The sequence below is a fragment of the Devosia sp. genome (genome assembly GCF_024707125.1).
Taxonomy (GTDB): domain Bacteria; phylum Pseudomonadota; class Alphaproteobacteria; order Rhizobiales; family Devosiaceae; genus Devosia.
Map to the genome: position 1 here is coordinate 53,811 of NZ_JANQAH010000005.1, position 115,343 is coordinate 169,153.

General features: G+C 62.4%; 101 protein-coding genes and 4 pseudogenes (2 of these 105 cut by a window edge). 53 read left to right on the top strand and 52 right to left on the bottom strand.

Annotation, left to right across the window (positions count from 1 at the left end; translation table 11 throughout):
* From NVV77_RS03840 to NVV77_RS03890, 11 genes are all read left to right on the top strand, one after another.
* Nucleotides 1-116, top strand: the 3' portion of a protein-coding gene (locus tag NVV77_RS03840; protein WP_295410913.1) for a rcc01693 family protein. It extends 76 nt beyond the left edge of the window; only the last 116 of its 192 coding nucleotides appear in the window; its start codon lies off the left edge, out of view; the stop codon is at nt 114-116.
* Nucleotides 106-645, top strand: a complete 540-nt coding sequence (locus NVV77_RS03845; protein ID WP_295410915.1) for a phage tail tape measure protein — start codon at nt 106-108, stop codon at nt 643-645. Before NVV77_RS03840 ends, NVV77_RS03845 begins: the two co-directional genes overlap by 11 nt.
* Nucleotide 646: 1 nt before the next feature.
* Nucleotides 647-1,267: a DUF2460 domain-containing protein gene (locus NVV77_RS03850; RefSeq protein WP_295410917.1), complete on the top strand. Its 621-nt coding sequence runs from the start codon at nt 647-649 to the stop codon at nt 1,265-1,267.
* Complete coding sequence (locus NVV77_RS03855) at nt 1,264-2,154, top strand: DUF2163 domain-containing protein (protein ID WP_295410919.1); 891 nt, start codon at nt 1,264-1,266, stop codon at nt 2,152-2,154. Before NVV77_RS03850 ends, NVV77_RS03855 begins: the two co-directional genes overlap by 4 nt.
* Nucleotides 2,151-2,573, top strand: coding sequence for an NlpC/P60 family protein (locus NVV77_RS03860; protein WP_295410921.1), 423 nt, complete (start codon nt 2,151-2,153; stop codon nt 2,571-2,573). Before NVV77_RS03855 ends, NVV77_RS03860 begins: the two co-directional genes overlap by 4 nt.
* A gap of 25 nt (nt 2,574-2,598) precedes the next feature.
* The gene (locus tag NVV77_RS03865; RefSeq protein WP_295410923.1) at nt 2,599-6,348 is read left to right on the top strand and encodes a glycoside hydrolase/phage tail family protein; all 3,750 of its coding nucleotides are present in this window, start codon (nt 2,599-2,601) and stop codon (nt 6,346-6,348) included.
* Entirely contained in the window at nt 6,338-7,075 is a 738-nt protein-coding gene (locus tag NVV77_RS03870; RefSeq protein WP_295410926.1) for a glycoside hydrolase family 108 protein, read from the top strand. The genes NVV77_RS03865 and NVV77_RS03870 overlap by 11 nt, the downstream gene beginning before the upstream one ends.
* A gap of 98 nt (nt 7,076-7,173) precedes the next feature.
* Nucleotides 7,174-7,473 (top strand): hypothetical protein, encoded by a 300-nt coding sequence (locus tag NVV77_RS03875; RefSeq protein ID WP_295410928.1) that lies wholly within the window; start codon nt 7,174-7,176, stop codon nt 7,471-7,473.
* A 22-nt stretch (nt 7,474-7,495) separates the two neighbouring features.
* A complete protein-coding gene (locus NVV77_RS03880) occupies nt 7,496-8,152 on the top strand; it encodes a response regulator transcription factor (protein ID WP_035086590.1) in 657 nt (218 codons plus the stop codon).
* 8 nt (nt 8,153-8,160) lie between these two features.
* A complete protein-coding gene (locus NVV77_RS03885; protein ID WP_295410931.1) occupies nt 8,161-9,591 on the top strand; it encodes a HAMP domain-containing sensor histidine kinase in 1,431 nt (476 codons plus the stop codon).
* 59 nt (nt 9,592-9,650) lie between these two features.
* Nucleotides 9,651-10,124 carry a hypothetical protein gene (locus NVV77_RS03890; protein ID WP_295410934.1) on the top strand — a complete coding sequence of 158 codons (474 nt, stop codon included), beginning with the start codon at nt 9,651-9,653 and terminating at the stop codon, nt 10,122-10,124.
* A 159-nt stretch (nt 10,125-10,283) separates the two neighbouring features.
* Here NVV77_RS03890 and NVV77_RS03895 read toward each other — a convergent pair whose 3' ends face one another.
* A complete protein-coding gene (locus NVV77_RS03895) occupies nt 10,284-10,784 on the bottom strand; it encodes a hypothetical protein (RefSeq protein WP_295410936.1) in 501 nt (166 codons plus the stop codon).
* Here NVV77_RS03895 and NVV77_RS03900 point away from each other — a divergent pair.
* Complete coding sequence (locus NVV77_RS03900) at nt 10,762-11,421, top strand: hypothetical protein (RefSeq protein WP_295410938.1); 660 nt, start codon at nt 10,762-10,764, stop codon at nt 11,419-11,421. The two genes, NVV77_RS03895 and NVV77_RS03900, sit on opposite strands and share 23 nt — an antisense overlap.
* On the opposite strand, the gene NVV77_RS03905 is transcribed toward NVV77_RS03900, so the two are convergent.
* Nucleotides 11,418-13,364, bottom strand: coding sequence for an FAD-dependent oxidoreductase (locus tag NVV77_RS03905; protein WP_295410941.1), 1,947 nt, complete (start codon nt 13,362-13,364; stop codon nt 11,418-11,420). The genes NVV77_RS03900 and NVV77_RS03905 overlap by 4 nt on opposite strands.
* Nucleotides 13,361-14,437 (bottom strand): hypothetical protein, encoded by a 1,077-nt coding sequence (locus NVV77_RS03910; protein WP_295410942.1) that lies wholly within the window; start codon nt 14,435-14,437, stop codon nt 13,361-13,363. Before NVV77_RS03910 ends, NVV77_RS03905 begins: the two co-directional genes overlap by 4 nt.
* Before the next feature lie 137 nt (nt 14,438-14,574).
* Between NVV77_RS03910 and ccmI the strand changes: the two genes are divergently transcribed.
* The 6 genes and pseudogenes from ccmI to NVV77_RS03940 all read left to right on the top strand — a co-directional run bounded on the left by ccmI (nt 14,575) and on the right by NVV77_RS03940 (nt 21,497).
* The gene (gene ccmI / locus NVV77_RS03915; RefSeq protein WP_295411371.1) at nt 14,575-15,654 is read left to right on the top strand and encodes a c-type cytochrome biogenesis protein CcmI; all 1,080 of its coding nucleotides are present in this window, start codon (nt 14,575-14,577) and stop codon (nt 15,652-15,654) included.
* Nucleotides 15,651-16,127: a cytochrome c maturation protein CcmE gene (ccmE, locus tag NVV77_RS03920; RefSeq protein WP_295410944.1), complete on the top strand. Its 477-nt coding sequence runs from the start codon at nt 15,651-15,653 to the stop codon at nt 16,125-16,127. Before ccmI ends, ccmE begins: the two co-directional genes overlap by 4 nt.
* A complete protein-coding gene (locus NVV77_RS03925) occupies nt 16,124-18,097 on the top strand; it encodes a heme lyase CcmF/NrfE family subunit (RefSeq protein ID WP_295410945.1) in 1,974 nt (657 codons plus the stop codon). The genes ccmE and NVV77_RS03925 overlap by 4 nt, the downstream gene beginning before the upstream one ends.
* Nucleotides 18,094-18,498 (top strand): cytochrome c-type biogenesis protein, encoded by a 405-nt coding sequence (locus NVV77_RS03930; RefSeq protein ID WP_367178586.1) that lies wholly within the window; start codon nt 18,094-18,096, stop codon nt 18,496-18,498. Before NVV77_RS03925 ends, NVV77_RS03930 begins: the two co-directional genes overlap by 4 nt.
* Nucleotides 18,499-18,616: 118 nt before the next feature.
* Nucleotides 18,617-20,482, top strand: a pseudogene (locus NVV77_RS03935) (bifunctional [glutamine synthetase] adenylyltransferase/[glutamine synthetase]-adenylyl-L-tyrosine phosphorylase); the annotation flags it as partial.
* A 55-nt stretch (nt 20,483-20,537) separates the two neighbouring features.
* Nucleotides 20,538-21,497: a DUF294 nucleotidyltransferase-like domain-containing protein gene (locus NVV77_RS03940; protein ID WP_295410947.1), complete on the top strand. Its 960-nt coding sequence runs from the start codon at nt 20,538-20,540 to the stop codon at nt 21,495-21,497.
* On the opposite strand, the gene NVV77_RS03945 is transcribed toward NVV77_RS03940, so the two are convergent.
* Together NVV77_RS03945 and NVV77_RS03950 are read right to left on the bottom strand one after the other, a co-directional pair.
* Complete coding sequence (locus NVV77_RS03945) at nt 21,494-21,667, bottom strand: hypothetical protein (RefSeq protein WP_295410949.1); 174 nt, start codon at nt 21,665-21,667, stop codon at nt 21,494-21,496. The genes NVV77_RS03940 and NVV77_RS03945 overlap by 4 nt on opposite strands.
* Nucleotides 21,668-21,670: 3 nt before the next feature.
* A complete protein-coding gene (locus tag NVV77_RS03950; protein WP_367178590.1) occupies nt 21,671-22,405 on the bottom strand; it encodes a sensor histidine kinase in 735 nt (244 codons plus the stop codon).
* Between NVV77_RS03950 and NVV77_RS03955 the strand changes: the two genes are divergently transcribed.
* Nucleotides 22,377-23,222 (top strand): hypothetical protein, encoded by an 846-nt coding sequence (locus tag NVV77_RS03955; RefSeq protein ID WP_295410951.1) that lies wholly within the window; start codon nt 22,377-22,379, stop codon nt 23,220-23,222. The two genes, NVV77_RS03950 and NVV77_RS03955, sit on opposite strands and share 29 nt — an antisense overlap.
* Before the next feature lie 375 nt (nt 23,223-23,597).
* Here the strand turns inward: NVV77_RS03955 and pepN are convergent, their stop codons facing one another.
* The gene (pepN, locus tag NVV77_RS03960; RefSeq protein ID WP_295410954.1) at nt 23,598-26,234 is read right to left on the bottom strand and encodes an aminopeptidase N; all 2,637 of its coding nucleotides are present in this window, start codon (nt 26,232-26,234) and stop codon (nt 23,598-23,600) included.
* A 302-nt stretch (nt 26,235-26,536) separates the two neighbouring features.
* Here pepN and NVV77_RS03965 point away from each other — a divergent pair, with 302 nt between their 5' ends.
* Complete coding sequence (locus NVV77_RS03965) at nt 26,537-28,399, top strand: ABC transporter ATP-binding protein (RefSeq protein ID WP_295410956.1); 1,863 nt, start codon at nt 26,537-26,539, stop codon at nt 28,397-28,399.
* Nucleotides 28,400-28,605: 206 nt separating this feature from the next.
* Nucleotides 28,606-30,462 carry an ABC transporter ATP-binding protein gene (locus tag NVV77_RS03970; protein ID WP_295410959.1) on the top strand — a complete coding sequence of 619 codons (1,857 nt, stop codon included), beginning with the start codon at nt 28,606-28,608 and terminating at the stop codon, nt 30,460-30,462.
* A 136-nt stretch (nt 30,463-30,598) separates the two neighbouring features.
* Here NVV77_RS03970 and NVV77_RS03975 read toward each other — a convergent pair whose 3' ends face one another.
* Nucleotides 30,599-30,970: a DoxX family protein gene (locus NVV77_RS03975; RefSeq protein ID WP_295410961.1), complete on the bottom strand. Its 372-nt coding sequence runs from the start codon at nt 30,968-30,970 to the stop codon at nt 30,599-30,601.
* Nucleotides 30,971-31,063: 93 nt separating this feature from the next.
* The gene (locus NVV77_RS03980) at nt 31,064-33,046 is read right to left on the bottom strand and encodes an EAL domain-containing protein (protein ID WP_295410963.1); all 1,983 of its coding nucleotides are present in this window, start codon (nt 33,044-33,046) and stop codon (nt 31,064-31,066) included.
* A gap of 237 nt (nt 33,047-33,283) precedes the next feature.
* Here NVV77_RS03980 and NVV77_RS03985 point away from each other — a divergent pair, with 237 nt between their 5' ends.
* Entirely contained in the window at nt 33,284-35,758 is a 2,475-nt protein-coding gene (locus NVV77_RS03985) for a glycoside hydrolase family 2 protein (RefSeq protein WP_295410965.1), read from the top strand.
* Nucleotides 35,759-35,907: 149 nt separating this feature from the next.
* A complete protein-coding gene (locus NVV77_RS03990; protein WP_295410967.1) occupies nt 35,908-36,825 on the top strand; it encodes a DMT family transporter in 918 nt (305 codons plus the stop codon).
* Here NVV77_RS03990 and NVV77_RS03995 read toward each other — a convergent pair.
* The 3 genes from NVV77_RS03995 to NVV77_RS04005 form a co-directional block, all read right to left on the bottom strand.
* A complete protein-coding gene (locus NVV77_RS03995) occupies nt 36,822-38,111 on the bottom strand; it encodes an NAD(P)/FAD-dependent oxidoreductase (RefSeq protein WP_295410969.1) in 1,290 nt (429 codons plus the stop codon). The two genes, NVV77_RS03990 and NVV77_RS03995, sit on opposite strands and share 4 nt — an antisense overlap.
* A 71-nt stretch (nt 38,112-38,182) precedes the next feature.
* On the bottom strand, nt 38,183-39,556 hold the full coding sequence (locus NVV77_RS04000) for an FGGY-family carbohydrate kinase (protein WP_295410971.1): 1,374 nt from the start codon (nt 39,554-39,556) through the stop codon (nt 38,183-38,185).
* A gap of 130 nt (nt 39,557-39,686) precedes the next feature.
* Nucleotides 39,687-40,136, bottom strand: coding sequence for a universal stress protein (locus NVV77_RS04005; protein WP_295410973.1), 450 nt, complete (start codon nt 40,134-40,136; stop codon nt 39,687-39,689).
* 165 nt (nt 40,137-40,301) lie between these two features.
* Here NVV77_RS04005 and dusA point away from each other — a divergent pair, with 165 nt between their 5' ends.
* Complete coding sequence (gene dusA, locus NVV77_RS04010) at nt 40,302-41,324, top strand: tRNA dihydrouridine(20/20a) synthase DusA (protein ID WP_295410975.1); 1,023 nt, start codon at nt 40,302-40,304, stop codon at nt 41,322-41,324.
* 3 nt (nt 41,325-41,327) lie between these two features.
* Here the strand turns inward: dusA and NVV77_RS04015 are convergent, their stop codons facing one another.
* The 3 genes from NVV77_RS04015 to NVV77_RS04025 all read right to left on the bottom strand — a co-directional run bounded on the left by NVV77_RS04015 (nt 41,328) and on the right by NVV77_RS04025 (nt 42,710).
* Entirely contained in the window at nt 41,328-41,624 is a 297-nt protein-coding gene (locus tag NVV77_RS04015) for a HigA family addiction module antitoxin (protein WP_295410977.1), read from the bottom strand.
* Nucleotides 41,625-41,655: 31 nt separating this feature from the next.
* The gene (locus tag NVV77_RS04020; protein WP_295410979.1) at nt 41,656-41,937 is read right to left on the bottom strand and encodes a type II toxin-antitoxin system RelE/ParE family toxin; all 282 of its coding nucleotides are present in this window, start codon (nt 41,935-41,937) and stop codon (nt 41,656-41,658) included.
* A gap of 86 nt (nt 41,938-42,023) precedes the next feature.
* Complete coding sequence (locus tag NVV77_RS04025) at nt 42,024-42,710, bottom strand: TIGR02281 family clan AA aspartic protease (RefSeq protein WP_295410981.1); 687 nt, start codon at nt 42,708-42,710, stop codon at nt 42,024-42,026.
* Nucleotides 42,711-42,894: 184 nt separating this feature from the next.
* On the opposite strand from NVV77_RS04025, the gene cobT reads away from it, so the two are divergent.
* Nucleotides 42,895-43,917 (top strand): nicotinate-nucleotide--dimethylbenzimidazole phosphoribosyltransferase, encoded by a 1,023-nt coding sequence (cobT, locus tag NVV77_RS04030; protein ID WP_295410984.1) that lies wholly within the window; start codon nt 42,895-42,897, stop codon nt 43,915-43,917.
* On the opposite strand, the gene NVV77_RS04035 is transcribed toward cobT, so the two are convergent.
* Together NVV77_RS04035 and NVV77_RS04040 are read right to left on the bottom strand one after the other, a co-directional pair.
* Nucleotides 43,898-44,536, bottom strand: coding sequence for a DUF6683 family protein (locus tag NVV77_RS04035; RefSeq protein WP_295410987.1), 639 nt, complete (start codon nt 44,534-44,536; stop codon nt 43,898-43,900). The genes cobT and NVV77_RS04035 overlap by 20 nt on opposite strands.
* Nucleotides 44,537-44,606: 70 nt before the next feature.
* On the bottom strand, nt 44,607-46,133 hold the full coding sequence (locus NVV77_RS04040; protein WP_295410989.1) for a HAMP domain-containing sensor histidine kinase: 1,527 nt from the start codon (nt 46,131-46,133) through the stop codon (nt 44,607-44,609).
* 285 nt (nt 46,134-46,418) lie between these two features.
* On the opposite strand from NVV77_RS04040, the gene NVV77_RS04045 reads away from it, so the two are divergent.
* A complete protein-coding gene (locus tag NVV77_RS04045) occupies nt 46,419-46,898 on the top strand; it encodes an Lrp/AsnC family transcriptional regulator (RefSeq protein WP_035086672.1) in 480 nt (159 codons plus the stop codon).
* A gap of 4 nt (nt 46,899-46,902) precedes the next feature.
* Nucleotides 46,903-47,313 carry a VOC family protein gene (locus tag NVV77_RS04050; protein WP_295410992.1) on the top strand — a complete coding sequence of 137 codons (411 nt, stop codon included), beginning with the start codon at nt 46,903-46,905 and terminating at the stop codon, nt 47,311-47,313.
* On the opposite strand, the gene NVV77_RS04055 is transcribed toward NVV77_RS04050, so the two are convergent.
* From NVV77_RS04055 to NVV77_RS04065, 3 genes and pseudogenes are all read right to left on the bottom strand, one after another.
* Nucleotides 47,310-48,161 carry a phosphotransferase family protein gene (locus tag NVV77_RS04055; RefSeq protein WP_295410994.1) on the bottom strand — a complete coding sequence of 284 codons (852 nt, stop codon included), beginning with the start codon at nt 48,159-48,161 and terminating at the stop codon, nt 47,310-47,312. The genes NVV77_RS04050 and NVV77_RS04055 overlap by 4 nt on opposite strands.
* Nucleotides 48,162-48,208: 47 nt before the next feature.
* Nucleotides 48,209-49,235 (bottom strand): annotated as a pseudogene (gene moaA, locus NVV77_RS04060) (GTP 3',8-cyclase MoaA).
* A gap of 112 nt (nt 49,236-49,347) precedes the next feature.
* Nucleotides 49,348-49,932: a L,D-transpeptidase gene (locus NVV77_RS04065; protein WP_295411375.1), complete on the bottom strand. Its 585-nt coding sequence runs from the start codon at nt 49,930-49,932 to the stop codon at nt 49,348-49,350.
* 259 nt (nt 49,933-50,191) lie between these two features.
* On the opposite strand from NVV77_RS04065, the gene rpiA reads away from it, so the two are divergent.
* From rpiA to NVV77_RS04090, 5 genes are all read left to right on the top strand, one after another.
* A complete protein-coding gene (gene rpiA / locus NVV77_RS04070; protein ID WP_295410996.1) occupies nt 50,192-50,890 on the top strand; it encodes a ribose-5-phosphate isomerase RpiA in 699 nt (232 codons plus the stop codon).
* Nucleotides 50,891-50,922: 32 nt separating this feature from the next.
* Entirely contained in the window at nt 50,923-51,438 is a 516-nt protein-coding gene (locus NVV77_RS04075; protein WP_295410999.1) for a DUF2059 domain-containing protein, read from the top strand.
* Nucleotides 51,439-51,520: 82 nt separating this feature from the next.
* Nucleotides 51,521-52,927 (top strand): glutathione-disulfide reductase, encoded by a 1,407-nt coding sequence (gene gor, locus NVV77_RS04080; RefSeq protein ID WP_295411001.1) that lies wholly within the window; start codon nt 51,521-51,523, stop codon nt 52,925-52,927.
* A 398-nt stretch (nt 52,928-53,325) separates the two neighbouring features.
* A complete protein-coding gene (locus NVV77_RS04085; RefSeq protein ID WP_295411004.1) occupies nt 53,326-54,702 on the top strand; it encodes a class II 3-deoxy-7-phosphoheptulonate synthase in 1,377 nt (458 codons plus the stop codon).
* A gap of 183 nt (nt 54,703-54,885) precedes the next feature.
* The gene (locus NVV77_RS04090; protein ID WP_295411006.1) at nt 54,886-56,739 is read left to right on the top strand and encodes a PAS domain-containing protein; all 1,854 of its coding nucleotides are present in this window, start codon (nt 54,886-54,888) and stop codon (nt 56,737-56,739) included.
* Nucleotides 56,740-56,743: 4 nt separating this feature from the next.
* On the opposite strand, the gene NVV77_RS04095 is transcribed toward NVV77_RS04090, so the two are convergent.
* The gene (locus tag NVV77_RS04095) at nt 56,744-57,169 is read right to left on the bottom strand and encodes a response regulator (protein ID WP_295411008.1); all 426 of its coding nucleotides are present in this window, start codon (nt 57,167-57,169) and stop codon (nt 56,744-56,746) included.
* Between the two features lie 222 nt (nt 57,170-57,391).
* Between NVV77_RS04095 and NVV77_RS04100 the strand changes: the two genes are divergently transcribed.
* From NVV77_RS04100 to gltX, 3 genes are all read left to right on the top strand, one after another.
* Nucleotides 57,392-58,309 carry a hypothetical protein gene (locus tag NVV77_RS04100; RefSeq protein ID WP_295411010.1) on the top strand — a complete coding sequence of 306 codons (918 nt, stop codon included), beginning with the start codon at nt 57,392-57,394 and terminating at the stop codon, nt 58,307-58,309.
* 204 nt (nt 58,310-58,513) lie between these two features.
* The gene (locus tag NVV77_RS04105; protein WP_295411013.1) at nt 58,514-60,181 is read left to right on the top strand and encodes an NAD+ synthase; all 1,668 of its coding nucleotides are present in this window, start codon (nt 58,514-58,516) and stop codon (nt 60,179-60,181) included.
* Nucleotides 60,178-61,503, top strand: a complete 1,326-nt coding sequence (gene gltX / locus NVV77_RS04110) for a glutamate--tRNA ligase (RefSeq protein WP_295411015.1) — start codon at nt 60,178-60,180, stop codon at nt 61,501-61,503. Before NVV77_RS04105 ends, gltX begins: the two co-directional genes overlap by 4 nt.
* Here gltX and NVV77_RS04115 read toward each other — a convergent pair.
* Nucleotides 61,448-62,605, bottom strand: a complete 1,158-nt coding sequence (locus NVV77_RS04115) for a DUF2865 domain-containing protein (RefSeq protein WP_295411017.1) — start codon at nt 62,603-62,605, stop codon at nt 61,448-61,450. The genes gltX and NVV77_RS04115 overlap by 56 nt on opposite strands.
* 138 nt (nt 62,606-62,743) lie before the next feature.
* Here NVV77_RS04115 and NVV77_RS04120 point away from each other — a divergent pair, with 138 nt between their 5' ends.
* The 11 genes and pseudogenes from NVV77_RS04120 (at nt 62,744) to NVV77_RS04170 (ending at nt 74,007) form a co-directional block, all read left to right on the top strand.
* Complete coding sequence (locus tag NVV77_RS04120; protein WP_295411019.1) at nt 62,744-63,751, top strand: fumarylacetoacetate hydrolase family protein; 1,008 nt, start codon at nt 62,744-62,746, stop codon at nt 63,749-63,751.
* 143 nt (nt 63,752-63,894) lie between these two features.
* Entirely contained in the window at nt 63,895-64,344 is a 450-nt protein-coding gene (locus NVV77_RS04125; protein WP_295411021.1) for a cytochrome c, read from the top strand.
* 328 nt (nt 64,345-64,672) lie between these two features.
* Nucleotides 64,673-66,092, top strand: a pseudogene (cysS, locus tag NVV77_RS04130) (cysteine--tRNA ligase).
* Nucleotides 66,093-66,262: 170 nt separating this feature from the next.
* Nucleotides 66,263-66,595, top strand: a complete 333-nt coding sequence (locus NVV77_RS04135) for an endonuclease domain-containing protein (protein WP_295411377.1) — start codon at nt 66,263-66,265, stop codon at nt 66,593-66,595.
* Nucleotides 66,596-66,667: 72 nt separating this feature from the next.
* Nucleotides 66,668-67,051 (top strand): VOC family protein, encoded by a 384-nt coding sequence (locus tag NVV77_RS04140; protein ID WP_295411023.1) that lies wholly within the window; start codon nt 66,668-66,670, stop codon nt 67,049-67,051.
* Entirely contained in the window at nt 67,038-67,511 is a 474-nt protein-coding gene (locus tag NVV77_RS04145) for a GFA family protein (RefSeq protein ID WP_295411025.1), read from the top strand. Before NVV77_RS04140 ends, NVV77_RS04145 begins: the two co-directional genes overlap by 14 nt.
* Nucleotides 67,511-68,002 (top strand): GFA family protein, encoded by a 492-nt coding sequence (locus NVV77_RS04150; protein ID WP_295411027.1) that lies wholly within the window; start codon nt 67,511-67,513, stop codon nt 68,000-68,002. The genes NVV77_RS04145 and NVV77_RS04150 overlap by 1 nt, the downstream gene beginning before the upstream one ends.
* 25 nt (nt 68,003-68,027) lie before the next feature.
* Nucleotides 68,028-69,671 carry a citramalate synthase gene (cimA, locus tag NVV77_RS04155; RefSeq protein WP_295411029.1) on the top strand — a complete coding sequence of 548 codons (1,644 nt, stop codon included), beginning with the start codon at nt 68,028-68,030 and terminating at the stop codon, nt 69,669-69,671.
* 146 nt (nt 69,672-69,817) lie between these two features.
* Nucleotides 69,818-71,572 (top strand): LysM peptidoglycan-binding domain-containing protein, encoded by a 1,755-nt coding sequence (locus tag NVV77_RS04160; RefSeq protein ID WP_295411031.1) that lies wholly within the window; start codon nt 69,818-69,820, stop codon nt 71,570-71,572.
* A 219-nt stretch (nt 71,573-71,791) separates the two neighbouring features.
* Entirely contained in the window at nt 71,792-72,112 is a 321-nt protein-coding gene (locus NVV77_RS04165; RefSeq protein ID WP_295411033.1) for a helix-turn-helix transcriptional regulator, read from the top strand.
* On the top strand, nt 72,112-74,007 hold the full coding sequence (locus NVV77_RS04170) for an ABC transporter ATP-binding protein/permease (protein ID WP_295411035.1): 1,896 nt from the start codon (nt 72,112-72,114) through the stop codon (nt 74,005-74,007). The genes NVV77_RS04165 and NVV77_RS04170 overlap by 1 nt, the downstream gene beginning before the upstream one ends.
* Here the strand turns inward: NVV77_RS04170 and NVV77_RS04175 are convergent, their stop codons facing one another.
* Together NVV77_RS04175 and NVV77_RS04180 are read right to left on the bottom strand one after the other, a co-directional pair.
* Nucleotides 74,008-74,523, bottom strand: a complete 516-nt coding sequence (locus tag NVV77_RS04175) for a Clp protease N-terminal domain-containing protein (protein ID WP_295411037.1) — start codon at nt 74,521-74,523, stop codon at nt 74,008-74,010.
* A gap of 8 nt (nt 74,524-74,531) precedes the next feature.
* Complete coding sequence (locus tag NVV77_RS04180) at nt 74,532-74,747, bottom strand: hypothetical protein (protein ID WP_295411040.1); 216 nt, start codon at nt 74,745-74,747, stop codon at nt 74,532-74,534.
* A gap of 86 nt (nt 74,748-74,833) precedes the next feature.
* Between NVV77_RS04180 and NVV77_RS04185 the strand changes: the two genes are divergently transcribed.
* Complete coding sequence (locus NVV77_RS04185) at nt 74,834-75,328, top strand: GNAT family N-acetyltransferase (protein WP_295411042.1); 495 nt, start codon at nt 74,834-74,836, stop codon at nt 75,326-75,328.
* A 15-nt stretch (nt 75,329-75,343) separates the two neighbouring features.
* Here NVV77_RS04185 and NVV77_RS04190 read toward each other — a convergent pair whose 3' ends face one another.
* The 15 genes and pseudogenes from NVV77_RS04190 to NVV77_RS04260 all read right to left on the bottom strand — a co-directional run bounded on the left by NVV77_RS04190 (nt 75,344) and on the right by NVV77_RS04260 (nt 92,800).
* Complete coding sequence (locus NVV77_RS04190) at nt 75,344-75,727, bottom strand: type II toxin-antitoxin system death-on-curing family toxin (RefSeq protein ID WP_295411044.1); 384 nt, start codon at nt 75,725-75,727, stop codon at nt 75,344-75,346.
* 3 nt (nt 75,728-75,730) lie between these two features.
* On the bottom strand, nt 75,731-75,970 hold the full coding sequence (locus NVV77_RS04195) for a type II toxin-antitoxin system Phd/YefM family antitoxin (protein ID WP_295411046.1): 240 nt from the start codon (nt 75,968-75,970) through the stop codon (nt 75,731-75,733).
* A gap of 125 nt (nt 75,971-76,095) precedes the next feature.
* Entirely contained in the window at nt 76,096-79,413 is a 3,318-nt protein-coding gene (locus NVV77_RS04200) for an efflux RND transporter permease subunit (protein WP_295411048.1), read from the bottom strand.
* A gap of 11 nt (nt 79,414-79,424) precedes the next feature.
* On the bottom strand, nt 79,425-80,690 hold the full coding sequence (locus NVV77_RS04205; protein WP_295411050.1) for an efflux RND transporter periplasmic adaptor subunit: 1,266 nt from the start codon (nt 80,688-80,690) through the stop codon (nt 79,425-79,427).
* A 16-nt stretch (nt 80,691-80,706) separates the two neighbouring features.
* The gene (locus NVV77_RS04210; protein ID WP_295411051.1) at nt 80,707-81,255 is read right to left on the bottom strand and encodes a PadR family transcriptional regulator; all 549 of its coding nucleotides are present in this window, start codon (nt 81,253-81,255) and stop codon (nt 80,707-80,709) included.
* 129 nt (nt 81,256-81,384) lie between these two features.
* A complete protein-coding gene (gene cysQ / locus NVV77_RS04215; protein ID WP_295411053.1) occupies nt 81,385-82,215 on the bottom strand; it encodes a 3'(2'),5'-bisphosphate nucleotidase CysQ in 831 nt (276 codons plus the stop codon).
* A gap of 149 nt (nt 82,216-82,364) precedes the next feature.
* Nucleotides 82,365-83,150, bottom strand: coding sequence for an SDR family NAD(P)-dependent oxidoreductase (locus NVV77_RS04220; RefSeq protein WP_295411055.1), 786 nt, complete (start codon nt 83,148-83,150; stop codon nt 82,365-82,367).
* 83 nt (nt 83,151-83,233) lie between these two features.
* Nucleotides 83,234-84,499 carry an AGE family epimerase/isomerase gene (locus tag NVV77_RS04225; RefSeq protein ID WP_295411056.1) on the bottom strand — a complete coding sequence of 422 codons (1,266 nt, stop codon included), beginning with the start codon at nt 84,497-84,499 and terminating at the stop codon, nt 83,234-83,236.
* A gap of 267 nt (nt 84,500-84,766) precedes the next feature.
* Nucleotides 84,767-85,324: a hypothetical protein gene (locus NVV77_RS04230; protein WP_295411058.1), complete on the bottom strand. Its 558-nt coding sequence runs from the start codon at nt 85,322-85,324 to the stop codon at nt 84,767-84,769.
* 74 nt (nt 85,325-85,398) lie between these two features.
* Nucleotides 85,399-85,713 (bottom strand): annotated as a pseudogene (locus NVV77_RS21875) (hypothetical protein); the annotation flags it as partial.
* A gap of 158 nt (nt 85,714-85,871) precedes the next feature.
* Nucleotides 85,872-87,797 (bottom strand): NAD-glutamate dehydrogenase domain-containing protein, encoded by a 1,926-nt coding sequence (locus NVV77_RS04240; protein WP_295411062.1) that lies wholly within the window; start codon nt 87,795-87,797, stop codon nt 85,872-85,874.
* A complete protein-coding gene (locus NVV77_RS04245; RefSeq protein WP_295411064.1) occupies nt 87,778-90,552 on the bottom strand; it encodes an NAD-glutamate dehydrogenase domain-containing protein in 2,775 nt (924 codons plus the stop codon). The genes NVV77_RS04240 and NVV77_RS04245 overlap by 20 nt, the downstream gene beginning before the upstream one ends.
* A gap of 418 nt (nt 90,553-90,970) precedes the next feature.
* The gene (locus NVV77_RS04250; RefSeq protein WP_291418592.1) at nt 90,971-91,249 is read right to left on the bottom strand and encodes a hypothetical protein; all 279 of its coding nucleotides are present in this window, start codon (nt 91,247-91,249) and stop codon (nt 90,971-90,973) included.
* Nucleotides 91,250-91,403: 154 nt separating this feature from the next.
* Nucleotides 91,404-91,943, bottom strand: a complete 540-nt coding sequence (locus NVV77_RS04255; protein WP_295411067.1) for a flavin reductase family protein — start codon at nt 91,941-91,943, stop codon at nt 91,404-91,406.
* Between the two features lie 254 nt (nt 91,944-92,197).
* On the bottom strand, nt 92,198-92,800 hold the full coding sequence (locus NVV77_RS04260) for a superoxide dismutase (RefSeq protein ID WP_295411069.1): 603 nt from the start codon (nt 92,798-92,800) through the stop codon (nt 92,198-92,200).
* 111 nt (nt 92,801-92,911) lie between these two features.
* Here NVV77_RS04260 and NVV77_RS04265 point away from each other — a divergent pair, with 111 nt between their 5' ends.
* The 3 genes from NVV77_RS04265 to NVV77_RS04275 all read left to right on the top strand — a co-directional run bounded on the left by NVV77_RS04265 (nt 92,912) and on the right by NVV77_RS04275 (nt 94,497).
* Nucleotides 92,912-93,580, top strand: coding sequence for a metalloregulator ArsR/SmtB family transcription factor (locus NVV77_RS04265; protein ID WP_295411071.1), 669 nt, complete (start codon nt 92,912-92,914; stop codon nt 93,578-93,580).
* Nucleotides 93,504-94,067 (top strand): group III truncated hemoglobin, encoded by a 564-nt coding sequence (locus tag NVV77_RS04270; RefSeq protein WP_295411073.1) that lies wholly within the window; start codon nt 93,504-93,506, stop codon nt 94,065-94,067. The genes NVV77_RS04265 and NVV77_RS04270 overlap by 77 nt, the downstream gene beginning before the upstream one ends.
* Nucleotides 94,068-94,275: 208 nt before the next feature.
* Complete coding sequence (locus NVV77_RS04275; protein ID WP_295411075.1) at nt 94,276-94,497, top strand: hypothetical protein; 222 nt, start codon at nt 94,276-94,278, stop codon at nt 94,495-94,497.
* Nucleotides 94,498-94,687: 190 nt separating this feature from the next.
* Here the strand turns inward: NVV77_RS04275 and NVV77_RS04280 are convergent, their stop codons facing one another.
* From NVV77_RS04280 to NVV77_RS04345, 14 genes are all read right to left on the bottom strand, one after another.
* Nucleotides 94,688-95,494: an alpha/beta hydrolase gene (locus NVV77_RS04280; protein ID WP_295411077.1), complete on the bottom strand. Its 807-nt coding sequence runs from the start codon at nt 95,492-95,494 to the stop codon at nt 94,688-94,690.
* A gap of 68 nt (nt 95,495-95,562) precedes the next feature.
* Nucleotides 95,563-96,504, bottom strand: a complete 942-nt coding sequence (locus NVV77_RS04285; RefSeq protein ID WP_295411079.1) for a family 43 glycosylhydrolase — start codon at nt 96,502-96,504, stop codon at nt 95,563-95,565.
* 64 nt (nt 96,505-96,568) lie between these two features.
* On the bottom strand, nt 96,569-97,483 hold the full coding sequence (locus NVV77_RS04290) for an ABC transporter ATP-binding protein (RefSeq protein ID WP_295411081.1): 915 nt from the start codon (nt 97,481-97,483) through the stop codon (nt 96,569-96,571).
* On the bottom strand, nt 97,480-98,508 hold the full coding sequence (locus NVV77_RS04295) for an ABC transporter ATP-binding protein (RefSeq protein WP_295411083.1): 1,029 nt from the start codon (nt 98,506-98,508) through the stop codon (nt 97,480-97,482). The genes NVV77_RS04290 and NVV77_RS04295 overlap by 4 nt, the downstream gene beginning before the upstream one ends.
* 4 nt (nt 98,509-98,512) lie before the next feature.
* Nucleotides 98,513-99,370 (bottom strand): ABC transporter permease, encoded by an 858-nt coding sequence (locus NVV77_RS04300; protein ID WP_295411085.1) that lies wholly within the window; start codon nt 99,368-99,370, stop codon nt 98,513-98,515.
* A gap of 4 nt (nt 99,371-99,374) precedes the next feature.
* Nucleotides 99,375-100,379: an ABC transporter permease gene (locus tag NVV77_RS04305; protein ID WP_295411087.1), complete on the bottom strand. Its 1,005-nt coding sequence runs from the start codon at nt 100,377-100,379 to the stop codon at nt 99,375-99,377.
* Nucleotides 100,380-100,717: 338 nt separating this feature from the next.
* Nucleotides 100,718-102,646, bottom strand: a complete 1,929-nt coding sequence (locus NVV77_RS04310) for an ABC transporter substrate-binding protein (RefSeq protein WP_295411089.1) — start codon at nt 102,644-102,646, stop codon at nt 100,718-100,720.
* A gap of 391 nt (nt 102,647-103,037) precedes the next feature.
* Nucleotides 103,038-104,549 carry an alpha-N-arabinofuranosidase gene (locus NVV77_RS04315; RefSeq protein ID WP_295411091.1) on the bottom strand — a complete coding sequence of 504 codons (1,512 nt, stop codon included), beginning with the start codon at nt 104,547-104,549 and terminating at the stop codon, nt 103,038-103,040.
* 255 nt (nt 104,550-104,804) lie between these two features.
* The gene (locus tag NVV77_RS04320) at nt 104,805-105,734 is read right to left on the bottom strand and encodes a helix-turn-helix domain-containing protein (RefSeq protein ID WP_295411093.1); all 930 of its coding nucleotides are present in this window, start codon (nt 105,732-105,734) and stop codon (nt 104,805-104,807) included.
* Nucleotides 105,735-105,980: 246 nt separating this feature from the next.
* The gene (locus NVV77_RS04325; protein WP_295411095.1) at nt 105,981-107,036 is read right to left on the bottom strand and encodes an ABC transporter ATP-binding protein; all 1,056 of its coding nucleotides are present in this window, start codon (nt 107,034-107,036) and stop codon (nt 105,981-105,983) included.
* Nucleotides 107,037-107,046: 10 nt separating this feature from the next.
* A complete protein-coding gene (locus NVV77_RS04330; RefSeq protein ID WP_295411380.1) occupies nt 107,047-107,925 on the bottom strand; it encodes a carbohydrate ABC transporter permease in 879 nt (292 codons plus the stop codon).
* A 30-nt stretch (nt 107,926-107,955) separates the two neighbouring features.
* Entirely contained in the window at nt 107,956-108,849 is an 894-nt protein-coding gene (locus NVV77_RS04335) for a carbohydrate ABC transporter permease (protein ID WP_295411097.1), read from the bottom strand.
* A 68-nt stretch (nt 108,850-108,917) separates the two neighbouring features.
* Entirely contained in the window at nt 108,918-110,219 is a 1,302-nt protein-coding gene (locus NVV77_RS04340) for an extracellular solute-binding protein (RefSeq protein WP_295411100.1), read from the bottom strand.
* Between the two features lie 99 nt (nt 110,220-110,318).
* Nucleotides 110,319-111,989 carry a hypothetical protein gene (locus tag NVV77_RS04345; RefSeq protein ID WP_295411103.1) on the bottom strand — a complete coding sequence of 557 codons (1,671 nt, stop codon included), beginning with the start codon at nt 111,987-111,989 and terminating at the stop codon, nt 110,319-110,321.
* Nucleotides 111,990-112,528: 539 nt separating this feature from the next.
* Between NVV77_RS04345 and NVV77_RS04350 the strand changes: the two genes are divergently transcribed.
* The 3 genes from NVV77_RS04350 to NVV77_RS04360 all read left to right on the top strand — a co-directional run.
* On the top strand, nt 112,529-113,521 hold the full coding sequence (locus tag NVV77_RS04350; RefSeq protein ID WP_295411105.1) for an oxidoreductase: 993 nt from the start codon (nt 112,529-112,531) through the stop codon (nt 113,519-113,521).
* 200 nt (nt 113,522-113,721) lie between these two features.
* Nucleotides 113,722-114,705 (top strand): LacI family DNA-binding transcriptional regulator, encoded by a 984-nt coding sequence (locus NVV77_RS04355; RefSeq protein WP_295411106.1) that lies wholly within the window; start codon nt 113,722-113,724, stop codon nt 114,703-114,705.
* A gap of 98 nt (nt 114,706-114,803) precedes the next feature.
* Nucleotides 114,804-115,343 carry the start of an ABC transporter substrate-binding protein gene (locus NVV77_RS04360; protein WP_295411108.1) on the top strand. It continues 735 nt past the right edge of the window, so the window shows 540 of its 1,275 coding nt (coding positions 1-540); the start codon lies at nt 114,804-114,806; its stop codon lies beyond the right edge, outside the window.

Below are 115,343 nucleotides of genomic sequence, written 5' to 3' on the forward strand. Positions count from 1 at the left end.
GGATGAGCCCGCGTGAACTGGCGGCGGCCTGGGGTGCGGTGGTGGGCGACAAGGCCGGGCCGCTGGATCGGCAGGGGCTCGAGGCTTTGATGGCGAGGTTTCCAGATGGCCGGTGATCTCTTTGACGACGATTTCAGGAGCGAGCTGAGCGATGTGTCGGTCGAGATCAAGCGTATCCATTCGCTGGCGGATGGGGTAGCGCGGTCGATTTCGTCGGGCTTTCGCAGCGCGCTGACGGACGGCAAATCGCTGGAGTCGGTGATCGTTGGCGTGGGGCGGGCTTTTGCCGATATGGCGCTGAAGGCGGCGTTCAAGCCGCTGGAGACGCTGGCCGGCAACGCGCTGGAAGGCCTTTTTGCTGGACTCAATCCCTCGATCATTCCGCATGCCAAGGGCGGTGTGATTGCGACGCCGACCTATTTTCCGCTGGGCAACAATGTGGGGCTGGCGGGCGAGGCGGGGCCGGAGGCGATCATGCCGCTGGCGCGCGGGTCCGATGGTCGGCTCGGTGTCGCCGGTGGTGGGGGCGGAGTCCATGTAACGTTCAATGTGACGGCGACGGATGCGCGCAGCTTTGCGGCGAGCGAGGCGGAAATGAGCGCGATGTTGTTGCGGGCGGTGCGCAGGGGAACGCGGGGGAGCTGAGATGGCCTTTCATCATGTGCGGTTTCCGCTCGATATCGCGCTTGGCGCGCGGGGTGGGCCGGAGCGCAAGACCGATGTTGTCACACTTGCCGGCGGGGGCGAGCAGCGCAATGGACGTTGGGCGCATTCGCGACGGCACTACAATGCCGGCTATGGGGTGAAATCGCGGGCGGACATGCAGGCGGTATTGGCGTTTTTCGAGGAAAGACGCGGGCGGCTGCATGGGTTTTTGTGGCGTGATGGGATCGACCATTCTTCGGATGGCGCGGTGCCGTTGCCGGGGGACCAGGCGATTGGGACCGGTGATGGGGTTAAGACCGGCTTTCAGCTGCTGAAGCGCTATGGGGCGGCGTTCGATCCCTATTTTCGGCTGATCAGGAAGCCTGTTGCGGGCTCGGTGCGCGTGGCTGTGGCCGGGGGCGAGCGGACGAGCGGTTGGACGGTGGATGTTACCACTGGCGTCGTCAGTTTTGCCGTGGCGCCGGCTGCCGGGGCGGCGGTGAGCGCGGGATTTCTGTTCGATGTGCCGGTGCGGTTCGATACGGATCGGCTCGATATCGAGTGGTCGAGTTTTGATGGTGCCGAGGCGCCAAGTATTCCGCTGGTGGAGATCTTGCCATGAAGACGATTGGGGCGGGATTGGCGGCGCATCTGGCGGGGAGCGAGACGACGCTGGCGCATTGCTGGCGGGTGCTGCGCGGCGATGGCGTGGTGCTTGGGTTTACCGATCACGATGTCGAGCTGGTGGTTTCGGGGACGGCTTGCAGGCCCATGCATGGGCTAGAGGGCGGCGAGGTGCCGGCGCGGCTGGGGGCGCAGGTCGAGACCGGTGAAGTGCTCGGTATTTTGCACCATGATGCCATTGACGACGAGGATATTGCGCTCGGGCGTTATGATGGCGCGCGCGTAGAAACCTGGCTGGTGAACTGGGCGGAGCCGAGCCAGAACCTGTTGCTGCGCGTGGATACGATCGGCGAGATCGTGCGCGAGGATGGCACGTTTCGGGCGGAGTTGCGCTCGGCGCAGGAAGCGCTGAACTCGGTGCGCGGGCGGCTCTATCAGGGACTTTGCGATGCCGTGGTGGGGGATGCGCGCTGTGGCGTGAACCTTGCGGCGCCAGGGCGGTCGGGGATCGCGACGGTTGTGTCGGTGGTCGATCCGTTTCGGGTGCTGGTTAGCGGGCTTTCGGGTTTTGCCGAGGACTGGTTTGCCTTTGGTGTTGCGCAGTGGTCGGGCGGCAAGCGGGTGGGATTGAAGGATGCGGTGCTGACGCATCGCAAGGGGGCGGGCGGCGATCTCCTGGGCTTTGGGCAGCGGGTAGGCGATTGGGTCGTTGCGGGCGACGTGTTTGCCGTGACGGCGGGGTGTGATCGGCGGTTTTCGACCTGCAAGGCCAAGTTCGGGAATGGGGTCAATTTTCGCGGTTTTCCGCATGTGCCGGGCAGCGACTATGTGCTGCGCTATCCGCGCGAGGGCGATGCGCTGGATGGTCGGGCGGTGGTTCCATGAACGCCGAACTGGTGGTCGCGGCGGCGCGGGAATGGCTGGGCACGCCCTATCGGCACCGGGCTTCGACGCTGGGGGCGGGGTGCGATTGTCTGGGGCTGCTGCGCGGGGTGTGGCGGGCGCTTTATGGGGATGAACCCATGGCGCCGCCGCCCTATCGGGCGAGTATTCGCGATCCCGAAAATGCCGGGGCGCTACGCGCGGCGTCGGAGCGGTTTTTGCTGCCGGCGGAGGGGGCTCTTGGAGCGGGGCAGGTGGTGCTGTTTCGGCTGGCGGGGCTCGAAGAGCCGAAGCATTGCGGGATCATGGTGTCCGAAGACCGCTTCATTCATGCGCAGGAAAAGCTTGGCGTGGTTGAGGCTTATCTGACCGATGGCTGGGCGAAGCGGGTGAGCGGGCGGTTCTGGTTTCCGGATCGCTGAACTTCCCTTGTGAAGGACCAAAAACATGGCGACTTTGGCTTTATCCCTGGCGGGGCAGTTCGCTGGGGGGCTGGTTGGTGGGCCGATTGGCGCGACGGTGGGGCGGGCGCTGGGGGCGCTGGCGGGGAATGCCATCGATAGCTGGCTCTTTGGCGAGACGCCCAAGCAGCGCGAACAGGCGACCTTTGATGTCAGGATCGGCGGGTCGGTCGAGGGGGCGGCCATTCCGCGGCTTTACGGCTGGGGGCGGCTTTCGGGAAACATCATCTGGGCGCGCGAGCTGGAAGTGCTGGGTGGCGAAACGGCGGGCGCCAAGGGCTGGGGGCAGCAACCCCAGCAGCAGGAAAAGGAAGACGAGATCGGCGCGAGCTTTGCCATCGGTTTTTGCGAAGGTCGGGTGACGCGGCTGGGCCGGGTCTGGGCGGATGGGCAACTGCTTGATCTCAGAGGGATCAACTATCGCTTTTATGCCGGCAGCAATGGGCAGATGCCGGATGGGCTGATCGAGGCAACGCAAGGGGCGGGCAATGCGCCGGCCTATCGCGGGCTTTGCTACATCGTGTTCGAGAACCTGCCGATTTCGCGGTTCGGCAATCGCATTCCGCAGATTTCGGCGGAGCTTTGCCGGCCGGTGGGGGACCTTGAGACGTCCATTCGCGCGGTGACGGTGATCCCTGGGGCGACTGAGTTTGGGTACGATCCGGTGCCGCGGCTGCGTGTGCTGGGCATGGGGACCGGCGCGGCGGAAAATGCGCATGTGCAGCCCGGTGTCAGCGATTGGACAGTGTCCATCAATGAGCTGCAGGAGCTTTGCCCGAACCTGGAACATGTGTCGCTGGTGGTGAGCTGGTTCGGCAATGACCTGCGCTGCGGGTCTTGCCAGATCGGGCCGCGGGTCGAGGCGGCGAGCCGGGATGTGCAGGGCGTTTCCTGGAGTGTGGCCGGATATTCGCGCGGGGCGGTGCCGGTGGTGTCGAGCCATGGCGGCGGGCCGGCCTATGGCGGGACGCCTTCGGATGGGGCGGTGCGGGCGGCGATTGCTGATCTGCGGGCGCGCGGGCTTTCGGTGACGCTCTATCCGCTGATCATGATGGATGTGCCGGTTAGCAATGGCCTGGCCGATCCCTATGGGGGCAGCCAGCAGGCGAGCTATCCATGGCGCGGGCGGATTACCTGTCATCCGGCGGCGGGTGTTTCGGGCTCGCCGGATGGGACGGCGACGGCTGCAAGTCAGGTGGCGGCGTTTGTGCCGGGATACCGGGCGATGATTCTCCACTATGCGCAGATGGCGGTGGAGACCGGTGTCGACACGCTGCTCATCGGCTCGGAAATGCGCGGGATGACGACGGTGCGGGGTGCGGGGAATTCGTTTCCTTTCGTTTCGGCCTTGGTGACGCTGGCCGCGGATGTTCGGGCGATCGTCGGGTCCGGTACAAAACTCAGCTATGCGGCGGATTGGAGCGAATATTCGGGCTATCAGCCGGGAGGCGGCCAAAAGTTCTTTCATCTCGATCCGCTCTGGGCCTCGTCTGACATCGATGCCGTGGGGATCGACTGCTATATGCCGGCGGCGGATTGGCGGGATGGTCAGGGGCATCTCGATGCCGCGGCGGGGAGTACGCATGACCTCGACTATCTCGGCGGCAACATTGCCGGGGGCGAGGGGTTTGATTGGTACTATGCCAGCGACGCGGATCGGGCGGCGCAGGTGCGCTCGCCGATTACCGACGGGGCGCATGGCGAGCATTGGATCTGGCGCTACAAGGATATATCGGCCTTCTGGAGCCAGTATCACTATGACCGGCCAGGTGGTGTTCGGGCGGTATCGCCCACCGCTTGGGTGCCGGGCTCGAAGCCAATTTGGCTGACAGAGCTTGGGTGCGCCGCAGTCGACAAGGGGGCGAACCAGCCCAATATCTTTGGAGACGCCAAGAGTTCTGAGGGCGGACGGCCCTACTTTTCCAATGGGCAGTCGGACCCGCTGATCCAGCGACAGTTTTTGCGGGCACATTACCGGCATTGGGGGAGTCCGGCGAAAAATCCGGCAGGAATGGTCGATCCCGAGCGGATCTATTGCTGGACCTGGGATGCGCGACCGTTTCCGGCCTTTCCGGCGCGGACCGATGTCTGGTCCGATGGCGTCAATCACGCCACGGGGCACTGGCTGACGGGCCGCCTCGGGGCCATGAGCAATGACGAAATGGCGTCTGCCATGGCGGCCGAGCACGGGGCGGTGGTCCATGCGGGGGCGTCCGATCCGATGGTTGAGGGCGTCATCCTTTCGGGGCCGAGCACGGCACGTGATGCGCTGGAACCGCTGCTCGAGATTACCGGGCAACGTCTGGTGGCGCGTGGGGGCGTGCTCACGGCGATTTCGGCGCGGGGCGGCTCGGTCACTGCGTTCGATCGCGAAGAACTGGCGCAGGGCGAGGGCGCGGTGCTGTCGCAGCGTCGCGCGGCGGCCGTGGAGCGGCCGGGGCGGCTAGCGCTTGGTCACTTCGACAAGGGGCGGGATTATCTCGCGGCTTCCGCGACGGCGGTGCGGCCGGGAGCGGGGCAGTTGGTTAGTGAAAGCGTCAGCATGGTGCTCGACGGGGCTTCGGCGCGTCTGGCGGCAGAACGGCTGCTCGATGATCGGGCGGTTTCGGCGGATACGGTGGAGTTTTCGCTGCCGGCCAATGTCGTTGCACTTGAGCCGGGCGACCGGGTCGCGGTGGACGGGGAGGGGCCGTACGAGATCACCGAAATCCGCGATGGCGCGGTGCGAAAGGTGACGGCGCGGACGGTATCGGCCGGCACCGCTACGGCATCGGGCAGCGACCGTGCGCCGGCGACGGCACCGGTGGTCGGGCTGGCGGTAGCGCCGGTGGTCTTTTCGGCGCACCTGCCGCCGCTGTCGGGCGATCCCAGTCGGAGCCGCTTGGTCTTTGGCGCCTATGCAAAGCCTTGGCCGGGAACGGTGCGGCTGGTCGACGAGGCGACCGGCGCGGCGCTGCTTGATCTGACGCGAGCTGCGGCGCTGGGCGAAGTTGTTGAAGGCATCGGGGCGGGGCCCGTGGCGGTCTGGGATCGGGGTTCCGACCTCAGCGTCCGGCTTTATGGCGGGCATATTGCCGACGGGGCGGAAGCGGCTGTTCTGGCCGGCAGCAATCGGCTGGCGGTGGAGACCGATGCTGGGTCCTGGGAAGTGATCGGGTTTGCGCAGGCGGAACTCGTCGAGCCGGGGCTTTACCGGCTGACGCGCTTGCTGCGCGGACTTGAGGGGAGCGATTGGGCGATTGGGGCGGTGTCGCCGGGGCGGCGGGTGATCGTGCTCGATGGCAAGGTAGGCGTGGTGCCGGTCGAGGCTGGGCGGCTGGGGGAAGCGCGGGACATTCGCGCCTATGCCGGCACGGCGGACCTCGATGGACAAGCGCTGATCGCTTCGACGACGACAGAACCGGGACTGCCGCTGGCACCGGCACATCTGCGGGCGGCAAGGGACGCGACGGATGCCATCGCCTTTTCCTGGATGCGGCGCAGCCGGGCCGAGGATGATGCCTGGGGCGCGGCTGAGCCGGCTTTGGAGGTCGCGCCGGAGCTTTATCGGGTTTCGATTTTCGATGGATCGACGCTCAAGCGGAGCATTGAGGTTTCGATGCCTTCGGCCAGGTATGGCGCAGCCGAACAGGCGGCGGATTTCGGCGGCCTTGCCACAAGTTTCGAGTTTTCGGTGGCGCAGGTGAGTGCGGCGCTGGGCGCAGGTCATGCGGCGGAGGGGAGCTATGGCGAATGACGAGAGGTTTCAGCGTTGTTTGACCGAGGTGTTGCGGCACGAAGGCGGCTATGTCGATCATCCCAGTGATCCCGGCGGGGCGACGAATATGGGGATCACACGCAAGACGCTGGCGCGGTGGCGAAAGATCTCGCCATGGACCGACTTGCCGAAATCCTCGGTTGCTTCGTTGAAGCGCGACGAGGCGGCGCTGATCTATCGCGCCAACTATTGGAACCCCAGCAGGGCGGGCGACATGCCGGCCGGTGTCGATCTGGCGCTCTTCGATTTTGCGGTCAATTCGGGGCCGGACCGTGCGGTGCGCACGCTGCAGGCGGCGCTTGGCGTGGCAGCGGATGGTGAGGTGGGGCCAGTGACGCTGGCGGCCCTGCGCGCGGCTGACCTCGCCCGGCTGCTCAATGATTTTTGCGATCGGCGATTGGCCTTCCTGAAGGGGCTTTCGACTTTTGTTGTTTTTGGCCGGGGCTGGACTCGTCGCGTTGCCGACATCCGGGCCGCCGCCCTCGCGGATCTCAAGACTTCTTCATCCACACAACGGAGAGTGATCATGACCATGTTGTCGGGTTATCGCACCTATATCGTCGCGGCTTTTATGATTGTGGCGGGGCTGGCGCAGGTGCTGGGGGTGGAGCTGCCGACGCTTGATGGTGGTTCGGCGGGCAGCTTGATCCTGGAGGCGCTGGCCATCATTTTCCTCCGCAAGGGGCTAAAGGGCGACGCTGCCTAATGTGCTCGCGGGGCCCTTGCGCATAATGGGAACTGTGGACGCAAACATGAATTGCCTTATTCATGTCCCATTCAGTAAGGCCCCGCTAGTTTAGCTTCATGAAAACCACAGCCCCAAAACCTTCCGCCGCTGCTGCCATTGCGCTGGCTCTCGCCCTTGCCCTTGCGGGCACCGGCACGACCCAGGCGCAGTCCTGCCTTGGCCGTCAGGAAATTCAGGAGGCGGTGACCTCCGGCCAGATCATGTCGCTCGACGCGGTTCTGGCTTCGGCCGGGGTCGATCCCAGTGCTGAAATCCTGAATGTTCAGGTTTGCGACCAGGGCGGACAACTTGTTTATATCATTGGTGTCTTGACGGCCGACGGTCAGGCGCAGAATTTGGTTCTGAACGCGCAATAGCAGCTGAGCGGCGGGGGCAGTCATGCGTATTCTGGTTGTCGAAGACGATACCAATCTCAACAGGCAGCTCAAGGAAGCTCTGACCGAAGCAGGCTATGTCGTGGACGTAGCCTTCGACGGGGAAGAAGGGCACTTCCTGGGCGATACCGAACCCTATGATGCGGTGGTGCTCGATATCGGCCTGCCGCAAATGGATGGCCTTTCCGTGCTCGAAGAATGGCGGCGGGCGGGCAAGACTTTGCCGGTGCTGCTGCTGACGGCGCGCGATCGCTGGAGCGACAAGGTGCAGGGCATCGATGCCGGCGCCGATGACTACGTGGCAAAACCATTCCACATGGAAGAAGTGCTGGCGCGCCTCCGCGCGCTGGTGCGCCGTGCCGCGGGCCATGCCAGCAATGAAATCACCGCCGGGCCGGTGCGGCTCGATGCGCGTTCGGGCCGTGTCACTGTGGACGGGCAGGCGATCAAGCTGACGAGCCACGAATTGCGGCTTCTGAGCTATCTCATGCACCACAAGGGCAAGGTGGTGTCGCGCACCGAACTGACCGAGCACCTTTACGATCAGGATTTTGATCGCGACAGCAATACGATCGAAGTGTTCGTGGGCCGCCTGCGCAAGAAGCTGCCGGAAGACTGCATCCAGACCGTGCGTGGCCTCGGCTACCAGATCATCGAATAGGAGCGGCCTTGTCCAGCGAGGCCGAGAAACCGGCGCCGCAACCCAATGCGGCCAAGAACTGGCTGCGCAAGGGTTCTATTGCCGCCTCGCTTTTTTGGCTGACGGTGGGTTGGCTGGTCGTGGCGCTGCTGGCGACCGGCTTCCTGCTGACCGATCTTTATTCGCGGGCGCTCGATACGACGCTGGGGCAGACGCTCGATTTTCATGTCGAAAGCCTTGCCGGTGTTTTGCTGGAAGTGGGTGATCCGCGTGATCCCGACATCGCGCTGGCCGATCCGCGTTTCGATCGGCCGCGATCGGGCTGGTACTGGATTATCCGCGACGGCGACGGGGTGCTGGTCAATCTTTCGACGTCCGTGGTGGGTATAGACCTGCCGCAGCTTTCGGGTTCGCTCGATGAGCAGGGCCGGCGGACGGGCGTGGTGGCGGATGCCTTTGGCACCCAGCTGCGGGTCGTCGAGCGCAGCGTGACCCTTGATGGGGAAACCTATCGTATCGAGGTGGCGGGCAATCTCACCGAAATCCTTGGGTTAGTGGAAGATTTTCGCGGGCAGACTTTTGTCGTGCTCGGGGCGGTGGGCGCCATGCTGGCGATCATGAGCGTGATCGTGGCGCGCTTTGCGTTGCGGCCGATCGACAGGCTCAGTGCGGCCATCGAAAGCGTTCGCGAGGGCGAAAGCACGGAGATTACCGGGCAATATCCCACTGAAATCGCGCCGCTGGCCGAAGAGGTCAACGAGCTGCTGCGGTCCAATGCGCAGATCATCGAGCGGGCGCGCAATCAGGTGGGCAATCTTGCCCATGGGCTAAAGACGCCGATTGCCGTTCTGCGCAACGAGGCCGCCGCCAAAAAGGGTGCGCTGGCCGATGTGGTGCAGGCCGAGACCGAGAAGATGAGCAATATGGTCTCGACCTATCTCGAACGGGCGCGGCTGGCTGCACGCACGTCCATTGTCGGCAAGAAGGCCGACTCGACCATGATCATGCTGCGCCTGACGCGCGTGATGCGGAAAATCCATCCCGATGTGACGATTGCCTTCCAGCGGCCGGATGCATCGCTGCCCTGGTTCAGGGGCGACGAGGCCGACCTCGAGGAAATGGCGGGGAACCTCCTCGACAATGCCTGCAAGTGGTCCAAGGGGCAGGTTGGTGTGCGGCTTTCGAGCGAGCGCAATGCCAAGGGCACGCAATTGCTGATTCGCATCGACGACAACGGGCCCGGACTTTCCGAGGATGACGCGCGCAAAGTGTTGCGCCGCGGTGTCAGGCTGGACGAGAAAACGCCGGGATCAGGACTTGGGCTGGATATCGTCAAGGAACTGGTTGATGTCTACGGCGGAAGCTTGGAGCTCAAGCGTTCCGCGCTTGGCGGGCTTCTGGTTGAACTCCGCCTGCCCACGGCGCGGCTTGGCGGTTTGGTTCGATCCCCTGCGGCCTGACGCACTTTCGCCGCATTGGCTCAACAAGTACCGACCATATGCTGAAAAGGTCCATATCGATGAATCGCTTCGCCCTGTTTGCCATGCCAGTTCTTGCTCTGGTTCTTGCCGGTTGCTCCAGCACCGGGACGAACCAGGTGGCCCAGGCGCCGGTTGTCACCGCTCCCGTCATCGCCCAGCCGCTGGTGGCGAGCTCTGCCCAGAACGTGCAGCAGGCGCGCCTGACGACCAATATCTCGAACGGTTTCGTTGATCCGGCAGCTCTCGCGGTGATGACCGCCAAGGATCTGAACGAGGCCAACAGCGCCCAGTTCTATGCCCTGCAGTTCGGCCGCCCCGGCGCCCCGCGCCAGTGGGCCGGTGACAAGGGCACGACCGGTTCGGTTTCCGTGGGCCCCTATGTCCGCGTCAACAATCTCGATTGTCGCGACTTCACCCACACGGTCAAGGTCAATGGCCAGGACTATGTGAAGAAGGGTACCGCCTGCCGCGAGCAGACCGGTAACTGGAACGTCGTCCAGGGCGCCGCTTAACGACAAGTCCGTGCTCGGCAGTTAAGGATTGTTTACCTGCGGGCGGTAGGCTCGCGGTAAACACCCCTCTGACCGATAGTATTGATGACACAGCTTGCCAACCGCGCGGACGTGAGTGCGTCGGCCCCGACAAACTCGGGGGCCGCCGCCACCAGAGCTTCAGGGCCGTTCTGCGGCCTCATCGATGCCGTTCTCGTGCAGGAACCGGTTATCGAGAATTTCCCCGGATCGGTGAATGCCGAGGAGGCCCAGGCCATATGGGTCTGGGTGACGCGCGATCTCTGCAGCGATATCTTTGCGCCGGAAAAGCTGAGCAACGGCACGCTGACGGCCGCCGATGTGGAAGCGGCCATGCCCGAAATCCTCGGCCGCATGAAGGCCGGGCTGGCTCAGGGGCAGGCGGATGCCGAGGGCGCGCGGCGCCTTTCCGCGCAGCTCGGTCGCGAAGATGCGCGGCACCATCTGCCAACCGTGATGCTGGCTTTGCGAAATCGGGCGCTCTTGGGCAAAGCCCAGGCTTTTGGCAAGGCGACCAATACGATTTCCGACGAGACGGCGCTCGGCACGGCCATGCAGGCCATGCCGCTGCAGGATCCCGCTCTCGCCGCGCTGGTCTTCCAGGCGGCCCTGGGGCAAGGTGGCGCAGCCGACCAAACTCATTCTCGCCGCGATCAAGGTTTCAGGCGCCGCGACCGAAGTATCGGTGCGTCGTGCGGGTCTTGGCCCGCTGATCGATGCCTGCGTGTCGCATGCGCAAAACCAGTTGCGGTTCTTCCAGGCCATCGGCCCCTTTGCCGATATCGACCTGATCTGCCGGGCGCTCGAGCGCTTCCACAAACTGGTGCGCGCCCTGACCGGCTATCTCGAATTCTCCCGCGGAAGCCAGGCGACGGCGGTGCTCTCTGCCATCACCAAGCATGTCTCGGATCGCATCGAACCGCGGCTCAAGGAGGTCGTGACCGATCTCAACCAGGCCATGCGCCGGCGCGAAAACTCCGATCGGCTCGATACCGACAAGCTGCTGGCGGCGGTGGGCGGCATCTATCTGCTGGCCACGGTCCGCGATTGCCGCGATTCCCTGGCGCTCAATACGGTCTACGAACAGGCCTGGCACCAGTCGGGGCAGGCGCTCGAAATTCACATCCAGCGCAATATGGAACTCTTCAAGGAAAACCCGGACGACGCCAATACCATTGCGCGCCTCGATGCGGTGATCCAGATGGCGCAGGTGCGCTTCTCGCCCGAATATGCCGAAACGCTGAAGCGCGCGCGGCAGGCGGCCGAACGCCGGAACTAGGTTTCCACCTCGGCCGGGATTGCTTGGCCAAGATCTCGTACCACCACATTGCGGACCGAAGCGACAACGAGCGCTTCGGTTTTTCCGTCTCTGGTGCGCAGCACGACGCCGACGGCGCGGCGCGGATCGGTGACATCTTCCCCCTCGAAAATCAGGGCGCCGCTGCCCAGCTGGCGTGACGGGTCGTGGCGCAGCGTCTTTACGGCGGCGTCGTGACCAAAGCGGTCGGCGAGATAGGTTGGGACCGTCGCCATATTTTCTGAGGCGGGTGGGCGCGGCGGTTCGGCGCGTGTCAAAGGCACGAGGGCCACGCGCTCCTGGGCGACCACGCCGGCTGACTCTGGCGGGATGAGGCCAATGCCCACGCCGGCGCAGATGGCGCCGATGGAGAGCGGTTGCGGGGCTTCGGAGAGAACGCGGACAGGCCCGCTACGGGGGCCGCGGAAAATACTCGTCCAGCGGCGGCGCGGTGGCGGGGCTGGGCGCAGCATCAATGTGTTGTCGGCATCGAGATAGGTGGGGGCGGGCGCGTTTTCGCTGTCGCCCACATGCATCTGCCGGTCGGGCGTTTCATAAAAAGCATCGATGACGGGATCGTCGACACCAAGGCCTGGGCGGCCAAGCAGGCGATCGACGGCATGGATCCCGCTGGTGACGCAGCCACGACGGGTAAAATGCCCAGCGGCGGAGCCGGCAAGCACCAGGCCCGGTACTTCCCCGATGGGTTCGAGGCGCTCCCTCCGAACATTCCAACGGCTCTGGCCACCGGCGAGGTGCCAAAGCGTCAGGTCTGGCTGCCAGCCGCCGCAGAGCACCAGCCGGTCGACGGAGGTGGGTTCGCCATGCGGGAGTTCCACCGAGAGGCGGCCTGCCGGGCCGGGTGTGACGGCGAGCGGAACAGTGCCCGGAAACTGTCTGAAGCCGTAGGCCTTGCAAAACTCGATATAGCGCGAGCTGGCATGGTCGCGACCATCAAGGATGCGATCGAGGGTCGTGCCGCTTTCAGCGAGCAGGGTGGCGAGGCGATAGGCGGGATTGCCCGAAGTGGCGAGGAGCCAGGACTGGCCCGGCCAGATGCCATAGCGATAGGCGAGCTCGAATGCGTCCTGCGCCCCCACTATCCCGGGCAGCCTATTGCCCGGCAGCACGGGCAGGCGCTCGAAGGCGCCGGTGGCGAGGATAATGTAACGCGCGGGCAAGTCGACGACCTGGCCTTCGACGCGCTCGCCGCTGATATCGAGCTGGTGTACGCGCACGATGCCCTCGCCTATGGCAAATACCTCGGCATGGGTGAGAACCCTGATCGTGTGATTGGCGGCGACTTCGGCTGCGAGCGCGGCGACATTTTCCTCTGGCGTGCTTTCGCCGTCCTGCGTGCCGAATAGGCCCGAATGTCCGCCCAGATGCGGGCTCGCTTCGATAAGCGTGACCTTGAGGCCCGCATGGGCGCCGGCAAGCGCTGCGGCCATGCCGGCAACGCCGCCACCGACAATTATGAGATCGGTCGGCTCAGCCTCCCGGCCGCGAATGGATCGCCACGGGCGTACGAGACTGTTGGGCGTGTCGAGCGAAAGCCCCAGCGTTCGTCCGGGTTGAAAGAGGCGCGCGAAAAGGCCGGGCCCAGGACCTTCGGCGATGATGCGATATTCGGCGCCGTCCCGCGCTGGCGTGCGCTCCATGGGGAGAGCATGTGCGGGCGCGTTGGCCTTGGCAGCATAGGCAATGGCGGGGGCGGCGCTGGCGCGGAGGCCGAGCGGCTGGCCCGCATGGATCCCGATCGTGTCGACGCCCGCGGCCAGCAAAGCGCTGAGGACAGTGTCACCCTGAAAGCCGGGCGTGACACGCCCATTGATGGTGAACCTGATCGGGCGGCTCCGGTCGATATGCGCGCCGGAAAGGCCCTTGCCGGTGGTGGCGGGCAGGCGATTGGTCTGTGGCCTCATGCCGCCTGCTCTTCGATCCGGAAATTGAATTCAGCAACGGAGCTGCCGAGGCCGCGCTTGTCGGCGCGGCGCGCTTCGCACCATTCGGTTTCGTCACTGCTGGCTTCTCCCGCAAGCCAACGCGCCAGAATGGGCGCCATAAAGGCTCCGATCGGACCAAGGCCCGTGAGAATGAGCGGTCCGTCGGCAGTGACGGGGCCGAGGAGTGGCGCACCATCGCTTGGAGACAGGATTTCGTATCCGACCTGGCCGACCTGCTGCAATTGGCCGGCTTCGGCCAGCAGCGTGGCGAGCTGACCGGAGAATGAGCCGAGATTGCCCGGACCCATGGCGGCCATGCCGCCTTCCTCGTGCTGGACGAGAATGGTGCCGCTATCGAGCTGGACCATGATCGGACCGGCGAGGTGGCGGCTTGATGCAGTCAGCACGGTGGCGTGGGGGCGGCGCAGCAATTGAGCAGGCCATTGCCAGCCTGGCAGGGCATGGAGAATGGATGAGTCATCGACCAGAATGGCGCGGCGGGCGACCAGCACCTCGTCGTCTGCCTTGATCGCGGTAGCGCCGCCGGGCGCCATCGTAGCCGCTTCGGGGCCAAAGCGACGAACGCCAAGTTCACCGAGCCAGGTTTCAAGAGCAGGCCCGAAGCCGGGACGATGAATGGTCACAGCATCGTTGATGCGCAGGGCGGCACGATCGGCGCCGATCTTTGCCGGCGGCACGGTTTCGAGGATCATGCCGTGGGCGCGGGCCATATGGGAGAAATGGCCGAGGGCTTCGCGGGCAGCCAGACCATCGGCAAAGAAGATCGGATCGACGCGGCGTAGCGCCTGTCGCCCGCCGATCCTGGTGATGAGCTTGGAAATATCGGGCAAGGCGGCTGTCAGCAGCGCCCAGGTTTCGGGCCGGGTGACCGGTGCGACCGAAATATCGAGCGTGCGCGGCAGGCGATAGCGCGCCTGCGCATCACCCACCATCACAACCCTACGCTTGTGGCGGCTCGCGAGCAGACCGGCAACCAGCCCGGCCAAGGGGCTCGATCCGAAAACGGCAAAGTCCACCTGCGTGTCGGTCATGCCCTCAAACCCCTGCGACGAGCCGCCGCTGTGGCAATGCGTCCACAGCGAACACGCGGGTTTTGATGGTTTTTCGCCGCAATGGGCTTATAGAGAACCCAACCTTGCTCGTTGAGGAAAGCAAGCGTTTGGGGCCCATGATTTTCTGGTTGATCGCCATTGCAGTCACCGCCATTGCCTGCGCCGCGTTGTTGTACGCGGGGCGCGGTCGCGTGGTCAACGTGAGCGCCGCCGAAAGCGCTGATGCCAACAGCCATTTCCGCCTTGTGCTGGCTGGGATCGACGCCGATCTCGCCGCCGGCAAGATCGGGGCCGAGGAAGCCGTGGGCGCCAGGGGCGAACTGGCCCGCGAAATGCTGCGCGCCAAGGCCGAGGCTGGGCCACAGGCCACGCACGAAATCGGTCGGGGTACGCTGCTTTCGGGCCTCGGTCTCGTCGCCGCATTGGCGCTTGGTCTCTATGCCTTTCTTGGCAATCCGAACCTGCCCGGCCAACCGTTTGCCGGGCGCGCCGACGTGGCCGCCCAGAACATGGACCTGGGCGCTGCTATCGCGCGCATTGAGGAACGGCTGACGGCCGATCCCGATGATCTGCGCGGCTGGACCGTGCTGGCGCCCGCATTGCTGGAAGTTGGCCGCTTCGCCGAGGCTGCGAATGCCTATGGCCGCATCATTGATCTCTCGGAACCAACCGCTCAATTGCTGACCGATCGGGCGGAGGCGCTGTTGCTGGCCGCCGATGGCGCAGGGTCGGAAGAGGCCATGGGGCTCTTGCGTACCGCCGCCGAGATGGACGCGAGCCATGTGCAGTCGCGCCTTTACCTTGGCGCCGAACTGACGCGCACCGGCCAATATGACGACGCCGTTCGCTTCTGGCAGGCGGCCATCGATCTGGCGCAGGGCGATGAACCCTGGTTGCAGGCTGCCCAGCAGGGGCTCGCCGTGGCAGAGAACGACGGTGTCGATACGACTGCGCTGGATCAAGCAGAGATGATCCGAGGCATGGTAGAGAGCTTGTCCACGCGCCTCTATGCTGATGGCGGAACTGTCGAAGAGTGGTCGCAACTGGTGCGCTCCTACATCGTGCTTGGCGATCTGCCCAATGCGCAGATTGCCTATGACGGGGCGGTAGCTGCCTATCCCGCGGCCTTTGATCGAGGCGAGCTCGACAGCATGGCGCTGGCCGCTGGCCTGAAACTCAATGGAGCTGAGCAATGACCATGCCGTCTGCTGTTCGCCGCAAAGGATGGTCGCGCAAGCAAAAGCGCCTGGCTGTCATTGCCGGGCTGGGCGTGGTTCTGGTGATTGCCGCCGCGCTGGTGCTGACGGCGCTGCGCGACCAGATCGTGTTCTTTTATTCTCCGACCGATGTTCAGACGCGTGGCGTCGAACCCGGTCATCCCATTCGGCTCGGCGGTCTCGTCAAGGACGGCAGCTGGGTGCGCGAGGGGCAGTCGAACACTTTCGTCGTGACCGATGGCGCGACTGAGATAGCGGCGCATTATGTCGGCATCCTGCCCGACCTGTTCCGCGAAGGGCAGGGCGTCGTCGCCGAGGGCGCGATTGGCCCCGATGGCAGCTTTGTCGCCACCAATGTGCTGGCCAAGCACGATGAAAACTACCTGCCGCGTGAAGTCGTCGATGCGCTGAAGGCGCAGGGCGAATGGCGGCCGGAGACTGCGACGCCGTGAGCATCGAAGTTGGCCATTTTGCCCTGATCCTGGCTTGTGCCATCGCCACCGTTTCGGCGCTGGCCGGTCTGTTGTTGTGGCGCAGCGGCCAGCGTCTGGCGCAGGTGCTGGCGCAGGCTTCCATACTGCAATTCGTGCTGGTGGCCGTGGCCTTCCTGGCTGTGGTCCAGGCCTTTGTGGTTTCGGATTTTTCGCTGAAGCTGGCGGTCGACAATTCGCATTCGCTGAAACCACTGATCTTCAAGATCTCCGGCGTCTGGGGCAATCACGAAGGTTCACTCCTGCTCTGGATTCTGATTCTTGTGCTGTTCGGCGCGCTGGTGGCGGCCTTTGGCCGGCGCTTGCCGGCTGACCTGCTCAATCTGGTGCTGGGCGCGCAGAGCCTGCTCGTCGCCGCTTTCGGCGGTTTCACGCTCTTTACCTCAAATCCCTTCGCCCGGATGTCGCCGCCGCCACTGGAAGGTTCGGACCTCAATCCCATCCTTCAGGATATCGGCCTCGCCATTCATCCTCCGCTCCTCTATGCGGGCTATGTCGGCTTTTCGATCTGCTTCTCCTTCGCGATGGCCGCGTTGATTTCGGGCCGCATCGATCAGGCCTGGGCGCGCTGGGTGCGACCGTGGACCATGCTGAGCTGGGTCTTCCTCACCCTCGGCATCGCCATGGGCTCTTACTGGGCCTATTACGAACTCGGCTGGGGCGGCTGGTGGTTCTGGGACCCGGTCGAAAATGCCAGCTTCATGCCCTGGCTCGCCGGCACGGCGCTGCTGCATTCGGCGCTGGTGATGGAGAAGCGCAATGCGCTGAAAATCTGGACGATCTTTCTGTCCATCATCACCTTTTCGCTGTCGCTGCTCGGCACCTTCCTCGTGCGCTCGGGCATTCTGACCTCGGTCCATACTTTTGCCAGCGACCCCACGCGCGGCCTCGTCATCCTGACCATTCTGGCCGTGCTCATCGGTGGCGCCTTCCTGCTTTTTGCCCTGCGGGCAAGCAGCCTGCGGCAAGGCGGGCTTTTTGCGCCCATCAGTCGCGAGGGCGCGCTCATTCTCAACAACCTGTTCCTCGCCACGGCTGTGGGTGCGGTACTTGTCGGCACGCTCTATCCGTTGCTGCTCGATGCTTTGGCGGGTACGACGATTTCGGTCGGTGCGCCCTTCTTCAATCTCACCTTCGGCGCGCTGATGGCGCCGCTCCTGCTCGTACTGCCCTTTGGGCCATTGTTGCCCTGGAAGCGGGCTGATCTCGTTGCTGCCGGACAGCGATTGGTGGGCGCGGCGGGCCTCGCCATTTTCCTCACCATTCTGGTTTCGGCTCTTGGCGGCATTTCGATTTCGCTGGCTCCGCTCGGGCTGTTGCTCGGCTTCTGGGTGACGTTTGGCGCCTTCGCCGAATTGATCGAGCGCGGGCGCATAGGTCGCATTCCGGTCGGCGAAAGCGTTCGTCGCCTTGTTGGCCTGCCGCGCACCATCTGGTCGACGGCGCTCGGCCATATGGGGCTGGGCCTGACGGTTCTCGGCATCGTCTCGGTCACCGCCTGGGAAACCGAACTAGTGACGACGCTCAATCCGGGCGAGACGGCAGAACTCAGCGGCTATTCCCTTGCCTTCGATAGTTTCGAGCAAATCCCAGGGCCGAACTACATGGCCGACACCGGACATTTCACCGTCACCGCTCCGGGCGGCGGCACCAAAACGCTGGAGGCTGAGCGTCGCACCTATGTGGCGAGCGGCATGCCGACAACTGAAGCGGCCATCGAAACCTACGGCCTGTCGCAGTTTTATCTGCAACTGGGCGAGCCGCTCGACAACACCCATGTCGTCCGCATCTGGTACAAGCCCTATATCCTGCTGATCTGGATCGGCGCCCTGGTCATGGCCGGCGCCGGCGTGCTTTCGCTGACCGACCGGCGCCTCCGCGTAGGCGCGCCGCAGCGGGCGGCGAAGCAAGTCATGGAGCCGGCGGAATGAAGCGCCTGCTAACTCTGCTCGCGCTGGTTCTTTGCCTCGTCATGCCCGTTCTCGCCGTGTCGCCCGACGAGATGCTGGATGATCCGGCGCTGGAGCAACGCGCCCGAGATATTTCGGCCGGCCTGCGTTGTCTCGTCTGCCAGAACCAGTCCATCGACGACAGCGACGCCGATCTCGCGCGCGACCTTCGTGTTCTGGTGCGTGAGCGGCTGGTAGCAGGCGACAGCAATGCCGAAGTGGAACAGTATCTCGTCGATCGCTACGGCGAATATGTGCTGCTCAATCCCCGGCTCAACAACCACACGCTGATCCTCTGGATCGCTGCACCTGCCTTGTTGGCGCTTGGACTGTTCGGCCTCTTTTTGGGCCATGCGGCGAGCGTCATCCACGTCCAAAGCTGAACCTCTTTCCGACGACGAAAAGCGCGTTCTCGCCGAACTTTCCGACGCTGAGGAAAGTGACACGACAAAGGGTTGAGGGCGGCTTGCTGGCGCCTTGGCGGCGGGATATGCCTCTTTCATGAGCATCCATCTCTCGCCCTTGCCCGCCATTCCGCATCCCGCTTTTGACGCTCTGCTGGCTGAATTACCGGCCACGGCCGTTTCCGCCTTCAAGGCGGCGACACCCACCCTCAGCACCTTGCTGCAATCGGCGCCCTATCTGCTCGAACTGGCTCGGACCCATCCGGACTGGCTGGCGGATGCGCTCGAGCGCGGGCCGGATACAGTCTTTTCCGAGCTTTTGGTGTCGGTGGCCGAAGCGGGTATCACCGCGGATGAGGCCGGCCTTGGCCGGGCGCTACGCATCGCCAAGGGGCGCACGGCGCTTCTGGCGGCTGTGGCCGAAACCGGTGGCGTCTGGACGACGGCGCGAGCGACCGAAGCACTGTCCGACCTTGCCGATGCTGCCCTTGAGGCCGCGCTCGATTTCCTGATGGTTCAGGCCTTCGACAAGGGTCAATTGCTGCTTCTGCGCGAAGAAGCGCGCGCCAAAAACTCCGGCCTCGCGCTCTTCGCTCTCGGAAAGCATGGCGGGCGCGAACTCAATTATTCGTCGGACATCGACATCGTCGCCTTTTTCGATCCGCAAAAGCCGGTGCTGGTCGACCCGAGCGAAGGCACGAAGATCTATTCGCGCATGGTGCAGAAGCTGGTGGGGCTGATGGAGGACCATCAGGCTTATGGCTATGTCTTCCGTACCGACCTGCGACTGCGCCCTGATCCCGGTTCAACACCCGTAGCGCTCTCGGTCGATGCGGCGCTGGCCTATTACGAAGTGCGCGGCCAGAACTGGGAGCGCGCCGCCTGGATCAAGGCGCGGCCCTGTGCCGGCGACAAGCAGGTGGGCGAGGCGTTCGTGAAGGAACTCGCGCCCTATGTCTGGCGCAAGCATCTCGATTTCGCGACCATCGCCGATATCCAGGCGATGAAGCGCCAGATCAATGTGTCCAAGAATGTCGGCGATATCCGCGTCGAGGGCCACAATGTCAAACTCGGCCGCGGTGGCATCCGCGAGATCGAGTTTTTTGCCCAGACCCAACAGCTAATCGCGGGTGGCCGCGACAAGGCCCTGCGCGTGCGCCCGACCTCGCAGGCACTGGCGGCCCTGGCAGCGGCCAACTGGATCAGTCCGACCACGGCGAGCGAGTTGACCGAAACCTATTGGTACCTCCGTGCCGTCGAAAACCGCCTGCAGATGCTCCGCGACGAGCAGACCCACATCATGCCCGGAACGCCCGAGGCCGTGGCGGTCATCGGCCGGCTGATGAACCAGCCCGACCTGCAAACGTTCGAGACCGACTATCGTGCCGCCCTCGAGCGCGTCGCGCGCTACTACGCCGAGCTTTTCACCGAAGGAGAGTCCCTGGGCACGGTGGAAGGCAATCTCGTCTTCACCGGCAGCGATGACGATCCAAATACGCTCGAAACCCTGACCAATATGGGTTTTGCCGATGCCCACAAGGCCATCGAGACAGTGCGAAAATGGCACTATGGCAGCTATGCCGCCACGCGCAGCGCCGCCGCACGAGCGCATCTGACGGAACTGCTGCCCTCCCTGCTGACAACCCTCGCCAATGCCGGCAGCGCCGACCTTGGCCTCGCGCGCATGGACGATTTCCTTTCCCGCCTTCCGGGCGGCGTGCAGCTCTTTGCGCTGCTGCGCAACCATGCTCAATTGCTCTCGCTGCTCGTGCAATTCATGGCCTCGGCGCCGCGCATGGCCGAGGCGGTCATTCATCGCGCTCATGTCGTAGATGGCCTGATTGATCCTGCTTTTGCCAATGACGTCACCCATCGCGACGTGCTGGTCGCCAAGGTGGATTCCTTCCTTGCCGACGCACGCACCTATGAGGAGCTGATCGACCGCGCCCGCATCATCGGGCAGGAGCAAAAAATTCCTCGTCGCGGCCGGCCTGCTTTCGGGCACCGTCAGCGCCGCAGTGGCCGGGGAACAGTTCACGGCTCTCGCCGAAACCCTGCTCAATCGCCTCTTTGCCAGCGTGCAGGAAGAATTTGCCCGCCGCCATGGCCTGATCGAGGGCGCTTCCACGGCGCTTCTCGCCTTCGGCAAGATGGCGAGCCGGGAGATGACCTTCACCTCCGACCTCGATTTCATCCTGCTCTATGACGCGCCGGACGCGGAATCCGATGGCGAACGGCCACTGGCCCCATCGCATTACTTTGCGCGCCTGACCCAGCGCCTCGTTGCTGCGCTCGCGGCGCCGACCAGCGAGGGCGTGCTCTACGAAACAGACATGCGGCTGCGGCCCTCCGGCAATGCCGGGCCGCTGGCGACGAGCCTTGCCTCGTTCCGCTCCTACCAGCGTGGGGAGGCATGGACCTGGGAGCACCTGGCGCTTAGCCGCGCCCGCGTCGTCGCCGGCACGGGTGATCTTCCCACCGTGGTCGAGCGTGAAATGGCCGAGGTCATGGCGCTACCCCGCGACAAGGACAAGATCATCGACGACGTCGTGAGCATGCGCGCGCTGATGGCCAAGGAGCGCAAGCCGCGTCACGCCTTTGACCTGAAACTCGCCGACGGCGGCCTCGTCGATCTCGAATTTATCGCCCAATCGGCTCAGCTCGTTGCCGGTGCGCAGATCGACCTGCCACAGGCGCCACCGGCCGAGGTTCTGACGCGTCTCGGCGAAATTGGACTCGTGCCCAAGGGCCAGCGCCTTGCAGAAATCCACACGGTCTATGCGACTGTGTTACAGATCATGAGTTCGGCCCTGGTCAGTCCGTTCAAGGACGAAGCCTGGTCACCGGCATTCCAGGACCTGCTGGCCCAGCTTTGCCACTATCCCGATTTCGGGCGTTTGGCGCTTGATGTGTCGGAGATGCAGGGCGAAGTGGCTGCCGCCGCCGCAGCCTGGTACGAGGCGGCGCGAAGGCTCTAGTGCCGCCGTTCCGGCTGTGGAATGCCGCGCTTGGCGAGCTCGGCCTTGATGCTTTCGGGCATGTCCCGGCAGCCGCAAAGCTCGGCGTGCTCGATGTGCCACGCAACGCGTTCGTCCAGCTTGGCTTTCGGGCCCAGACGATGCGCTTCGTGCCACTCGCGGTTGATCATGATCTAGGCCGCCACGGTCACTTTGCTGTGCCGCACATCAAGCGGCAGCGAAATGGCGACCGTCGTGCCTATGGATGGCGCGGAGTCGATAACCATCCGGCCCCCGCTTAGCTCCGCAATGGCGCGCGAAATGGAAATGCCGAGGCCCGGACCGACACCTTCGCGGGTGAAAGTGGCGTCACCCAAGGCAAAGGGTTGGCTGAGGCTCGAAAGCCGTTCCTCGCTCATGCCAATGCCGGTATCGGTGACCTCGATAACGACGCCATCGTCTGCGGCAAAGGTCGCGAGGGTCAGTTTGCCACCTGCCGGAGTAAAGCGAATGGCATTCTCGACGATATTGCCGACCATGCGCACAAAGGCCAGCCGATCGCCGCAGAGCATCGCGCCCGTTTCGGAATTGACCGAAAGAGCAAGACCAGCCCGCGCGATCTGACCGCGGAAGCGGCGGCAGGTCGCAGTGATGACTTCGTCGAGCGGGACGGCGTCGGCGCGCAGCACCTTTTGTCCATTTTCGAGTTCGGCGAGATCGAGAATGGCGGCGAAGGAATTGAGCAGGTGCTCGCCCGAAGTTTTGATCGACTGCACATATTCTGCGTAACGCGGGTCGCCCATCTTGCCATAGGTCTCGCATTCCATCAGCTCGGCAAAGCCGATGATATGGTTGAGCGGGGTGCGAATGTCGTGGCTGAGATGGGCGAGGAAATTGGTCTTGGCGCGGCTGGCAGCCTCGGCCTTGATCTTTTTCTTCGTGGTAGCGGCGCGCCAAGAGGCGCTGCTCTTCGCGAATGGTCGAGAGCAAAACGTCGGTGCGTCGGCGTTCGGTCTCGTCCGAAAGGATGGTCATGAAGCCGCCATCGGGCAGGGGGCGTTCGTCGATCAGGAGACAGGAGCCGTCTTGTTGGTGCAGCTCCAGCAGGCGGTTGCCGCTCTCTTCGCGCAGCAGTTTCATATAGCCGCCGGACAGCAGGCGCCCCAATGCTTCGGGATAGGTGATGGCATCGCTATCAAGCTGCAGGCGCTCGCGATAATCGCCATTGCAGACGATCATGCGACCGTCGGTGGTCCAGCAGGCGATGCCCATGGGGATCGCCGAGGTGAGGGAGCGGTAGGTATGGCGCTCCATCGGGTCGGGCATGGCCTCGTCGCGACGACGGCGCACCGTCAAGGCGGTTACAAGGCCGGCAAGTGCCAGGGCCGCTGCGCCGCGGCCGGCAAGGACGCCAACTGCGCCCGATTGCTCCGCCTGCACGCTGAGCAGGCCATGCGACCCGGCCGGCACGGCGTGAGAGAAGAAATCGCCGAAATCGGCTTCTGCCTCGACAAAGCGCGCGCGGGTAATGCCCGGAAAATCGCTCGGTGTGCTCGCAAGGGTCGTTTCGGCGACGGTCGTGGGCTCATTGGCAACGCGGGCGGCGACGGCAACCCCGATGAGCGAGAGTTCGCGCTTGACCTCGCCCAGCGTTGTGACGACGTCGTAGACGATGAAAAAGGGTTGCGGCGGCAAAGGCGGTGGCGGCGACGGCCAGCGTCATCGGCGTCAGGACACGGTGTCTGAACCCGCGGGGTGCAGCCGTGCCCTGGCGGCGGAGGCGCCGAAAATTATGCCCATTGCCCATGCCGAATCCATCAGCATCGGCGCCGGATACCTCCGACGACCGCATGAAATTCTCCATAAATTTAAAGGGTTAGCCCCGAAGCGATTTGCTCGTTAACAAGTAATGAATCACCCGTAGGGGGCTTGTCCATAGGGGTGTTTGCGTCCCGGCGGGCGCGGCGCCAAAACGTGAGTCTCTTGAATCACTTAGGCGAAAAGAAAAATCCTTCCACAGCCCTTTGAGAATAACGCTGCGGTGAGGTCGGATACCAGAAACAGCGATGCCTCCCCCTTTTGAGGTGGGGAGGCATCGCATTTTTGCTCGATATCAGGCGTTTAGCCCGCGAGGATTCGGTCGACAATGTCGCCGGTATTGCGGCTCAGCGTGTGATGGTTCTTAAGCGCTTCGAGAGCGGCGCGGCCGGCCTCTCGACGGCCACTTTCCAGCAGCGGCAGGATGCGGAAGCCCGTGAGGATGCGCGCGGCCACCTGCGGGTTGACCTTGTCGATCTCTGCCGCAGCTTCCGTGATGAAGCGGAAACCCAGGCCATCGGCCCGCGCGAACTGCGCCGGATTGCTCATCACGAAGCTGCCGAGCAGGGCGCGCAGGCGGTTCGGATTGGTGCGCGGGAAATCCGGAGCCGCCAGAATGGCCCGCAGGCGCTCGATCGCCGCATCGTCCGGAGCCTGCGAGGAGGCAACCAGCCACTTGTCGAACACCAGCGGATCGCCGGAGAAACGCGTACGGAAATCGCCGAGAAGGGCGGGAGCAGCGCTGGTCCAGTTGTGGGCCGAAATGGCGAGGGCCGCATAGCGGTCGGTCATGTTGCTGGCCGCATGGTACTGCGCTTCAGCGAGGGCCGCGCCGCGGTCCGACCCGGCCGTCAGCAGCGACAGGAGACCATTGCGCAGCGAGCGGCGGCCTGCCTGGGCAGCATCGGGGCTATAGGGCTCAATGACCTGCAATTCGGCATGAAGCGCTTCGAGACGCTCGGCCACTGGCCCGACGATAGCGCGGATCAACGCCCGGCGCGCTTCTGCAACCGCGCTCGGATCGACATCCCTGCCGATCTGGCGGGCAATGACCGTTTCGTCGGGCATGGCGATAACCTGCGCCTTGAACGCATGGTCGAGAGAGGGATCGCTGAGCGCGTCGACAATGGCCTGGCGCAGCGCGTCGACATCGCTCGACGCCGGCGCCTTGCCGGTAGCGGCGGCGGCCAGCAATTGCGTCGCGACTGTCTGCAGTGCATCCCAGCGATTGAATGGATCGCTATCGTGCCGCGCGAGGAACAGCAGGTCCTGCTGGGTCAGATTGGTCGAGAGTTTTACGGGAGCCGAGAAGCCGCGCAGCAGCGACGGCACCGGGCGATTGGCAACCCCGGTAAAGGTCAGCGTGACGCTATCGCCATCAAGAACGATGAGGTCGTTCTTGACCGTGCCGCCGGCAATGCCGGTCCAGCCCATCGGGCTGCCATTGGGGCCGATCAGGCCGAACTTCACCGGAATGACGAAAGGCGGCTTGTCCGGCTGGTTCGGCGTCGGCGCCGTCTTTTGCGACAGGGTCAGCGTATAGGTCTGGCTTGCCGCATCATAGCTGTCGCTGGCCGTTACGGCCGGCGTGCCGGCATTGAGATACCAGCGGGAGAACTGGTTGAGATCAGTGCCGGTAGCGTCTTCGAAGACCTTCAGGAAAGCCTCGATGGTCGTCGCCTCGCCATCATGGCGCTCGAAATAAAGGTCCATCCCCTTGCGAAAGCCGGCTTCGCCCAGGAGCGTTGCCAGCATGCGGACGACTTCCGAGCCCTTCTGGTAGACCGTCGTCGTGTAAAAATTGTTGATCTCGCGATAGCGATCCGGCCGCGGCGGATGGGCGAGCGGGCCGCCATCCTCGGGGAACTGTGTGATGCGCAGGTTTTCCACGTCATGGATGCGCTGCACCGGGCGGCTGCGCTCGTCCGAGGAAAATTCCTGGTCTCGATAGACGGTCAGGCCTTCCTTGAGGCAGAGCTGGAACCAGTCGCGACAGGTGATGCGATTGCCGGTCCAATTGTGAAAGTATTCGTGCGCGATGACGCGTTCGATATTGGCATAATTGGCATCGCTCGCCGTCTCGGGCAGCGCGAAGACCAGCTTGTCGTTAAAGATGTTGAGGCCCTTGTTCTCCATCGCGCCGAAGTTGAAATCGCTAACGGCAACGATGTTGAACACATCGAGATCATATTCGAGGCCGAAGCGTTTTTCGTCCCAGGCCATGGAGCGCTTGAGGCTGTCCATGGCGTAGAAGCATTCGGCCTCCTTGCCATGGGTGCAATAGATGGCGAGGTCGACCTTGCGGCCACTGCCCGTTGTAAAGGTGTCGGTGATCGAGCCGAGGTCACCGGCCACGAGCGCAAAGAGGTAGGCGGGCTTCGGGAATGGATCTTCCCAAAGCGCAAAATGCGTGCCGTCACCCGCGTCGCCCTTGTCGATCAGATTGCCGTTGGAGAGCAGGACCGGCGCGATGTCGCGCGGCGCCGTGATCCGCACCTTGAAGGGCGCCAGAATATCCGGGCGGTCGAGATAATAGGTGATGCGTCTGAATCCCTCGGGCTCGCACTGCGTGCACCAGGTGCCGCTCGAGCGATAAAGCCCCATCAGCTTGGTATTGGTCTCGGGCGTGAGATTGACTTCGGTTTCGAGCACGAAGCGACGGAAGGGCGGTTCCACGACGGTTAGCCCATTGTCATCGGTCGCATAGCCCGACAGCATCAGCGGCAGACCATCGATGGCGATTGATTGCAACGTCAAACCGTCGCCGTCGAGCACGAGCGATGTGCCGGGCGCCGTTTCCGGCCGCGGCTCGATCGTCATCTGCGTCCGGACCCGCGTTCCCGCCTCGGTGATCTTGAAATCCATGTCCACGGCAACGATCCGATACGGCGTCGGTGCGTAGTCCTTGAGGAAGATCGTGTGCTCGGTTTCGGTGCGCATGAAATGGTCCAGTGCAACGTTATTTTCTGACGCTCGAATGTGGCCAAGTGGCAACAGCCGACTCTAGCCTTTTGTGTATGCTACGCCGCTCTTGGCTGCATAGCCCAATTCTTTGATGCTTCCGGGCATTAGGGAGGAGGCCTGGGCTAAACGCCACGCGGCTCCTCTGCGTTCAACGGAACGTATCGAGCGCGGTCTTTGAAATTTCCCTGGATGGATCGCCCATCGCCAGAACCTGCTGACGGCCAATGTCATAGCCGTCACTTAGCGTTCGGCCATGGTGTCCCTTCCGGACGATATACATGGTGACGCAAGTGCTGAAATGGTTCGAAAAACAGCTGGACGCTTATCCCCTGGGAGAGCCGACCGAGCCACCGAAGGGTCTTCTGGCTTTCTGCCTGCACTATAGCCACGGCGCCAAGAAGTGGCTGGCCGTCATGGCTTTTGCTGCGGCCGCGGTCGCCATGGGCGAAATCCTCGTCTTCAGCTTCATCGGCGATGTGGTGAATTGGTTGGCGGCGGCCGATCCCAAGACCTTCCTGCAGACGGACGGCTGGAAGCTGGCGCTGATGGGCGCGATGATCGTCTTCATCGTTCCCGGCTTCGCGCTGCTCTCGACCCTGACCATGCATCAGACGCTGCTTGGGAATTTCCCGCAGCGTATCCGCTGGATGGCGCATCGCTACCTGATCCGCCAGTCGATGAGCTACTTCCAGGACGAGTTTGCCGGCCGCATCGGCGCCAAGCTGATGCAGACCTCGCTCGCCGTGCGCGAAGTGGTCATGAAGCTGCTCGACATGCTGGTCTATGTCGTCGTCTATTTCACCGGCGCAGTCATCCTGGCGGCATCGGCAGACTGGCGCCTGGCCATTCCGTTCCTCGTCTGGCTCGCCGCCTATATCGCGCTGATGGTCTATTTCATCCCGCGCATGGGCAAGATTTCGCAGGCCCAGGCCGATGCGCGATCGATGATGACCGGCCGTATCGTCGACAGCTACACCAATATCGCGACCGTAAAACTCTTTAGCCATTCCAACCGCGAAGAGTCCTATGCCCGCGAGGCCATGGATGAGTTTCTGGGCACCGTCTATCGGCAGATGCGGCTCTTCACCTGGCTCAATATGCTGGTCCTGTGGTCCAATGCGCTGCTGCTCTTTGCGGTGGGCGCCACGGGCATCTGGCTCTGGATGCAGGGCGTCATGAGCCCCGGCGCGCTCGCCGTTTCGCTTGGCCTTGTCATGCGCTTCCAGGGCATGAGCCAGTGGGTGATGTGGGAAATGTCGTCCCTGTTCGAAAACATCGGCACGGTCAAGGATGGCATCAATTCCATCTCGCTGCCGCGCGTCGTGTCGGACCAGCCCAATGCCAAGCCAATCGGCCGGGTCGAGGGCGACATCAAGTTCGACAATGTCTCATTCCACTATGGAAAATCGTCTGGTGTTATCGAGGGGCTCAACCTCAATATCCGCCCGGGCGAGAAGGTCGGCCTTGTCGGCCGTTCCGGGGCGGGCAAGTCGACCATCGTCAACCTGCTGCTGCGCTTCTACGACCGGCAGGGCGGGCGCATTCTGGTGGATGGCAATGATATTGCGACGATCCAGCAGGATAGCCTGCGTGCCAATATTGGCGTTGTGACCCAGGATACGTCGCTGCTGCATCGTTCGGTGCGGGACAACATCGTCTACGGCCGCCCCGACGCGACCGAAGAAGAGATGATCGAAGCGGCGAAACTTGCCGAGGCCCACGACTTCATCGCCGACCTTTCGGACTACAAGGGCCGCAGGGGTTACGACGCCCATGTGGGCGAACGCGGCGTGAAACTCTCGGGCGGCCAGCGCCAGCGCATCGCTATCGCACGCGTGCTCTTGAAAAATGCCCCGATTCTGGTGCTCGATGAGGCAACGTCAGCCTTGGACTCCGAGGTGGAAGCCGCCATACAGAGCCAGTTCGAGCTCTTGATGCGCGGCAAAACCGTGATCGCCATTGCCCATCGCCTGTCGACCATCGCCATGATGGACCGTCTGGTGGTGCTGGATAAGGGCCAGATCGTCGAGCAGGGCACCCACGCCGAGCTCGTGGATTCGGGCGGTATCTATAGCCAGCTCTGGGCGCGCCAATCGGGCGGGTTCCTGGAGATGGATCAGGTCGAGGACGCGGCGCAGTAGGCGCCGCCGTCCCAAACAGATTTCACACGCCCTCCATGGTGGAGGGCGTCAACCAAAGGAGATCCCAAATGGGAGATTTCATCATGACGCGACACCTGGGCAATCCGAATGCCATCGCCCCGAGCCAATGCAAACCCCTTTCCCGGCACCGAACCTGATACGAACCGAGCGTTCTGTCAGGCGCGGCTCAATAAAATGAGCAGAAAATGTTCAACCGCGTCATCGACTTCTTCGACAATCTCTATTCGCCCGTCGCCCTGGCCAAAAATCGCCAGCCGCCTATGGGCCTCACTCCTTTCGTTCGCTACTTCGTCGCCCAGTTCAAAGGCGCCTTCGCGATCCGTATTGGCCTCGTTGCCATCGGTTCGGTCGCCGATGCGCTTATGCCGGTCTTTGTCGGCATGGTGGTGGGCATGCTGGCGACTACAAATCCCGGCGAAATTTTCGACCAGCACACCCAGACCTTCCTCTGGATGGTCTTCGTCGTCGTCATCGTCCGCCCGCTGACCTTCGTGCTCGACACGCTCGTGCGCAATCACGGCATCGTCCCCAACCTCGTCGATATCGTCCGATGGCAAAGCCACTGGCATGTCATCCGGCAAAGCTGGACCTTCTTCCAGAACGACTTTGCCGGCCGCATCGCCAACAAGGTCATCCAGGCCGGTGAAGCCATCGAAATCGGCGTCAACCTCACTATCGACGCGGCCTGGTATGCCCTGGTCTTCGTCGTGGTCGCCATCGTCGTCCTGGCCCAGCTCGATCCGGTTCTTCTGGTGCCGATCGGGGTATGGCTGCTGCTCTATGCGGTGCTGTTTGCCATCACCATGCCGCTCATCGCCCGCTATTCCGAGGAACTTTCGGAAAGCAAATCGGTGATGACCGGCCGCATCGTCGACAGCTACACCAATATCCAGACGCTCAAGACCTTCGCCTCCGGCGAGCATGAAGACAAATATGTCGCCGACAGCGTGCTCGACCATGCCGTGAGCTTCCGCAAACTCATGCGGGTGTTCACCTACATGTGGTCGATCCTGTTCATGCTCAATGCGGGCCTCGTGGTCTCCGTCACCTGGCTGGCCCTCGCCGGCTGGAACAATGGTGTGCTCACTGCCGCAGCGGTGGCAACGGCGATTCCCTTCGCCCTGCAGATCATGAACATGAGCGGTTGGATCCTCGAAATTGGCTCCAACATTTTCCGTCAGATCGGCACGACGCGGGACTCCATGGACACCATCGCCCAGCCCCTGACCATGCTCGACGCGCCTGAGGCCAAGCCTCTCGCCGTCACCAAGGGTGAGCTGCATTACGACAATGTCAGCTTCAACTATTGGCGCGGCAAGGAAGGCTCGGTCATCGACGAGTTCAGCCTGACGGTAAAGCCGGGCGAAAAGATCGGCCTCGTCGGCCGCTCCGGCTCGGGCAAGTCGACGCTGGTGAACCTTGCCCTGCGCATGTTCGACGTGCAGGACGGTTCGATCAAGATCGACGGCAGCGATGTCCGCTCGGTGACCCAGGAAAGCCTCCGCGCCGCCATCGGCCTTGTCAGTCAGGATACATCCCTGCTGCATCGCTCTGTCCGCGAGAACCTCAAATATGGCCGCCAGAACGCGACCGACGAGGAAATGATGCGGGCGGCCGAGCAGGCCAATGTCCACGATGTCATCATGGGTCTGTCCGACCCGCAGGGCCGCAAGGCCTATGATGCCCATGTGGGCGAGCGCGGCGTAAAGCTCTCCGGCGGCCAGCGCCAGCGCGTCGCCATCGCCCGCGTTCTCCTCAAGAACGCGCCGATCCTGGTACTCGACGAAGCCACATCCGCCCTCGATTCCGAAGTGGAAGCGGCGATCCAGGAGCAGCTCACCCAGCTCATGCAGGGCAAGACGGTGATCGCCATCGCGCATCGCCTGTCGACCATTGCGGCCATGGACCGGCTCGTGGTGCTCGAAAAGGGTCGTATTGTGGAGGAGGGCTCCCACGCCCAACTCCTCGCCTCGGGCGGCCACTACGCCATGCTCTGGGAACGTCAGTCCGGCGGTTTCTTGGACCTCGAAGCAGCACAATAAGAAAAGGCCCGGTCAATCGACCGGGCCTTTTTGCCTACGATACCCCCACCATCGTCATTGCCGGGCCTGTCCCGGCAATCCATCGCGCCTCCGCATGGGCCACCGGGACAAGCCGGTGGCGACGACGAACATGACGCTACCGCACAATTGGAAAGAGGTTTCTCAGCCTCGGCTCCCGCAACCAAAGCGCCGCCCATGCCAAGGTGCCAAGGTAGATGCTGAACAGCGTATGGCTGAAGAGCGGATTGTCCACCCGCAGGTTTGCTGCCAGCGCGGCGCCAAGCAGTGCGGTCATCAGCACGGCGCCGAGCAGAGCCGTGCGCGGTATGATGTAGAGCACCGCGCAGACCACCTCGATAATGCCGATCAGCAGCAGGTATTTCGCCGGCCAACCCACCACTTCCAGCGGCTCAAGCGCCAGCGGTGAATTGATGAGTTTGGGTGCAGCCGAAGCCCCCAGAAGAAAGAGCGTCACCAGCGCGCTCAATACCCAACCAGTCCTGATCATTCTTTGCCTCCTGCGGTTCCGTCATCGTCCGCTCGTTTCTGCGACGAAGCGACAGGGCGGATTTCGACAGGCGCTGCCAGAGATTTATCCAGATCAACTCGCCGCGCCAAAGCGCTGGTTGTGCTCCGGGCGCCAACCCGCATCGCTTTTTTCGGCGTGAGCGAGGGCCTGTTCCGGCAGCATCGGTCGCCCGAAAAGGTAGCCCTGCATCACCGTGCCACCGAGGCCGGCAAGAGCCTCAAGCTGCGCCTCGGTTTCGATCCCCTCGAAAACGCAGGACATGCCCAGGTTCCGGCAGAGATCGACCATGGTCTTGACGATGGCGCGGCTGGTCGGATCGCTCGTCACTTCGGCAACAAAGCTGCGATCGATCTTGATCCGGTGCAGCGGCAAGCGCTGCACATGGGTGAGGCTGGAATGCCCGGTGCCGAAATCGTCGAGGGCAATGCGCGCGCCAAGGCTGAGAAGGCGCGAAAGCGCCTCCTTGGCCTGGTCGAGATCGCGCATGATGGCGGTCTCGGTGATTTCGAAATCGACGCGGCTCGGGCGCGGCGCGGCCTCCACCTGCGCGATGACGGCATCAATGGCCGCGGGCGAGCCAATGTCATTGGCCGAAAGATTGACCGACAGACGCATGCGTCGTGGCAACTGCTCGCTGATCGCCAGCGCCTTGCGCAGCACGATCTGGGTGATTTTTCCGATCTGGCCCATGCGCTCGGCCATAGGAATGAACTCGGCCGGCGACACTTCGCCCAGGATCGGGCTGCGCCAGCGCGCCAGCACTTCAAAGCCCGTCGTCTCGCCAATGGCAATGTCGAATTGCGGCTGCAGCAGGACATAGATCTCTTCGTCGAGATCGGCCGTGTGCAGCAGATGCTCCATGCGCCGGATCTGCCTGAGGTCATGCGCATCGATGGCCGAAAACACCATGGTGCCGCCCCGTGCGTCGCGCTTGGCGAGCCATCCGGCATAGTCGGCGTGGTCGAACAGCGTTTCCGGCGTGTCCTCCGGCCCCGATGCGGCAAAGCCGATGGAGGCGGTGACATGAGCCGTACCCAGCGGCAGTTTGACCGGCCGTGCAATGGCCTCGCAAAGGCGCTGGCCGAGCCGCTCCAGATTGGCCCCCGACGAATTCTCGGTCAGGATCACAGCAAAATTGTCGCTGTCGAGGCGTGCGAGAAAGGAGGAGAACGGCCGGGTGATGTCGATCCGCTGCGCCACCTCGATCAGAACCCGGTCACCCATGATTTGACCGAAAACCTCGTTCACCGCCTTGAAGCGATCGAGATTGAGCCGCGCCACTGCGATGGTTTTTCCGTTTGCCTTGGCGTCCTCCAGGGCTCTTGCCAGCTCCTTCTGAAAGGACCGGCGATTGGGCACCCCGGTCAGGCTGTCGAGCCAGGCAAGGCGGTGGTTTTCATCGAGCAATTGCTGCGTCTGCTCCTGCCGGCGCGCCATTTCCTGGCGGGACGCAACCAGCCCGGTAAAGCCGCGATAATTGTCGATGAGGATCGTCGCAAGGATTGCCGTCACCAGAACCATGTTCAGGGCGATGGCGACGAAGACGGGTTGCCCGGTCAGGGCGAAGAAGGCCGTAAAGGGGATAAGAACGCAGGCGGTGATCGCCACGGCCGCCAGGCGCACATTGAGCAGGCAGAACATGCAGCCAATGGTGGTGATGGCCATGAAAAAGGCGATGTGCGCCTGCTGCAGGGGGCCGCCATAGGGATAGAGACTGAGTGCCCAGCCGGAGATGCCCACGGCAATGAGCGGGCCGAGGACCACCATGGCCCTGATATCGCGGCGCGCCTGGTCCGGTGTGATTGTCGCGCTATCGCTGCGCACCCAACGCAGGATGCGCGAGCCGCAGAGCACGGTGAGCGCTGCGGGGATGAGCAGCGTCAGAAACCTGGGGGCGCCGGAGAAATGCGTTGCAGCCAGGATGATCATATTGGCCAGCAACATGGCGTACATCAGCGGCACTTGGCGCTTAAGTGCGTGCCATTGGGCCAGCGACAGTTCTGCCGACCCCGGAGACTCAAAAATGACGCGGCCCAGGCGCCGGAATACTGACATGGCACTGCCCTTTGTATGACAAGCCTAGGCTTGGATTTCCTAACAGATCAGTAAATCTACGGCGGTGGCCTCTTCGGGCAGCAAATTTCGCATTCGCAACGATGCAACAGGCAGCAAAAAACCCTTTTCTGCCCATTGGAAGGCGCCGCGCTTCCCGCTACAAACGCCTCCGAAATCGATTTCGGTAGTTGATTTGCGACTGCCAGAGGTGCCGGCCGCGGCTGGCAGGAGGACGACTTGACGATATCCAGCTTCAACACCGCACTTGATCTCAGCGGCGCCTATGGCCTGACCGCGCCGGCGCGCAACATCACGACGGCAATCACTCTGCCGGGCGACGTGCACGGCGCGCTCCTCGCTGCCGATCTCATCCCCGATCCCTATTTCGGCGAGAACGAAAAGGTCGTGATGTGGGTGGGCGAGACGGAATGGCATGTCGAGCGCCGCTTCGACGCCTCGGCGGCCGATATCGACGGCTACTTGACGCTGACCCTCTCCGAAGTCGATTGCATCGCCACCATCCTGCTCAATGACGAAGTCGTCGCCCGCACCGACAATAGCTTTGTCCGCAACGACATCGACGTCACCGGCAAGGTGCATCTGGGCGAAAATATCCTGCGCATCGAGTTCGGCGTTGCCCCCGATGTCGCCAAGGCGCGCTCGGACGCGCACCCCTTCCCGATCCCCTTCACCTACAATTACCAGACCAATGGGTTGAAGGGCATCCACATGAACTTCATCCGCAAGGCAGCCTGCCATGCGGGTTGGGACTGGGGCATCTGCACCATGCCCGTCGGCGTCTACGGCACGATGAGCCTGCGCAAATCGCGCCTCGCCCGCCAGGACAGTGTCGAGGTCGAACAGACCCACGGCGCCAATTCTGTCGAACTCTCAGTAAGAACCCGCGTCTTCGCCTTCGCCCATGGCGAAGTCGAACTCGAACACAAGATCGACGGCCAGACCATCACCGACAAGGTCGCGGTCCAGAAGGGCGAAAACGTCTTCACCCACAATGTGACGATTTCCAATCCAAAAATCTGGTGGCCAGCCGGGCAGGGTGCCCAGCCGCTTTATGAGCTGACCACCAACCTCGAAGGCGAAGTCACCACCCGCAAGATTGGTCTCCGAAAGCTCGAATGGATCATCGAGAAGGACGAGATTGACCACTCGTTCAAGTGCCGCATCAATGGCCGCGACATCACCATGATGGGCGCCAACTGGATTCCGGCCGACGCCATCCCCTCGCGCGTCACGCCCACGGTCATCCGCGATCTCCTGGAAAGCGCCAAGGCCGCGAACATGAACATGCTCCGCATCTGGGGCGGCGGTCAGTATGAGCCGGACTATTTCTACGAGCTCTGCGACGAGCTCGGCATCCTGCTCTGGCACGATTTCATGTTCTCTTGCATGAGCTATCCGTCCGACCGCGAGTTCCTCGCCTCCGTCGAAACCGAAATCACCCAGCAGGTGCGCCGCCTTTCGCACCACGCCTCCATTGCCCTCTGGTGCGGCGACAACGAGGTCATCGGCTCGCTCAACTGGTATCCGGAAACCCGCGCCGAGAAAGAGCGCTACATCGCCAATTACGACCGGCTCAATTCCATGCTGCACCGGATCGTCGAGGACGAAGACCCCGCCCGCCGCTTCTGGCCGTCCTCGCCCTCGCTCGGCTACATGGACTTTTCCGACGGTTGGCACTCCGATACCCGCGGCGACCTCCATTATTGGGACGTCTGGCACTCGGCCAAGAGCTTTGACGCCTACCGCACCGTCAATCCGCGCTTTGCCTCCGAATTCGGCTTCCAGTCCTTCACCTCGATGAATGTCATCGAGACCTTCTCGGAAGAAAAAGACCGCAATCCGTCCTCGCCGGTCATGGAAAACCACCAGCGCAACAATGGCGGCAATGCCCGCATCATCGAGACGATGACGCGCTATTTCCGCTTCCCGCGCGATTTCGACCAGATGGTGTTCCTCTCCCAGATCCAGCAGGGCCTCGCCATCAAGACCGCCATCGAATACTGGCGCTCCACCAAGCCGCGCTGCATGGGCACGCTCTATTGGCAGATCAACGACATCTGGCCGGTGGCGAGCTGGTCGAGCCTTGACTACGGCGGGCAGTGGAAGCTGATGCACCACATGGCCAAGCGCTTCTTCCGCCTCGTCAATGTCGTCGCCGTTCCCAATGCCGATGGCTCCGAGATCACGCTCAAGGGGATCAACGACACCGGCCGCCCGGTCTCGATCGCTCTCGAAGTCATCGCCGCGAAAGTCACCGGCGAAAGCCGCGTTGTGTTCTCCGGCAACAGCGCCATCAGCGCCGACGCGGCCATTGGCGTCACGACCATTTCCGCCGCGAACCTGGCCGCCGACGAATTCCTCTACTTCACCTGGAAGGACGCGACCGGCACGATCCTCGGCGAAAACGACTATTTCCCGAAACCCTACAAGGCCTACGAGCTGGTGCAGCCATCCATCTCCGCCGCGTGGTCGGATCGGGATGGTCAGGCCGTGCTGACGCTCTCAAGCGACAAGCCCGCCTTCTTCGCCACCGCGACAGTCGATATCCCTGGCTATTTCTCGGACAATGCCATCACGCTGCTGCCGGGCCAGCAGGTCGATCTCACCTTCATTCCGCGCCACGGCGCCAAGGTGACGTCCTCCGATCTCGCCGGCTCGCTGACACTGCGCAATCTCGCGGAGACGTTCTGAGTGCCGCCTCTTCCATACTAGAGCATTGACTTGGCGGTCCCCATCGCGCATCGGTGCGGGACCGCCTTTTTCTTCCTGCCCGGACCAGCCATGTCTCGCCCCCGTATTCTCGGCACGTTCTTGTTCCCTGCCGGATATGGACTCTCCTGATGGCATCCACGGTTTCGCCCATCGAGAGCCGCGCGAACCTGGGCATTGGCCTGGTGCTGATGTCCCAGCTCGTTCTTCTCGTGCTCGACATCTCGGCCAAGTGGCTGTCAGTCGAAGGCATGGCGACAACGCAGATCGTCTTCATGCGCTACGGCATGCACCTGGCGCTCCTGCTGCTGCTCTTCCTGCCGGTCAGCGGCTTCAACGTGATGAAGAGCAACAATTGGAAGCTGGAAATCCTGCGCGGTGTCTGCCTTTTGGCGACCACCGGCCTCAATTTCCTCGCCATGCGCTACCTGCCGCTCACGGTCACCAGCGCCATCCAGTTCACCTCGCCGCTGCTGATCTGCGCCATGTCCGGCCCGCTTCTGGGTGACACGGTCGGCTGGCGCCGCTGGCTCGCTATCGGCGTTGGTTTCATCGGCATTCTGATCATCGTGCGCCCTGGCTCCGAGGCCTTCCAGCCGGCCGCCCTGTTGAGCCTCGGCTGCGCCTTCTTCCTGGCGCTCTTTTCCATCCTCACCCGCAAGCTGGCGGGCGTCGACAGCGCTTCAACCCAGCAGTTCTTTGCAGGCGCAACGCCCGTCATTCTCCTGGCGCCGGTCGCCTTTACGGATTGGGCATGGCCGACCCAGCCGATCTCCTGGGTCGCCTTCTTCATCATGGGCGCAGCGGGCCTTGGTGGGCACTTCCTCAATTCGGTGGCCCATCGCTTCGCCGCGCCGGCCATCCTTGCCCCGTTCAGCTATCTCAGCCTGCTCTACCTCTCGATCGCCAGCTGGCTGATTTTCAACCAGCCACCCGACCAGTGGTTCATCCTGGGCGCCGCCATCATCATCTTGAGCGGCCTCTATATCTGGCTGCGCGAACGCCAGCTCTCAAAGGCCGAGGTTACCCCGGTCAACGAACCGGCCTAGCTGTCCACGTCCGCCAGCGTCTCTGCAACAGGTGCAGTCGAATGCGTGATCAGCCGAGCGCTGCGCTGGCCGGTGAGATAGATCCACAGCCAGCTCATGGCCACGAAGATGCGGTTTTTCACGTCCACCAGGAAGTAGATGTGGGCAATGCCCCACACCCACCAGGCAAACCAGCCCTTGAGCGTCAGCCAGCCGAAATCAATCACCGCCGCCTGCTTGCCGATGGTCGCCAGATCGCCGTCATGACGATAGACAAAGGGGTGTTGGGCCTTGTCGCCGGCCACCCGCTTCACCACAGCGCGGGCAGCATGCGCGCCCGCCTGCTTGGCCGCAGGAGCGACGCCTGGCACCGGTTTTCCATCCGGTCGTGCAATGCTGGCCGTGTCGCCGACCACAAAGATTTCGGGATGCCCGGGCACCGAAAGGTCTGGCTCGACTTTCACCCGCCCCGATCGATCCGCTTCCACCCCCAGCCATTTCGCGGCCGGCGAAGCGGCCACCCCTGCCGCCCAGATCACCGTCTTGGTCGCGAGGCGCTTCTCACCAAAGGTCACGCCGTCTTCATCGATCGCCTTGACCATCTGGCCGAGTTCAACCTCGACACCGAGATCTTCGAGCGACTTCAGCGCATAAGCCGATAGCTCCGGCTTGAAGTTGAGGAGGACGCGATCCGCGCCTTCGATCAGCACCACGCGCAGGTCTTCCGGCGCAATGGTCTGGAACTGCCCGGCAAGGCTTGCCCGTCCAAGCTCACTGATCGCCCCGGCCATTTCGACGCCCGTCGGCCCGGCCCCGATAATGGCGAAGGTCAACAGCGCCCGGCGCTTGCGCGGATCGAATTCACGCTCCGCCGCTTCAAAAGCCAGCAGCAGTTTTCGGCGGATCGCGGTGGCATCCTCGAGCGTCTTGAGCCCGGGAGCAAACTCTTCCCATTGGTCATTGCCGAAATAGGCGTGCTGCGCACCCGTCGCGATGATCAGGCTATCATAGCGCTCCGGCGCGCCATCCTCGATAAGCACCTGCCGGTTCGCCACATCGATCCCGGTCACAGTCGCCATGATCACTCGCGTATTGCGTTGCCTCCGCAGGATGTGGCGGATCGGCCAGGCGATTTCCGATGGGCTCAGCGACGCGGTCGCGACCTGATAGAGCAGGGGCTGGAACAGGTGGTGGTTGCGCCGGTCGATCAGCAACACCTCGACATCGGCGCGCGCCAGCGCCTGCGCCGCCGCTATACCGCCAAAGCCGCCGCCAATGATTACGATGCGGTGCTTCGGCTCTGCCATGTCGGCCTCCATGTCTGTGATCCAGACATGGGATGCCGATGGCCCGCCGTCAATGCATCTCGGCCCAAGGTCTAGGCCTTGACGCGTTCCCGCCAGCGCCGCGCATAGTCCGCAAATCCGGGATGAACCAGGGGCACGATGGGGCTGTCATGCTGCTCGTGGGCCGGCTTGCCACCAAACAGCAGGCTCGCCCCAAGGCTCGTGCCCGTGCCATCGCCCGAAGCATGCACCGGCCGCTCAGCCAGTGTCGCCAGCGCCGCGCCGAACACGGCATTGCGCGCCAGCGGCCCTTCGATGGTGATGCTCTTGCCCAGCCCGCACAGATCAAGGCATTCACGCGCCACCAGCGCCAGATACAGCGAAGCCGCAGCCGTACGCTCGCCATCCGTCAGCCCCTCGGGCGCCACGGTCCAGCGCCCCCGCCCATCTGCAAAGGGACCGACGCCGGGCGCAAAGGTCGGCAGCGCCTGCACGTCGCGCTCGATCACCGCGGCGATATCGACTTCGCTCGGCGCAACGATCTTGCCCACGATGGTGTCGAACTCGCGCCCACCCATGAAGCGCGCAGTCGGCACGGGCCGGCCAAAAGCATCGACATTGGCAAGGCTATCGCGCGCCTGGTCGAGTTTTGCTGTATCCCCGCCCACGGTCATCGCAATGGCCCATGTGCCGGTCGACAGAATGGTGAACGGAGCCTCGTGGCGACCCAGATGCGGCACCAGCGAAGCATTGGAATCATGAATGCCGCAGGTCACCGGCGTATCCGCCGGCAGCCCGGTATAGTCCGCAAGATTGTTCAGCAACGGCCCGAGGACAGAAGCCGCCGGCTTGATCGGCGGGAAGAAAGCCCGCCAACCCTGCACATCGACCATCGAGGAAAAGTCGCCCTTGTCCGGCGACCAGAGATCGGTGTGGCAGCCGAGCGAGGTCACTTCGCTGGCGTGAATACCAGTCAGGCGCCACGCCCAATATTGTGGATAGGTCAGGATCGCGGTGACCTTGGCGAAGTCTTCGGGAAAAGCCCGCGCCTGCCAGAAAATCTGCGCGCCAAGATTGAGCCCATTGGGCAGGCGCGGCGACAGCGTCTCGGCAAACCCCGGCCGGGCGCGGTCATAGGCCTCGTCCGAGGCCTGTGTGCCGTCATATTCATAGTCGAGCACCGGCAGCGCCAGTCGATCGCCTGCCATCAGCGCGGCGGTGGCGCCGTGGGTGGTGATCGAAATGCCATCGATCCCGTGTTCGCGGTGGAGTTCGCCCAGGCTCGAGAGGATAAAATCCCACAGCCCCTCAACGTCGGCATGCGGATAGGGCGCGTCGCGGCGCACGCTATTGGGCCGGCTGAGCGAGCCGAGCAGTGCTTCGCTTGCCGCATCGATCAGCACGACCTTGGCATTGGTCTTGCCGATATCGATCACGGCGATATGGCGGGGCAGGGACTGAGTCATGGCGCGACGCTTTCTCTAGGGTACCGGCCCCATAGCGGAAAATCCGGCGCCGCGCCATAGCTGACATGTTAGTGCTTCATGCGGAAAAGGGGGTGCCGGTTTCCGCGAAGAACGAAGCGCCAGGGACACACTATTTGATGATCAGAACCGGAATTTCGGCATGGGCCAGAACTTCCGCCGCCTGCGAGCCAAGCAGCAGCCGGCCGAGCCCGCGACGACCATGAGAGCCCATGACGATGAGGTCGGCGCCCGCAGTTTTCGCATGCCTGATAATGCCTTCAGCCGCCGGCAGATCGGGCACGTGGTGGGTCGCAAGACTGATACCGGCGGCGCTCGCCAGCCTGGTCGCGTCCTCCAGCACACTCTTGGCGGATTCTTCCTTGGCCTTGTCGAGTTCGGCCAGGATGCTTGATGTGTCTACCATCATCATTTCCGCGCCCGGCGCGATGATGATGGAAGGATCGGTAACGGTGACGGCGGTCAGCCTGGCGCCGAGCTTACCCGCCAGCGCAATGGCATGGGTAAAGGCCTTGGTGCTGAGGTCCGACCCGTCGATGGCGCAAACGATGTTCGAGTACATGGCGATAATCCCCCGTTGGCTGCGATGACAAGACTATAGAACAACGCTGGTATCAACACATTGATCCAGATCATGCTCGCCCTGGTCCAGATCACGCCCGGCATTGCCCGCAAGGTCGGAAGAGGGTATTGGACGCCACTCCGAATATCAGATGAAATAGCGCCGATGACCAAAGTGGGGCGCGGCCAGGAAGTCTCGCTAGAGACCGCCCGCCGCTTTTCCGTTGCACCGATGATTGATTGGACCGACAGGCATTGCAGAACCCTGCATCGCCTGCTGACCAAGCGCGGGCTGCTGTTCACGGAAATGATCACCACCGGCGCCATCATCCATGGCGATACCGACCGCCATCTGCGTTTCGATCCCACAGAGCAGCCCGTCGCCCTGCAATTGGGCGGCTCCGACCCGGCCGACCTTGCCGCTGCCACTCGCCAGGGTGACCTCTACGGCTACGACGAGATCAATCTCAATGTCGGCTGCCCTTCGGACCGCGTGCAGTCCGGCAAATTCGGCGCCTGCCTCATGGCCGAGCCCGACCTCGTTGCCGATTGCGTCCGCGCCATGCGTTCGGCCACCGATAAGCCCGTGACGGTCAAATGCCGCATCGGCATCGACGAGCAGGACATCGAAGAAAGCCTCGATCGCTTCGCCGACAAGATGGCCGAAGCCGGCGTCGCCGCGCTCTATGTTCACGCCCGCAAGGCATGGCTCCAGGGGCTGAGCCCCAAGGAAAACCGCACCATCCCGCCGCTCAACTACCCGCGCGTCTATCGCCTGCGCCAGCGCCTCGCGCCCCTGCCGACGATGATCAACGGCGGCATCGAGACGTTCGAACAGATCAACGAGCACCTCCAGCACATGGACGGCGTTATGCTCGGCCGCGCCGCCTATCACAATCCGATGATGCTGGCCGAAGTCGATCACCGCCTCTTCGGCGACGCGCCGTCAACGCTTACCCTTGCCGAAATCATGGAGGCCATGGCCGAATACGCCGAGGCCCAATTGCAGACGGGCACGCGCCTCAACAACATCGCCCGCCATATGCTCGGCCTCGCCAATGGCCGCCCCGGCGCCCGCCAGTTCCGCCAGATTCTCAGCGTCGATGCCTGCAAGCCCAAGGCTGGCCCGGAAGTGTTCATGCATGCGCTCTCGGTGGTTGAGGAACGCGCCGAAGCCGTCGCGAGCTGAAGCTCAGGCCGCGAGCACCTCGATCTGCTCGATCTCGCTCGCCAGCGCCGGCCCATCCTGCGCCAGGTCATAGGTCATCTGCATCTGCAGCCAGTACTGGGGCGTCGTGTCGAAGAATTTTGCGAGGCGAAGAGCCGTATCCGAAGTGATCGGGTGGGTTTCTTTGATCAGGCGCTCAATGCGCGTACGGGGAACACGCAGCTTCCTGGCAAGCGCGCCCGCCGACATGTTGAGCGGCAGAAGATATTCCTCACGAAGGATTTCACCCGGATGGATCGCTGGCACGATCTGAATGGGCATTTGATGAACTCCATATCGGGCCACGGTTGGCCTAGTGATAGTCGGTGATCTCGACGCCGTGGGCGCCGTCATTTTTCCAGACAAAGCAAATACGCCACTGATCGTTGATCCGGATCGAGTGCTGCCCCTTGCGATCGCCCTTGAGCGGTTCAAGCCGATTGCCGGGCGGTGACAACAAATCCCGCAGTTCGAGAGCGCTGTCGATCATGATGAGCTTGCGCTGGGCCGAGCGAACAAGATCGTTCGGAAAGCCCCGCGGAGCCTTGCCTTTCGCCACGTCCTCCGCAAATCGTCCTTTGACAGATACGATCACGCCCCAACCTCATATTTGGGAGTATGTATCATGTGAAGATACAAATAGCAAGAGTTTGTATCATAGTGTGATACGAGGCTGATCCGCTAATCCTGCAGCTCCAGCGAGTTCTGCGTCACGCTGTAGCGCCCCAGTGTCTCCAGAAACGTCATGCCCAAAAGGCTTGTTTCGAGCGCGCCATCCTCCGCCACGAAAGCCGGGATATTGCGCCGCGAAATGCCCCCCACCTCGATGGTCTTGAGCCGCGTCCGCGCTGCCATGCCCGTGCCATTGGCGGTTGAAACCGGGATCGCATAGCGCAGCTCGGATAGATCGATGCCTGCAGCCTCCGCGTCCGCGCGCGTCAACACCACGGCGCTGGCACCCGTATCGAAAATCATCGGCGTCGTATGGCCATTGACGGTGGCGGCAATCTCGAAATGCCCGCCAAAACCACGCCGGAACACCGCCGTGCCGCGTTCACTGTCGACGACGGCAACGCCGGGCCGCAGTTCGCCAGTGACCCGGCCGACCACGCCCATCAATTCATCGCGATAGGCATAGCCAACCCCGACCACGGCAAAGATGCCGACCCATAGCACCAGCGCGCCAATCAGCTCAGCCGCCTGCCGGCGTCGCGCAAAGGCACCACCGGCAAAGACGATGAGGATGACGACGAGCGGCACCAGTTGCGCCGTCTGCGTCTGGGTGAGGCCGATCATGCTGCCGGCATCGGCCGAGATCATCAGGGCGATTCCGGCCGCTACAAGCAGGGCAATGCCGATGAAGATCATGTCTCTGCTTTCCCTCAACCTCTGATCCCCTTCGATTAAGGGACAGACCGTCACGATTTCAAGACTTTGCGCCGACCATATGGCGCGGTCACAGTGCCGCAGCTTCGCCGCGCGGCGCCTCAATTGCAATTGGGGCCATTCTGGGCAACAAGTCCGCACCTCTTGGCCATCTCGGACTCCCAAAATGCCTGCGCTCAATCCTGCCTTCGCCGATATCGTGGAACTGCTGACCGCCGTACCCGATGGCGATGAGGCCGCCGTCGCCGCCGTTCGCCGCCGCGATGCCGAATTGACCAAGCCGGCCGGTTCGCTGGGACGCCTCGAAGAGCTCGTAGAATTCCTCGCACGCTGGCAGCACCGCCAGACCCCGCGCCTCGAAAATCCCATGGTCACCATTTTCGCCGGCAATCACGGCGTGGCCGATCAGGGCGTTTCGGCCTTCCCGCAGGACGTGACGGCGCAGATGGTCGCCAATTTCACCAATGGCGGCGCCGCCATTTCGCAGATCTGCGGCCTGCATGAAATTAACCTGCGCGTCTTCGAACTCGCCCTCGAATTGCCGACCGGCGATATTACCCAGGAAGCCGCGCTCGACGACCAGATGTGCGCCGCCACCATCGCCTATGGCATGGAAGCGGTGGCCGGAAAGCCCGACATCATCGGGCTCGGCGAAATGGGCATCGGCAATACCACCGTCGCGGCCGCCATCTTCGCCGCCCTCTATGGCGGCACCGGCGCTGATTGGGCTGGTCGCGGCACCGGCGTCGACGACGCCGGCTATGCCCGCAAGGTCAACGCCATCGACCAGGCTCTCACCCTGCACCAGGACGCCCTCGATCATCCGCTTTCGATCCTTGCCCGCCTCGGCGGCCGCGAAGTCGCCGCCATGCTCGGCGCGCTGATTGCCGCGCGTCACCAGAAGGTGCCGGTAGTCATCGACGGCTATGTGGCAACCGCCGCTGCCGCCATCGCCCACGCAGTCAATCCCGAAGCCATCGACCATTGCCTTTTCGCCCATGTCACCAGCGAAGGCGCCCACGCTCGTGTGCTGGAACATATGGGCAAGGCGCCGCTGCTCGATCTCGGCATGCGTCTCGGCGAGGGTACGGGCGCGGCGCTTGGCGTAGTCCTGGCCAAGACCGCCCTGCATCTCCACACCAATATGGCGACGTTCGACAGCGCTTCGGTCAGTCGCCGGCTGGACTGACCGGCCGCGCCTTTGGCGCAAAGCCCTCGGGCCCCGGCTCGAGGGCAAGCAGGTCCACACCCATTTCCTGACGGAAACGCGTCACCGAGGCCAGCGCCAGCTTGCCCAGCGCCGTAATATCCTTGCGCACTACGGCGTCGTTGAGCGCGGCATGCTCGACAAGGAAGCGCAGGATATAGCTTTCGGCCATTTCCTGCTTCTGCAGTGCATTCAGCGTGCGGAAATTGGCGTCCGCCGCCATGGACGCCTGCAGCTGCGCCTGGATGGGGCGATTGTCCACCTTGAAATTGTAGCGGGCATTGGCCGTTACCCAGTTTAGCACCCAATAGGCGGTAATGGCATCGGCCACATTGCCCGTCTTGAGCCCGTCCGCGGCCACGAGCTCCTGCCAGATTTCGAGCGCCGGACGCTCGGCAAAGGCCGCCGCAAGGTTGTTTCTGGCCTCGGCGCTGACGCTCCAGCGGACACTGTCGAGAAACTGGCGCTGAATACGCGCCGAAATCACAGCCGAGGCTGGATAGCTCGTGTCGAAGGGGGCGGCAGGTGCAGTATTGTCCTGAGCCAGGGCGAGACCCGGCAACAGGAGCAAGGCAGCGATCAGTCGAAGAATTCGGTTCAAAGCATGCACCCCAGATCGCCGGCAGGAGAGACGGCGATGAGGGCAAATTTGGGACCTGCTCCCAGCCCGATCAACCAGCCTGCGAATAGATTTCGAGCTTGTTGCGGCGCTCGGTCACCGGAGCCAGCGCATCCATGACGCGGGCGCGCGGGAAAGTGGCGATCACTTCCGTGCCGAAGCGCAGTTTCGAGAAGAGATCAAACCGGCCCTGATGTAGGTCCATGATGCGCTGCACGATCGGCAGGCCAAGGCCCGCGCCCTGTTCGGCCGTCTTGTGGGCAAGCGAGCCCTGACCGAATGACGACAGCACGGTCTCGATTTCGTTTTCCGGAATGCCCGGACCATTGTCCTTGACGGAAATGAGTTGGCCGCCATCGGCGCTGCGCGTCACCACCAGCGACACCTTGCCCTGTTGCGGCGTGAACTTGATAGCATTGCTGAGCAGGTTGAGCACGACCTGGCGGATGGCACGCTCATCGCCCCAGATTTTTGGCAGATTGTCGCCATAGCTGAATTGCAGTTCGATGCCCTTGGACTTGGCACGCAGCTGCATCATGCGCTGGCAATCGTCGGCAATGTCAACGATCGAGACCGCTTCTTCGTGCAGCTCATACTTGCCCGCTTCGATACGGCTGAGATCGAGCAATTCATTGATGAGGTTGAGCAGGTGCTGGCCGCTGGCATGAATGTCGCCAGCATATTCCTTGTACTGCGGCACCTGGTGGCCGCCCAGCAATTCGGACTTCAGCACTTCGGAAAAGCCGATAATGGCGTTGAGCGGCGTGCGCAGCTCGTGGCTCATCGTCGCAAGAAACTGGCTCTTGGCGATATTGGCCTGCTCGGCATGGCGACGGGCTTCGTCCGACATGTGCCGGGCTTCTTCGAGCTCGGCGATCAGGGAGTCCTTTTCCGACTGGTGCGAAAGGGTCTCAAGGTCCGAGGCATAAAGCTGCCGCGCCAGAAAAACGAAAAAAATCTCGCCGCAAACGGTCACCGCTGCCAGCGTGTAGTTGAGCGTGCCACCCAGCGCCAGGAGGCTGATCGTGACGGTAATCGTCACCGGCAACGTGCTCATCAGCGTGGCCGGGGGCAGGGTATGGGTAGCAATGGCATTGGCCGCGATGCTCACCAGCACCATGGCAAACATCACCGGCGCGACGTCATGCGGATTGGCAACGATGGTGGAAAGGGCCAGCAGCGACAGGGCCAGACCATAAAGCGTCTCGGCAGCGACAAAGCTCGTCGTCCAGCGCGAGGCGTTGAACTTGGATGGGTCCTGAGCGATGAACCGGCTTGCCACCAGCACCACGACGAGAAGGCTCGAAATAACGAGGCCGGCCCAGAAGGCCGAGAAGATCACCGGGACCCAGAAGCTCGAAACGATGGCCAGAATGACGACGATAGCCGCCATGGGCAGGGCCGCAGCGCGCCGGGACTCGGCGTAGTCATGCATCAGCTGGAAGTCGAATTCGGCACGCGTGCCGGAGCTGGATGTCAGCTTCTGGCGTGCTTCGAGCACGGTCTTTTGGGCTGCGCGCTTGCCGTCATGGCCCATGAGGGCGCGGACGTCCGCGTTATTGGCCGGCTGAGACGGCATGAACGGTACTCATTACTAACTCACGCAATGGCAACGGCCATCGCAACGCTCGGTGCCGAAGTTAGGCGAGGCGTGGTTAACACCCCGTGAAACTCGGGCTCCAATCGCGGCGCGAATGATGCGAAACGGGCCAGTGCCTGGTTAATCCTCCCTTACCAATCATAATACGAGTGCCTCACGCAATTTTATTGCGCCCCGCATGCCGATATGGCAGTTTCCGCTGCGTACGTGCCCCAAAAATCGTCAATAAGAAAAAACTGATTTCAAAGAGAGGGCCTGATGGCACTGGACAAGATCGACCGCAAGATACTGACGCTCCTGCAAAAAGACGCAACCATGCCGGTGGCCGAGATCGGCCGCAAGGTTGGACTGTCCACCACGCCCTGCTGGCGGCGTATCCAGAAGATGGAAGAAGACGGCGTTATCCAGCGGCGCGTGGCCGTGCTCGACCCCAACAAGGTCAATGTCGGCGTGACGGTTTTCGTCTCGGTCAAGACAAACGAGCACAACGAAGCCTGGATGCGCAAGTTCTCCGGCGTCATCGATGAATTCCCCGAAGTCGTGGAATTCTATCGCATGAGCGGCGACGTCGATTATCTGATGCGCGTGGTCGTGCCCGACATCCAGGCCTATGACGCTTTCTACAAGCGGCTGATCAGCAAGATCAATCTGACCGATGTCAGTTCGGCCTTCGCCATGGGCCAGATCAAATACACCACGGCCCTGCCGCTCGACTTTGCCATCGTCGTCGACGACGACAAGTAAAGCCATGCTGCTTGGCTTCGAACATGTCGGCATGACCGTCTCGGACATGGACCGGGCGGTCGCCTTCTATTGCGACCTGCTCGGTTTGAAGCTGGCATTGCGCAAGCCCGTCGATCGCGGCGAAATGGGCTTCTTTGATACCGGCACTGGCATGCTCGAGGTCTTTGCCCCCGCCACCAAGACTGTCGACCGGTTCCGCGACGTGCCCAATCACGAAGCGGGCCTGCGTCACATCACCTTCGCCTTTTCCAGTGTCGACGAGAAATTCGCCGAGCTGGAGGCCGCGGGCATCGAGGTGGTGGAACGGCCGCGCGCCGCCTTCCACAAGGAAATGATCCAGCGCGTCGCCTTCGTAAGGGACTATGACGGCATCCTTGTCGAGCTCATAGAACGAGCCCCAGGACGGACGAGCTAAAGTCCGTCCTCAAGTAGGGCATGGCACCGGTCCAACGCCCAGTCGGTCAGAGACCCGTCGCCCGCCTTCGCCGCTTCGTAGGCGGTACCAAGGCCGATATGGATGGCGTAGGCCACGAGCCGGTCCCGCTGGTCGAGCCTTTGCGGCTCGTTCTCGTTGACGTAGCGACATTGCTGTTCCATGCAATCGAGCCAGGGCCGCCAGAAGAAGATGTTGGCGAGGTCGTAGAGCGAGTCACCGACCATTGCCTCGGACCAGTCGATCAGACCGGTTACTCGCCCATCTGCCACCAGCACATTGTTCGATCCGAAATCCCCATGGATGAGCCGCCGGACTTCGGTCTTGTATTCCGCTTCGCTCTCGATACACCCCAGCAATTGAGGCAGGCGCGCAGCGCGGGCAGGGGAAAGGAATGTCCAATCTCGCGTGGTCATCGACAGGAGAAAATCGGACCAGCTTCTATGACGACCCAGGCCGTCCGGCGAAATTGGCCCATAACCCTGGCTCCAGCCCGTGTCGCACCGCTCTAGCCCGTCTAATAGATCGCATACGGCACGGCCGTATTCATAGGCGCCGCCCACGGCCAAATCCTGCAAGGTTGTCCCGAGCGCGCGTTCCGAGACGCAGGCGTAGTAGCGGCCCATCGGGGCAATCAGTCTGATTGCCGGAATGGGCAGGTCCGCCGCGCCAAAGCGTTCTCCAGCCATCCTGTCCATGTCGAAATCACGACGAGAGGCATTTATGCGCAGAACGAGATCTTCTCCGTTCCAGCGAAATCCAAAGGCCCGCGACTCCTCGCCTTCGCTTAGAGAATGAAGATGCTCAATTTCGCCAACAGTACTGCGCAAGAATGCAACTGCATCCTCTGTTGCAATCGGCGGCTTGTTCCCGGCCATTAGCCCCCAGTGACGCTCATATGCCGCGCCACGGCCGGAGCGCCGGTGCTGCCGCGATCCAACACGAAATCATGCCCCTTGGGCTTGATCAGCATGGCCTGATCCAGCGCCGCGTCGAGCGCTTCCGGCCCGCCCTCCCGCAGCGCGTCCCGCAGGTTCACCTGGTCTTCCTGGCCGAGACACAGGAAAAGTTGCCCGGTCGCCGTCAGGCGTACGCGATTACAGCTTTCGCAGAAATTGTGGCTCATCGGGGTGATGAAGCCCAGCACACCGCCGGTCTCGGCGACATGCACATAGCGCGCCGGCCCGCCCGTCCGCTTGTCGAGCCGCGTCAGCGTATAGCGCCGCGAGAGGCGCTCATGCAGTTCGCGCAACGGCAGGTAGCTGTCGACACGATCGATCCCGACTTCGCCCAGCGGCATGCCTTCGATCAGCGTCAGCCCCATGCCGTTGCCATGGGCCCAGGCCATCATGGGCTCGATCTCGTCGTCATTGACGCCGCGCATCGCCACCATGTTGATCTTGATCGCGAGACCTGCCGCCTGCGCCGCCTCGATCCCGGCCAAAACGTCGGGCAGGCGCCCACGGCGGGTAATGGCGGCAAACCGCTCTTTGTCGAGCGTATCGACCGAAACGTTGATCCGCCGCACTCCGGCGGCGAAGAGGCCCTCGGCGTGCTTGGCGAGCTGGCTGCCATTGGTGGTAATGGTCAGCTCTTCGAGACCCGAGCCGATGCGGCTGCCAAGGCTCCTCACCAGATCCATGATATCGCGCCGCACCAGCGGCTCGCCACCGGTCAGCCAGAATCTTGGTCGTGCCTCGTGCGATGAAGGCCGAGGCAATAGTCTCGACTTCCTCAAAGCTCAGCACGTCCTTCTTGGGCAGGAAGATCATGTCTTCCGCCATGCAATAGACGCAGCGGAAATCGCAGCGATCCGTCACCGAAATCCGCAAATAGCTGATGGTCCGGCCATAGCGGTCGATCAGGGGACGGGACGGGAGGAAAGGCGCGTTCATGAATGCCATTCTAAGGCTTTAGCGGCGCAATTGGAATTGCGATCTCTGCGCTGCTGGTACGCACTGCCCCAAGCAAAAGGGGCCGCCGAAGCGACCCCTTCAAAATTCCTGTCGTCAGATCTTAGTGATTGACGACGATCCGGGCGCCAACCTTTACGCGCTCATAAAGGTCGGTCACGTCGTCATTGGTGAGACGGATGCAGCCCGAGGATACGGCCTGGCCGATAGACCAGGGCTCCGACGTGCCGTGCACGCGATAAAGGGTCGAGCCGATATAAAGGGCGCGGGCGCCAAGCGGATTGTCCGGGCCGCCCGGCATATAGGCCGGAAGATCGGGAACGCGCTTGCGCATGGCCGGGGGAGGGGTCCAGCCGGGCCACTCGGCCTTGCGGGTGATGCGGTGGCTACCGGACCAGGTGAAGCCGTCACGGCCCACACCGATGCCGTAGCGCATGGCCTTGCCGCCTTCGAGCACCAGATAGAGACGGCGTTCGCCGGTCTCAACGACGATCGTGCCGACTGCATAATTGCTGTCGTAGTCGACGATCTGCTTCTTGACCGGGCTGCCGCCGCGGCTACGCGTAGCCACGACGGAAGGTTCTTCCCAGGTATTGGTATCGGGATTGTAGACGCGGGCGGCCTGGCTTGGCACGGCCATGCCTACCGCCAACAGGATCGACAGCACCACGGCCATAGCCGCTTTCATAAACTTCATGCTCTTCCAGGCCTCTGAATGAATGCGGCTCAATGATTCGGTCACCGCAAGTAATGCCGCTATTTACATTTCCGCATTTTAGTCGAGAAGGGTTAATAGTCACCTTTTAGCCACATCCGTGGCACCCTTGCCTTATTGTGTTGCTGCGCCGCTACAGTGGCTATTCACCAATGCGTGAACAGCCCGGCCAGCAAGGCTTGACAGCATGGTCTGCGAGCCTGCATCACGCTTGCATATTAGCGAGGTGAACATGTCTGAAGATCTCAAGCGCGAAGCAGCGGCGAGAGCCGTTGAAGATGTTCGCCCCGGCATGCGCCTTGGCCTTGGAACCGGCTCGACCGCCCGTCATTTCGTCGACCTCCTCGGCAGCAAGGTTGCTCAGGGCCTCGACGTGATCTGCGTCCCGACCTCCGAGGTTACCGCCCGCCGGGCCGAAAGCCTCGGCATTCCGCTCTCAGACCTCGATCGTCTCGGCCGGCTCGACCTTACCGTCGACGGGGCCGACGAACTCGATGCCAATCTCAATCTGATCAAGGGCGGCGGTGGCGCGCTCCTGCGCGAAAAGATCGTGGCAGCGGCTTCCGACACCATGATCGTCATTGCCGACAGCACCAAGGTGGTCGAAACCCTCGGCCGCTTCCCGCTACCCATCGAAGTCAACCGCTTCGGCCTCGGCGCCACGCGCCACGCCGTTGACGCGGTGATCAAGGCGCATGGCGCGGAGGGCGGGTTGAAGCTGCGCGGCGAAGACAAGCAGGACGTCTTCGTCACCGACGGGGGACACCTGATCCTTGATGCTTTTTTTGGCCGCATTTCGCAGCCAGAAGCGCTTTCACGCGATCTGCTCGACATTCCGGGAGTGGTCCAGCACGGACTTTTTCTCAATATGTGCAGCAAGGCTTATGTGGCAGCGCCCGATGGCGTAAAAACACTTCTCAAGGGCAAATGACGTCAGCCCGCAACAGACAGATGGGGAACCGGATGAACAGGGATTTTATGCGCGGCGCCAAGGCGATCTTCGCGGCCGTGGTGACTGCCAGCATGATTGGCCTCGCAGCCCCCGCCTTTGCGCAGGAAGTGCCGCCCGAGCAGTTGGCACTGGCGCGCAAGTATATCGACCTGACCGACCGCGGCGGTGTCTATGAAGTCACCATCGTCGAGACCGGCGTCGAGGCGATGCAGCAGATCGTCACCCAGAATCCCGAGATCATCGACGAGACCAATGCGGCGATCACCAAGGTCATCGAGGAATATCGCGGCCGCAAGGGCGAGCTTCTCGACCAGTTCGCCCGCGTCTACGCCCTGCGCTTCACCGCCGAGGAACTGCAGGCGATCGTGACGTTCTACGAGACCCCGACCGGCCAGAAGCTGGCCCAGGCCAATTCCGAGATCAACACCGATCTCCAGCGCGTGATGCAGGTCTTCTCGAACAACCTCAAGCGCGAGTTCTTCGCCAAGGTTCGTGCCGAGCTGAAGGCCCAGAACATCGAAATCTGATCGATCGGTTCTGCCGACCATTGACCCCGCCAATGTGCGGGGTCTTTTTTTGTGCGCGACAGACGCCTAGATATATCGTCAAATGACGATGAACGACTTGGGGACTTCCATGGCTTACGACTACGATCTTCTGGTGATCGGTGCCGGTTCGGGCGGCGTGCGCGCTGCGCGCATGTCGGCGACCTATGGCGCCAAGGTAGCCATCATCGAAGAGTTCCGCGTCGGCGGCACCTGCGTCATCCGCGGCTGCGTCCCCAAGAAGCTCTATGTCTATGCCTCGCGCTTTGCCGATCAGTTCGATCTCGCCCCCAGCTTCGGCTGGCAGGTCGATGCCCGTTTCGATTGGCCGACTTTGGTCGCCGCCAAGGAAAAGGAAATCACCCGGCTTGAATCGGCCTATACCGCCAATCTCGAAAAGCCCGGTGTGGAAATCATCAAGGAGCGTGCTGTCGTCACCGGCCCCAACAGCATCAAGCTCCTGGGTTCTGGTCGCGAGCTGACCGCTGAACGCCTGCTGATCGCAACCGGCTCGCACCCCTTCATTCCCAATATTCCAGGTGCCGAATTCGGCATTACCTCCAACGAGGCCTTCGACCTGCCGACCCTGCCCAAAACCATCCTCATCGAGGGCGGCGGCTATATCGCGGTGGAGTTCGCCACCATTTTTGCTGGCCTCGGCGTCGATACGACCCTGATCTATCGCGGTGACCGCGTGCTGCGCGGCTTCGACGAAGACATGCGGATCGGTCTTGAAGCAGGCCTCACCACCCGCGGCGTCAGGCTGATCTATCAGACCACCATCGCCTCGCTCTCCAAGATGGGCGAGGCCGTCCACGCCACCTTCAGCGATGGCGTCACCGCTCCCTATGATGCGGTGATGTTCGCCACCGGCCGCCGCGCCAATACGACCGGCCTCGGTCTCGAAACCGCCGGGGTAAAACTCAACGCCGATGGCAGCGTCGCCGTCGACGCCTATTCGCAGAGTTCCGCCCCCTCGATCTACGCGGTGGGCGACGTCACCGGCCGCGCCCAGCTCACCCCGGTCGCCATCCGCGAAGGCTGGTATTTTGCCGAGACGGTCTACAACAACAAGCCGCAGGCCGTTGACCACTCGATCATCCCGACCGCCGTTTTCAGCGAGCCCGAAATCGGCGTGGTCGGCCTCAACGAAGAGGAGGCCGCGACCCATGGCGACATCGACGTCTACGTCGCCCGCTTCCGCCCCATGCAGAACACGCTGTCCACCAGGACCGAGCGCATGGTCCTAAAGCTCATCACCGAGAAGAACGAAGGCAAGGTGCTCGGCGTCCACATCTTGGGCCCCAGCGCCGCCGAAATGATCCAGCTTGTCGGCATCGCCGTCGGCATGGGCGCCACCAAAGCCGATTTCGACCGCACCATCGCGCTGCATCCCAGCGCCGCGGAGGAACTCGTGACCTTCAAGGCCCCTAGTTACATTTATCGGGATGGCAAGAAGGCAGGGGGCTGACGACCCCGTCCTATCGCTGGGCGCGTCTGGCAATTACCCTGGAAATCAAAAAGGCAGCGATGCCGCTCACCAGACTGAGCCCGAGGTAAATAGGGAAGGCGGCTACCGCGTCGGAACACTGATTGGCGTCGGGGCAAGTTGCCCCTGCCTCAAGCATTACGCTGATGCCAATGAAGCCGGAAAGGCACGCCACTACGATCGCCAGAGTAAGGGCAATCAGCCAAATGGCAGTCAACAAGGTGCGCATGCTTCAGCATAGGCGAGCGCCCTGGTCTGGCGCAACCGGGACCGGGTCTTGTGTAGCGGCCACACGATCAGACCCGAATATCCTTGTCCACCGGGCGTGCCCTTGGTATTCCGCCCTCAACAAAGCCTAACCGCGCGTGAGCGAGATGACCATGACCACTTGGACCCCCAATAGCTGGCGCGAAAAGCCGATCAAGCAGGTTCCTGCCTATCCCGATCCGGCAGCTCTCGCCGAGGCCGAACGCCAGCTCTCGACCTTTCCCCCGCTGGTCTTTGCCGGCGAAGCGCGCGAACTCAAGGCTCGCCTTGCCGCCGTTGCCCGTGGCGAGGCCTTCCTGCTCCAGGGCGGCGACTGCGCCGAAAGCTTTGCCGAACATGGCGCGGACCATATCCGCGACTTCTTCCGCGTCTTCCTGCAGATGGCTGTTGTCCTGACCCACGGCGCCTCCAAGCCCGTCGTCAAGGTCGGCCGCGTCGCGGGCCAGTTTGCAAAACCCCGCTCGGCCGATACGGAAATCATTGATGGCGTCGAACTGCCGAGCTATCGCGGCGATATCATCAATGCCATCGAGTTCAACGAAGCCGCCCGCGTGCCCGATCCGGACCGCATGCTGCAGGCCTATCGCCAGTCGGCTGCAACGCTCAACCTGCTGCGCGCCTTCTCCATGGGCGGCTATGCCGAGCTGACGCGCATCCACGAATGGACCATGGGCTTCATGAAGGGGTCCAACTGGAACGTCCGCTTCGAGGAAGTTGCCAAGAAGATCGACGACGCCATCACCTTCATGGCGGCCCTCGGCCTCAACCCGGAAAACACCCCGGCCCTGAAGCAGACCAGCTTCTACACCAGCCACGAAGCCCTGCTTCTCGGCTATGAAGAAGCGCTGACCCGCCGCGACTCCATCACCAACAACTGGTACGCGACCTCGGGCCACATGCTCTGGATCGGCGACCGCACCCGCCAGCCCGATTCCGCTCACGTCGAATACTTCGCCGGCATCCACAACCCCATCGGCATCAAGTGCGGCCCGAGCCTTGCCAGTGACGATCTCTTGCGCCTGCTCGATCGGCTCAACCCGACCGACGAAGCCGGCCGCATCACCCTGATCTCGCGCTTCGGCGCCGAAAAGGTGCACGAGCATTTGCCGCGCCTTATCGAGACCGTGCAAAAGGCCGGCCGTACCGTTGTCTGGTGCTGCGACCCCATGCACGGCAACACCATCAAGGCGTCCACCGGTTACAAGACCCGTCCATTCGACCGTGTCCTCACCGAAGTGCGCAACTTCTTCGACGTGCACCGCGAAATGGGCACCTATGCCGGCGGCGTGCATATCGAAATGACCGGCGACGACGTCACCGAATGCGTCGGTGGCCTCTCTGCGGTCACCGAAACCACCCTGGCCGATCGCTACAACACCTATTGCGACCCGCGCCTCAATGCCAGCCAGGCGCTGGAACTGGCCTTCCTCGTTGCAGAGGAAGTGCATTCCCAGAAGCCGCCGGTCCAGCGTCGCGTCGCCGGCGAATAGTCTCTGTTTCAAGGTGAACCCAAATAGGGGCCGCGCGTTCATTTTGGGCGCGTGGCCTTTTCTTTGCCCGCATCCGGGCACAGGATGGTGCTTCGTCAAGGTGAGTAGGTAATGCCGAGATCTCTGTTTCCCCACGCTGCGCCCGAAACTCGAGCCGCGCTTGAACGAGACCCGACAGTCAAGTTGCTCAACGACTATGATTGGACCCAGAATCCTCTTGGTCCGATTCCCGACTGGCCGGACAGTCTCAAGGGCGCCGTGCGCCTGGTCATCGTAGCCTCCACGCCCATGGTCATGATGGTGGGCGAAGAAGGCATCCTCATCTACAACGATGCCTATGCCCGCTTTGCCGGCCAGCGACACCCGGCGATTTTCGGCATGCCCGCCGAAGAGGCCTGGCCCGAGATCGCCGAGTTCAACAGCCTCAATATAGAGCGCGGCCTCAGCGGGGAATCCTGGCTGCTGCGCGACCAGGAACTGGAGCTCAATCGCCATGGACAGCTCGAAACGAGCTGGATGGACCTTCACTACAGCCCCATCACTGGCGACAACGGCCTCTCCATGGGCACGCTCTGCATAGTTCACGAAACCACCGACCGGATTCTCACCGAAAAGGCGCTGGCCCGCAGCGAGGAGCGCCTGACGCTGGCGCTGTCCAGTTCTGCCCTGGTCGGTACCTGGGATTGGGACGTCGTCAACAATATCGTCACCGCCGACGATCAGTTCGCGCGCCTCTACAATATCGATTCCCAGATCGCCGGCCTCGGCGCGCCGCTCGAGCAATATCTGCTCGCCATCGAGCACGAAGATCTGCCGCGCGTGAATGCCGAATTGCAGCAGGCCATCAAGGACGGCACCGAGTTCCGCAGCGAATATCGCGTGGTCAGCGAGGATGGTGTCCGCCGCTGGCTCATGGTGTCCGGTCGCCCGCGCATGGATGCCAATGGCAAGGTCTACCGTTTTCCGGGCGTCGCCATCGACATCACCGATCAGCACTGCGCCGCGGAGGCCCTGGCCAAGAGCGAACTCGAATTCCGCACGCTGGCTGATACCATGCCGCAAATGGTCTGGGCCACGCGGCCCGACGGCTTCCACGACTACTACAATGCGCGCTGGTACGATTTCACCGGCGTGCCCGTCGGCTCGACCGACGGCGAAGGCTGGAACAACATGTTCCATCCCGAAGATCAGGAGCGCGCCTGGGGATTGTGGCGTCATTCGCTGGAAACCGGCGAGCCCTATCAAATCGAATATCGCCTGCGCCACCATAGCGGCGAATATCGCTGGACGCTGGGGCGGGCTCTGCCCGTTCGCGACAAGCACGGGCACATCCTGCGCTGGATCGGCACCTGCACCGATATCCATGACTCGCGCCTCGTTGCCGAGGAACGCGAACTGGTCGCCCAGGAACTGAGCCATCGCATCAAGAACATTTTTGCCGTCCTGACCGGCATCGTCTCGCTCTCGGCCCGCGGCCAACCGGAGGTCAAGCCATTCGCCGAGCAGTTGCGGCAACGCATCTTTGCGCTTGGTGAAGCCCATGACTTCGTCCGCCCGCAAAACTATCTCTCAACCAGCCAGGCAGGGCAGGGCACGCTCTCAGCGCTCGTCACCCGGCTCATGCGCCCCTATGAAGGCGAAGACGGCGAAAATCGCGTCCGCTTTTCGGGTGAGGACACCGTCATCGACGATGCGGCCGCGACGCCCCTCGCTCTGCTCTTCCACGAATTGGCGACCAATGCCGCCAAATACGGCGCCCTGAGCCGGCCCGAAGGCTGGACGGGCATTTCCGGCCGCACCGAGGGGGAGCAATTCCACCTGACGTGGAAAGAACACGGTGGTCCCGAGATCACGGAGCCCAGCAACCTGTCAGGCTTCGGCTCGAAGCTCATAGACCTATCCGTGAGCGGTCAATTGCGTGGTTCGATCGAGCGTTTCTGGGAAAAGGACGGGCTGCGGGTGGAAGTGTCCCTGCCGCTTGCTGCACTAACCCGTTCGAGCCGCTTGCGCCCGGCCGAAAAGGCCGAAGACGCTTAAAGCACTAAGTCGCGATCGGGCTTCCATCTGGCCAATCAAACAGCCGCAAGCGCCGCGGGGGCTTGGCCTCGGCGGCGGCACGGCGCGCCACTGCATAGTCGACAACGTCGCGCAGGTCTCTCTCGGCCACGGGCTTGGAGACGACGCCAATGGTGCCGGGCACCCCGGTACCAAGCTGGGCCGGATTGGCGGTGATGAAGATGACGCTCGCCCCATGGGTCTGCGCCAGGATCTTGCCGATTTCGATACCCGTCGCGCCATCGCGCAGGTTGAGGTCGACGAGAGCGACCTCGGTGTCGCCGGCAAAGCGCAGGGCGCTCTTCTTGTCGGCAGCTATGCCGACGGGATCGTGCCCCATCTCGGCAACGATCTGTTCGATTTCGGAAGCGACGAAGATTTCGTCTTCAACGATGAGAATACGGCACGACATTACAAGACTGGCTTCTGAGAAACGTTCATTTGACCCGACAAACTCCCGACTCGTCGCCTCGGTTGCATGCAGCACAGACAATGGAGGCCTGCAAACGGTATTTTCGGCCAAGGAAGTTACCAAAGCACCAATCGCACCAACCGCTAGCTTAGTGGAACATTAACCCTAATCATTCACAAACATTCCACGATGTTTGTCGGTAAAGCCGATCGGGAGTGTGTGATGAAGCAATTTGCATTGAGTGCCCTTGTGCTTCTTTCGAGCGCCGCGACCCAGCAAGTGCTTGCTGCAGACTATGGCGCGCTCCCCGGCCTGCGCCCGTCCTATCCCGATCAATGGCAGCACAGCGAAGAGAACCCGCTACGCTTCGAAGCGGGCCTTCGTTATTGGTACGCGGTGGGGCAGCAGTCATCCGAGCTTGGCGGCGACACCTTCAACACCACCGATCATAGCCACATCCCGGAAGTTCATCTCCGTATTGACGACGATTTCACCTCGTCCTTCGTTAAGGCACAGGCCGGCTATGCAGCGGTCGTCAGCGGCGAGCACAAGGCCGGAACCAATGCGCCGGCCAGCTTCAGTGGTGGTCACATCGGCTACGTCGGCGGCGACTTTGGCTACATGCCCTTCGGCAACGACGCCTTTAAGGTTGGCGGCCTGATTGGCTACCAGTACCTGCTCGATTCTCCGGACCGCAACCGACTCGACGTGCAGAGCATCAAGGGCCTAAACGTCCACATGCTCCGCCTCGGCCTCACTGGTCGCGCCAATATCGGCGATTTCGCTGACATCGAAGCTGAGGCCGTCGCCATCCCCTATGCCTACGCCTCTGGCAGTTCTGCCGAAATGCCATTCGCCGACGAGGTTCGTCCGGGCGGCATTATAGTCAACCGCAGCAATACCGAGGCTAGCGGTGCGATGTATGGCGCCTCTGGCCAACTCATGGTCGGTTTCCACCCCACCGAAAACCTGACAGTCCGCGTTGGTGGCCGCGCCTGGTATCTCACGGGTCCGGCAAGCGCGCGCTACAAGGAATGGAACGCCGCGACCCCGAACAGCTATCTCTATTCAGACACGCCGCTTAACGCCTTCTCGCTTCTCCGCTACGGCGGCCTTCTCGAAGTCACCGGCCGCTTCTAGAGCCGCAACAGGGCTCTCACCCAATCCATCACCGCGTCATTCCCGCGTAAGCGGGAATCTCGTTTCGGCCATTCAGGACGTCCCTCTGTCCCGGGAGAAGCCGCGGCGCCTCCCTGGCGCTTGCTCTCCCACGGTCCAGAGGCTAAGTCTTGCCCGCGTTCGGCCGCGGGCCGGGCGGTCCGTCCATTTGCTTAGGTTTCCTCCGTGACCGACCAGCTCAGAATTGCGCTTGCCCAGCTCAATCCCAAGGTTGGCGACCTTCCCGGCAATCTCGCTTTGGCCAAGAAGGCCCTTGCCGACGCGGTTGCCGCCAAGGCCGACATCCTCATGCTGTCCGAGCTGTTCCTCACCGGCTATTTCCCGGACGATCTGCTCTTCAAGCACCAGTTCGTCACAGACGCCATGGCCGCGGCCCAGACCCTGGCTGCCGAAACCGCTGGCACCGACGTGGTCCTCGTCCTCCCCACCATCTGGAAGGACCAGACCGGTCTCCACAATGCCGTCCTGGTCGCCGAAAAGGGTCATATCTTCGCCCTGCGCTTCAAGCGCGAGCTGCCCAATGACGACGTCTTCTACGAAAAGCGCTACTTCGCCGCCGGCCCGTTGCCCCTCCCGGTGACCATCAAGGGCGTCTCGGTCGGCATCCCGATCTGCGAAGACATCTGGCACCCCTGGGTCTGCGAGCACCTCATGCGTGAAGGCGCCGAAATCCTGCTCTGCCCCAACGGTTCGCCCTACTGGACCAACAAGCAGCACATCCGCAAGGAACTGGTGCGCAAGCACGCCGTCGAGCACGACGTCCCCTTGATCTATCTCAACCAGGTCGGCGGCCAGGACGAACTCGTCTTCGACGGCGCCTCCTTCGCCATCGCCCCCGGCGACAAGCTGGTCCTCCAGGGCAAGTCTTTTGAAACCGACTTCCTGGTCTCCGACTGGCACCGCGAAGGCGACACCTGGACTTCCACCAATGGTCGCATCGAAGAGCTGACCTCGGTCGAGGAAGCCCCCTGGCGCGCCGCCGTCCTCGGCCTCCGCGACTACGTCTACAAGAACGGCTTCAGCCACGTCGTGCTTGGCCTCTCCGGCGGCATCGACAGCGCCGTCGTCGCCGCCATGGCTGTTGATGCCTTCGGACCTGAAAAGGTCCACTGCATCATGCTGCCCTATCGCTACACGTCCGACGAAAGCCTCAAGGACGCCAAGGACTGCGCCGAGCGCCTCGGCGTACGCTACGACATCGTCTCCATCGGCAACCCCGTCGACGATGCCCTCGTCGAACTCGCGCCCATCTTCGACAATCGACCCGCCGATCTCGCTGAAGAAAACATCCAGTCGCGCATGCGCGGCGTCGTGCTCATGGCCGTCTCCAACAAACTCGGCTCCATGCTGCTCACCACCGGCAACAAGTCCGAAATGGGCGTCGGCTACGCCACCATCTATGGCGACATGAACGGCGGCTACAATCCGCTCAAGGACATGTTCAAGATGGAAGTCTATGCGCTGGCTGATTGGCGCAACAAGCACATGCCCGGCGACAGTTTTGGGCCCTCGGGCGAAGTCATCCCGCAGTCCATCATCGACAAGGCCCCCTCGGCCGAGCTGCGCCCCAACCAGACCGACCAGGACAGCCTGCCGCCCTATCCGGTTCTGGACGATATCCTGCGCTCCATCGTCGAAGACGAAATGAGCCTCGGCGATGTCGTCGCGCGCGGCCACGACCCCGCCCTCGTCAAGCGCATCGAGCGCCTCATCAACATTGCCGAATACAAGCGCCGCCAGTCCGCGCCGGGTCCGAAACTGACCCCGCGCGCCTTCGGCCTCGGCCGCAAATACCCCATCACCAATGGCTATAAGGACGTGACCGTCGGATGACCGTCGTTCGCTGGGCCCCGTCTCCGACGGGCCGCATCCATCTCGGCAATGCCCGCCCGGCGCTGCTCAACTGGTTCTTCGCCCGCCGCACCGGCGGCCGCTATGTCCTGCGCATGGACGACACCGATCTGGCGCGCTCCACCCGCGAATTCGCCGATGGCATCGAAGTCGATCTCGCCTGGCTAGGCGTAACGCCAGATCTTCTCGTCCGCCAATCCGAACGCACCGCGCTCTATGACGCCGCCCGCGACAAGCTGATCGCCGCCGGCCGCCTCTATCCGGCCTACGAAACCGAAGACGAACTCGACCGCAAGCGCGCCCGCGCCCGCCTCCTCGGCAAGCCGCCGACCTACGATCGCGCTGCGCTGAGCCTCACCGCCGAAGACAAGGCCAAATACGAAGCCGAGGGCCGCAAGCCGCATTGGCGCTTCAAGCTCGATGGCCGCCCGGTGCAGTTCCAGGACCTCATCAAGGGCCAGCAGACGGTCAACACCGCCTCCATGTCGGACCCGGTCCTCATCCGCGCCGACGGCTCCTATCTCTATACGCTGCCATCCGTCGTCGATGACATCGACCTCGGCATCACCCATGTCATCCGCGGCGAAGACCACGTCTCCAATACCGGCACCCAGATCGAGATCATCGAGGCCCTAGGCGGCACAGTCCCAACCTTCGCCCACCACAATCTCCTCACCGACGCCGCTGGCCAGGGTTTTTCCAAGCGCCTGGGTTCGCAGTCGATCTCCGATTTCCGCAATGAGGGCTATGAGCCGCTCGCCGTCGCCATCATGGCGACCCTCACCGGTACCAGCCTTCCCATCGAGCCCTACGAAAACCTCGACGCCATCGCCGAAAAACTCGAACTCTCGATGATTTCACACGGCGCCGCCCGGTTCGATCCCGCCGAACTCGACAGCCTCAACGCGCGCCTCCTCCACACCATGTCGTATGAGGAAGCGCTCCCGCGCCTGTCCTCCATGGGCCTCGAAGGCGAAGCCATCTGGCTCCTCCTGCGCGAAAACCTCGTGCGCTTCCCCGATATTGCGGAATGGTCGAAGCTCGTCACCGGCCCCATTGAGCCCGTTGTCGCCGACGAAGACCGCGAGTTTCTTGATGTGGCCAAGGCTATGCTCCCCGCAGAACCTTGGGACGAAACCACCTGGTCCACCTGGACCAATGCCCTCAAGGGCGCGACCGGCCGCAAGGGCAAGCCCTTGTTCATGCCGCTCCGCATGGCCCTCACGGGCCGTCATGATGGTCCGGAGCTTAAGTCCCTGCTCGTCCTGCTTGGGCGTAAGGCGTGTCTGGACCGACTACCCTGACGGTCTTTTCACCGAAGTGAACGATCCGCAGGTCCGCCTCTGCCGGCGTCTGGCTGGCGCTGGGGCGGACAGCGACTTCGCCTGGACCCGCCGGACGCGGGCGGGGTAGGGGCACGTCGATCATGGCCACAGCCGCAACGGCCTCGACCGGCGCCGCCTGAACCGGTGTCACCGGCACCGCGCCGCGCGGATCGCGCCGGGGCAGGGGGAAGGACAAGCCGGCAATATCGAGCATGGCCTTCGCATCGCCGCCACCTGATGCGGTGAGCGTCACCGTGCCATCGGTCTTCGGCGCCACCTTGCAGCTGGCATTCTTGTCGAACTGGTTGCGATAGGCAAAGGCGGTGGGCAGCGACGTATAGGGCGAGCCATAGACGTTCTGCATCTGCTCCGGCTCCTGGCCGGGATTGTCATAGTAGTAGAGGTCGACCTGCGTGTTTGGACACATGGCCTGACACTGCTGCAAGTCATTGCCGATATATTCGTGCAGGGTCGAATAGCTGATCGGCCAGAAATAGCCGTCCGAAAGCCGCACGCAGACGGTGCGCACGGTCGCATAGCCCTGATAGCCCCAGTAGTCGCCACCATCCACCATGTCGCCGTTGGTGAAATCGCCTTCCGAGGTCGAGCCGAAGACACGATCAAAGATCGACTGGCGTTCCTGGTTGAACGTGGCGGACGAGCCGGCATTGCAGCCAAAGCGGGCCATTTCCTGCAGAATTGCCTCGCGCTGCTGCGCCACGGCATTGGCCGTGTCGACCGATTGGGAAACCTTGGCGAACTCGTCGCGCAGGCTCAGCACCGCCCGCGCGATCTGCTGGCACTGCCGGGTAAGCTGCTGCCCGGCCCGCGCCGCGTCATTGCAGCCCTCGCGAATATACTGGCTTTCCGCCGCCTGCACGTCGCGCTGCAATTGCCGCGCCGCGCCCGAATTGTTCTGCATCTGCCGGAAGTCGCCATTGCGGTCGAACTGGCGCAAGGCATTGTCGAGCTGCATGCACTGGGTCGATTGGGCATAGACGGTCTGCACATCGAGCGTAAAAATCAGTGCCGCCAGAAGCAGCAAAATCGACGCGCGAAAACCAGAAGCAGATAAGGTCACGAATGGGTCCTGTTCGTCGGCCATATCAGGCGGCCGTATGTCGCCTTAAGACATCGCTGGCGACAATGGCAACACTATAGCAATCTGAAACGCCGACGATATCGCCGCCAGGCAACACAAAAGAGAGATCGCCCGTCCATGAAACTCGCCACCCTCCGCGCGAACCGCCCCGACGGGCAATTGGTTGTCGTTTCCCACGATCTCCAGCGCTGTGTCTCCGCCGGTCGCATTGCCCCCAGCCTGCAAGCGGCTCTGGACGATTGGGATCGCCTGTCTCCGGCCCTCGCGGCCCTCTCCAACCAGCTCGATAAGGGCGAAATATCAGGTCAGCCCTTCGAGCCCTCCGCCGTCCTTGCCCCGCTGCCCCGCGCTTTCCAGTGGATCGATGGCGCCGGCTATATGGGCCATCTCGAGCGTGTCCGCTCCCTCAAGGGCAGCAAGGACGAAGAGCTGCAATCGGTCCGTCCGCTGCTCTACCAGGGCGGCTCCGATTCGCTGTCCGGCGCCTCCGACCCCATCGTCGTCCCCGAGGATGACCTCGCGCTCGATTTCGAGGTCGAGGTGGCCGTCATCATCGGGGCCGTACCCATGCGCCCCAGCCGCGAACAGGCCGCCTCAGCCATTCGCCTCGTCACCATCTGCAACGACGTCTCCCTCCGCCGCCTCGTCGCCGACGATCTGCAGAACGGTTTTGGTTTCTTCCACTCAAAGCCTTCCACCAGTTTCGCCCCTGTCGTCGTCACCCCCGACACGCTCGGCGATCGCTGGCGCGACAACCGCCTGCACCTGCCCGTCCGCGTCGAGGTCAATGGCACCCTCTATGGCCAGCCCAATGCCGGCGTCGACGTCCACTTCGACCTCGTCGATCTCATCGTCGAGGCCGCCCGCACCCGCCAGCTCGGCGCCGGCACCATCATCGGCTCCGGCACCATCGCCAACCATCACGACGCGACCCTGCCCATCAGGGAAGACGGCATCGGCTTCGGCTGCATCGCCGAGGCCCGCACCGCCGAAAAGGCGAAATTCGGCCGCGCCCGCACGCCGTTCCTCAAGCCCGGCGACCGCGTACGGATCGCGGCCATCGGCACCGGCGGGCGGTCGGTTTTCGGCGATATCGACCAGACCGTGGTGGCGCTCTCCACCTGACCTCAATTCGGTAACATTCCTGTGTTGACGTTGGGAGCGATGCAGCCGCATGGCAGTGTCACCCTGCCGGGGGAGGAGACCGGCAAGACGTCGTGCCGACGCTTGGAGCGGTTGGCAGCAAACGCATGTTGAGGGTGCAGCATATGATTTTTCAGAAGTTTTCCGTGATCGCCGTCGCCGCTGTCCTCGCTGTCGGCACCGTCGCGGCCCTGGCGCAAGACGCCTTTACCCCGCCGGCGACGCCCGAAGAGGCAGTCACCATGCGTCAAAACCTGATGCGTGAAGATGGTGGTATTCTGCGCACTGCCGGCAACCTGACCGGTGCCGAAGCCGTCGCCGCCATGACCAAGCTGCGCGACAACTATAGCCATATCACGGCCCTTTTCCCCGAAGGCTCGGTCGTGGGTGAATCCAAGGCGCTTCCCGCCATCTGGGAAAACTGGGATGCCTTCGCCGCCATCGTCGACACGGGTATCGCCGCCGCCGAAAGCGGCCTTGCCGCAGCCGAAGCGGGCGATGCCGCGGCCTATGCCGCAGCCCTTCAAGCCATTGGCGGCACCTGCGGCCAATGCCATCAGCAGTTCCGAAGCTAACCCCGTAGCTTCGTCATAGGATCATCCTCCCTTGGATGATGTTCGCCTCCAAAGCGAAATGGGCGGCCCTCGGGCCGCCCTCTTTCTTTTGCGCTTGATTTATTCAGTGCGCGCGGCCAATCTCCCGCCCATGAAGACCAAGTGCACCATTACCGCCTGCATTATTACCTGCTAACCCAAGCGTTGGCGGAGCGGTCTTCTTCATCTAAAATTCTCTGAAGATAGAGGCTCCCGCCAGCGGAGCGTTGTCAGGAAAAGTGGAAGCCACTTTTCCGGTTCGACAGCGCGACCACCTAAGACCATACCGTCTGGCCCATAGGACCTCTCGATGACCACGGCAAAGCCGCAGATCACCCTCTACAACACGCTCACCCGCACCAAGGCGCCCTTCGCGCCCATGGATGCGAACAATGTGCGCATGTATGTCTGCGGTCCGACGGTCTATGACTTCGCCCATATCGGCAATGCGCGCCCGGTCATCGTCTTCGACGTGCTCTTCCGGCTGCTGCGCCACGTCTATGGCGAAAGTCACGTCACCTATGTGCGCAACATCACGGACGTCGACGACAAGATCAACGCCCGCGCCCTGCGCGATTTTCCCAATCTGCCGCTCAACGAGGCGATCCGCAAAGTCACGGAAAAGACCGAAGACCAGTTCCTCGCGGACGTCAAAACCCTCGGCACGCTCGAACCGACGCACCAGCCTCGCGCCACCGACAACATCGATGGCATGCAGACGCTGATCGCGGCGCTGATCGAAAAAAACCACGCCTACAATGCCGGCGGCGAAGTCCTCTTCCGCACCCGCTCCATGGCAGACTACGGCCAGCTCTCGGGTCGCAATCTCGAAGACAATCTGGCCGGCGCCCGCGTCGCCGTCGAAGCCCACAAGGAAGACCCGGCCGACTTCGTCCTCTGGAAACTTTCTTCGGCAACTGAGCCCGGCTGGGATAGCCCCCTGGGGCCGCGGCCGTCCCGGTTGGCATATCGAATGCTCCGCCATGTCCGAGCGCTATCTCGGCCAGACCTTCGACATTCACGGCGGCGGCCTCGATCTGATCTTCCCGCACCACGAAAACGAAATCGCCCAGTCCCGTTGCGCCCATGGCACCCATGCCATGGCCAATGTCTGGATGCACAACGGCTTCCTGCAGGTCGAAGGGCAGAAAATGTCCAAGAGCCTGGGCAATTTCGTCACCATCAACGAGCTCCTGGAAACCGGCGCCATGGGCGGCCGGGCATGGATCGGCGACGTCCTGCGCCTCGCCATGCTCATGACCCACTACCGCGAGCCCATCGACTTCACGGTGAAACGCCTAGAAGAAGCTGAATCGAAACTCCGCGACTGGCAACGCGCCGCCCGCGGCGCAACGCTGTCCGAGGGCGACGCCCCTGACGCTTCGGTGGTCAATGAACTGGCCGACGACCTCAATTTCCACCGTGCCAGCGTGGCGCTCGATTTCATCGCCAAGAGGGCCAATCGCGAGGAGGGCAATGCCAAGCATTGCCTCGCCGCCACCCTGCGCTTCCTTGGCTTCAGCTTGGACAGCCTCCTCGATTCCGAAGACGGTTGGGAAGCCCCCGCCCACATCGCCAACGCCATCGCCGCCCGCCTCGACGCCCTCAACGCCAAGGATTTTGCGAAGGCTGACGCCATCCGCAACGACCTTGCGGAACAAGGCATCGCCCTCCTCGACTACAAGGACGAAGAGGGCCAGCGCGCCACCAAGTGGGAGGTGAAGAGGTGAGTGCAGAACACCCCTCATCCGGCGCTGCGCGCCACCTTCTCCCACAAGGGGAGAAGGGTAGTCCGGTGCTTACCGAACAATCCGCCCCACCCGCCGGCCCCCCTTCTCCCCTTGTGGGAGAAGGGGCCCGAAGGGCGGATGAGGGGGCCTCTTCTGCCATTGGACCCAAACTGCTTGGCTATGCGCGGTCAATGCGTCGCGAACCTACGGAAGCCGAGTTCAAACTCTGGCTGATCCTGCGCAATCGTCGCTTCGCGGATTTCAAGTTTCGGCGCCAAGTTCCGATCGGCCCGTATATTGCAGACTTCGTTTGCTACTCCGCCAAGCTCATCGTTGAAGCCGACGGCAGCCAGCACGCCGGCAATCCGCATGACCTGAAGCGTGATGCCGAACTCAAGCGCCGTGGCTTTCGTCTCCTCCGCCTCTGGAACAACGACATCCTCGCCCGTCCCGATGATATCAGCGAAGCCATCTGGGCCACTCTCCACGAGGAAAGTGCATGACAGCATTCCTCCTGACATACCTTGACCACGTGCCCCCATCTCCATGGCCACTCCAACACAGGAGCTACAACCATGCTTGATCACGTCGGAATTCTCGTCGCAGACTGGAACAAGGCCAAGGCCTTCTATGATGGCGCTTTTGCCCCCATGGGCATCAGCCTCCTCATGCAGGTGCCCGAAGAATATACCGGCGGCGTCAAGGTCGCTGGTTATGGCAAGGGCCACCCCGATTTCTGGGTGACCGAAGCCAAGGATACCGGCCCCGGCCGCCACTATGCCTTCGCCTCGGAAAATCGCGCCGCCGTCGACGCCTTCTATGCCGCCGCGATGGCCGCTGGTGGCCGTGACAATGGTGGCCCGGGCCTGCGCCCGCACTATAGCGAAAACTACTACGCCGCCTTCGTGCTCGATCCCGATGGCAACAACATAGAAGTAGTCTGTCATGCCCCAGAATGAAGCCTATACCGGAGGCTGTCAGTGTGGCGCGGTTCGTTTCCGCGTCACACGTCTTGGCCGGCCTTCCATCTGCCATTGCCGCATGTGCCAGAAGGCATTCGGCGGCTTCTTCGGGCCGCTGGTAACCACCCATAACGCCACCTGGACCCGCGGGGAGCCCAAATGGTTCCAGAGTTCTGACGCCGCCCGCCGCGCCTTTTGCGGCGAATGCGGCACCCCGCTCGCCTATGAAACCCGTTTCGGCCTCGAACTCGCCATCGGCGCCTTCGACGATCCCACCGTCGCCGCCCCCGAAATCCAGGTCAATCTCACCGACAAGCTGCCCTTCTTCGATAGCCTGACCAGCCTGCCCGTGCGCAGCGAGGTCAGCGACGAATGGCGCGACTTCATGGCCGGCATCCACTCCAACCAGCATCCGGACCACGATACGGAAGCCTGGCCGCCAAAGGACAAGAGCTGATGGACCGCTACAAAATGGAAGTCAGCGGCGGCTGCCAATGCGGCGCCGTGCGCTATCACGCGACGGAAATGTTCGACAATTCGCACATCTGCCACTGCCGCATGTGCCAGAAGGCCGTCGGCAACATCTTCGCCGCCCTCGTCGCTGCCCCGCGCGAAGTCATCACCTGGACCCGCGGCGAGCCCAGCCGCTTCCGCAGCTCCGACCACGTCGATCGCGGCTTTTGCAGCAAGTGTGGCACCCCGCTTTTCTACGACGACATCACCGGCAATCGCGTCAACTTCACCATCGGCTCGCTCGATCATCCCGAGCTGTTCCCGCCCGGCGCCAATACCGGCAACGAAGCCCGCGTCCCCTGGTTCGATACGCTGCCCGTGATTGAGCACGGCGGCATTACCGAACAGCCCGACCGCGAGGACTGGTGGGGCGGCATCAAGGCCACCAACAACCAGCATCCCGACCACGACACGGCCACCTGGCCCCCGAAATAACTAAAAGACCAAACAGGCCCCCAAAATGTCCCGAGACCGCCTCTATCTTTTCGACACGACCCTGCGCGACGGTGCGCAGACGGCCGGCGTAGAATTCTCGCTCGAGGACAAGATCGCCATTATTGACCTGCTGGAGCAACTGGGCGTCGACTACATCGAGGGCGGCTATCCCGGCGCCAACCCGGTCGATACCGCCTTCTTTGAAAAGCCGCGCACGAAGAATGCCACCTTCACCGCCTTCGGCATGACCAAGCGGGCAGGGCGCTCCGCCGCCAACGACCCCGGCGTACAGGGCCTCGTCAATTCCGCTGCCGCCGCCACCTGTTTCGTCGCCAAGGCCTGGGACTATCAGGTCGAACTCGCCCTCGGCTCCACCACCGACGAACACCTCGAAGGTCTCGCCGACACTGTCCGCACAGCCGCTGCCGCCGGCAAGGAAGTGCTCATCGACCTCGAACACTTCTTCGACGGTTTTAAAGCCAATCCCGAATACGCCCTGTCCTGCGTCACCACGGCGCTCGAAGCCGGCGCCCGCTGGGTCGTCCTCTGCGACACCAATGGCGGCACCATGCCCTCCGAAGTCCGCACCATCGTCGGCACGGTCCTCAAATTCGCCCCCGGCGAAAAACTCGGCATCCACCCCCATGACGATACCGGCCAGGCTGTCGCCAATGCCCTCGCCGCCGTCGAAACCGGCGTGCGCCAGGTCCAGGGCACGCTCAATGGCCTCGGCGAACGCTGCGGCAATGCCAATCTCGTCACCCTGATCCCGACGCTGGTCCTAAAACCCTACTACGCCGAGCGCTTCGAAACCGGCATCACGCCGGAAAAACTCGAACGCCTGACCCATATCTCCCGCGCCTTCGACGATCGGCTCAACCGCGCCCCCGCGCGCCAGGCGCCCTATGTCGGTGCCGCTGCCTTTGCCACCAAGGCCGGCATCCACGCCTCGGCGCTGCTCAAGGATTTTTCGACCTATGAGCATGTGCCGCCCGAAAGCGTCGGCAATGAACGCGCCATCATGGTTTCCCAGCAGGCCGGCAAATCCAACCTGCTGACCGCCCTCGCACGCCACGACATCGTGCTCGAAAAGGACGACCCGCGCCTCGAAAAGCTGCTGTCCACGGTCAAGGAGCGCGAGGCCAAGGGCTATTCCTATGACGGCGCCGACGCCTCCTTCGCCGTCCTCGCCCGCTCCGTCCTCGGCACGCTGCCGAGCTTCTTCGATGTCGAGCACTATCGCGCCATGGTCGAGCGCCGCCACAATGCGCAGGGCGAGGAAATCACGGTCACCGAGGCGGTGGTAAAAGTCCGCGTCGATGGCGAATTGCTGATGTCCGTCGCCGAAGGCAATGGCCCGGTCAACGCCCTCGATCAGGCCCTGCGCAAAGACCTCGGCATTTATTCCGCGCGCATCGAGGACCTGGAACTGGTCGACTTCAAGGTCCGTATCCTGGACGGCGGCACGGGCGCGGTCACCCGTGTACTGGTTGAAAGCAAGGATGGCAGCGGCGAGCGGTGGAGCACCATCGGCGTCTCGTCCAATATCATTGATGCGTCGTTTGAAGCTCTGTATGAATCAATCACATACAAGCTGTTGAAGACTGAAGCGGTGCAGTCGTCCTCAGTATTGGCGACTGCGCGGCCGGCTCAAAAAGCGACTGGCTGACAACCGTCCGGGAGGACAAACTGGCCGAAACTGCTCCGAAACGACCTCTCGCCCTGACCATCGGGGCAGTTGCCGTCACTCTGCTCGTCATTGCCGGCGTTTTTGTCGCCCCCACCGCAGTAAACTGCTTCAACAGCCCCGACGGCATGGGCCAGTGCATCAGGGGCAAACTCGCCGATGCCGGCCTCTTCCCCAAGGCGCCGGTGGAAGCCGTGGCAGAAGTCGAAGCGCCGGCCGTGCCCGCCGCACCAGCCGCGCCTGAAGCACAGCTCACCGCCCCTGCGCTCGACGTCGTCCCACCCGCCGATGTTCCGGAAAATCTCGTCGCCGCGACCTTCGGCCTGCTCCGCGCCGAGCCCGATGGCTCCGTGGTCATCGCCGGCAGTGGCAGGCCCGGCAGCGAAGTGGAAGTCTATTCCGACGATACGCTCCTCGGCAGCACCACGGTCGAAAGCTCCGGCGATTGGGTCTTCGTGCCCGATCAGCCCCTGCCTGCCGGCGGCGTTGAAATCACGCTCGCCGAACGCGGCAAGGAGGGCAGGGCGGCCCAGTCCTTCGTCGTCGTCGTCAACGAAGACAAATCCACCCAGCCGCTGGTTGTCGCCAGTGCCCCGGGCCAGGCGAGCGAAGTGCTCCAAGGCCTGACCCGCACAGACGCACCAGCCGCAACGGCGGTCGCAACGGCCGAACCCGCCGCCCCAACAGCAGCCGAGCCGGCGCCAGTCGCCGTTGCTGCTGCGCCTACGACTGCCCCTGCTGCTCCCACAGCAACGCCTGCGACCCCGGCTGCGGCACCTGCTCAGACGGAAGTGGCGCAAGCGCCCGCCGCGCCCGAAGCACCCGCGCCGGCCGCCGCCACGACGCCGACCACACCTGCACCTGCGACGGCACCTGCGCCTGCTGCCACTCCAGAGGCTGCCGCCCCGACTGCTGCAGCAACCGCACCTGAACCAGCCACCCCCACGGCCGCCACTACGCCTCCGGAACCTCCAGCCGAGCCTGCCGCCGTGCCGGCAGCCCAGCTTGCCGACGTTCCGCCCACTATCGACGCCATCGAAATCGAGGGCGACCGCACCTTCTTCGCCGGTGCCGGCCCTGAAGGCGGCATCGTCCGCCTCTATGTCGATGACACCTTTGTCGCCGACGCCACCATCGAAGGTGGTCGTTGGCTGGTCGAAGGCGGCGATGTCCTCGACGCCCCGAGCCAGCGCGTCCGCGCCGACCTGCTCGCTGCCGGCTCACCCGACGTGATCGCCCGCGCCGAAGTCGATTTCGTCGTCGACGTACCCGCGGACGAACCCGCAACGGCTGTCGCCAGCGCCGACGTGACGCCCCCTGCAGCTCCGACCGCTGCACCCGCACCCGCCGCTGCCCCGGCCGCCACGCCCGCTCCGGCTCAATCTGCTGCGCCGGCTGCACCTGCGACTGAGCCCGCTGCTTCGGCGGCTCCTGCTGCTGCCGCACCTGCCGCAGCGGCGCCCGCTCCGACTGAGCCGGCTGCACCGACGCCGGCTCAGCCCGCCGCAACACCTGCTCAACCGGCTGTACCGCCGGCGCCAGTCGCCGCTGCTCCCGCTGCAACGCCCGCCCCGGCAGCCCCCGCCACTCCGGCCCAGCAACCCGCCGTCGCCGCAGCGCCAACCGCCCCGCAACCTGCCGCTCCGCAGCCGGTCGCCGAACCCGCCGTGCCCACCATGGTCGCTGTTGCCGTCGGATCGCCCGATGCCCAGCGTTTCGCCTCGGGCAAGGCCATCATCCGTCGCGGCGATAATCTCTGGACCATCGCCCGCCGCGTCTATGGCGAAGGCATCAAATATACGACCATCTACGATGCCAATACCGGACAGATCCGCGATCCCGATCGCATCTATCCCGGCCAGGTTTTCAGCCTGCCCCAGTAGGTCTACTGACACGAAATGGCGCCCGAGGGCGCCATTTCTGATTGTGAGCTACCTCTCTTCACCTCCCCCTGAATGGGGGAGGCCGGGAGGGGGTGATCGGCAACAGCCGATCCCCAGCTTAACGCCGTATTTCTACCCCTATCCGTCCCCAGGGATTGACCTTCCAGCCAATCCTCACCATGTTCATCGCAATTCACCGATTAATTCGGCCGGCCCCCCATGCAAGACGACGACATCGCCAACATCATGCGAGCCCTGGGTCACCCAGTCCGGCTCAACATCCTGCGGTTCCTCGCGAGCCAGCAGCAGCGGGAATGTTGCTGTGGCGACGTCACCGAATCCTTGCCGCTCGCCCAGTCCACTGTTTCCCAGCACATAAAAGTGCTGCTCGACGCTGGCCTCATCGAGCGCAAGCCTCATGGCACGCGTAATCGCTACATGATCCGGCATGACCGGCTTGCCGAAATCGGAACCGCCTTTGGAGGCCTGCTCGATGGCCTCAACTTCCAAGCGCCCCACAAGGAAGCGGAACCGGCCTGATGGCTAATAACAGCACTGAAAAGAAGCCGTCCGTTAGCGCGGACGAAGGCTCTGTATTCTCTACAGTTCGCAATCTCTGGCCCTATATGTGGCCCGAAGGCCGTCCCGACCTGCGCATGCAGGTGGTGCTGGCTCTCGGCGCGCTGGTCGTCAGCAAGGTCGCGACCACGCTCATCCCCTTCGCCTATAAGGGCATCATCGATAGCCTCGGCGGCACCGATGCGGACAGCCAGCTCATCCTGGGCCTCGCCGTCCCCGTCGTACTGGTGATCGCCTATGTGCTGGGCAACATCCTCGATGCTGCCTTTCAGCAATTGCGCGACGTGCTCTTTGCCGGCGTCGGCCAGCATGCCGTGCGCAAGCTTGCCCTCGAAACCTTCCACCACGTCCATCGCCTGTCGCTGCGCTTCCATCTGGCGCGCCGCACCGGCGGCCTCTCCCGCGTCATCGAGCGCGGCACCAAGGGCATCGAAACGGTCGTCCGCTTCGCCATGCTCAATATCGTGCCGACCATTCTCGAGTTCCTGGTCGTCGCCGTCATCTTCGTCTGGCTTTTTGGGGTCAGCTATGTCGGCGTCCTGGTGGTGATGATCTGGGCCTATCTCTGGTTCACCATCAAGGCATCCAACTGGCGCATCGCCATTCGCCGGGACATGAACGATTCCGATACGGATGCGAATGGCAAGGCCATCGACAGCCTTCTCAACTACGAAACGGTGAAGTACTTCGCCAATGAGAAGATGGAAGCCGAGCGCTACGATCGCTCCATGGCGAACTACGAAAAATCCGCCATTCGCATCTGGACCTCGCTGGGCTGGCTCAACTTTGGCCAGGCCGTCATTTTCTATGGCGGCTTCCTCGTCATCTCCATCATGGCCATTCTCGGCGTCATGGATGGCCGCCTGACACTGGGCGATTTCGTCCTGCTCAACACCTTCCTGATGCAGGTCTATCGCCCGCTCAATTTCATCGGCTTCGTCTATCGCGAACTCCGCCAGGGCCTCACCGATATCGAGGCGATGTTCAAGCTGCTCGATCAGGATCCGGAAATCCTCGACAAGCCCGATGCGAAGCCGCTCGCCGTCACCGGCCCGGTCATCCGCTTCGAGGATGTCACCTTCCACTACGATTCCGACCGGCCGATCCTCAAAGGCGTCAGCTTCGAAGTGCCTGCCGGCAAGACCGTCGCCATCGTCGGCCCCACCGGCGCCGGCAAGTCGACCATCTCGCGTCTGCTCTATCGCTTCTACGACGTCACCAGCGGCCGCATCACCATTGATGGGCAGGACCTTCGCGATGTGACGCAGGAAAGCCTGCGCTCCACCATCGGCATGGTCCCGCAGGACACGGTGCTCTTCAATGACACCATCGGCTACAACATCGAATATGGCCGTCCCGGCGCCTCGATGGACGAAGTCCGCCAGGCCGCCCAGATGGCCCAGGTCGGCGCCTTCATCGAGGCCCTGCCCAAGGGCTACGAAACCCCGGTCGGCGAACGTGGCCTAAAACTTTCGGGCGGCGAAAAGCAGCGCGTTGCCATCGCCCGCACGATTTTGAAAGCCCCGTCCATCCTCATCCTCGATGAGGCGACCTCCGCCCTCGACACCAAGACCGAGCGCGACATCCAGGCCGCTCTCGACGTCGTCTCGCGCAACCGTACCAGCGTCGTCATTGCCCACCGTCTCTCGACTGTGATCAATGCCGACGAAATCCTGGTGCTGCGCGAGGGCCTCGTCGCCGAGCGCGGTAGCCACGCCGCGCTCCTCGCCCAGAACGGCCTCTACGCCCAGATGTGGAGCCGCCAGCGCGAAGCGACCGAAGCCGAAGAAGCCTTGGCTCTGGCCCAGGAAGACCCCGACGGCTTCGTCAAGCGTGGCGCGCCTGCCGCGGAATAATCAGGCGGCGGCGATCTCCGCATCCGCCGCCGCAACAAAGGCCTGCGGGTCCCCGCCCATCTGGCGCAGGGCCCGCGCTGCCGTTCCGTGGCCCATCTCGGCCACAACCTTGATCACATGCGATCCCGCCAGCGGTCCTGTCACTCCACGCTGCCGCAGCCGCGCCAGTTCCTGCACCACGATCTGCCCAGAGGGCGCAGCCCGATAGACGCCCCCAGCCGGGGGCAGGGGCGGGCTCACGTCCAGGGCGCTTTCCACCACCACGCCATCGACACCCACGGCCCGCAGCGCCTCCCGATGCTGTTCTGCCAATGCCGCCTTGAACCCGGCACCACTGAGCCCGAGCCGAGCAAACACACGCCCCGCCGAACCATCGGGCAGCGTCAGCGCCGCCTCCACAAAATGCTCCGCCTCCGGCGCCTCGCGCCCCTCCGCCCGCGCCAAACCCTCAGCGGTCTCGCACAAAACCTTCAGCGTTCCGGCATCCTTCGCCGCCTGCATCAAGCGCTTCAACATGGCATTCCTCACTTCTTGGGGGGTTCAACCAGACCGGACAGCCGCTTATGCGCAGCCTGCTTGCTGACGCCGAGCGCCATGGCGATCTGCGACCAGCTCCAGCCGCGCTTCAGCGCCTCGGCAACGGCCTGCAGTTCCAACTGGTCGGCCATACGCCGCAACGCCACGACACTGGCCAGTGCGGCCTCAGGGTCTTCAGTTGGATCAATCTTGCTCTCTGTCATCATGCGTCAACTATAGTTGACGACGTGCATGGCGTCAACCATCGTTGACGCTGGCCACGCAAGTATCTGTCGGCTAGGCTTCGCCCATGACCCAGCCTTCCATCAGCCTCGTCCCCGCCCACCCCGACCAGAAACCGGTCATCGCCAACCTGATCCAGCTCTACCTCCACGACATGACCGAGTTCATGCCGTTCCCAGTCGGCGTCGACGGCCGCTACGCCTACGATTTCCTCGACCGCTTCTGGCGCTTCCCCTATTTCATCATGTCCGGCGACGAGATCGCCGGCTTCGCCCTCGTCATCGACGAATGCCCTCTTACCGGCAGGGCGCCCTGCTGGTTCATGGCCGAATTCTTCGTGCTGAAAGCCTACCGGGGCAGGGGCACCGGCCGCTCCGCCGTCCAGCAGGCCCTCCAAGCCCACCCCGGCCAATGGCACATCGCCGTCCCCCACGCGAACCGAGCAGCACAGTCGTTCTGGTCCAAATCCCTGGCGCCCCAAAACCCCATCAGCCGCGACATCCACTTCAACGGCGACGACTGGGTGCTGCATCAGTTCGATGCGGGCTGTGGTCGACAGTGACTTTGCGATGCGCCCTTAAGGCAACGGCGCGGTGTGCTCATGAAGCCATGCTTCAAGCACATCCTTGCGGAAGGTGCCGGCGTCGAGGTTGGAATAGATGAACTCTATCCAGTCTTCTTCCCGGCCTTGCGGCTCTATGCCGTTTGCCTGGAGGAAGATAATCGCACTGGCAAAAGCAACTCGCTTGTTCCCATCGATGAAGCCGTGGTTCATCGTCAGGCTTTCCCATAGGGCCGCCGCTTCTTCTACCGTATCTGAGTAGTATCCAGTCTGCGGGCGCAGGAGGGCGGAAAGGATGAGCCCCTGGTCGCGGACACCTTGCGCTCCACCATATTGGCGAAGCTGCTCCTCATGAATCCAGAGAACATCATCCAGCGTGAGATAAATCCGCGCTGCCATGGCTTATTTGGCCAGCGCCTCATATACCTTGCCCCAGCGCTTGATGCTCTCCCCATGCAGCTTGACGATCAGTGGGTTGACACGCGGCGCGGTGCTTTGCTCCTGCAACGCCGCATACTGCTCGGCCGACAGCATCACGACGACATCGCGTCCGTTCTTCTGAATACGCACGGGTCCAGCTTGCGCCATTTCCAGGACCTGACCGAACTTGTTTTTCGCCTCGGTCGCAGAAATCTCGGTCACGGCAGCCCCCTTTGGCTGAATTAGCTAAAATGGATATATAACGCTTTAGCGCTAGAAACTCCAGCCCTCCAAAACCAAAAAGGCCCGCATCACTGCGGGCCTTTCTCATTCTGTCTCAGTCCACCTTACTCCGCCGCGTCGCGACGGTCGTCCTTTTCCTTGTCGCCGAGCCCGGCTTCCTTGCTCACGACATACTTCTTGCCGTCGGCATCGTCCGGAATTTCCACGGCCACGCCGTCAAAACCAGCCGGTGCCGCAGCGGTCTTGCCGCGGAACGGGCTCGTCACCCATTGGCCGACGCTCGCAAAGTTCGTGCCCAGCCACTTGATCTGCTTCCACATCACACTCGGCGCGGTGATCATCACCGGCACCATGATCAGCGTCAGCAGGGTCGAGAAGAACAGGCCTGAAACCAGCGCTGCCGAAAGGTGGATGAACCACGAGCCGGCAATGCCACCGATGACGATTTCACGGCGGATGAAGTCGAACTCGACGTTCGCCCACATCGGGATAACGCCCAGTGCCGTGAGGAAAGCCGTCAGCAGAACCGGACGGACACGCTGGCTGACCGTCAGCAGCATGGCCTTCACCGGTTCGACATGCTGGTGGCGGTTATAGTCATTGTAGGTGTCGATCAGCACGATGCCGTTCTTCACCACAATACCCGCCAGCGCCACGATGCCGAGACCGGTCATGATCGCCGAAAAACTCATCCCCGTGACCAGCATGCCCAGAAGCACACCTGCCACCGACATGACCACCGTCGAGAGCGTCACCATCACCTGGTAGAAGCTGTTATATTCGAGCAGCAGGATGAAGAAGATCAGGGCCATTGCCATGCCCATCGCCTGGACGATGAAGGCATTGGCGTCGCCCATCTGCTCTTCGGCACCACCGAAAGCGACATTGACGCTTTCGGGGAAGCCCTGCTCGCCGATCCACTTCTGCAGCTCGGCCACCTTGTCGGCGGCATAGACGCCTTCCGGCAGGTTGGTGAGGCCCGCAGCCACGTTCATCACATAAACCTGGTTGCGGCGCTCGATATTGGCGACCTTGGGCACGGCCTGGCGATCGATGAAGTTCGAAACCGGGATCATGCCGTTCTGGGTGGCGATGCGCATGGAGTCGAGTGCGTCGAAGGTGCGCTCGTCCTTGGGCAGGCGAACACGAATGTCGAGTTCGTCGCCGGTTTCGCCGTCGCGATAGGTGCCGAGCTTCACACCATTGGTGATGAGCTGCACATAGGGCACGAGCTCACGCACACCAATGCCATACTTGCCCGCCTCGGCGCGATCGACGGTGATCTGCCAGTCGATGCCCGGGGAGGGGCGGCCGTCTTCGGCGTCGACCACTTCCGGCCAGGTAGACAGATGATCGCGAATAGCGGCAACCACAGGCACCAGGTCGTCGTAGTTTTTGCTCTCGACGCGCATGTTCAGGTCTTTGCCCGCCGGCGGACCATTTTCCGCCGCCAGCACCTGAATATCGAGGCCGGCAATATTGTCGACGCGATTGCGGATGTCGGCAAAGATCGTCGCGGCCGGCACGCGATGGTTCCAGTTGACGAGCTGCAGCTGGAAATTGCCGATCGTGTCCGGCGGCATGGTGCCAAAGGCGCCCGTCGTGCCGAACTGCATGATCACGTCCTGGATGCCGTTGACCTGCAGGATCTGGTCTTCGACCTCGATCAGCATGTCGCGGATTTCTTCGGGCGAGTAATTGCCCTGGCCGACCACGGCAACCGTCGCATATTCGGGTTCCGAAGCCGGGAAGGCTTCCGAGCCGGTCGGGTTGGTCGAGTAGGCGATGAAGATCGCCACGATGATCCCGAAGCCCACCGCCAGCGTCGGCACAGGCCAGGAGATCAGCTTCTCCATGATCCGCACATAGAACCCGGTCAGGCCCGTGACCTTCTTGGGGTCGAACTTGTCCGGATACATGACGATGTCGGCCTTGGCCTTTTCCTTCTCGTCCACATGGGTCGAGGCGATCACCGAGCCGATAACCGGCATGAAGATCAAAGCGGAAATGAACGAGGCGATCATGACGATGATCACGATCATCGGCAGATAGCTCATGAACTTGCCGATAATGCCCGGCCAGAACAGCAGCGGAATGAAGGCGCCGAGCGTGGTCGCCGTAGCGCCCACCACCGGCACGAACATTTTGCGCATGGCCATGATGAAGGCTTCGCGCTTGGGCACGCCTTCCTGCAGCTTTCGTTCGGCATATTCCACGACCACCACGGGGTCGTCGACGAGCACGCCCACCGCGATCACAAGCCCGAACATCACCATCATGTTGATGGTCATGCCCAGCATCTGCGCCACGAGGAAGGCCATCATGAACGAGAGCGGGATGGAAAGGCCGATCATCAGCGCGGGGCGCAGACCCAGCGTTGCGATACAGGTGATCAGCACCAGAGCCACGGCGGTAAGCACTGCCGCCTCAAGCGAGCGGAAGAGGCTCGTCGTCGTGTCGGCCTGGTCGAGGAAGACGGAGTAGCTCACCCCGCTTGGCCAGGTCTTGGCGAGTTCTTCCGTCGTCGCGCGAACCTGGTCCGAAACGTTGATGATATTGGTGCCGAGTTTCTTGGAAACGCCGAGGATCTGGGCCGGAGAGCCGTTCACCTGGGTATATTCGGTCGCATCGGCAAGGTTGCGGGTGATCGTGGCGACATCGCCGAAGGTGACGACGGTATTGCCATCGGTCTTGATCGGCAGGTCATAAACGTCCTGCGCATTGCTGATCAGGCCCGGCACTTCGATATTGAACGATCCCTGTCCGGTATTGAGCGTACCGCCGGGGACCACCATGTTGTTGCGCGAAAGCGCGTCCAGCAGCTGGCTGGCGGTGAGGCCATAGGCTTCAAGACGCAGCAGGTCGATGCGGACTTCGAGCTGTTCCTTGCGCGAACCCGAGAGCTTGACTTCGCGCACGTCGCCAAGGGCTTCGAGCGCGTCCTGCAGTTCCTCGGCGCGGCGGGTCAGTTCCTTTTCAGGCGCCGTACCATAGATCGCCACCGACATGATCGGGCCGATAAAGTCGATTTCCGAGACCGTCGGGTCATCGGCATCGGCTGGGAGCTTGGCCTTGATCGCGTCCATCTTGGCGCGCGTATCCTGAAGGGCCTGGTCCTTGTCGGTATTGATATCGAATTCGAGGATCACCGACGCATGGCCGGTGGTCGAGGTCGAGGTGATATTCTGCAGGCCCGGCAGATTGGCGAGTTCTTCTTCTGCCGGCTTGGCGAGCAGGTTTTCCGCGTCGCGCGGCGACACGCCGGTCTGGCTGATCGAGACGTAGAGATAGGGAACGTCGATGGCCGGGAAACTCTCCTTGGGCATGGAGAGGTACGCAGCCGTACCAGCCGTCAGGACAATCGCCATGACGGTGAGGACGACTCTCGGCATCCTCAGGATTTTTTCAATGAAGTCGAGCATGAAACTCGTCCTTAGCTGGCTGCGGTTTCGGTCGTCTTAGGAGCGGGGCTGGCCTTCACGGCCTGTCCGGCAGTCACACCTTCCTGGCCGACGGTGATCACTTCGGTCACCGGGGGCAGGCCCGTCACCCAGACGCCCTGACGGGTGTCGCTGACGATGGTCACTTCGTGGAACGCCACGACGCCGTCTTCGACGGTCCGCACGCCGAGCGTGCCTTCGTCATCGAGCGTCAGCACCGACTGCGGCAGCAGATGGCCCGGTGCAGCACCGAGATTGACGAGAGCCTCGGCGGTCACGCCGTCCTTGATGGCAAAGTCGGCATTCGGGATTTCGATTTCGACCGGGAAGGCCCGGGTGGCATTGTCAGCCTGCGAGGCGATATAGGTCACCTTGCCTTCGACTGCCTGGCCCGTCACGGTCTTGATCGCGGCAACAAGACCGAGCTTGGCGAGGCCAATGTGCTTTTCCGGAACCATGCCGGCAAAGATCATCGGGTCGAGCTGCACGATAGTGGCGCAGGCGCCACCGGCATTCAGCATCGAACCGGCAAGGGCCACCGGATCCTGAACGAGGCCGGCCACCTTGGCGGTGATTTCGGTGCGGTCGAGTTCGGCTTTCGCATTGTCGAGACCGGCTGCAGCCTGGCTCACGCCTGCCTTGGCCTGGGCGAGGGCCACGTCGGCAGCGTTAGCGGTATTGGCAGCGGCAAGGCCTTTTTCGCGCAGGCCCGCATTGGTGTCGAAATTGAGCTGGGCCTGGGCGAGAGCCGCATTGGCCTGGTCGACGCCGGCCTGAGCCTGGGCGACGGCAGCAACGCGGGTGCCCTGGTCGAGTGTGCAGAGCAGGTCACCCACTTCCACGCGCTGGCCCTTGGTCACATGCACGGTGTCGACCGTGCCGGCAGTTTCGGCCACGGCGGTCACCATGGCCTTGGCCCGGGTGCGGCCGCGCAGCGGCACTTCGACAGGCATCGGCTGGGCGGTAAAGGTCTGGGTCCGCACGTCCGGTAGCGGGGCATTGGAACCGGTCGTTGCTTCATTGCGTTGAGCAATGGTCAGGGCAGGGTCGGTTTCAGGCGCATGGTGTTCAGCCAGAACGCCGGCATCGGCAAGCGCGTTGTGCACGGGTCCGTGCTCTTCGCCTTCGATGACGGAGATGATCGGCTTTTCGCCATTGCCCGGGCCGTTACCCCCCTGCACGAGGGTACCGGTGGTGAGCCAGGCGCCTGCTCCAAGCAGGATTAGCAGCGCCAGGCCATAGGAAAACAATGCACGCATAGAATATCTGCCCCTTTTATTCCGCCGCGTCCTTGCGCTCGTCGGCTCGCGATAAGTTGATCAGTTCGTGCATATGGGTACGCAGATACTTCTCTGCAACGCCCAAAACTTCACGACCGTAATTGAGAACCCAGCAATCGGCCGGGCTGCATTCCTGTTCGGACCGTGCCTGGTCCAATTGCTGCCGCTCGGCGGTCATCCGCTCGAGATGTTCGGTCACCCTGTCGGCGACCAGACTTTGCGGCAGGATGCTGACAAAACGTGCCAGCAGAAGAAACGGACTGCGGAAAACGTCTTCGCCCAGTGGCGCCGACAGCTCCTCGGCAAAAGCCTGGCGTCCGCCATCGGTGATGGAATAGACCTTCCGCGCCGGCTTGCCGTCCTGTGGCACCGTACGGCTCGTTACAAGGCCGTCGTCTTCGAGCTTGGCGAGCGCTGGATAGATCGAGCCAAAGCTGGCTTCCACGAAATAGGCGAACTCGCCCTCGGTGCACATGCGACGGATGTCATAACCCGTGGCCTCACCCTCGTAGAGCACCGATAGACAGAGCGTCCGCACGTTCATCTAGCATAATCCTCCCGGCACTATGCCGGTTCGATATATGCCGGGGCTATATATGTACAACCCCCGGCACACAAGATTTACGAGGGTTGTGATCGTGCAGATCAGTTAAGCGTCTGTTGCATGACGCTTTTATTCTAGCAGCGTCTGCATCTCTTTTGCGGCCTTTTGGGCGAGTTCCAGGCTCGCCGCGGCCACAAAGTACGGATTGAGGAAGCTCAGCTCGTGCTTTCCGTAGCGCATCGGGGCGCCATCGAGTGTTACCACGGCTCCCCCCGCCGCTTCCAGTACCGCCTGGCCCGCCGCCGTGTCCCATTCGCAAGTTGGGGTAAACCGCGGGTAAAGCTGCGCATCGCCGCGCGCCAAGAGACAGAACTTCAGCGACGAGCCCACCGACACATCGCTCTCGACATCGAGCGTCTGGCAAAGCTTTTCGAGCGCCTCATGCCCATGCGAGCGGCTGGCAACGATCCGCAATCGCGGCAACCAGCCCACCTTGGTCTCACGCTTCTCCATCACGACGCCATCCACCACGCGCCCAGTCCAGGCGCCGCTGGTATCGCCAACGAAAATCTCGCCCGTCACCGGCGCCAGCACCACGCCCATGGTCGGCTTGCCATGTTCCACGAGCCCGATATTGACCGTGAATTCGCCATTGCGCTTGATGAATTCCTTGGTCCCATCGAGCGGGTCGACGACGAAATAGCGCTCGCCCAAAACCGGCACGATACCCGCAGCCACGCTCTCCTCGCCCAGAACCGGCAGCCCGGTCCCCTTGAGATGCGCAATGATAACCTGTTCGGCCGCCGCATCCGCTTCGGTCACCGGCGACCCATCCGATTTCGCCACGGCATGGATCGGCCGCGAATAGACATCGAGGATCACCGCCGCCGCTGCGATCGCAGCCTCAACTGCAAGATCGGTAATGGTCTGGGAGGCGGCAAGAACAGAACTATCGGTCATTTGGCCGGCTTTTTGGGAGAAAGTCAGCGCGTCTTTACGCCTGTCTCTGCCGCCTGACAATCGACCGAATTTGCCGGCTCTATCGTCTCCCTCCCCCTTGTGGGGAGGGATCAAGGGTGGGGGTTCGGCAAACGCTGGTGCGTAAAACCCTACCGCAACAACCCTTGCCCACCATCGATCCAGACCGGCGTCCCCGTAATATGCCGCGACGCATCCGAAACCAGAAACAGCACCACCTCGGCCACATCCTCGGCCTTGCCCGGCTTACCCCCGGTAATCGGAATATCACCCCGCGGAAAGCTCACCGGTATCTCGGTCTTCTCCATACCGCGCTTGCTCGTATTCTCCCCGATCTGGCTCTCGATCGAGCCAGGACACACCGCATTGACCCTGATCCCCCGCGGCCCCAGCTCCAGCGCCAATTGCTGCGCTATAGCCAGCTGCGCCGCCTTCGTCGCCGAATAGGCCGATGCCCCCGGCGTCGTAAACGTCCGCGTCCCATTGATCGACGAGATGATCACGATCGCCCCACCCCCCGCCGCTTCCAGCCGCGGCACCGCATGATGCAGCGTCAGATAGGTCCCGCGCAGATTGACCGTGATCGTCTTGTCCCATTCCTCGGGCGTAATCTCCTCGATCGGCGCCCAGACCCCGTTGATCCCCGCATTGGCCACGACAATATCGAGCTTTCCAAACCGCTCGACCACCAGCGCCACGGCCCGCGCCATATCCCGGTCATCCGAAATATCCGCCGTAATGCTGATCGCCTTGCCGCCCTGGTTCTCGATCTCAGCCGCCACGGCATCGACCTCCGCCTTGGTCCGGCTCAACACCGCAACATTGGCGCCCTCCCGCGCCAGGAGCAGTGCCGTCGCCTTGCCAATCCCCGAGCCGGCCCCGGTCACCAATGCGGTCTTGTTCGAAAGGGTCTGCATCCACGCCTCCTTGCTGACAGGCAAAACGCAAAAGGCGGCGCAGGGTTGTCCCACGCCGCCCGATTTCTCGAAACGTCCAAGACTTACCGGACCTTGTGGTCCTGCTCGATGATGGCGTGGGTGAGGCTGCCGGTCGCCGGATAGAGCGGGATCAGGCAGGCCTGCAGCGCGTGATAAATGTCCGGCTTGCCCACAAACAGGTTCGAAGCCGGCGTCAGGTCTTCCTTCAACTCGCTGAGCCAACCGCCACGCGCATGGTCGATCACATGGTTCTCGGCATAGTCCCAGAGCTTGCGGTACCAGACCTGGAAATAGGCATCATTGTCATGCGCCGAAATATAGCTCGCCGCACCAATAGCCTCGGCCACCGGCCACCACAGCTTTTCGCGGATCGCCGGCTCGTCGTTCCAGTCGAGCGTATAAAAGAAGCCGCCATGCACCTTGTCCCAACCAAGCTCGATCGAGCGTTGGAACAGGTTCCGCGCCGCCTCGGTCATCCACGAGTGCTGCTTCTGGCCCAGTACCCAGAGCTGATAGAGCAGGCGCGACCATTCCAGCCAATGGCCCGGCGTCGTGCCCGAAGGGCGGAACATTTCATTGGGGTGGCGATAATTCTTGTCGACCACCCAGTATTCGTCAAAGTGCTCGGCCACGCGATGGTTGAGCCGCACCGCGTTCTTGCGGATGATCAGCTCGGCAATACGCTCGGCCTTCTTGAGATAGGCCTGCTGCCCCGTCGCCTCATAAGCCGCCATCAGCGCCTCGGTGAGGTGCATATTGGAATTCTGCCCGCGATAGCCGCGAACCTCGGTCCAGTCCGCGCTGAATTCTTCGCGCACCGCCCCGACACTATCGTCCCAGAACCGCTTCTCGATCACCTCGGTCGCGTCGGCAATCACTTTGTCAGCCAGCGGATGCCCAACCAGCTTGGCGCTTGACCCGGCCAGCAGCACAAAAGCATGCCCGTAGGCCTGCTTCGCACCATCTTTCAGGCCATTGTCGTCGAGCGACCAGACATAGCCGCCGCGCTGCTGGTCGCGATGCTTGTTCCAGAGATAGTTCATGCCATGGTCGATGATCTCGTCCGATCCCGGCCGCCCGATCAGGCTCCCCACCACGGCGCAATGGATCATGCGCGTCGTCACATGGATCTGCCGGACCGCATTGTCTTCCTCAAGCGGCATGCCCTCGTCGTCGAGCTCAAAAAAGCCGCCCTTGGGATTGATCGAGGCCGCTTCGAAAAAGTCGAAGAGATCATTGGCCTGCCGCATCAGATACTGGCGGTGAAAAGGGCGCTTCTGCCAGGGGCTGGCATTGGTCTTGGGCAGAGAATTGGTGGCGTCGCTCATCTTGGCTCCCGTCCGGCAGAAGAAAAGAGCCGGGCATCAAGGAAGCTTCTAGCGAGATCGTGGCAACGTTGCAAATTCTCGCCGCACCATAGCCCGGTAACCCAGTAGCCCTCATGGTGAGGTGCGAAACGAAGTGAAGCCTCGAACCACGAGGGCGTGCCCGGATGCTGCAGTGCCATGCTCTCGTGGTTCGAGGCTTTGCAAGTGCAAAGCGCCTCACCATGAGGGCTACTGCGAAGCCTTGGTTGAACTCAGCGGACGCGAAAATCACCCCTTCGCGTACCAGGCCTCCACCCGCCGCACCTCCTCAGCCGATCCCAAAATCACCGGCACCCGCTGATGTATCCCCGTCGGCTCCACATCGAGAATTTCCTGCCGCCCCGTCGTCGAAAGCCCACCGGCCCCCTCGACCAGCCAGGCCATCGGGTTCGCCTCATAAAGCAGCCGCAACCGCCCGCCCTTGCTCACCGTCTCGCTATCGAGCGGATAGAGAAAAATCCCGCCCCGCATCAGGATGCGCAGGATATCGGCCACCATCGACCCCACCCAGCGCATATTGTAGCGCTTACCCGCCGGCCCGGCTTCCCCGGCAACACTTTCCTTCACATAGCCCAGCGTCGCCGCGTCCCAAAACCGCTCGCGCGCCGTATTGATGGCAAATTCCCCCGAGGCTTCCGGCACCTTTGCCGCAACGACCACCTGCACCCATTCGCCCCTGCCATCGAGCGTGAACACAGAAACATCACCCGCGATCCGCAAAACAAGACTCGTCGCCGGCCCATAGGCAACAAACCCGGCGGCCAACTGCGTGCGCCCCTTCTGCAAGAGGCCCCCGCGCTCGGCAGCACCGAAAAAATTGTGCCTACCGTCACATTCACATCGAGATTGGACGACCCATCGAGCGGATCGGTGGCGACAATGAACGCCCCCTGGTTTTCGAAATGAACCGCATCATCCAGCTCTTCCGAAATCAGCACCGAAACCGCGTCATTCGCCTGCAGATGCTTGAGCACGACATCATTGGAGATGACATCAAGCGCCTTCTGCGCCTCGCCCTGCACATTGGTATGCCCAGCAAGCCCCGTCTGCCCGGCAATCGGCGCCTCGCGCAACACAGCCCCGATCTCCGCCGAAGCCGCCGCCATACTCACCACCACGCTCCGCAGCGCAGCATCATCGGTCTCGGCAACAAGCCATTGGGCAAGCGTGGTCATGGGCAACTCCTTGTTGCCCGCCACTGTCGCGATTGAGGCTTTGCGGACAAGACCGACTTTTGGGTTACTCGCCGGCCCAAGGGCAAATTCGCTCCGGTGGAGCGAATTTAGGCGAGGAAGCCATTCGAGCTACGCTCGAATCGCGGGGCCAAGCGACCTCACCCCTCCCGCGCCAAATCCGCCAGCAAACCGGCCGCCACACTGAGCCGCGACACAGTCGCCGCCCCACCCGTCAGCTCGGTCACCGCCTTCACCGTTCGCGCAATCCCGGCCTCATGCTGGCCTCGCCAGGTCGCAATGTCCCCGGCCTTCAGCACGTCCGCCGTCAGGTCGCGCAGCGCGCGCATCAGGTTGGCCAGGGCCCGGTCGAGCGCCATGCGATCAAACCGGTCTGCCAGCACAATATTCCGCCCCTCCTCGACGATGCGGAAGAGATCAAACTGCCCCGCCGCGCCGAAGAACGCCCCCGCCGCCGCTTCGATCGACACCCCGGCGCGTTCCGCCACCAGCACGATATCGCTTGCATTGCCGATCACCGGCAATTCCCCGATCCGCTGCGCCAGTTCTGCGTCGACGCCATGCTCCACGAGTTCAGCGATCCGTCCCGAAAGCGCCTCGCGCTCCTTGTCCGACAGCAGGCTGACGCCAGCACCACGCAACGCCTCGACGCCCGCCTTGTGCCGCTCCACCAGCGCCGCCACATCGCTCGCCCCGACATTGCCATTGCGCAGGAACCACAGCGCCTCGCGATAGAGCAGGGCCTCCACCTGCGCATAAAGCGCCAGCTGCACCGCGCCCGGCACCTTGTTGTCCAGCGCGTCCACAGCCGCATAAAGCGCTGTCAGCCCATAGACATCGCGCACCGCCGCATAGGCGAGCGCCACTTCCCCGGCACTGGCGCTAGTCGCCGCCATCAGTTCGGAAACGAAGGCCGGCCCACCGCGATTGATCATCGCATTGGCCAACACCGTTGCGATCACTTCGCGCTTCAGCCGATGCCCTTCCACGGCCGCGGGATAGGTCGCATTCAGCTTTTGCGGGAAATAGCGGAAAAGCTCACCCGCAAGATAAGGCGTGTCGATTGCCCGCCCCGCAACGAGGTCATCGAACAGCGACAGCTTTGCATAGGCAAGGATGACAGCCAGTTCCGGCCGCGTCAGTCCCTTGCCCTGCGCCGCCCGCGCGTCGAGCACCGCATCGCTGGGCAAGAATTCCACTGCGCGATCAAGCCGTCCGCGCTCTTCCAGCCCTTCGATCAGCACACGATGATCCGGCAGTTCCGAAGTGCCCGCCCGCTCGGCCAGCGACAGTGCCAGCCCCTGCAGATAGTTGTTCCGGAGGCACAGTGCCGCGACGTCGTCTGTCATGCTGGCAAGGAACGCAATGCGCGCCTCCCCGTCCAGCGCCCCCGCTGCCACCACCGGCGCCAGCGCGATCTTGATATTGACCTCGAGGTCGGAAGAATTGACGCCGGCCGAATTGTCGATGGCGTCGGTATTGATCCGCCCACCTTTGAGCGCATAGGCAATGCGCCCACGCTGCGTCACGCCGAGATTTGCGCCTTCGCCCACCACCTTGGCGCGCACCTGATCGGCCGTGACACGGATCGCATCATTGGCGCGGTCACCCACCGAGGCGTCGTCCTCTTCCGGCGCCTTGATATAGGTACCGATACCGCCAAACCACAGCAGGTCCACCTGCGCCGACAAAATGGCGCGCATCACTTCGTTCGGTGACGCGGTGGCCTTCTGCAGCCCCAGCAGCGCCTGCATTTCCTCGCTCAGCGGAATGACCTTCAGGCTTCGCGAAAACACCCCGCCACCCGCTGAAATCAGGCTCTTGTCATAGTCCTGCCAGCTTGAACGGGGCAGGGCGAAAAGCCGCTTCCGCTCAGCCAGGCTCACCGCCGCATCCGGCGTCGGATCGAAGAAAATATCGCGGTGGTCAAACGCTGCCACGAGCCGGATTTCGGGCGAAAGCAACATGCCATTGCCGAACACGTCGCCGCTCATGTCGCCCACGCCGACAACGCTGAACGGCTCGGCCTGGATATTGCGGTCCATCTCACGGAAATGCCGCTTCACCGCTTCCCCAGCCACCGCGCGCGGTAATGGCCATCTTCTTGTGGTCATAGCCGACCGAACCGCCCGAAGCGAAGGCATCGCCCAGCCAGAAGCCGCGCGAAATGGCGATGGCATTGGCCGTGTCCGAAAAGCTTGCCGTGCCCTTGTCCGCCGCCACCACGAGATAGGGATCATCCCCATCGCGTCGCATCGTTTCGGCCGGCGGCACGACTTCGCCATCAATGAGATTATCGGTCACATCCAGCAGCGAGCCGATGAAAATCTTGTAGCTCTCGGTGCCTTCCGCCATGAACGCATCACGCGCCATCCCGGCGACGAGCCGCTTGGGCACAAACCCGCCCTTGGCCCCCACCGGCACGATCACGGCGTTCTTCACCTGCTGCGCCTTCACCAGCCCCAGCACTTCCGTGCGGAAATCTTCCGGTCGGTCCGACCAGCGCAAGCCGCCACGTGCAATGGCGCCAAAGCGCAGGTGAATACCTTCAACCCGCGGCGAATAGACCGAAATCTCGCGATAGGGCCGTGGCGCAGCCATGCCTTCCACCTTGGCGCTATCATACTTGATTGCCAAAGCCGGCCGCCGCCGCCCATCCGCATCCCGCTGGAACGAGTTGGTCCGCAGCGACGCGTCAACGAGGTTGAGGAACCGCCGGATGATCGTATCTTCATCGAGCGAAGCGGTCGCTTCCAACTGCGCCGCGATAATGTCCCGCGCCGCCGCCTCGGCCATGCCGCGGCTTTCGAGCTTCGGATCATGCAGCGCGCCAAACAGCGTCACCAGCGCCTTTGCCGCCTCGGCCTGCGTCACGAGCACCTGCGCAATATAGCGCTGCGAATACGAAATCCCGATCTGCCGCAAATAGCGCGAGAACGAGCGCAACAGCGCCGCATCGGTCCAGTCGAGCCCAGCCTGGGTCACGAGCGTATTGAGCTGATCGCTCTCCGCCGCCCCGGCCCACACAGCCAGGAGCCCCGCCTCGATCGCCGCACCCCGCGCCACAACATCCAGCTCCGCCCCATTGCTCGGCGCCAGCACCATGTCGTGGATGAACCGCTCGATCCCGTCGCGCGGCACCAGCGTATAGGTCCGCTCGTCGATCACCTTGAACCCAAAGTGCTCGAGCATGGGCACACGGTCGGAAAGCGGAATGGCCCCGCCCTTGGCATAGAATTTCAGCCCCAGCGCGCCCTCGGCGCCCTGCCGCGCCCGCAGCTTCAGCGCAATCCCACCCTCGTGCACTTCGCGCAAGACGGCGATATCGCCCAGCGCATCCTCGGCCGAATTGCGCGACTGGTAAGCCTGCGAAAATGCCGAGCGATAGTCGCTGATCGCTGCCGGATCGGGCGCCGCCTTCTGCAGCAGGTCCGAAAAATCCTGCGTCAGCGCTTCGACGCGGCTTTCGAGCTCCGTTCGGCTCGGATTGGGCGTCACGCCGCCAAGCCGCCCGATGATCACATGCAACCGCACGAGATCCCCTTCGGGGAAGTTCGGATAGTATGCCGAAACGCGCCCGTCATAGATTTCCGCGAGATAGCGCGTGATCCGCGCCCGCACGTCCCCGTCATAGCGGTCGCGCGGCACGAAAACGAGGATCGACACAAAGTTGTCGAACCGGTCGATACGCGGCAAGACCCGCACCCGCGGCCGGTCATAAAGCGCCGCAATCGCCTCAGAAAATTCCGCCAGCAGCCCCGTATCGATCTGGAACATCTCGTCGCGCGGATAGCTATCGAGCGCGCTCAGCAGCGCCCGCCCGGCATGCCCCAGCGGATCAAGTCCGCTCTTGCGCATCACCTCGGCCACCTTGCGCCGGATGATTGGCACATCGGTATGCGGCGTCGCCAGCGCCTGCGCGGTAAACAGCCCCACCACGCGCAATTCCCCGCGCACATTGCCCGCTGCGTCGTAAAGCTTCACCCCGACATAATCGAGATGCACGCGCCGATGCACGCGCGCCCGCACATTGGCCTTGGTCACCAGCAGCGGCTCGGCGGTCTTGAGGAAAGCCACCAGCTCCGGCGTGCTGTCCACATAGGCCTGGCCCGTCCGCAAAACCTTCAGCCCGGCATCGCGCAAAATGCCGAGCCCGGTATCGTCCTCCGGCACCAGCGTCTCGTCATCCAGCCGATATTCGCGCATGCCGAGGAAGGTAAAATTATGCTCGGTCAGCCATTCGAGAAAGCGCACCGGCTCGTCGCGCAGCGCCGGCTTCAGCCCATCGAGCCCACCCATCGCCTGCCGCAAGCGGTCGAGCATCGGGCGCCAGTCGTTGACGGCCCGCGCCACTTCGGTCAGCGTCTCGGCAATCTCCGCGCGCAAAGCCTCCGGATCGGCCACCGGCTCGCTATGGATATGCAGCACGCTGATCGCCGCGCCACCGGTCTCGGTCACCTGGCCCTGGTTCACCCGCACCACGGGATGGCAGAAGAGGCGAATGGCGCCGCCCATGGCCCGCAGCGCCGCCAGCGTCGAGTCGACGATAAAGGGCATGTCGGGCGAAATCACATCGATCACCAGCGCGCCCCCCGCATGGGCCGGCGGGGTGAGCAGAATGCGCGTATCGCTCAGGGACCCGGCGAACAGCGCCTTGTGGCTGGCCTCGAGCGCGGCAAGCAGAACCTCGGGCTTCTGACGCACCAGATCGTCCGGATCAGCCGCCTTGATGGCCTCGATCAGGAAGCGCTCCAGGCTGGCATTCCCCTTCGCCAAGGCCGATGCTGCCTCGATAAAAGCCCAGCTCCGTTCGTCCGTCATATGCCGCCCCCCTTAGAGCGCTTTCAGGTGATCCCGGCGCCGCTTTCTCTTAAAGCCAGACGCCAGTCCCGAAGTGATTTGGTCCGCACTCTATCAGGCTTGGCCCGCCTGTCTGCCCTTCCTAAGTTTCATGCCCCAATGACCGAACAGCAGTGTGACGACCGAAAAATTTCACAAAACTGCCACATTCGGGCAAAGCGTTTCCGACTCGCGCCGTGTCACGCAGCGTTTACCTCTTGTTAATCTCGATTGATCTGGTAGTCTTTTGATAGACATTGCGATGAGGCCCCCATGCCCAACGTCTATCTGATGGTTTCCTACGCCGCGCTGGCCGCAGCCCTGATCCTGGGCTTCGCCGTCACCGCCCATGGCGGACCATTGTTCTTCTGAATAATCCGGGCGCGAAGCTTGGTTCCGATCAGTGCACGCTTACCGGCGTGACCGGGTTCGCTGGCCCTTCGCCGATTTTCGGCCCTTCCCAAAACACCACATAGAGCAGCTCTTCGCCGCGCGCGTCGGTAATCTCGATCGTCCGCGGTGCGCGCGTCTCGCCGCCTTCGCCGGCCAGCTTGTCGATGATCGCCTTGCCGATTTCCGCCGCCTGCTGCTCGGCAGCGTCCAGATCCGCCAATTCGCTGCCCGCTTCGTCGCGAACCAGCTCTTCATCGGTACGATAGTGAAAGAAATAACGCGGCACATCTGCCTCCTGGACGCTTGGCAAACGCCGCCCTCACGGTCGCGGTTGCCTCATCCAGAGTGAATCAGGAAATCGATTGCAGTGTGGCACTAAAGCCTGGCTGCCGAAAGTGCCTGCCGGTTTTGAGGCAAGGGCATGCTCAAAAAAACCTGCGTCAGTCGATCCTTGAAAGCGCGTGATAGTCGTGCCGCTGCCACAGCAACGGACTGCGCCCATCATGCGATTCCGCCTCGATGATGGCTCCCGCAAACAGCACATGCGTGCCCGTCTCGATCGAGCCGATCACCTCGCAATCGATCGCCGTCACTGCACCCGCCAACAGCGGTTGCCCCGAGGGCCAGCGCGACCATTTGCCGAGATCGAACCGCGCGTCATGCGGCACCTTGCCGGCAAAGGCGTCAGCAATCTCGCTTTGATCTTCCGCCAGCACCGCCATGGAAAATCCACCGGTCTTGGCGATGAAATCGGCGAGCCGACTGACGATGTCGATCGAGATCAACACCGAAGGCGGATTGGCCGAAAGCGACAGCACCGCCGTCACCGTTCGCCCCACCATTTCGTCGCCCCGCCGCGCCGTCACCACGGAAACGCTCGAAGCCACGGATGACATGGCCGCGCGAAACTCCGCAGTGCTCACCACAGGGTTTCTCGTCGGGCGCAGCGCCATGCTGTCCGGCATTTCAAAATCAGCCATAACGCTACTCAAGGACGCACCCGCCTTGGCGCGCTTTGCGCGTCTGGCGAACTGCTGAAAATCAATAATCGCGCAATCCGGTCGCAAGGCGCAATCCATCCGCCGCATCGCATTTTGGAAATTGGAGAAACGGCGCAGAACCTTTCCCAATCCCGGTGTCATTCCCGCGAAAGCGGGAACCTCTGTTTTGAAACGGAGGTCCCCGCTTTCGCGGGGATGACCCGGTGATGGGACTGTCCGCGTGGACGAAAGCCTCAGCCCACGTTCGCCTCGGCAAACTCATAGTTCGCCAGCCTATCCAAGAAGTTCGTCACATAGTCCGGACGACGATTGCGGAAGTCGACATAATAGCTGTGCTCCCACACATCGAGCCCAAGCAGCACCTTGCCTTCACCCGTAGCAATCGGGTTCGAACCGTTCGGGGTCTTGGTCGCCTTCAACCTGCCGTCCGTCCCCAGCACCAGCCATGCCCAGCCCGAACCAAACTGCGTCGTCGCAGCGGTCTTGAACGCATCCTTGAAGGCATCCACCGAACCAAAATCTTCAACGATCTTGGCTTCGAGCTTGCCCGGCAGCTTGCCGCCGGTCGGGGTCAGCGCGTTCCAGAAATGGATGTGGTTCCAGTGCTGGCCTGCATTGTTGAACACCGGCGCCAGATCGGCCTTGTCCTTGGCAAAGAGAACGATCTCTTCAAGGCTCTTGCCCTGCAGGTCCGGATTCTTCTCAACGAAACCGTTGAGCGCCGTCACATAGGCCTGGTGGTGCTTGCCGTGGTGCAGCTCCAGCGTTTCCTGGCTCATGCCGGCAGCGGCCAGCGCATTGGTGGAATAGGGCAGGGTGGGGAGTTCAAAGGCCATTTCGGGGCTCCTTCAAAAGCGCTTCCGAGAACCAGAAACGCGACCGGCTTGCCATTGTTGGCCATCCGGAGTATTTTCCAAGCAATGACTTTGAAAACCCATTCCACGAATATGTCAAGTTCGGACTTGGAAAATTACGCATGGTCGCCGCGCAGCCCCGGCGAGCGTGTGCTCATGGCGCTAAAAATGCGCAATGGCCTCTCCTCGTCCGCCATCGGCGAACAGTTGGGGATCACCGGCGAAGCCGCGCGCCAGCAATTGCTGCGCCTCGCGCAAGAAGGCCTTGTCACCTCCGAGAACATCTCCTCCGGCGTCGGCCGCCCCACCCAGGCCTGGTCGCTCACATCAGCCGCCCAGTCGCGCTTCCCCGATACGCACGCAGCCCTGACGGTTCAACTCCTCGACCTCATCGGCTCGACCCTCGGCGAGGGCGCCCTCGACACCATCATCACCGCCCGCGAAACCCTCACCCGCGAGGCCTATGAAGGCGCCGTTTCCGACAAACCAGACCTGAAGGATCGCGTCGCCGCCCTGGTCGACCTGCGCAGCCGCGAAGGCTACATGGCCGACTGGAACGAGCAGCCCGACGGCTCGCTCTTGTTGGTCGAAAACCACTGTCCCATCTGCGCCGCTGCCACGGCCTGCCAGGGCTTTTGCCGGGCTGAACTCGACGTCTTCCGCGCCGTCCTCGGCCCCGACGTCAATGTCGAGCGCGAAGAACACATCGTCAGCGGCGGCCGCCGCTGCTCCTATCGCATTACCTCCGAGTCCGCCTCATGACCGAACCCCGCCCCCCGTCGGCACGCGCCTCACCCGCATCGGCTGGGACACCCCCGAAGGCCTCGACGAAGCTCTCATTCAGCAGGTCGTCAACGAATTCTACGCCGCTGCCCGCCAGGACGCCGTCATCGGCCCGGTCTTCAATCGCGTCATCCCCGAAGCCGATTGGCCTTCCCACCTCGCCACCATTGCCGATTTCTGGAGCTCCATGCTCCTCGGCACCGGCAAATATGGCGGCCGCCCGATGCCAAAACATATGGCCATCCCCGAGCTCGAAGACGCCCACTTCATGCGCTGGCTCCGCCTTTTCCGCGAAACCGTCACGCGCCTCTGCGCGCCCGAAATCGCCGAAATCTTCATCGAGCGCTCCGAACGCATCGGCAATTCCTTCCGCATGAACATCGCCATGCGCCGGGGCAACGACATCACCACCATGGGCCCGCTCAAGCGCGAACCGCCCGCGGTCTGGAAGCCGGGTAATTCTTGAGCTTCCGCACCCGGATCGTCACCGGCCCCTGCCCAAAACTCTATTGTCACCCCGGCGCAGGCCGGGGCCCATCTTGAGATCTGTGGATGGGCCCCGGCCTGCGCCGGGGTGACAGTCTGAGGTTTTCTAACCACCCTCAAGAATCCCACCCCCTGACGACACCCAAGTTTCGGCGTATCCTTCCCGCCAAAGGGAAGGAGTATCTGTCATGGCAACATTGGTCAGGTTGACCCCGGAGCAAATTGAAAAACTGCTCGACGACGCGGACGACATGGAACGCGCCCTCAAGGACATGCACGAGGAACTGATCACCCTCGGCGTCCCCAACGACACCGCCACCCGCTTCAGCAAACTTCACGACCGCTTCAGCGGCTGGATCGGCTTCCTCCGCCGCCAACGCGAACTCGGCTCCGAGCCGCCTGTAAGCTAGTCGCCGCACCCACCGGCTGTCACCCCGGCGAAGGCCGGGGCCCAACCCGAGATACCAAGATGGATCCCGGCCTATGCCGGGATGGCAATCGAGTTTTTGTGAGGCGCTTGCCTCGGCGCAGCGGTCCCTGCGCCTCCCTCCCCTCGTGGGGAGGGAATGAGGGTGGGGGTATCGGCAAGCACCGGTCTACCTAATCATCCAGCCCATCCAAGAACTCCAGCACCACCCCATTGAACACCCCCGGCCGCTGCACCGGCGCAAAATGGCTCACGCCTGCCATCTCGACATACCGCGCCCCCGGCACCGTCTCGGCGATATACCGCGCATGCTCGGCCCGAATGAACTCATCCCGCTCCGATTGCGCCACCGTCACCGGCACCCCAATCGCCTGCAAATCCGCCGCCGAATAATCCGGCTGGCTCCCCTGCATCACCTGCAACTTCTCACTCATTTCATCAAACCGCTCCGGATGCGGTGATAGAGCAGCATAATCCTTCTGATGCCGCGCCAAACACTTCCCGATCGTCTCCGTAAACTCGAACGGCAGCGTCCCGCTCGGGTCGACATTGCAGGCAAAGAAAAACACCCCCGCCACCCGCTCCGGCGCCGCCTTGGCCATGGCAAGCCCGGTACAAGCCCCATCGCTCCACCCAACCACAGCCACGCTGTCGACCTCCAGCCCATCCAGCACAGCAAAGGCATCCTCGGCGAACTGCGCATAGGAAAACGCCCCGCCGTCCCAAGAACTGCGCCCGTGCCCCCGGCTATCGATCACCACGACGCGATACCCGGCCGCGATCAGCGCCGGCACCTGATGCCCAAAATTGTTGGAATTTCCCATGCCGCCATGCAGTAGCAACACCGCCGGCCCCGCGCCAAAACTGGCGAACCAAACCCGCGCGCCGTCGCGCTCCAGATACTCGCCCCCTGCCGGCAGGGCAGGGGGACCGTCTTGCGCAAAAAGGTCGAGGCTGTCGTCCTGGAAAGTGTTTTCCATCATGTCCCTCCATCTGTGACACCGCCGCGACGAGTCTTCGCGACAGCCTTCGACTACCGGGACTGATTTTATCGCAAAATCGGCAGGTCCACTGGAATATCGCGCTCGAGCACCAGCACGCCGTCCCTCACGGTCAACCGCCCATGATGGATCACCGTCGCCCGCGACCGCGCATCCGGCGGCCCTTCCTTGTGCCCCAGCTCGTCCCATTCGGGATGGGTGAAATAGTAGAGCGCACCATGATCGCCCACGACGACCACCTGCGCGTGGCGCATGAATTTGTGGTCCAGCGCATCCACGCCTGGCTCGCCGCCCACAATCCCCTGCCGCACCCAGTTCTTCGTGTCGTCCGAGCGATAAACCGCCTGGCCCCGCCATTCATCGACGATCAGCCAGTAAAACCCGCCCAGCCGAAACACATTCGGCCCCTCATGCGGCGGCGCATCGGGCGCCCCCGGCAGCACCAGCCCCTCAAGCTTCCAGTCGAACATATCCGTGCTGGTCGCGCTCCAGGTGCTCGAACCCTGGCCTTCGTCCTTGTACCACATGCGCCAAAGCCCATCCGGGCTCTTGAAGACACACGCATCGATGCAATTCGTGCTCGAGAGCGTCAGCGGCCCAACCCGCGTCCAGTTCTCAAGGTCGTCGCTGACAAAATGCGTAATCGTCCGCGGCACCTTCCAGTGCGTCGGTACCCCGGTGATATAGCTGAGGAACATGTGATACCGCCCCTCGGCAAAGATCACCTCCGGCGCCCAATGCGTGTTGGGCCCATCATCCCCGGGCGCATCGAGCCCCTTCACCGTATCCCGATAGTGCCAGCTCGCCCCATCATCCGTGGACACCGCCACCCCAATCGGCGAACCATGGATCCACGAAAACCCCTCGCCCCCGGCCGCAGCCCGGCGATTGGTATAGAACATCCACCACTCATTGGTGCCTTCCCGCCGGATCACCGTCGGATCAGCCGCTCCATCCTCAATCGGATCGCGAAATATCGGCGCACTCATTCTTCACCTCTCCCTCTGGGGGGAGAGGTCGGCGCGCAGCGCCGGGTGAGGGGGCCTTGCGAAACTACCCATAGACTCTCACTTCCCGCCCATCCGGCCGCGCCACCAGCTTCCCGGCCTGACCCACCAGCCCGTTAGCCGCCGTCACCATTCCCGGATCCGTCTCGAGCTTCCCATCGCCCGCATCGTCGGTGGAAAGCACCGAAGCCTTCAGCAGCTTGGAATAGGGATGCTGCGGACTATCCAGCACCGTTCGTGCATCGCCCATCTCAACAATCCGCCCGCGCTGCATGATGATCAGCCGGTTGGAAATGTAGTAGGCCGTCGCCAGGTCATGCGTGATGTAGATGACCGAAACCTTCAGGTCATCGCGCAGGCTCTTGAGCAGATTGACGATGCTCATGCGCAGCGATGCGTCCACCATCGACACCGGCTCGTCGGCAATCAGCAGCGGTGGGTTGGGGATCAGCGCCCGCGCAATGGCGCAGCGCTGCAATTGCCCGCCGCTCATCTCATGCGGAAAGCGCCCGCGAACCTCTTTCAGGCTCAACCCCACCTTCTGCAGCGCCTCGTCCATCGCCCGGTCGATCACGGCCGTGTCGCGCGTCTGCAAAAACCGCCGCGCCGTGCTCTCCAGATACCGCTCGATTTTCTTCAGCGGATTGAACGCCTCGAACGGGTTCTGGAACACCGGCTGCACCTGGCTCATGAAAGCGAGCTTTTCCGCCCGCCCCGCATGCCGGGTCACTTTCTTCCCCCGAAACAGGATTTCCCCTTCGCTGGGGTCTTCCAGCCCCAGGATCATCCGCGCCAGTGTCGTCTTGCCCGATCCGCTCTCGCCGATAATGGTGAAAATCTCCGGGTTCTCCGCGCTCAGCGAAAAACGCGCATCCATCACCGCATTCACAGTCTTGCGGCCAAAAATCCCGCCCATCGTGAAATGCTTGGATACGTCCCGCACATCGAGAAGCGTCGTCATGCCATCACTCCCGATGGTGCACTGGCCCCAACCAGCGGTTTCACATCCTGCCAACGCCAGCAGGCGGTCCGATGATCCGGCCCCACCTGTTCGAGCGGCGGCGCTTCCTGCCGGCATTTATCCACGGCCAGCGGACAGCGCGGGTGAAACCGGCAGCCCTGCGGTGGATCAGCCAGGTTCGGCGGCCGCCCTTCCAGCGCCGGCCGCTGCTTGGTGTCGCCAATGCGCGGCAGGCTTGCCACCAGATGCGCCGTATAGGGATGCTTTGGCGCAAAGAACATGTCCCGCGTCGGCCCCTCTTCGACGAGGCGCCCCGCATAGATGATGCCCACCCGGTCGGCCACGTTCGCATGCACGCTCATGTCATGCGTCACGAACACCACGGCGGCGTTCATCTCCTTCTGGATGTCGCGGATAAGGCTCAGCACCTCCTTCTGCACCACCACGTCGAGCGCCGTCGTCGGCTCGTCGGCAATGATGAACTCAGGATGGCACACCGTCGCGAGCCCAATGGTCACGCGCTGCCGCATGCCGCCCGAAAGTTCATGCGGATAGGCCTTCAACACCTCCGGCGGGAGCTTCAGCCGTGCCAGATGCGCAATCACCCGATCCTCGAACGCCTTGCCCGTCAGCCCCATCGGCCGCGAGGCAAAGTCATGAAAGGTCCGCCCGATGCGCCGCACCGGATTGAGCACGCTCATCGACCCCTGCATGATGTAGCTCAGGTGCTTCCAGCGGACCGCCTCGATCTCCCTGGGCGTCGCCGTCGCCACCTCGAACGGCCCGTTTTTGAAGTCGAATTTCACCGACCCTTCCACGACCCGCAGCGGCGGGCGAATGGCTGCAGCCAGCACCTTGATGAACGAGGTCTTGCCCGAGGAACTCTCCCCGGCAATGCCATAGACCTCGCCCTTGCGCACGGTCATGGTGATCCCGTCGACCGCCCGAACCTCCCGGCTCACGCCAAAATAGTTCATCTGGTAATAGGCCTTCAGCCCTTCGACTTTAACGATATCCTCAGCCATGGCCTCAAGCCCCCATGCGGCGCAGGCGGCTGCGCGGGTCGATATATTCGTTCATGCTGACAGCCAGCAGGAACAGCCCCAGGAAGGTCATGACGATCAGGATCACCGGAATGACGATCCACCACCACACCCCGACCACCATGGCCGAGTGCGAATTGGCCCAGTAGAGAACGGTGCCGATGGTGGGATTGTTGATATTGGTGAACCCCAGCACGGCCAGCGTCACCTCCATGCCGATCGACCAGAGCATGTTGTTCATGAAGGTCGAAAACACGATCGGCATCACATAGGGCAGGTGCTCCTCGAGCAGCACTTTGCGTGTCGACATCCCGGCAAACACGGCATGCCGCGTAAATTCGCGATGCTTCAGCCCCAGCGCCACCGACCGGATCAGCCGCGCGTCAAACGGCCAACCGAAACAGGCGAGGATCAGCGCCATGGTGAAACTGTCCATGTTGTTGCGCAGCACGAAGTAGAACAGCACGAGGATCGGGAAGATCGGCACGGAGACGAAAATGTCGTTGATGAACATCAGCACCCGGTCGACCCAACCGCCGAGATACCCCGCAGCCAGCCCCACCGTGATCGAGATGATGCGGCTCAAGACAGCGACAGTGATGCCGAAAATGAGACTGTTCTTGAACGCCGCCGAGAGCTGCCAGAAGAGGTCCTGTCCGCGCGAGTTGGTGCCGAACCAATACTGCGCCGAAGGCGGCTGGTCGGGAATAGTCATGTAGATCAGGCTGGGGTCCATCGGCGCGAAGAACGACAGCGAGGCAAAGACCACCATGATCCCCACAAGGATCAGCCCGATGGTAAACTCGGCATTGTAGCGGATGAGATCGCGAAAAACGGCGAACATGGCTCTACTCCGCCCGAACGCGCGGATCGAGCAGCGGATGCAGCAAGTCCACGACAAAGATTGCAAACGCGACGGCGGTGATCGAGACGGTGCAGACCGCAAGAACTGTCGAATAGTCGCCGGCATTCACGGCATCGACCAGCAGCGATCCCATGCCGGGATAGTTGAACACCTGCTCGGTGATGATCGTGCCCGAAAACACCCCGCCAATGGTCATGGCGAGCGCGGTCACCTGCGGCACCAGCGCATTGCGCATCACATAGGAGCCGACAATGGTGTCGCGCTTGACGCCGGCGAGTTCGGCATAGGTCACATAGTCCTCGGTGACGATGTTCGACACCAGCGCCCGCATGCCGATGAACCAGCCACCGAGCCCCACCAGCACCAGCGAGAACGCCGGCAGCAGCGAGTGCTGCAGCACCGAGAAGACGAAGGTCCAAGACCAGCCCGGCCGCACATCCATGCTGAACCCGCCCGAAATCGGCAGCACCGGCCAGAGGAAGCCGAAGATGATCAGGATGATGAAGGCGACGATGTAGTAGGGAATAGGCTGCAGCCCCATGGTCACGATGCCAAAGGCCTTGAAAAACCGGTTGTTCTGAAAGTAACCGGCAAGCCCGCCCATCAGATTGCCGATGATGAAGGTGAAGATGGTCGAGCTCAGCAGCAGCCCCAGCGTCCAGGGCATGCCGCGCATCACCAGCTCCATGGCCGGGGTGGGGAACGCCATCAGCGATGCGCCAAGGTCACCCTGCAGCAGCCGCGTCCAGAAATTGAAATATTGGGTCAGCATCGGCTGCCCGGTGCCAAACATGGCCGTCAGCGCCTCGCGCGTCGCCGCAATGGCTTCAGGCGACAGGTTCGATCTGGCCGAAAGTCGTCCCAGCACTTGTTCGACCGGGTCGATAGGCGAGAGATACGTCACGAGAAACATGGCCGAAACGCCGAAGAATATCACTGCAAACATCAGCAGCGCGCGCTTCGCCACGAAATAGAGATAACCTTGCATACGGACTCCTCACCGTCCTTGCCTACTCGGTGGGGGTCAGTCCTCGGCCAATGGGGCGCCGAAGCAGTCTCCTCCACTAAATGTCACCCCCGCGCAGGCCGGGGCCCATCTCCCGCAGATTGGGGGCCTATGGAGTGAAGCCATCTCGGGATGGGCCCCGGCCTGCGCCGGGGTGACATCATGGGATGCAAGACACGCCAACCTGGACCCAATCCACAGCGTCATTCCCGCGACGGCGGGAATCTCTTCTCGCCCGCGGGAGAAAATTCGTGGGGAGCGCGGGTGACCGCGCTCCCCAAAGCAGCGTGGCTTGCGCCACGCCACTCGGGAGGACGCTCTTACGCCCCTGCGACAGGCGTAATCTGGGTGAAGATATACCGCCCGTTCGACCAGTTGGTCACAGGGTTGGCATAGTTGTTTTCCGCATTCGGCCAGCCGGTCCAGAACTTGTTCGACTGGATGGAGAACACGTTGTAGGCCATGATCGGAATGTTCGGCATTTCTTCGAGATGCAGCTTCACGAAGTCATGGCCGTATTCGATGCCCTTGGGATCGTTGAAGTCGATACCGCGGATCTTCTCGATGATTTCGTCGAGACGCGGATCCTTCCAGCGCATCCAGTTGCGATCCGGCTGCGAAGCGCCCGGCTCGGCAACATAAGCCGAGTGGTAGCTGTCCATGAAGAACGACAGGTCGGGGTGACCGCCCCAGGTTTCCACGGCCCAGGCGATGTTGCACTCGTAGTTGCCCACGCGCTGGCGACCCCAGGTGTCGGCGTCGACTTCAGCCTGTGCGCCGATGCCGTTCTGGGCCCAGGTCTGGGCAATGATCACGCCGAGACGGTTGACCACGCCTTCCTGCGGCACCATCACCGAGAAGGTGAAGGGCGTGCCATCAGGCTGCATCCACTGGTTGCCGTTCTTGGTGAAACCGGCCGCGGTGAGCAGTTCTTCCGCCGCCGGAATGTTCTGCTTCCACCAGCCATAGCCGAAGGCGTTGCGCACGGCGGTTTCGTCGGTCGGCACGGCATCGCCGAACTGCGGACGGACCATATCGGCAATCTGCACGCCGATATTGGGATCGTATGGCTTCACCTTGCTGGTGCCCGTGTCGATCTCGTAATTGGTCAGGAATTCCTGCAGCGGCGCATGGTAGTCGCGCGGATGCGTACCGGTCGGCGGCACCGAAATGGCCGAGAGCGTTGCCGCACCACGATACGAAGCCATCGACATGGCGCGGGCATCGAGCATCAGAGCCAGAGCCCAGCGGACGCGCTTGTCCTGGAACTTCGGGTTCTGGTGGTTGAAGATCGCCATCACCAGCGTCGGATCGGGATGGGCATAGGGGAAGCCCGGGAACCAGCCCTGGATCTGCGGATCCTGCTGAACCACCGAGAATGTGCCTTCCGGCGTCAGGTCGTGCACCATGTCGAGATTGCCGTTGCGGATCTCGATCAGGCGGTTATCGGTCGAAATATTGTTCCGGTAGATGACATACTTCGGCTTCGGTTCGCCGACCTTGCCGAGCGCCGTACGTTCCCAGTCCGCGCGCTTTTCCCAGATATACCAGGTGCCGTTCGGATCGAACGAGTGCAGCGTGTAGGGCCCGAGCGAAACCGGGGGATTGGCGTCGTAGCTCAGGATGTCGTCCACAGCTTCATAGATATGCTTTGGCATGATCCATGCTGCAGTCCAGCGCACCGAGAACAGCGCGTGGAAGCGCGAATTCGGCGCCTTGAGCTTGAAGTGGACGGTGTACTTGTCCGGCGCAGTAACTTCGGCGACCTGGTTGGAGAAAGCGCCATTATAGGGCGTGCCGGGCGTCGCCGCCTGCTTCTGCACCGTGAACACCACGTCGTCGGCGGTGAACTCGACGTCGTCGCTCCAGTAGATTCCCTGTTTGAGCTTCACGGTCATTTCCGAGAAGTCTTCGTTGTACTGCCAGAGATCGTCGGCCAGCGAATTGTAGACTGCGTTCTCGCTGGCCCCTTCGACGCCGCGATCGGGATCGATGAACCAAAGCGTGTCGGTGGTCAGGTTGTGCAGGCCGTTGGAAGTGCCATTGCCCGCGCCCACGGCCCAAAGGTTGAACCATGCCGGGTTGCGGATGATCCCTTCGGGATTGTGCACGATCACGGTTTCGCTGCGGGGAAACTGCGCCAGATCCGGAGCCGAACCTTCGGCTTCCTGCGCAAAGGCCAGACCCTTGCCGGCGACCATCAACGCGCCAACCGCCGTTGTTCCGATCAGGAAACTACGTCTATCCATTCTGTATCCTCCCATGGGCGAAATGCCTCCCGCACTCCGCTCTCGACGCCCTCCAGCGCCGTCATAAGTCATACTTAACTAGGGGGTAGGGGTTGTCAATCGCTTGTGTGATATAAATCGGAAAACATGATACAAAATGAAGAGAGGCACATCGTTGCCGATGTGCCTCCGTTTTCACCGCTGGGAGCCGGTGAATGCTAGCAGTCTGCTAGCGAAGTCATGACGCAATCGCGCGCTTTTGATAGTGCGTCACCCCCTCCCAACCTCCCCATCGAGGGGGAGGTGCAGACCGAGTGGGTGGCACTTTCTCGCCCCAACCACCATCCCTGCACCTCCCCCTTGATGGGGGAGGTCGGGAGGGGGGTGGGGTCGCAGGCGCGATAGTTCCGCCTTACAGCTTCACCCGCACCATCTGGTACGAATACGGCGGCAGCTTCACCGAGAGCTTCCCGCCCTCGACCTTGGCGCCTTCGCCCTTGTTCGGCTTCACTTCATCCTGGTTCTTGGCCGTGTTGACGGCCTTGAGGTTCGGATGCGTCATCACCTGATGGTCGATAACGGTGCCGCCGGCAAAGCCCTGCAGGCTCACTTCCGTCTCGATGCTTTCGCTGGTGTGGCGATTGACGAGGAAGAAGCTCAGCGTGCCCTCTTCTTCATTGTGCACGCCCGAAACGTCGACATAGGCCGTGTCCTTGGCATGCGTCGTTTCATAGCCCGGCGAATTGGTGACGAGCTGCAGCGCCGTGCCGCGACCAAAGACAGAAGCGAAGAAATACGGGTAGTAAATGGTCTGTGCCCAGGCCGGGCCACCCTTCTCGGTCATGATCGGCGCGATCACGTTTACGAGCTGGGCGATACAGGCGATCTTCACCACATCCGAGCGACGAATGAAGGTGTTGAGGATCAACCCCACCATCAGCACGTCTTCAAAGTTATAGATGTCTTCAAGCAGGCCCGGCGCATGCGGCCAGCCGCCATTGCCGTCAAGGATCTCGCGATCCTTCTTGTTCGAATGATACCAGACGTTCCATTCGTCGAAGGAAATATAGACATCCTTCTTCGACTTGCGCTTGGCCTTCACCTGCTTGATCGTCGAAGCGACGGTCTCGATATAGGTGTCGAGCTTTTCGCTGAGGCCGAGGTAATTCGGCGTATTGTCATCGCGATTGGCGAAATACATGTGGAGCGAAATATGATCGACGTGATCATAGGTGTGCTCCAGCACGATCCGTTCCCAATCGGGATAGCTCTGCATATCCGAGTTCGACGAACCGCAAACGATCAGTTCGAGGCTCTTGTCGAACATGCGCATGGCGCGCGCCGTGTTGGCGGCGAGCTTGCCATATTCATGCGCGTCCTTGTGGCCGACCTGCCAGGGACCGTCCATCTCGTTGCCGAGACACCACATTTTTACGTTCCACGGCTCCTTGCGCCCGTTCTTGATGCGCAGGTCGCTCCAGTAGGAGCCGCCGGGATGATTGACATATTCCAGGAAGTTGCGCGCCTCGTCGACGCCGCGCGAACCAAGGTTCACAGCGAGCATCATCTCGGTGCCAACAGTGGCGCACCAGTCGGCAAATTCATGCACGCCGACGGCATTGCTTTCCGAAGTGTGCCAGGCCAGGTCCAGACGGGTCGGGCGCTCCTCACGCGGTCCGACACCATCTTCCCAATTATAGGCCGAGACAAAGTTACCCCCGGGGTAGCGCACCACCGGTACATTGAGATCCTTCACCAGCTTGGCGACGTCGCCACGCATGCCGTCTTTGTCGGCCGTCGGGTGGTCGGGCTCGTAAATGCCCTCATAAATGGCGCGGCCGAGGTGCTCGAGAAATGCCCCATAGACACGATCATCGATTTTGGAGATCGTGTAATCCTTATTCGCTACGACAGACGCCTTCACCCTCGTCCTCCCATACAATCTGTTTTTCTGATTTGTATCAGTAAATCGGTTGTACAGGACGAAGCCCGGCCTGTGAAGCCGCCCCGCGCACTTTTGTATGATTTTTGGGCGAGGGGCTCCAGTAGCCCTCATGGTGAGGTGCGCGGCGAAGCGAAGCCTCGAACCACGAGGGCGTGGCATCCTGGGCTTCCACTCGCTCGACCCCGTGGTTCGAGGGTCGGCTAGCCTCCCACCTCACCATGAGGTCTTCTTTAGTCACCGCGCCGTCTGCAACCGCATAATAATATCCTGGTCGTAGTTCCCAAAACCGCGCCCAAAGATATTGATCCCGCCCGGATGCCTGGCATCAGGCTTCACCGCAATCCGCAACCGGATCGAGTGGTGATTTGAAAGATCGAGGTCCACCAGCGACACCGGCGAAATCTTCACCCCGTCGACATAGGTGCCTTCGCCCGTCACCCGCCAGCTCTTGAGCTTGCCATATTGGCTGCCCTTGAGCTTCCACCAGTCCGGGGTATAAACCCCACGTTTGTCGCCAAAATCCCCCGGCGAGGTCCACGTCCCGATTTCGGTGCCATTGACCGAAAGCGTGATATCGCTCGGCCAATCCGCCGATGTCCCCGGCACTTCCGAGCTCAATTCCAGCGCAAATTCAAGTACTTCGATGGTGTTCTGCGCCAGCTTGGCATTGTTGGGAAACTGATATTCGAGGAACCCGCGGGTAAACCAGATCAGCCCCGCCTTCATCCGGTCCGGCTCGAGATAGGTTTCCGGCACATCCAGCAACCCGATAATGCCCTCGGTCGAGCACAGCCCACACGGCGCCGAAACCTCGCAACTCGTATAAAGCCCAAGCGGCATCGCTACCTCGATCGAGTTCGACCGCAGCGGGGTGATGTCGTCCTTGAACATCACCAGCACTTCGTCAAACGTCGAGTGGCAAATCTTCTGATTGCCCTTCCGCGCCTTCTGCGTCTCGGTGCGGATCAGCCCGGCCGTCTCAAGGATCTGCAGATTGGTCGATACGGTCGACTGCGGCAGGTCCAGCTTGTCGGCAATATCATTGCCATTGAGCGGCCCTTCCACATGCAGCAGTTTCAGGATGCGCACCCGGATCGGCGACGCCAAACCCTTCAGAACCTCGATATCCTCTTCGGGATCGACGACCAGAAAATTACGGCTCATAGGGGATTAGGCTTTCAGATGATGGACAGCAATTGTCTATCAAAAAGTCTGAACCAATCAAGCAGGCTGCAGCACTTTCGTCACAAAGGCCCGAAAACGGGATGTTTCAAGGAATCAAGAACCGCGAAATACAAAGATGCATCCCGAAACGCGGTGTCATTCCCGCGAAAGCGGGAATCCCTGTTTGGGCGCCGGAACGGAGATTCCCGCTTTCGCGGGAATGACACGGTGGATGGGCAGAGAAGCTCACCCCACCCGCAGCCCTTCCCCATTGAAATAATGAGCTTCTTTGGAATTTATCCCCAGTGTGATGGGGTCGTGTATCTTGTACTGCGACTGCCCCGGCGCCTGCACCAGCAGCGTGTCACCCGAAGCGACGCGCACATAAAGGAACACCTCGCTCCCTAGATATTCGACCAGCGTGATCGTCCCCTCGACCGTCAGTTCGCCAGCGCCAATCGTCACCTGCTCCGGCCGCACCCCAATGCTGATCTTCCCTTCGGCCTGCTTATCGGCGGGCAGGGGCAGCGTCCCAAGCCCCGCAACCTCCACCTTGCCGCCCGCCGCCGTCGCCGCCAGCACATTCATCTTTGGCGAGCCAATGAACGTCGCGACAAACAGGTTCGCCGGCGCATTGTAGAGCTCATAGGGCGTGCCCACCTGCTCGATCCGCCCCTTGTTCAGCACCACGATCCGCGTCGCCATGGTCATGGCCTCCACCTGATCATGGGTGACATAAATCATCGTTGTGCCCAACCTATTGTAAAGGCTGGCCAATTCGACGCGCATCTGCACCCGCAGCTCAGCGTCAAGGTTCGACAGTGGCTCATCGAACAGGAACAGTTGCGGCTCGCGCACGATCGCCCGCCCGATGGCCACGCGCTGTTTCTGCCCGCCCGAAAGCTGCCGCGGCTTGCGCTCCAGCAGCTCTTCAATGCGCAGAATCCGCGCCGCTTCCGCCACGCGCCGCTCGATCTCCTCCCGCGGCATCCGCAGGTTCACCAGCCCGAAAGCCAGGTTCTTCCGCACGCTCATATGCGGATAGAGCGCATAGGATTGAAACACCATCGAGAGATTGCGCTGGCTCGCCGGCAGGTCGTTGACGATCCGGTCGCCGATGGCGATCGTCCCGTCCGTAATCTCCTCAAGCCCTGCAATCATCCGCAACAGCGTCGATTTTCCGCAGCCCGAAGGTCCGACCAGCACGAGAAATTCGCCCGAATTCACCGCCAGGTCGATGCCGTGAATGATCGGCACTTGCCCGTAGCTCTTGCGCACTTCGGAAAGGGTAACTGCAGCCATGGCAAAACTCCTACTTCAGCCCGCTCATGGCAATGCCGCGGATGATAAGTCGCTGGAAAATAACGAAGAACAGGATGATCGGCAGGATCGAGAGGATCGACATGGCGAACATCGGTCCATATTGGCTGACCCCGTCCGAGCTGATGAAACTGCGAAGCGCCAGGGGCACCGTGTAGTCTTCCATGTCGTTGAGATAGACGAGCGGCCCGAGGAAATCCTCCCAGGTCCAGATGAACGAGAAGATCGCCGCCGTCGCCATCGCTGGCAGGCTCAGCGGCATGATGATGGCCCAGTAAATCTTGAACGGCGAACACCCATCGATCATCGCCGCCTCATCCAGCTCGCGCGGCAATTGCCGGAAAAACTGGATCATCAGGAAGATAAAGAAGGCATCGCCCGCCAGAAACCGCGGCACGATCAGCGGCAGATAGGTATCCACCCAGCCCAGGTTCAAAAACAGCAGATATTGGGGGATGAGCACGACGTGATAGGGGATCATCAGCGTCATCATCATCAGCGCAAACCAGATGGTTTTTCCTGAAAACTCAAGCCGCGCAAAGGCATAGGCGGCAAACGAGCACGAGATGACATTGCCGATCACCGACAGCACGGTGACCACAGTCGAATTCCAGAAGAACGTCGTAAAGCTGACGGGCAGGGCGTTCCACCCCGCCCAATAGTTCTGCCACTGAAACTCCCGCGGCCAGAGCCCGAGATCGCCAAAAATCTGGTTGTCCGGCTTCAGCGAACTCGCGAGCATCCACAGCAGCGGATAGATCATGATCAGCGACGTGATGATCAGGAACACATGCTTTAGCAGCGCCGCCTTCTTTGCCCGCTTGGCCTTCGCCTCGCGATAGGCGCGCGCCACCTCGGCGGTGCTGAGCATGGCAGGGGTAATGGTCGCCTCGGTCATGGCTCAGCCCCTCTCGTTCTCGTAGTGGACCCAATATTTCGAGGTCCAAAAGGCGATAGCGGTGAAGAGCGCGATGATCAGCAGCAGCACCCAGGCCAGCGCCGAGGCATAGCCCATGCGGAGAAACGCAAAGGCCTCGTTGTAGAGATAGACCGTGAAAAACAGCAGGCTATCGAGCGGCGCACCCGTGCCACCGGAAATGATGAAAGCCCCCGAAAAGCTCTTGAACGCCTCGATCATCTGCAACACGAGATTGAAGAAAATCACCGGCGCTAGCAGCGGCACGGTAATGGCGAAAAACTTCCGCACCGGCCCTGCCGCATCGATCTCCGCCGCCTCATAAAGCTCCTGCGGAATGGCCCGAAGCCCCGCCAAAAAGATCAGCATGGGCGAGCCAAACTGCCAGATCGCCAGCACGATCAGCGTCCACAGCGAATACTTTGGATCGCTCAGCCAATAGGGCCCATCACCCCCAAACAGCCGCAGGATCGAATTGATCACCCCGTCATAATTGAACAGCTGTCGCCAGAGGATCGCGACGGCAATCGAGCCGCCAAGAATGGATGGCAGATAGAACAGCGCCCGATACCAACCAATGGCCCGAATACCCTTGTCGAGCGCCATGGCGACACCCAGCGCGAACATCAGCTTCAGCGGCACCGAAATAACCACGAACTGGAACGTCACCTGCAGCGCTTTCCAGAAACGCTGGTCCATCTGGAACATGTAGAAATAGTTGTCCAAGCCGATCCACTGCGGCGGCCGAACCACGTTGTACTTGGTGAAGCTGAGATAGAGCGACGCCAGGATCGGCCCGATAGCGAGCAGGAAAAACCCGATCAGCCAGGGCGATAAAAAGGCATAGCCGGCGAAATTGCGTCTCAGGAATTTGTGCATCCCAGCCTCGTCACTATGAAAAACACCCGCCGCCCTCCAGGGAAAGGGCGGCGGGCCGGGTCAGGCTTTTAGGCGCGAGCCAGGATCGCCTTTGCCTGATTGAGGAAGTCCGTCGCCACTTCCGGAATGGTCCGCTCGCCGAGAAGCACCGACACAGCCAGACGCTCGAACGTCTGCTCCACTTCGGCCGAACCGCTCGGCGGCGGCGCGGTCAGCGGCGCGGTCTTGCCCTGGATCCTGTCGATGAACTCCACCGACACTTTTTCGGCCGCCGACAGGTTCGGCTCCAGCGCCGCGCGCACTTCGGAATTGGACGGAATACCGCGCTCAAGCCCGAGCACCGCCGTCATATCGAGATCATTCACGAAGGCGCTCATATAGGCCGTCGCCGCTTCCGGATTGCCGCTGTCGCGCGTCAGGCAGACGAACTGGCTGGGCTGGATCACCGATCCCGGGATCATCTCGGGCGTGTTGGGATAAACCGCCGCGCCCAAAATATCCTGCATCAGCCCCTGCACACCGACGAGCTGGTTGCTCCAGAGATACGACATTGCCGATTTGCCGGTGACCACGCCAAGCTGGCTCAGTTCCGAAACCCCGGCCAGCGCCGCCGATTCCGGCCCCGGAGGCGTACCACCCGCATCACGGATCGCGGCCCAGGTGCTCCAATATTCCTCGACGATTTCCTGCGTCGGACCATAGGAGCCATCCTCATTGTAGAGGTTGGCACCCTTCTGCACGGTGAAATCGGAAAAGTTCTGGTAGTCGGCCGTATTGTCGTCGGTGCCCGGAATCCCGGTCGCTTCCTTGATCGCGGCCGCGAACTCTTTCAGCTCGTCATAAGTGTACGCAAACGGATCAAAGGTCTCGCCCGGCTTCACGCCCGCTTCTTCAAAGAGCCGCGTATTGAACACCGCCATATGCGAATTCGCGCCGATCGACAGCGCATAGAATTTCCCGTCCACCGTGCCGGCATCGATGGCGCTCTGGTCCATCTTCGAAATATCGAGGCTCTTGCCAACAAAATCGTCGAGCGGCACCACGGCGCCATTGGCGATATATTCGAACAGCACGCCATAACCCTGCTGGATCACGTCGGGCATGTTGCCGCCGGCAATCTGCGTCGTGAGCTTGGTGAAATAGTCTGCAAAGCCGAGCGTTTCGCCGGAAACCACCACACCCGGCGTCTTGCCGTTATAGATGTCGATGACGGCAAAGGTGCGCTTGTCGCGTTCCGGATTGCCCCACCAGAAGTGGCGCACGGCCGCGTCCTGCGCAAAGGCCGGCCGGCCAAAGGCGGACATTACGGCGACAGAACCGGCAAAGCCGGCCGATGTGTGCAGGAACTGCCTGCGGTTGAATTTGCTCATGGTTTCCTCCCGAAATGAGCTACGTACGTCAGAACTGGATGCGTTTATTTGGTCTTGTGCATTCCGGCTGAAGCGGTCTTTCGCTGCTAGTGTCTCCGATCAATAGGTTGGGTGTGTCAGCCGCGAGGTTTTTTGCCGTGTGAAGGCGCCATCCCTGAGCGCCTGCACTTCATTGGGGCCAATGGTAAAGTCGAGCCGCGCGCCACCAATCTCCAGCGCCCCGGCAATATCAGTCACGCTCATCCCGATCAGCGCTTCGATCTTACCCGCCCGATCCGTCACCACGCGCACGCCCTTCGGCGCCGAAAACAGCGGCGCCCCATCGCGAAACACGCGCAGAGTCACCCCGTCATTGACCATCTCAAACCGGTGCCCATCGACCACCCGAGCATAGGCTGTTGCATGAGCGACATCCCGATGCTCGATCTGATAGGGCACGAGCCCGGTGAACCACAGCGTCCCCTCCGGCCGCGGCAAAATCCCCGTCAGCCGCTCGATGAAATCGAGGAGACACAGGATGCTGGGCGAATAGGCCTCGGTAAAACCCATCGCGCCGTTGAACGGATTGATGGTCTGCGCAAAGCGCTCGCCCCGGAAGAGCGCCGAAAGCGTGGGCTGCATCATCCAGGTCAATTCCACATGCCGCCCATGGTGCTCAAAGGCATGCGCCGCCCGGATCAGCGTCAGAAAATTCGTCGGCCCGCACCAGCTATTATAGTCAAACGCCGGATCGAACCGCGGATCATCGAGCGCTATGGACGTGAACGGATATTTCGCGAAAAACTTCCGCGTGTTGAGCAGATACCGGCCCAGCGCCTCTGCGAAAAAGTCCTCGTCGCCCACTTCGCAAGCCAGCACGCGCAGCAACACATCCGATTGCACGCGGATGAACTGGCCATTGCGGTCGAGATCGTAGAAAAACCCGTCATCGGGATCAAAACACTGCTCGAACAGCGCCGTCCGGCTCGCCTCCGCCCTTTCGTGCCACCCCGAACCATCCTCGCCCAGTTCCTCTGCCATCAGCGCCAGATAGTCCCGCTGGCAGGCGACATTCGCCGTCAGATCAGGCGCGATAAACGGCAGCACCGGATTGTCCGCCCGATAGCGCTTGGGATCATTCCCCTCCGGCGAATCCGGCACATGCCAAAAACGCGCCGAAAGATCGTGCCCCGTATCAAAGGCGCAAAACGCCTCGACCGCCCCAGTCCCCCGCGTGTCGCGCCAGCGCGCCAGCCAGGCATCGTTCCGCCCCATGGCGACATAGAGTTTCCTGAGATAGTCCCGATCCCGCCCATTGAGCGCAAAATGGTTCCACACCGACCGCGCCAGCGGCGTCACCGTCTGGATCTGCGAAAACACCGGCCCCGTCTGCGTCAGCTTGTAGGGAAAAAGCCCGTCCTCGCGCTGATTTCCAGCAAAGCCGGCAAAGGTGTCCCCGGCGACTTTTGGAATAAACCGCGACAGCAGTTCGGCATTGATCGTGCCCGTGCTCTCAAGCCAGCAACCGTAATAAATGCCGCCTTCATTGAGGATGGCGTCGCTCCCCGCCGTCGGCTTGATGCAGGAAATCAGCTCCCGCACCGCATCGCCAAAGCGCTGCTCCATGGCCGGCGAACTGGCCACAAGAGCCACACCGGAAGCCACAAATTCATCGACCGCCGCCTGGCCATGTTCGGTATCGACCGGCACGGCAACCTTGGCCGCGCGCAGCCGCGCAAGCAGCGTTTCCGCTACCGACACACCTCCGCTGACGCCAAGCGCCTCGGCCATCGCCCAAAATCCTCCCAGCTGCCGGAATGGCAGCAAAACCTGTCCCGGTATGCCGGGATCGATATGGGTCGAGTGCTGGGGGAGAAATGGACTGCCCGCCAACCGCGACCGCACGGTTGAGTTACCCAAGGGGCCATCCAGAAGGCCGATACGAGCATCTGTCCGTGTTTGTTTCGGTCAGACAGAAGACGTACCGCGTAGCGCGCGCTTGACCACATACCCTGGCTGGGCCCTTGGGCCCATGACGCGTCTCCGGCCGATCCTGGAGGATTGATCCCGCCCAGATGCCAATACTGTGCCGATCACAGGTGCATTCTGTCAACTCGATTTCGTGCAACATCCGAAATTTGTCAATTTTGCCGTTTCATATCAATGAGTTAAATCAAGTGCACTACCATACAAGACTCTGTGCCGCCTTTTGACTTTGCCCATCGGCAGGCTAGATTGTCGCAATTCATCGCCGTGTCATTCCCGCGAAAGCGGGAACCCTTGTTTATGAGGCAAGGGACGATAACGGACCGGCATCAGGAGACGGACCTATGAGCTTTCGCGCCCTTGTTACGCATAAGGCCGAGGATGGCAGCGTCAGCAACGCGATCGAAACGCTGGACGATTCCCGGCTGCCCGCAGGCAATGTCACGGTCGACGTGGACTGGGCCGATCTGAACTACAAGGATGGCCTGTGCCTGACCGGGCAGGGCGGTCTCGTCCGCACCTTTCCTCACGTCGCCGGCATCGATTTTGCCGGCACGGTTCGCGACAGCTCCGACGGCCGTTATCGGGCTGGCGATCCCGTCGTGCTCACTGGTTGGCGCGTCGGCGAAACCCATTGGGGCGGCTTTTCCGAACGCGCCCGCGTCAATGGCGATTGGCTCGTCCCGCTGCCAAAGGGCCTCACCACGCGCGATGCCATGATCGTCGGCACAGCCGGCCTCACCGCCATGCTCGCCATCACCCGCCTGGAAACCGAGGGCCTCACGCCATCCGCCGGCGAAGTCCTCGTCACCGGTGCTTCAGGTGGGGTCGGCTCCATCGCCATTTCGCTCTTGGCCCGCCTCGGCTACACCGCCGTCGCCCTTTCCGGCCGCCCCGAAAACAGTGCCGCGCTCACCACCCTCGGCGCCGCCCGCATTCTCGACCGCGCCGAGTTCCTGGCCGATGCCGACAAGCCACTCGAACCCGCCCGCTGGGCCGGCGTCGTCGATTGCGTCGGCGGCAACGTGCTCGGAAAAGTGCTGAAACAGGTCAAATATGGCGGCTCCGTCGCCGCCCTGGGCAACACGGCCGGCGTGGGGCTTTCCACCAACGTCCTGCCCTTCCTCCTCCGCGGAGTGAACCTGCTCGGCATCGACAGCGTCATGCAGCCCTACGAAAAGCGCATCGCCGCCTGGCAGCGCGTCGCCGAGCTTTTCGACATCCGCGCCTATGGTGCGCTGGTGGAAGAAGTCGACCTTGAGGCTCTTCCCGAAGCCGCCAACCGCATCCTCAAGGGCGAAGTGCGGGGCAGGGTGCTGGTGAACCCAAGCCGGTAGTCCCTCCGCTTTCTAAGGCGCGGGGGATCGTCTATCCACGGCTTTCACCCCGGCGAAGGCCGGGGCCCATCTTGAGATCCCAGGATAGGCCCGGCCTTCGCCGGGGTGATAATCGGGTCTAGGCCGTCCCGTTCCAAAGCTGAAACGGACTTGAACATCCCGTTGACCACCGGGCTTTTGCCCATATAGCTTCCGCCCTCATGGTCACACTCAAGGAAATCGCAGCGGCAGTCGGCGTTTCAAGCGCCACAGTTTCGCGCGTGCTCAACTACGACACGACGCTGTCGATCTCCAACCGCAAGCGCCAGGCCATCATCGAGACGGCCGAAAAGCTCAACTACGCGACGCCGCGCAATCGCAATCGTGCCAATGTCCAGGGTCTCACCAAGCTCGCCCTCGTGCATTTCCTGCGCCCCGAACAGGAGCTGGTCGATCCCTATTACGTCGCCCTGCGCCTTGGCATCGAAAGCCGCTGCGCTGCCCTCAAGATCGAAACGGTAAAAGTTTACCACACCGACGCTAAACCCGATGCCGGCATGCTGCAAAGCGCCTCCGGGGTCATCGCCATCGGCCGGCATGATGAAGACGAGATCGAGTGGCTCCAGCGCCATGCCCGCCAATTGGTCTTTGCCGACCATGCCCCGCCTGACGACCAGATCGATAGCGTTCAGGCCGATCTCCGTCTCGCCATGGAAAAGCTGCTGCAATCCCTGGCAAATCTCGGCTATCGCCGCATTGCCTATATCGGCTGGGGTGATCGCCGCGCCCAGGCCTTCGTGCAGTGGATGACCAAGGCCGGTTGGTTCGATGACCGCATGTTCCGCTCAGGCGACAATACCGAGCAGGGCGGCTATCGCCTGACCAAGGAAATCTTTAGCGAAAAGCGTCCGCCCGACGCCATCATCACCTTCAACGATTCCATGGCCATCGGCGCTTATCGCGCCATTCACGAAATGGGCCTCTCCATTCCCAACGATATCGGCGTGGCGAGTTTCAACGACATTTCCGTCGCTCAATTCCTCAATCCGCCGCTCACAACCGTGCATCTTCCGGCGGAAGAAATCGGCGAAGGGGCGGTGGAATTGCTGCTCGAACGCGTCGGCGGTCGGGAACTTGCCAAGCAGATCACGCTGGCATCGAAACTGGTCTGGCGTGGCAGTACCCGCCAACCCCTTGAAAAATAACGCAGTAAAAATTTACTGAAATTATTGCGTAGCGCGATTTATGCGGCTACTGTCTTGCCTATGGGTGTGGAGGAAACACCCACTAGGGAGGATTTGCAATGACCCGTTTGTCCACGGGCTGGAAGCGTGCGGCTGCTGTCGCGCTTGCCAGCGTAAGCATGTTCAGTGTTACCGCCGCTTCGGCGCTCGAAATCACCGTCTGGTGCTGGGATCCCAACTTCAATGGCGCCACCATGAAGGAAGCGGCCGAGCGCTATGCTGCTCTGCACCCCGACGTGACCGTCAATATCGTCGACTTCGCCAAGGCCGATCTTGAAACCAAGCTCCAGGCCCAGCTCGCTTCCGGCACCACCGATGGCCTGCCCGATATCGTGCTGATCGAAGACTACGGCGCCCAGAAATATCTGCAGTCGTTCCCCGGCGCCTTCGAACCGCTCAATGACAAGGTCGATTACTCGGGCTTCGCACCCTACAAGGTCGAACTCGCCACCGTGAACGGCCAGACCTATTCGCTGCCCTTCGACTCCGGCGTCACCGGCTACTTCTACCGCTCCGATCTTCTCGCCGAAGCCGGCTTCGATGCTGCCGCGCTCGAAAACATCACCTGGGACAAGCTGATCGAGATCGGCAAGGCCGTG

Bases quoted from the DNA above. Each gene is read 5' to 3' on its own strand.
- NVV77_RS03845 (WP_295410915.1), top strand. From the start codon at position 106: ATGGCCGGTGATCTCTTTGACGACGATTTCAGGAGCGAGCTGAGCGAT.
- NVV77_RS03850 (WP_295410917.1), top strand. From the start codon at position 647: ATGGCCTTTCATCATGTGCGGTTTCCGCTCGATATCGCGCTTGGCGCG.
- NVV77_RS03855 (WP_295410919.1), top strand. From the start codon at position 1,264: ATGAAGACGATTGGGGCGGGATTGGCGGCGCATCTGGCGGGGAGCGAG.
- NVV77_RS03860 (WP_295410921.1), top strand. From the start codon at position 2,151: ATGAACGCCGAACTGGTGGTCGCGGCGGCGCGGGAATGGCTGGGCACG.
- NVV77_RS03865 (WP_295410923.1), top strand. From the start codon at position 2,599: ATGGCGACTTTGGCTTTATCCCTGGCGGGGCAGTTCGCTGGGGGGCTG.
- NVV77_RS03870 (WP_295410926.1), top strand. From the start codon at position 6,338: ATGGCGAATGACGAGAGGTTTCAGCGTTGTTTGACCGAGGTGTTGCGG.
- NVV77_RS03875 (WP_295410928.1), top strand. From the start codon at position 7,174: ATGAAAACCACAGCCCCAAAACCTTCCGCCGCTGCTGCCATTGCGCTG.
- NVV77_RS03880 (WP_035086590.1), top strand. From the start codon at position 7,496: ATGCGTATTCTGGTTGTCGAAGACGATACCAATCTCAACAGGCAGCTC.
- NVV77_RS03890 (WP_295410934.1), top strand. From the start codon at position 9,651: ATGAATCGCTTCGCCCTGTTTGCCATGCCAGTTCTTGCTCTGGTTCTT.
- NVV77_RS03895 (WP_295410936.1), bottom strand. From the start codon at position 10,784: ATGAGTTTGGTCGGCTGCGCCACCTTGCCCCAGGGCCGCCTGGAAGAC.
- NVV77_RS03905 (WP_295410941.1), bottom strand. From the start codon at position 13,364: ATGAGGCCACAGACCAATCGCCTGCCCGCCACCACCGGCAAGGGCCTT.
- NVV77_RS03910 (WP_295410942.1), bottom strand. From the start codon at position 14,437: ATGACCGACACGCAGGTGGACTTTGCCGTTTTCGGATCGAGCCCCTTG.
- ccmI (WP_295411371.1), top strand. From the start codon at position 14,575: ATGATTTTCTGGTTGATCGCCATTGCAGTCACCGCCATTGCCTGCGCC.
- ccmE (WP_295410944.1), top strand. From the start codon at position 15,651: ATGACCATGCCGTCTGCTGTTCGCCGCAAAGGATGGTCGCGCAAGCAA.
- NVV77_RS03930 (WP_367178586.1), top strand. From the start codon at position 18,094: ATGAAGCGCCTGCTAACTCTGCTCGCGCTGGTTCTTTGCCTCGTCATG.
- NVV77_RS03945 (WP_295410949.1), bottom strand. From the start codon at position 21,667: ATGATCAACCGCGAGTGGCACGAAGCGCATCGTCTGGGCCCGAAAGCC.
- pepN (WP_295410954.1), bottom strand. From the start codon at position 26,234: ATGCGCACCGAAACCGAGCACACGATCTTCCTCAAGGACTACGCACCG.
- NVV77_RS03965 (WP_295410956.1), top strand. From the start codon at position 26,537: ATGGTGACGCAAGTGCTGAAATGGTTCGAAAAACAGCTGGACGCTTAT.
- NVV77_RS03970 (WP_295410959.1), top strand. From the start codon at position 28,606: ATGTTCAACCGCGTCATCGACTTCTTCGACAATCTCTATTCGCCCGTC.
- NVV77_RS03975 (WP_295410961.1), bottom strand. From the start codon at position 30,970: ATGATCAGGACTGGTTGGGTATTGAGCGCGCTGGTGACGCTCTTTCTT.
- NVV77_RS03980 (WP_295410963.1), bottom strand. From the start codon at position 33,046: ATGTCAGTATTCCGGCGCCTGGGCCGCGTCATTTTTGAGTCTCCGGGG.
- NVV77_RS03990 (WP_295410967.1), top strand. From the start codon at position 35,908: ATGGCATCCACGGTTTCGCCCATCGAGAGCCGCGCGAACCTGGGCATT.
- NVV77_RS03995 (WP_295410969.1), bottom strand. From the start codon at position 38,111: ATGGCAGAGCCGAAGCACCGCATCGTAATCATTGGCGGCGGCTTTGGC.
- NVV77_RS04000 (WP_295410971.1), bottom strand. From the start codon at position 39,556: ATGACTCAGTCCCTGCCCCGCCATATCGCCGTGATCGATATCGGCAAG.
- NVV77_RS04005 (WP_295410973.1), bottom strand. From the start codon at position 40,136: ATGTACTCGAACATCGTTTGCGCCATCGACGGGTCGGACCTCAGCACC.
- dusA (WP_295410975.1), top strand. From the start codon at position 40,302: ATGACCAAAGTGGGGCGCGGCCAGGAAGTCTCGCTAGAGACCGCCCGC.
- NVV77_RS04015 (WP_295410977.1), bottom strand. From the start codon at position 41,624: ATGCCCATTCAGATCGTGCCAGCGATCCATCCGGGTGAAATCCTTCGT.
- NVV77_RS04025 (WP_295410981.1), bottom strand. From the start codon at position 42,710: ATGATCTTCATCGGCATTGCCCTGCTTGTAGCGGCCGGAATCGCCCTG.
- cobT (WP_295410984.1), top strand. From the start codon at position 42,895: ATGCCTGCGCTCAATCCTGCCTTCGCCGATATCGTGGAACTGCTGACC.
- NVV77_RS04040 (WP_295410989.1), bottom strand. From the start codon at position 46,133: ATGCCGTCTCAGCCGGCCAATAACGCGGACGTCCGCGCCCTCATGGGC.
- NVV77_RS04050 (WP_295410992.1), top strand. From the start codon at position 46,903: ATGCTGCTTGGCTTCGAACATGTCGGCATGACCGTCTCGGACATGGAC.
- NVV77_RS04065 (WP_295411375.1), bottom strand. From the start codon at position 49,932: ATGAAAGCGGCTATGGCCGTGGTGCTGTCGATCCTGTTGGCGGTAGGC.
- rpiA (WP_295410996.1), top strand. From the start codon at position 50,192: ATGTCTGAAGATCTCAAGCGCGAAGCAGCGGCGAGAGCCGTTGAAGAT.
- NVV77_RS04075 (WP_295410999.1), top strand. From the start codon at position 50,923: ATGAACAGGGATTTTATGCGCGGCGCCAAGGCGATCTTCGCGGCCGTG.
- gor (WP_295411001.1), top strand. From the start codon at position 51,521: ATGACGATGAACGACTTGGGGACTTCCATGGCTTACGACTACGATCTT.
- NVV77_RS04085 (WP_295411004.1), top strand. From the start codon at position 53,326: ATGACCACTTGGACCCCCAATAGCTGGCGCGAAAAGCCGATCAAGCAG.
- NVV77_RS04095 (WP_295411008.1), bottom strand. From the start codon at position 57,169: ATGTCGTGCCGTATTCTCATCGTTGAAGACGAAATCTTCGTCGCTTCC.
- NVV77_RS04100 (WP_295411010.1), top strand. From the start codon at position 57,392: ATGAAGCAATTTGCATTGAGTGCCCTTGTGCTTCTTTCGAGCGCCGCG.
- gltX (WP_295411015.1), top strand. From the start codon at position 60,178: ATGACCGTCGTTCGCTGGGCCCCGTCTCCGACGGGCCGCATCCATCTC.
- NVV77_RS04120 (WP_295411019.1), top strand. From the start codon at position 62,744: ATGAAACTCGCCACCCTCCGCGCGAACCGCCCCGACGGGCAATTGGTT.
- NVV77_RS04125 (WP_295411021.1), top strand. From the start codon at position 63,895: ATGATTTTTCAGAAGTTTTCCGTGATCGCCGTCGCCGCTGTCCTCGCT.
- NVV77_RS04140 (WP_295411023.1), top strand. From the start codon at position 66,668: ATGCTTGATCACGTCGGAATTCTCGTCGCAGACTGGAACAAGGCCAAG.
- NVV77_RS04145 (WP_295411025.1), top strand. From the start codon at position 67,038: ATGCCCCAGAATGAAGCCTATACCGGAGGCTGTCAGTGTGGCGCGGTT.
- NVV77_RS04150 (WP_295411027.1), top strand. From the start codon at position 67,511: ATGGACCGCTACAAAATGGAAGTCAGCGGCGGCTGCCAATGCGGCGCC.
- cimA (WP_295411029.1), top strand. From the start codon at position 68,028: ATGTCCCGAGACCGCCTCTATCTTTTCGACACGACCCTGCGCGACGGT.
- NVV77_RS04160 (WP_295411031.1), top strand. From the start codon at position 69,818: ATGGGCCAGTGCATCAGGGGCAAACTCGCCGATGCCGGCCTCTTCCCC.
- NVV77_RS04165 (WP_295411033.1), top strand. From the start codon at position 71,792: ATGCAAGACGACGACATCGCCAACATCATGCGAGCCCTGGGTCACCCA.
- NVV77_RS04170 (WP_295411035.1), top strand. From the start codon at position 72,112: ATGGCTAATAACAGCACTGAAAAGAAGCCGTCCGTTAGCGCGGACGAA.
- NVV77_RS04175 (WP_295411037.1), bottom strand. From the start codon at position 74,523: ATGTTGAAGCGCTTGATGCAGGCGGCGAAGGATGCCGGAACGCTGAAG.
- NVV77_RS04180 (WP_295411040.1), bottom strand. From the start codon at position 74,747: ATGACAGAGAGCAAGATTGATCCAACTGAAGACCCTGAGGCCGCACTG.
- NVV77_RS04185 (WP_295411042.1), top strand. From the start codon at position 74,834: ATGACCCAGCCTTCCATCAGCCTCGTCCCCGCCCACCCCGACCAGAAA.
- NVV77_RS04190 (WP_295411044.1), bottom strand. From the start codon at position 75,727: ATGGCAGCGCGGATTTATCTCACGCTGGATGATGTTCTCTGGATTCAT.
- NVV77_RS04200 (WP_295411048.1), bottom strand. From the start codon at position 79,413: ATGCTCGACTTCATTGAAAAAATCCTGAGGATGCCGAGAGTCGTCCTC.
- NVV77_RS04205 (WP_295411050.1), bottom strand. From the start codon at position 80,690: ATGCGTGCATTGTTTTCCTATGGCCTGGCGCTGCTAATCCTGCTTGGA.
- NVV77_RS04210 (WP_295411051.1), bottom strand. From the start codon at position 81,255: ATGAACGTGCGGACGCTCTGTCTATCGGTGCTCTACGAGGGTGAGGCC.
- cysQ (WP_295411053.1), bottom strand. From the start codon at position 82,215: ATGACCGATAGTTCTGTTCTTGCCGCCTCCCAGACCATTACCGATCTT.
- NVV77_RS04220 (WP_295411055.1), bottom strand. From the start codon at position 83,150: ATGCAGACCCTTTCGAACAAGACCGCATTGGTGACCGGGGCCGGCTCG.
- NVV77_RS04225 (WP_295411056.1), bottom strand. From the start codon at position 84,499: ATGAGCGACGCCACCAATTCTCTGCCCAAGACCAATGCCAGCCCCTGG.
- NVV77_RS04245 (WP_295411064.1), bottom strand. From the start codon at position 90,552: ATGACGGACGAACGGAGCTGGGCTTTTATCGAGGCAGCATCGGCCTTG.
- NVV77_RS04255 (WP_295411067.1), bottom strand. From the start codon at position 91,943: ATGGCTGATTTTGAAATGCCGGACAGCATGGCGCTGCGCCCGACGAGA.
- NVV77_RS04260 (WP_295411069.1), bottom strand. From the start codon at position 92,800: ATGGCCTTTGAACTCCCCACCCTGCCCTATTCCACCAATGCGCTGGCC.
- NVV77_RS04265 (WP_295411071.1), top strand. From the start codon at position 92,912: ATGTCAAGTTCGGACTTGGAAAATTACGCATGGTCGCCGCGCAGCCCC.
- NVV77_RS04270 (WP_295411073.1), top strand. From the start codon at position 93,504: ATGTCGAGCGCGAAGAACACATCGTCAGCGGCGGCCGCCGCTGCTCCT.
- NVV77_RS04275 (WP_295411075.1), top strand. From the start codon at position 94,276: ATGGCAACATTGGTCAGGTTGACCCCGGAGCAAATTGAAAAACTGCTC.
- NVV77_RS04280 (WP_295411077.1), bottom strand. From the start codon at position 95,494: ATGGAAAACACTTTCCAGGACGACAGCCTCGACCTTTTTGCGCAAGAC.
- NVV77_RS04285 (WP_295411079.1), bottom strand. From the start codon at position 96,504: ATGAGTGCGCCGATATTTCGCGATCCGATTGAGGATGGAGCGGCTGAT.
- NVV77_RS04290 (WP_295411081.1), bottom strand. From the start codon at position 97,483: ATGACGACGCTTCTCGATGTGCGGGACGTATCCAAGCATTTCACGATG.
- NVV77_RS04295 (WP_295411083.1), bottom strand. From the start codon at position 98,508: ATGGCTGAGGATATCGTTAAAGTCGAAGGGCTGAAGGCCTATTACCAG.
- NVV77_RS04300 (WP_295411085.1), bottom strand. From the start codon at position 99,370: ATGTTCGCCGTTTTTCGCGATCTCATCCGCTACAATGCCGAGTTTACC.
- NVV77_RS04305 (WP_295411087.1), bottom strand. From the start codon at position 100,379: ATGCAAGGTTATCTCTATTTCGTGGCGAAGCGCGCGCTGCTGATGTTT.
- NVV77_RS04310 (WP_295411089.1), bottom strand. From the start codon at position 102,646: ATGGATAGACGTAGTTTCCTGATCGGAACAACGGCGGTTGGCGCGTTG.
- NVV77_RS04320 (WP_295411093.1), bottom strand. From the start codon at position 105,734: ATGAGCCGTAATTTTCTGGTCGTCGATCCCGAAGAGGATATCGAGGTT.
- NVV77_RS04325 (WP_295411095.1), bottom strand. From the start codon at position 107,036: ATGGCTGCAGTTACCCTTTCCGAAGTGCGCAAGAGCTACGGGCAAGTG.
- NVV77_RS04330 (WP_295411380.1), bottom strand. From the start codon at position 107,925: ATGCTCAGCACCGCCGAGGTGGCGCGCGCCTATCGCGAGGCGAAGGCC.
- NVV77_RS04335 (WP_295411097.1), bottom strand. From the start codon at position 108,849: ATGCACAAATTCCTGAGACGCAATTTCGCCGGCTATGCCTTTTTATCG.
- NVV77_RS04340 (WP_295411100.1), bottom strand. From the start codon at position 110,219: ATGAGCAAATTCAACCGCAGGCAGTTCCTGCACACATCGGCCGGCTTT.
- NVV77_RS04345 (WP_295411103.1), bottom strand. From the start codon at position 111,989: ATGGCCGAGGCGCTTGGCGTCAGCGGAGGTGTGTCGGTAGCGGAAACG.
- NVV77_RS04350 (WP_295411105.1), top strand. From the start codon at position 112,529: ATGAGCTTTCGCGCCCTTGTTACGCATAAGGCCGAGGATGGCAGCGTC.
- NVV77_RS04355 (WP_295411106.1), top strand. From the start codon at position 113,722: ATGGTCACACTCAAGGAAATCGCAGCGGCAGTCGGCGTTTCAAGCGCC.